Genomic DNA, 112,421 nt, shown 5'->3' on the forward strand with positions numbered 1-112,421 from the left:
GCCCGCGGTACTCCTCCGGGAGCATCGCAAGCAGCTGGTCCTCGACGGCCGCATCGCGCGGCATCACGCGGTTCAGAAGCTCCACGCCACCAGGCGCAACGAACAGCTGGTAGGCGCGCGCATCGCCCGGCGAGGGCCTGCGTTCGATCAACCCACCCGTGCTCATGCGGCGGACCATCTCGGCCACCGTGTTGCGGTCCATCGACAGGCGCTCGGCCAGCGCGTTCTGGTTCAGGCCCGGCTCCTGGTGCAGCAGCACCAGGGCGGCCTTCTGCCGGGGCGTCACACCCTCTTCGGCGAACGTGGTGGCAAAGATCTCCTCTGCCTTGAAGTGGGCGCGGCGCAGCAAATGCGACGGCACATCCTCCAGGCGGAATTGACCGAGCAGGACCTCTACTTCCTTGGTCGCCGACGGCGGTGGCTGAATTTTTTTGGGCATGGGATGGACGAAAGGCGAGAACACCGGGTGCAGATCTGCCGGATCCGGCCCAGCGGAGTTTAAGCGGGGTCCCAGCATATCCTTGGAACAACGTGCACGTACTAAATCGGGGCGCGCACTACCGCGGTGCGCCTCCATATGGTGCCATAAAAATAAGTGCTTTCCCTAGGTTTTCATGGCAATTGAGCGACTAAGATAGTACGCATACGTCGTAAAACACCTGTTCCGCGGTTGATTTCTACCTGAACCATCGACATGCATGACGCACCCGTTCTTCGGCGGATCGAGCGATCCGCTGCGCTTCCCGCGCCCCGCTTCCGTTATGCGCAAGCGGTGCAGGTCGGGGCGGATGTCTACGTCTCCGGCCTGGTCGGTATCGATCCTGCGGATGGCCGACTCGCCGACGGCGCAGCGGAGCAAACCCGGCAGATCCTGCGCAACCTGGAGGCGCTGTGCGCCGAGCAGGGCTGGTCGATGGACCGGCTGGTCCTGGCCCGCGTGTTCTGCGCCTCGGGCGATGCGGCCGACGGCATGAACGCGGTCTGGAGCGGGTTCTTTTCCGACCGGGCGCCGCCCGCCAGAACGTTCGCGATCGTCGCGTCCCTCCCGCTGCAGGCCGCAGTGGAAATCGAGTTTCAGTTGTCAACCTGACAGGAGTGCACTATGAGTGAAGGCAAGATTCTTTCCGGCTTCCTGGCGCCCCATCCGCCGCACATGGTCTATGCGGAGAACCCGCCCCAGAACGAGCCCCGGTCGGAGGGCGGATGGGAGCAGCTGCGCTGGGCCTACGACCACGCCCGCGCCAGCATCGAGAAGCTCAAGCCCGATGTGCTGCTCGTGCACACCCCGCACTGGATCACGCAGGTCGGCCACCACTTCCTCGGCGTGCCGCGCCTGGAGGGCCGCTCGGTCGACCCGATCTTCCCCAACCTGTTCCGCTACGACTTCGGCATGGACGTCGACGTCGAGCTGGCCGAGGCCTGCTGCGCGGAAGCCAACAAACTGGGCATCGTCAGCAAGATGATGCGCAACCCGAAGTTCCGCGTGGATTACGGAACGATCACCACGCTGCACATGGTCCGCCCGCAGTGGGACATCCCCGTGGTCGGCATCTCCGCCAACAACACACCCTACTACCTCAGCACGGGCGAGGGCCAGGGCGAGATGGACATCCTCGGCCGCGCCACCCGCGAGGCCATCCGCAAGACCGGCCGGCGCGCCGTGCTGCTGGCCAGCAACACGCTGTCGCACTGGCATTTCCACGAAGAGCCCGAGCTGCCCGAGGACATGAGCAAGGAACATCCGGAGCGCTACGACGGCTACAAGTGGGACATGCGCATGATCGAACTGATGCGCAAGGGCCGCATGAAGGAAGTGTTCGAAACCATGCCCCAGTTCATCGACGAGGCGTTCGCCGAGGTCAAGTCCGGCGCGTTCACCTGGATGCACGCCGCCATGGGCTACCCGGAGCTTGCCGGCAAGTTGCATGGCTACGGCACGGTCATCGGCACCGGCAATGCCGTCATCGAGTGGAACCTGGAAGAAGCGGGTCTTTCCAGCTTGGGCGCCGAAGCCCGCGTCGCCTGATCCATCCCCATTCCTGGAGCTTCAAAGTGACTGTTGTATCTGCATTCCTGGTCCCTGGCAGCCCGCTGCCCCAGTTGCGCCCCGACGTTGCCCCCTGGGGGCGCCTGCGCGATGCCATGTCCGCGGCCGGCAAGGCCCTGGCGGAATCGAAGCCCGATTGCGTGCTCGTGTATTCCACGCAATGGTTCGCCGTGCTCGACCAACTGTGGGTCACGCGCCAGCGCAGCACCGGCCTGCACGTCGACGAGAACTGGCATGAGTTCGGCGAGCAGACCTTCGACATCGTGTCCGACACCGCCACCGCGCAACGCTGCGTGGAGGGCTGCCGCGCTGCGGGAATCCATGCGCGCGGCGTCGACTACGACCAGTTCCCGATCGACACCGGCACCATCACCGCGACGACCTTGATGGGCTTCGGCAACGCAGAGACGCCCGTCGTCATCGCGGCCAACAACCTGTACCACAGCGCCGAGCAGACCGAACAGCTCGGCGGCATCGCGAGCGCGGCCGCGGCCGGCAAGCGCGTGGCCGTCGTGGGCATCGGCGGCCTGTCCAACAACATGTTCCGCGAGAGCATCGATCTCGCCGCCGACCGCATCCTCTCCGAGGCCGACGACACCTGGAACCGCAGGCTCCTGGCCCTGATGGAGGGCGGCGACATCGATGGCCTGCGCCAGGCCTTGCCCAGCTACGCCGCCGAGGCGCGTGCCGACATGGGCATGAAGCACTTCCATTGGCTGCTCGGCGCCATGGGCGGCGGTTTCAAGTCGGCCACCGTGCGCGCGTACGCGCCCCTCTACGGCAGCGGTGGCGCGGTCGTCGAGTTTTCCATCCAGTAGGGCCGGTTTGGCAGGCCCGCATTCGCCCCCAAGGAGCACAGTGTTGAAGCAGTACAGGAATTTCATCGACGGCCGGTTCGTCGAGAGCGAGAAGCGCTTCGCAGGGATCAATCCCGCGAACGGCGTCCGCTTCGCCGACATCCACGAGGCCACCCGTGGCATGGTGGACGAGGCTGTCGAGGCCGGGCACCGCGCGGTGCAGGCATGGGGCAAGACCTCGGTGGCAGACCGGGCGGCCATGCTGTGCAGCATTGCCGATGAGATCGATCGGCGGGCCGACGACTTTCTCGACGCCGAAGTCAGCGACACGGGCAAGCCGGTGTCGCTGGCCTCCAAGCTGGACATCCCGCGCGGCGCCGCCAACTTCAGGATCTTCGCCGACATCCTGAAGACGGCGCCGCTGGAAACCTACCGCACCGATCTGCCTGGCGGCGCACAGGCGATCAACTACGCCGTGCGCAAGCCGCTCGGCGTGATCGGCATCATCTCGCCCTGGAACCTGCCCCTGCTGCTGCTCAGCTGGAAGATCGCGCCGGCATTGGCGTGCGGCAACGCGGTCGTGGCCAAGCCATCGGAGGAGACGCCTGGCACCGCCACGCTGCTGGCCGAGGTGATGCACAAGGTGGGCTTGCCCGACGGCGTGTTCAATCTCGTGCACGGCTTCGGCCCGAACTCGGCCGGCGAGTTCATCACCCGGCACCCGCGCATCAACGCCATCACGTTCACCGGCGAGTCCAAGACCGGCACGGCCATCATGCACGCCGCCGCCGAGGGCGTGAAACCGGTGTCGTTCGAGCTGGGCGGCAAGAACGCCGCGATCGTTTTTGCCGACTGCGACTTCGAGAAGACCGTGGACGGCATGGCGCGCGCCGTGTTCCTGAACAGCGGGCAGGTGTGCCTGTGCTCCGAGCGGATCTTCGTGGAGCGCCCGATCTACGACCGCTTCGTGGGCGCCCTGGCGGAGCGTGCCCGGCAGATCAAGCTGGGCGACCCGACCGACGAGGGCACGGGCATGGGCCCGGTGATCTCGGCCGGCCACCGCGACAAGGTTCTCACCTACTACGCACTCGCTCGCCAGGAAGGCGCGCAGTTCATCGTGGGCGGCGGCACACCGACGTTCGGCAACCAGCTGGACAACGGCTTCTGGGTGGAGCCCACGCTCATCGCCGGCCTGCCCGACAGCGCGCGGTGCGTGCGTGAAGAGATCTTCGGCCCCATCGGCCACGTGACACCGTTCGACTCCGAAGCCGAGGTGGTCCAGCGCGCCAACGCCACGCCGTACGGGCTGGCAGCGACGATCTGGACGAGCAACGTCAACCGGGCCCACCGCGTCGCGCAGTCGATGAACGTGGGCGTGGCCTGGGTCAACGCCTGGTTCCTGCGCGACCTGAGAACACCCTTCGGCGGCAGCGGGCTGTCGGGCGTGGGGCGTGAGGGCGGCATGCACTCGCTCAACTTCTATTCGGAACTCACCAACGTGTGCATCCATGTCGATGCCGCGTAGATGCCACGGACAGCCACAACCATGAGCAACGCCACCACCTCTTCCGCCGTCGTCGCAGGGCGCGCCACGCCCCGCGGCAAGTTCCCGCACGTCAAGCGCGCGGGCGACCTCCTGTTCGTCTCCGGCACGAGTTCGCGCCGGCCCGACAACAGCTTCGCCGGCGCCACCGTCGATGCCATGGGCGTCCTGCAGGCCGACATCCGCGCGCAGACGCGCGCCGTGATCGAGAACATCCGGGCCATCCTGCAAAGCGTCGACGCCGACCTGTCCGACCTCGTCGAGATCTCCACCTACCTCGTGGACATGGGCGACTTCCAGGGCTACAACGAGGTCTACGCCGAGTACTTCGACCACAGCGGCCCGGCCCGCACCACGGTGGCCGTCCACCAACTGCCCCATCCGATGCTGCGCATCGAGATCAAGGCCGTGGCCTACAAGCCGCTGCCTCCCAGCGCCTGAAGGCCGAGGAATTCGAACGTGACCCCCCGACAACACGACGAGGCGGCGGCCCTGCTGCGCGCCGCCGCCCAGGGCGCCAAGCCCGTCGCGCCGCTGCGCGACACCTACCCCGGCATGACGGCCGACGATGCCTACGCCATCCAGGCCATCCACGCCACGCGGCGCATCGCCGAAGGCCGCAGGCTCGTCGGCAGCAAGATCGGCCTGACGTCTGCGGCGGTGCAACGCCAGCTCGGCGTCGACCAGCCCGACTTCGGTGCGCTGCTCGACGACATGGCGTACGGCGACGGCGAGACGATCCCGATGTCCGTGCTGCAGCAGCCGAAGATCGAGGCCGAGATCGCCTTCGTCCTCGGCCGCGACCTCGACATGCCCAACCCCACCCACCACGAGGTGCTGCAGGCGGTCGACTACGTCGTCCCTGCCCTGGAGGTCGTGGGCAGCCGCATCGCGGACTGGAACATCCGGTTCGTCGACACGGTGGCCGACAACGCATCGAGCGGCGTCTACGTGCTGGGCGCCACGCCCATGTCCCCGCGGGGGCTCGACCTGGGCCTGGCCGGCATGTGCCTGTCGCGGCGCGGCGAGCCGGTGTCCACCGGCGTCGGCGCGGCCTGCCTGGGCCACCCTGTGAACGCCCTCGTCTGGCTGGCGCGGACGATGGCGCGGCTGGGCAAGCCGATGCGCGCCGGCGAAGTGGTGCTGTCGGGCGCACTCGGGCCCATGGTGGCGGTCCAGGCGGGGGATGTGTTCGAGTGCCACATCCACGGCGTGGGCAGCGTGCGCGCCGAGTTCGCGGCGCAGCGCGAGACCGATGGAGTCGCAGCATGAGTGCCCACCAGGACATCGTCGCCACGCTGGACGACGCCGCCCGCTTCGCCCATGAAGTGCCGCAGTTCGACACGCAGGGCAGTCTCACGCTGAACGACGCCTACGCCATCCAGAGCGCGTCGATCCAGCGGCGCATCGGCCGCGGCGAGCAGCGCGTCGGCGTCAAGATGGGTTTCACCAGCCGCGCCAAGATGGTCCAGATGGGCCTGTCGGATGTGATCTGGGGCCGCTTGACCGACGCCATGCAGATCGAAGAAGGGTCGGACGTGCCGCGCGCCCGCTTCGTGCATCCGCGCGTCGAGCCGGAAATCGCCTTCCTGCTGAAGAAGCCGCTGTCCGGCCGCGTGACCGGGGCCGAGGCGCTCGCCGCGGTGGAAGCCATCGCGCCAGCGCTGGAGGTGATCGACTCGCGCTACAAGGACTTCAAGTTCACGCTGCCCGAGGTCATCGCCGACAACGCGTCGTCCAGCGGTTTCGTGGTCGGCGGCTGGCATGCGCCGACGCTGGACTTCCGCAACCTGGGCCTGGTGATGCGCATCGACGGGCGCGCCGTGCAGGCGGGCTCCACGGCGGCGCTGCTGGGCGATCCATTGCGCTCGCTGGTGGCGGCGGCACGCGTCTCGGCCGCGGCCGGCGAGCCACTGCAGGCGGGCTGGATCGTGCTGGCCGGTGGCGCCACGCCGGCGGAGTGGATCCACGCCGGCCAGCACATTGCCCTGCAGATGCAAGGGCTGGGAAGCGCCAGCTTCCAGATGGTCTGACGGGTTCAGGCCGCCATCCCCACATTCGATCGATCCAGGCACTGCGCGCGGGGCGCGGCCGCCTGACCCAGGAGTTTTCATGACCCGGACATTCAAGGCTGCCGTCATCGGCAGCGGCAACATCGGCACCGACCTCATGGTCAAGATCATGCGGCACGGGCGACACATCGAGATGGCCGCCATGGTCGGCATCGACTCTGCGTCCGACGGCCTGGCGCGTGCCGCACGGCTGGGCGTGGCAACCACGCACGAAGGCGCCGAAGGCCTCACCCGGCTGCCCGTTTTCCACGACATCGATTTCGTGTTCGACGCGACCAGTGCGGGCGCGCACGTGCGCAACGATGCCCTGCTGCGCCAGCACCGGCCCGGCATCCGCGTCATCGACCTCACGCCAGCGGCCATCGGGCCGTACTGCGTCCCTGTGGTCAACGGCCGGCAGCACCTGGACGCGCCGAACGTCAACATGGTGACCTGCGGCGGGCAGGCGACCATTCCCATGGTGGCGGCGGTCTCGCGCGTGGCCAAGGTGCATTACGCCGAGATCGTGGCCTCCATCGCCAGCAAGAGCGCAGGGCCCGGCACACGGGCCAACATCGACGAGTTCACCGAGACCACGTCGAGGGCCATCGAAGCGGTCGGCGGGGCGGGCAAGGGCAAGGCCATCATCGTGCTGAATCCGGCAGAGCCGCCGCTGATGATGCGCGACACCGTCTACACCCTGAGCGACGAGGCCGATGCGGACGCCATCGCCGCGTCCATCGCGCGCATGGTGGCCGAGGTGCAGGGCTATGTGCCGGGCTACCGGTTGAAGCAGGCCGTGCAGTTCGACCGCGTGCGCGACCTGCACGTGCCGGGTGTCGGCCGCCTGTCCGGCCTGAAGACCAGCGTCTTCCTCGAAGTCGAGGGCGCCGCGCACTACCTGCCCGCGTACGCGGGCAACCTGGACATCATGACCAGCGCGGCCCTGCGCACGGCCGAGCAGATGGCCGCCAGGATGGCGGCCGAAGCGGTTGCAGCCTGAGCGAGGAGAACCCAGCATGCCCCACACCACTGCGGCCGAACAGGCCAGGCTCTACATCTCCGACGTGACGCTGCGCGACGGCAGCCACGCCATCCGCCACCAGTACACGGTGGCGCAGGTCCGCCAGATCGCCAAGGCGCTCGACGATGCGGGCGTCGATTCCATCGAGGTCGCGCACGGCGATGGCCTGCAAGGCTCCAGCTTCAACTACGGCTTCGGCGCGCACGCCGATCTCGAATGGATCGCGGCCGCCGCCGACGTGGTGCGGCACGCCAGCATCGCCACCTTGCTGCTGCCCGGCATCGGCACCGTCCACGACCTGCGTGCGGCCTACGACGCGGGCGCCCGCGTCGTGCGCGTGGCCACGCATTGCACCGAGGCCGACGTATCGCGCCAGCACATCGAATACGCGCGCACGCTGGGCATGGACACCGTCGGCTTCCTCATGATGGCCCACATGTGCCCGCCTGCCGTGCTGGCCGAGCAGGCCCGGCTGATGGAAAGCTATGGCGCCACCTGCTGCTACGTGGTGGATTCGGGCGGCGCGATGCACATGAACGACGTGCGGGACCGCGTGCGCGCCCTGCGCGACGTGCTGCAGCCCGAGACGACCATCGGCATCCACGCCCACCACAACCTGAGCCTGGGCGTGGCCAATTCGCTGGTGGCGGTCGAGGCCGGTGCCATCCGCGTCGATGCGAGCCTGGCCGGCATGGGCGCCGGCGCGGGCAACGCACCGCTGGAGGTGTTCATTGCCGCCGCCGAGCGCGCGGGCTGGCGCCATGGCGCCGATCTGTACCGACTCATGGACGCCGCCGACGACATCGTGCGCCCCCTGCAGGACCGCCCCGTGCGCGTCGACCGGGAGACGCTGGCGCTCGGCTATGCCGGCGTGTACAGCTCGTTCCTGCGCCATTCGGAAGCCGCAGCGCAGAAGTACGGCCTCAAGACCGTCGACATCCTCGTGGAGTTGGGCAGGCGCCGCATGGTCGGCGGGCAGGAAGACATGATCGTCGACGTCGCCCTCGACCTGCTGCAGCGCACCGAGGCTGCCACGGAATGACCACGCCGCAGGCGCAGAGGCATTTCGCGGCCTCCTGGCGCCACCCGATCTGACACCCGTCTGACCCCCGTCCCTTTGCCGATGCCCGGTGCGGTTGGGTGCCGCGCCATCCCGTCCCTTGGAGAACCCATGCAGCCCCTGTACCGCCAATTCAGAACCCAGGAACAGATCGACGCCCAGTACGACGTCGAGAAGTCCGTGCCCGACTTCATGGTCTACGCCCGGCACTACGTCGAAGAGAGCGAGGGCGTTCGCAGCCGCTTCGCCGCTTCCCTCGACGTGCCCTATGGCCCCACCCTGGACGAGACGCTCGACATCTTTCCCGCGGAACAGCCGGGCGCGCCCGTCTTCGTCTTCATCCATGGCGGTGCCTGGCGCATCCTGAGCAGCAAGGAGTTCTCGACCGTCGCCCAGGGGCTGCACGCCCGCGGCATCACCACCGTGGTGGTCAACTACGCGCTCTGTCCCAAGGTCGGCATCGACGAGATCACACGCCAGTCCCGTGCCGCCGTGGCATGGGTACTGCGCAACATCGAGCGCCACGGCGGCGATCCGAAGCGTGTCGTGCTCGGTGGGCATTCGGCAGGCGGCCACCTCACCGCCATGTGCCTGCAGACCGATTGGGAGAACGACTACGGGCTGGCCAAAGATCCTCTTGCGGGAGCGGTCATGGTCAGCGGCGTGTTCGAGATCGAGCCGTTCCGCTGGTCGTCGATCCAGCCGATGCTGCAGATCGACGATGGCGTCATCCGCCGCAACACGCCCATGCACAGCGTGCGCCGGTGCACCACCCCCATCCTCGTGTCGTGGGGCAGCGACGAGCCCGAGGAGTTCGCACGCCAGTCGCGCGCATTCGTCCAGGCGTGGACCGATGCGGGGAACCAGGCCGAAGCGCTGCCGCAGGAGGGCCGCAACCACTTCGATGCCATCTACGGGCTGGAGGCACCCGCCCATCCGTTGACCGCGTGGATCGCCAATGCGGTCGCGGCTGAAGGCACCGCCGACGGTGGTGCTGTGCAACCCATGAACGCCACCCCGGCCTGAAAAGGCGCATGCCATGTCGTTCCCTGATCTGCGTCCCCAGCCGCCGCTGTATCCGCAGGTGGCCGAGGACTACGCCCGCCGCGCCCTCGAACTGTCGGCCGCCGCGGTGCGCCAGACCGAGCGCATCGCCGATGTGCCGTACGGCGCGCTTGCGGAGCAGCGGCTGGACGTGTACCCCGCGCGTGCGCCGCAGCCGGGCGGCTCCGCCGTGCTGGTGTTTTTCCACGGCGGCGCCTGGACCAACGGCTACAAGGAATGGGTGGCGCTGCTGGCGCCGCCGCTGAACGCCGCGGGCATCACGCTGGTGGCGCCGTCGTACCGGCTGGCGCCGGCGAGCAAGTGGCGGGACATGCTGGACGATTGCAGTGCGGCCATCGCCTGGGTGCACGCCAACATCCATCGCCATGGCGGCGATCCGCGGCGCATGGCCGTCGGCGGCCATTCCGCCGGCGGGCACCTCACGTCGCTGGCGGTGCTGCAAGGCGAGGGGCTGCGCGCACGCGGCATGCCGCCCGCCGCCATCGTCGCCTGCCTGCCGCTGTGCGCGCCCCTGGACATCCGCTATCCCGACGCACAGCCGGGCAGCGGGGAAGAGCGCACCCACCAGATGATCCTCGGCGACCGTGCGGAGGCAGCCAGCGCCAGCCCGATCTGCCACGTTCACGACGCGATGCCGTTCATGCTCCTCGCGCATGCACGGGACGATCTGCCACGCATCGTCGCCGGCAACGAGTCCATGGCGCAGGCATTGCGCCAGCGCCGCTGCGCGCACGCGACGCTGCTGCTGGACGGCGACCACTTCGCCCCGGCCATCGCAGCGGGGGATGCGCAGTCGCCGTGGACGGCGCGCGTCATCCAGCTGCTTCGCACCTGATCTGCTCTACCACCCCGCCCACCGAGGACATTCCATGCACTTCACCCGATCCCTGATGCTGGCCGGCGCGCTGGCACTCTCCGTGGCCGCCCAGGCACAGTCCTGGCCCACCAAGCCCGTGCGGCTGGTCATCCCGTATGCCGCAGGCTCCGGTCCCGACGTGGCCACACGTCCGCTCGCGGAAAGCCTGGGCAAGATCCTGGGGCAGGCGGTGGTGATCGAGAACTCGTCGAGTGCCGGTGGCATCGTCGGCACCAGCACAGTCGCCAGGGCCGCGCCGGACGGCTACACCTTCGGCTTCGGCAACAACATCACGCTGGCGGTGAACAAAAGCTTTTTCGACAAGCTGCCCTACGACCCGGCGAAGGACCTGGTGCCAGTGGCGTTCCTGTTCGACAACCCCTACATCCTCGTCGCGGGCAAGGACTTCAAGGCCAACACGCTCAAGGAGCTGGTGGACCAGGCCAAGGCCAACCCCGGCAAGATCAGCTTCGGCTCCGGCACGGGCGTGGGCTCGGGCAGCCACCTGACGGGCGAGATGATGAAGGCCGTCGCGAAGATCGACATCGTGCACATCCCGTACCGCAGCGGATCGCAGGCCCTGTCCGACCTGATCAGCGGGCGTGTCGATGTGATGTTCGACAACGTCAACGGCGTGCAGCAGTTTCTCAAGAACGGCACGGCCAAGGCCCTTGCCGTCACCAGCGCGAAGCGTCTGGACATCCTGCCGGATGTGCCGACCATGGCCGAGGCCGGCTTCCCCGGGTTCAGCGCAGTGGCGTGGGGCGGCATCGTCGCGCCGAAAGGCACGCCGGACGAGATCGTCCAGCGCATGAACCAGGCGGTCGCGCAGGCCCTGAAGACCCCGGAAGTCGTGCAGGCGAACACGACCATGGCCTTGAATCCCCGCACCTCCAGCCCGCGCGAGTTCGCCGCGTTCGTCGCGGAAGAAACCGCGAAGTGGGCCGAGCTGGTGCGCATCTCCGGTGCCAAGCCGCAGTGATGGCTGAGCCCTCTCGTGCTCGGCGCCATCCCGGGCAGGCGCGGGGCTGCCGCGGCAAGCCCGGCTGCAGCGCGGAGATGCGCCAATGGCCGGTGCCTGCTCAGCGCCGCGCCGCCTTGCCCGGCGGCAGCACCAGTCCCGCGTGCTGCGCGATCAACTGCCGGGCGACGGCACGCACCTCCTGCATGGCCTGCCGCGCAATGTCGCTGGGCTCGCTGCGCTCGCGCGTGACGATGCCCACCGAGCGCACCGGCCCGTCGCTGATCTCCGAGACCCGCATGCCGCCCAGGTCCAGCAGCGGCATCATGCCCAGGTAGGGCAGCACCGCGACGCCCAGCCCCTGGCGCACGAAGCCGGCGATGGTGCCCACCTGGTCGAACTGCATCTTGGGCCTGAACTCCATGCCACGCTGCAGGTAGGCCGCCACCATGTAACGCATCGCGGTGCTGGCATCGGTCATGCTGATCAGCGGCAGTTCCACCAGTTCATCCAGGGTCCTGCTGGCGCCCACACGCCGGCGCCAGCGGCCGGCCGACAGCAGCACGAAGCGGTCGCGCAGCACCTCCTCGTAGTGCAGCTCAGGGTGCGAAGGCGCTACCGAAGCCAGCGAGAAATCGACATGGTGGTTGGCCAGTTGCTGGATGGAGGCCGCGTTGCTGCAATCGCGGATGGTGATGTGCGGCGTGCCGTAGCGCTGCTCCAGGGCCGCGCACGCGGCCGGCAGCAGCACATTGGCCAGCGAAGGCAGCGAGGCGATGCGCAGCTGGCGCGTTTCCTCTTCGGCATGCGCCTGCAGGCGCAGCAGGCCGGCGTCGAACTCGCCGACCACCTTGCGTGCGACCAGCACCAGGCGTTGGCCCGCTGGCGTGAGGCGCACCGCGCGCGTGGTCCGCTCGAACAGTTTCAGCCCCAGCGCCTCCTCCAGATCGCGGATGGCCTTGCTCAGCGAGGGCTGCGTCACGAAAAACTGCTCCGCTGTGCGGCTGAAGTTCAGCGACTCGGACAGCGCCAGGAACATGCGCAGCTGGCGCGGCGTGGCATTCATGCCTTGATTCTATGAATGGATAGAAAGAAAGAACTTCTACAATGGATCGCCGCTGCCTAGGATCGCCGCTTTCCGATCGACGAGGAGACGATGTGCTGAATCTGAAGGGCAAGGTGGCGCTGGTGATGGGTTGCGGCGCGGTGGGCGAGGGCTGGGGCAACGGCCGCGCCACGGCGGTGCTGTTCGCGCGGCAGGGTGCGCAGGTGTACGGCACCGACCTGCGCCTGGCCGCTGCGCAGGCCACGCGGGCGATCATCGCGTCCGAGGGCGGCGAGGCCGAGGTCGCGGCCTGCGACGTCACGCAGTCCGACCAGGTCGAACGCGCCGTGGCCGACTGCATCGCGCGCTTCGGGCGCATCGACGTGCTGGTCAACAACGTCGGCCTGTCGCAGCCCGGCGGGCCGGTGGACATGGACGAGGCGGTGTGGGATGCGCAGATGGACGTGAACCTCAAGAGCGCCTTTCTCACCTGCAAGCACGTCATCCCCGGCATGCGCGCGCGCGGCAGCGGTGCCGTCGTCAACGTGTCCTCGGTGGCGGGCCTGCGCTACGTGGGCAAGCCGCAGGTGGCCTATGCGGCGGCCAAGGCCGGGCTGATGCACTTCACGCGCACCAGCGCCGTGATCCACGCGGCCGATGGCATCCGCATGAACTGCGTGGTGCCGGGCCTGATGCACACGCCGCTGCTCGAAGGCCTGGCCGCCAAGTACGCCAAGGGCGATACCGAGGGCTTCATCGCGCACCGCAACAACCAGGTGCCGATGCGGCACATGGGCGACGGCTGGGACACGGCCCATGCGGCCCTGTTCCTGGCGGCCGACGAGAGCCGCTATGTCACCGGCACCGAGATCGTGGTCGACGGCGGCCTGGTGGCCGCCACGCGCTGACGGGTCGCAGTACCCACCGCAGCGTGCCGGCCGCAGCCGGCACGCGACGCATTCCCCCAAGAACAGGAGACAACACCATGCTGCGCAGAACCCTCATCCATGCCCTGGCCGCCACCCTGGCGTGCACGCTGCCGGCGCTGGCCGGCGCCCAGGCCTACCCCAGCCAGCCGGTGCGGCTGATCGTGCCGTTCGCACCGGGTGGCGCCGTCGACCAGACGGCGCGCACCATCAGCAACACGCTGGGCGAACGGCTCGGGCAATCCATCGTGGTGGAGAACCGGCCTGGCGCCAGCGGCTCGCTGGGTGCGGGTGAACTGCGGCGCGGCAAGCCCGACGGTTACACGCTGCTGCTGGCACTCGACTCCCAGGCGGTGAACCACCACATCGTCAAGAGCCTGCCGTTCGACACGTTCAAGGACTTCGACTACCTGAGCCTGCTGGTCACCACACCCCAGGTGCTGGTGGGGCGCAACGAGCTGCCGGTGCAGAACCTCGATCAGCTGGTCGCCTACCTCAAGGCCCGGCCCGGCACGGCCTACGGCTCGGCAGGAACCGCCTCGGCCGGGCATGTGAACAGCGCTCAGCTGTCCATCGCCAAAGGCCTGCAGACCACCCACGTGCCGTACAAGGGTGCCGCGCCGCTGCTGTCCGACCTGCTGGGCGGGCACATCGACTTTGCGTTCGCCGGGCTGTCGGTGATGCTGCCGCACATCCAGGCGGGCAAGATGCGGGCGATCGCCGTCAGCACGGCGGCCCGGTCACGCCAGCTGCCGCAGGTGCCGGCCATGAACGAGCTGATCCCGGGCTTCGAGTTCCCGACCTGGATCGGCCTCGTCGGGCCGACCGGCCCGCAGGCCGACGTGCGCGCGAAGATCCTGAAGGCGTTCCAGGAGACCATGCGCGACCCGCAGGTCGCTGCGCGCTTCGCGGACAACGCCTTCGACATCGTCAGCAGCACGCCCGAGGCCTTCGCCGACCGCGTGCGCAAGGACGACCAGGTCATGGCCGACCTGGTCAAGCGCAAGATCGTGGGCGCCGACTGACGCCGCCCCCCCTGTTCCCCAACCACCATCCGAACCCGACATGGCCCGCATTCCCTACGCCCGCCTGGACGACGACGCCGTCCGCCCCCTTGCCGAGCGCATCACCGCCGAGCGCGGCAGCGTGCTGCACCTGTACCAGATGCTGCTGCACAGCCCGCCCGTGGCGCAGGGCTGGCTGGGCTACCTGACGGCGATCCGCCAGCAATCCAGCCTGCCTGGCGCGCTGCGCGAGCTGGTCATCATGCGCGTGGCGCTGGTCAACGGTGCACCGTACGAGGCCGACCAGCACGCGCCCATCGCACGCCAGGAGGGGGTCAGCCAGGCCAAGCTCGACGCGCTGGAACGCTGGGAGGCCAGCACGCTGTTCGATGCGACCGAGCGCGCCGTGCTCGCCTACACCGACGCGATGACGCGGAACGTGCATGTGGACGACGCCGTCTTCGCCGCGGTGGCGCAGTGCTTCACGCCGCCCTTGCTGGTGGAGCTGACCGCCACGATCGCCGCCTACAACATGGTCTCGCGCTTCCTGGAAGCGCTGCAGATCCATTCGAACGACGTGCGCGCGTGACCTGAGCGCGTGTGGCCGGGGGCCAGGGCGCACCGGGAGGCCGCCATGGACCTGGACCGCTGCACGACCGCCTCGCGCGCTTCGCCTGCCGGGCAGGACCTCAGCGCCAGCCCAGCTCGCCCGCCAGGAACTGGGCCGCCTCATCGGGCAGCGGCGTGCCGCCGAAGAACTGCGCCGCAGGCCGCTCGACGACGAGCCGCCCGCCCTGCAGGTACGCCACGCGCGTGGCCAGGCGCCGGGCCTGGCCCAGGTGGTGGGTGCTCATGGCGACCGTGATGCCGCCCTGCGCCATTGCATGCACCAGGGTCTCGATCTCGCGCTGGGCGCCCGGGTCCAGGCTGGCCGTGGGTTCGTCCAGGAACAGGATGTCCGGCTGCAGGCTCCAGGCCCGCGCCAGCCCCAGGCGCTGCTGCTGGCCGCCCGACAAGACGCGCGCAGGCCGGCCGGCTTGCGCAAGCAGGCCCACGCACGCCAGCGCGTCGTGGCAGCGTGCCGCGCGCTCGGCTGCGGGCACGCCGGCCAGCCACAGGCCGACCAGCACATTGCGCCGCACCGACAGCCGCAGCAGGAACGGCCGCTGGAAGACCATGGCGGTGCGCGGCAGCCGGCCTTCGGGTTGCAGCGCCAGGTGGGTGCAGCGGCCGGTGCTGGGCCGCTGGCCCTGCAGCGCCCGCAGCAGCGTGGTCTTGCCCGAGCCGTTCGCACCCACCAGCACGAGGCGGTCGCCGCGCCGCAGCGTGAGCGAGACGTCCTGCAGCGCACGGACCTGCCCGAAGCGGACCGACACCTGCTCGGCCACCACCAGCGGGGCGCCCGGTGTGGCGGGCGCCGCCGGACGGCGTGGCACGGGTGCCGGCGCGGGCACGGGGTTCGTGCCTGCACCCCGGGGCATCCGCCCGCCCAGCCAGTGCAGCAGGCCGATGGCGCCGTTGACGGCGCCCACCACCGCCAGCAGCACGCCGCCCAGCGCCAGCGCCAGCCCCAGGTCGCCCTTGCTGGTTTCCAGCGCGATGGTGGTGGTCATCACGCGCGTGATGCCGGCGATGTTGCCGCCCACGATCATCACCGCGCCGACCTCGGCGATGGCGCGCGCGAAGGCGGTCAGCAGCACGGTGGCCACGCCGAGCCGGTCGTGCACCAGCATCAGCAGCGCCGCCGTCAAGGGCCGCGCGCCCAGCGTGTGCAGCTGGTCGCCGCCTTCGGCCAGCGCTGCCAGCACCAGCCGGCGCGTCAGCGCCGCGACCAGCGGGGTGACGAGCAGGCTTTGCGCCACCACCATGGCGGTCGGCGTGAACAGGATGCCCAGCGCGCCCAGCGGGCCCGAACGCGACAGCAGCAGGTAGACCAGCAGGCCGACGACGACGGCCGGCAGGGCCAGCAGCGTGTTCACCAGCCAGACCAGCAGCGCATGGCCAGGAAAGCGCGCCACCGCGAGCCAGGCACCCAGCAGCAGGCCCGCCACGGCGCCCGCGGCCGATGCCGTGGCGCTGACCCGCAGCGACAGCGCCACGATGCCGAGCAGTTCGGGATCGGCCTTCAGGACGAGTTGCCAGGCCAGTGCCCAGCTGTCGGTGATGGTGTGCATCGCGGGGCCGCATTGTCGGGGCAGCCGCGCTGCGGCCGGGCCGCCAGGCCAGGGCGGCTCAGGCCGGGGCCGGCCCTGCGGCCTGCGGCTCGGCGTCGAAACGCTCCAGCCCCGTGTAGCACAGGAAGTGCCGGTTGGCCGCCCGGCCGAACAGGCACATGCCCAGGCGCATCGCCAGGTCGTGGCCCATGGCCGTCACGCCGTTGCGCGAGACCACGATGGGCACGCCCATCTGCGCCGCCTTGATCACCATTTCGCTGGTCAGCCGGCCGGTGGTGAAGAAGACCTTGTCGGCGCCGCCCACGCCGTGCACGAGCATCCAGCCGGCGATGGTGTCGATGGCGTTGTGCCGCCCCACATCCTCGGCGAACACCAGCATGCCGGAGCCCTGGAACAGCGCGCAGCCGTGCACCGAGCCGGCGCGGCGGTGCACGGTGTCGCGCTGCTTCAGGCTGTCCAGCAGGCCGTACAGCTGGCGCTGGGAGATGCGGGCGTCCTGCGCGTCGGGCAACTGCAGGCCGTCGAGTGCGCCCATCGCCTCGCCGAACACCGTGCCCTGGCCGCAGCCCGTGGTCACGATGCGGTGGGCCGTGCGTGCCTCCAGGTCGGCCAGCCCCGCGCGCGTGCGGACCGCAGCGGCATCCACCTCCCAATCCACGCTGACGGACTGCACATCGTCGCGCCGCGCGATGAGCCGCTGGTTGAGCAGGTAGCCCAGCACCAGCAGCTCGGGCTGGGCGCCCAGCGTCATGAGCGTGACGAGCTCGCGCTTGTCGACGAACACGGTCAACGGGCGTTCGGCCGGAATCTCGATGCTGCGGCGTTCGCCGTGCTGGTCGAGGATCTCGATGCTGCGCAGCAGCGGCGCGCCCGCTTGCGTCATGCGCGGCGCACCAGGCAGCGGGCGGTGCGCTGCGCTGGCCTCGAACCCGGTCGCGCCAGGCGCGTTCAGGGCTTGGACCCTGCGGCCGCGGGCTGCGTGGTGTTGTGCGGCGTGGCCGCTGTCTGCGGCGGCGAATGCGCGCCAGCGGCTTCCAGCGGCTTGGACTCGGGCGGCACGTAGTTGAAGGCGCCCGGATCGCTGCACGGCGGCGTGGGGGTGGGCTGCGCGGCCTTGCCTTCGGCGCGCGCGCGCTCCAGGTAGGCGGCGGCCACGCGGTCCATCGACTGGCACAGCTGGTAGGCGGCCACCTTGTCGGACCAGGCCGTGCGCGCGGTGGTCTCGGCGGCCTTGGCCTTGGCCTCGTCCGACAGCGCAGGCAACTTGGCCGAGGCGCCGCCAGCGGCAAGGACGAGGGCCAGCAGGGCAATGGGTCTCATGGGGGTCTCCGGAGGGCGGGTCACGCCTGGCGGGCCTGGGGCAGGGGCTCCTTGGCGGCCCCAGCGCCCGAGCGCTGCGCGGGAATCTTGCCGGCCCGGATGTCGTCATGCCAGAGCGCGTGGTGCTCCTGGGCCCAGGCGTCGCTGACGTAGCCGGTGCGCATGGCCTTGTAGGCGCCCCGCATGCCGAGCGTGCCCAGGTAGATGTGGCCGAAGAAGGCGCACAGCATCAGCACCGCGCCCGTGGCATGGAACATGTGGGCGATCTGCATGGTGCCGCGCGTGTAGGCCAGGTTCGGCACCAGGTGGTCCAGCACCAGGCCGGAGACCACCACCGTCAGGCCCAGCGCGAACACGCCGCCCCAGAAAATGCCCTTCTCGCCGGCGTTGAAGCGGTGCGAGGGCACCTCGTGGTCGGAGAACATGCCGCCGGCCTTCTTCACCCAGGTCCAGTCCTCGCGGCGCGGCAGGTTGTCCTTCACGAAGGTGAAGAAGATGACCACCAGCGAGACCGCGAACAGCGGCCCCACGAAGTTGTGCAGCGTCTTGAGCCCGTAGGTGACGAGGCCGAAGACGGTGTGCCCCATCCACGGCAGCAGCAGGAACTTGCCGAAGGCCATGACCACGCCGGAGATGCCCAGCAGCACGAAAGCGATGGCGTTGAGCCAGTGGGCGGCGCGCTCGAAGGGCGTGAAGCGCTCGATGCGCCGGCCGCCCTCGGCGCTGGCGTGCCCCATGGTGCCGCGGCCGAAGTAGAACAATGCGATGGCGACCAGCGCGATCAGCATCAGCGCGCCACCGTAGGGAATGATCACGCGGTTGCGCACCTGCCGCCAGGCTTCGCCGGCCGTGGCGTAGTCGGAGCCGGGGTAGCGCTCGAAGCGCTGGATCAGCACGCCCTTCTCCAGGCCGGGGATCTGCGTCACGCCCGCGACCTCGCCCGAGTTGCGCACGCCGCGCCAGAACGGCGCGTTGTTGCCGGGCTGCGACTTCGCCCGCGCCGCGTTGCTGTCGTCGGCCTTCGGCTCAGCCGGTGCGACGAAGCCCGGCGGTGGGCCGTTGGCCGCCGTTGCGGCGGGCTCGGTCGCGGCAGCCGGGGCAGGGGCCTGGGCCCAGGCCCCCGCAGCCCCCAGCAGGGCGACCGCGATCCAGCGGGAAAGCGCCTTGTTCATGGTCGGGGCCTTTGCATCGGGGTTCAGGGCGTCAGCCGCAGGTACTCGTTCTGGCCGCGGTTGCGTTGCTTGATCTGCTCGTCCCAACTGGCCTGGTCGCCGGCTTTCCAGCCCGGCGCGCTGAAGCCGGTCTGCGGGCCGTTCCAGGCCGGCGTGCTGTTGCCATGGCTGGTGCCCGCATGCTGCGGCTTCTCGCCGCAGGCGGTCAGCAGCAGCGCGGCGGTGGCCAGCGCGGTGCAGCGGATGGAGGCGCGGGCCATCACTTGCCCGGCTTTCCGTAGGCCGTGCCCCAGCCCCAGACCTCGCTGCCCTTGCCACGGTGCAGCACGCGGGTGCGGAAGATGTCGGCCACCACATCGCCGTCACCGCCCAGCAGCGCCTTGGTCGAGCACATCTCGGCGCAGGCCGGCAGCTTGCCTTCGGACAGCCGGTTGCGGCCGTACTTCTCGTTCTCGGCGGCGCTGCCATGCTCTTCAGGGCCGCCAGCGCAGAAGGTGCACTTGTCCATCTTGCCGCGCAGGCCGAAGGTGCCGTTGCTCGGGAACTGTGGCGCACCGAAGGGGCAGGCGTAGCTGCAGTAGCCGCAGCCGATGCACACGTCTTTGTCGTGCAGCACCACGCCCTCGTCGGTGCGGTAGAAGCAGTCGACCGGGCACACCGCCATGCAGGGCGCGTCGCTGCAGTGCATGCAGGCGACCGAGATGCTTTTCTCGCCCGGCTCGCCGTCGCCCATGGTGACCACGCGGCGGCGGTTCACGCCCCAGGGCACATCGTTCTCGGCCTTGCAGGCGGTGACGCAGCCGTTGCATTCGATGCAGCGCTCCGCGTCGCAGATGAATTTCATGCGTGCCATGTCGTTCTCCTTATGCGGCCTTCTCGATCTGGCACACGGTGGTCTTGGTTTCCTGCATCATCGTGACGCTGTCGTAGCCGTAGGTGGTGGCGGTGTTGATCGCCTCGCCGCGCACGATGGGCATCGCGCCCTCGGGGTAGTACTTGGCCAGGTCCATGCCGCCCCAGCGGCCCGAGAAGTGGAACGGCAGGAACACCGTGCCCGCGTCGACCCGCTCGGTCACGAGGGCCCGCACCTTGAGGCCCTTGAAGTCGGGCAGGGCCGCCATCGGCGGGGTCTTGACCCAGACCTGGTCGCCGTTGCGGATGCCGCGGTCGTTGGCGGCGCGCGGGTTGATCTCGACGAACATCTCCTGCTGCAACTCGGCCAGCCAGGGGTTGGAGCGCGTCTCCTCGCCGCCGCCTTCGTACTCCACCAGCCGGCCGGAGGTCATGACCAGCGGGAAGGTCTTGCCGATGTCCTTGTTCTGATCCTGCACCGTCTTGTACAGCGTGGGCAGGCGCCAGAAGGCCTTCTTGTCGTCGTGCGTCGGGTACTTGGCGACGAGGTCGGCACGCGTGCTGTACAGCGGCTCGCGGTGCTGCGGGATCGGGTCGGGGAAGTTCCAGACCACGGCCCGCGCCTTGGCATTGCCGAAAGGGTGGCAGCCGTGGTTCTTCATGGTCACGCGGATGATGGCACCCGTGGGGTCGGTCTTCCAGTTCTTGCCCTCGGCCGCCTTCTGCTCGGCTTCGCTGAGCTCACTCCACCACCCCAGTTTCTTGAGCAGCAGGTGGTCGAATTCGGGGTAGCCGGTCGTGAGGTCCGCGCCCTTGCTGTAGGAGCCGTCGGCGGCCAGCAGCGACACCCCGGCGCGTTCCACGCCGAAGTTCGCGCGAAAGTTGCCGCCGCCGTCCATCACGTGCTGGCTGGTGTCGTACAGGTTGGCCGTGCCGGGGTGCTTCATCTCCGGCGTGCCCCAGCAGGGCCATGGCAGGCCGAAGAAGTCGCCGTCCAGCACGTAGCCGGTCTCCTTGTCGATGCCGCCCTTGGCGCGCAGCGTCTTCACGTCGAAGACGTTCATGTTGCGCATGTGCGCCTTCAGCCGCTCGGGGCTCTGCCCGGTGTAGCCGATGGTCCAGACGCACTTGTTGATCTCGCGCAGGATGTCCTCGGGCACGGGCTCGTCCAGGCCCTTGACCTTCTGCATCTTGTAGTTCTTGACCAGCTCCTTGCCGAAGCCCAGCTTCTCGGCCAGCTGGTACATGATCATGTGGTCGCTGCGGCTTTCCCACAGCGGCTCGATCACCTTCTCGCGCCACTGCAGCGACCGGTTGGAGGCCGTGCACGAGCCGCTGGTCTCGAACTGCGTGGTCGCCGGCAGCAGGTACGTGGCGCGGTTGGGGTTGAGCTCGCCGGGCTTGCCGGGCATGGCCGCCATCGCCGCCGTGGCGCTGGGGAAGGGGTCGATCACCACCAGCAGGTCGAGCTTGTCCAGCGCGGTCTTCATCTCCAGGCCGCGCGTCTGCGAGTTCGGCGCGTGCCCCCAGAAGAACAGGCCGCGCAGGTTGCTGTCCTGGTCGATCAGTTCGTTCTTCTCGAGCACGCCGTCGATCCAGCGCGAGACCGTCATGCCGGGCTTGGTCATCATGCCCGGCGCGTACTGCTGCTTCATCCACTCGAAGTCCACGCCCCAGGTGGCCGCGAAGTGCTTGAACGCGCCTTCGGCCAGCCCGTAGTAGCCGGGCAGGGAATCCGGGTTGGGGCCGACGTCGGTGGCGCCCTGCACGTTGTCGTGGCCACGGAAGATATTGGCGCCGCCGCCCGACTTGCCGATGTTGCCCAGCGCCAGCTGCAGGATGCAGGAGGCGCGCACCATGGCGTTGCCGATGGTGTGCTGCGTCTGCCCCATGCACCACACCAGCGTGCTCGGCCGGTTCTCGGCCATGATCCGGGCGACCTTGAGCGTGGTGGCCTCGTCCACGCCGCAGACCTCCTGCACCTTGTCGGGCGTCCACTTGGCCAGCACCTCCTCGCGCACCTGGTCCATGCCGTAGACGCGGTCCTCCAGGTACTTCTTGTCTTCCCAGCCGTTCTTGAACACCTGGTAGAGCACGCCGAACAGGAACGCGATGTCGGTGCCCGAGCGGATGCGCACGTACTCGTCGGCCTTGGCCGCGGTGCGCGTGAAGCGCGGGTCCACGACGATCACCTTGCAGCCCGTCTCCTTGGCATGCAGCAGGTGCAGCATGGACACCGGGTGCGCCTCGGCCGCGTTGGAGCCGATGTACAGCGCCGCCTTGGCGTTCTGCATGTCGTTGTAGGAGTTGGTCATCGCGCCATACCCCCACGTGTTGGCCACGCCCGCCACCGTGGTGCTGTGGCAGATGCGGGCCTGGTGGTCGGTGTTGTTGCTGCCCCAGAACGACAGCCACTTGCGCAGCAGGTAGGCCTGCTCGTTGTTGTGCTTGGACGAGCCGACGATGAAGATGGAATCGGGCCCGCTGGCCTTCTTGAGCTCCAGCATCTTGGCGCTGATCTCGCTCAAAGCCTGGTCCCAGCCGATGCGCTCGTACTTGCCGTTGACCAGCTTCATCGGGTACTTCAGGCGGAATTCGCCATGCCCGTGCTCGCGCAGCGCTGCCCCCTTGGCGCAATGCGCCCCCAGGTTGATGGGCGAGTCGAACACCGGCTCCTGGCGGACCCACACGCCGTTCTCGACCACGGCGTCCACCGCGCAACCCACCGAGCAGTGGCCGCAGACGGTGCGCTTGACCTCGACCTTGCCCTTGCCGGTGGCCGGCGCGTCGGCCGCGGCCTCGACCTTTTTGACCAGCGTCAGCTGCGACGCGGCGATGCCGGCGCCCACGCCCAGCCCGGAGCGGCGCAGGAAGGCCCGGCGGTCGACGGTGGGCACTGCATGGGCCAGTCCACGTGCCAGCTGGGCCACCAGGCCCGAGGACATGTGCACCGGGTGCGTGGCAGAAGACTTGCGGGTGAGCAACATGGCGCTCTCCTGCTCAGACCCGCGCGGTCTGGTAGTAGCGCTTCACGTGTTCCGTGAGCTGGTAGCCGGAGCCGGCAGGCTGCGGGGCGGCGGCATCGGCAGGGGCTGCGCTGCGCACGGCGCCCGGGAGCACGGTGGCCGCCGCCGCTGCGGCGCCCGCGACGCCGACGCCGGCGAACACGGTGCGGCGTGACAAAGCGGGCTGGCGCATCTCGCGCGAAGGGTTTGGCTGGGACATCTGGCTAACCTCTCTCCGGCGCGATCGCCGGCACAGCGACACATATTACCGACCGAGCATATGACGCACCTGAATTCCCGCATGCTGGGGATTGCCCCGATCTGTGGCGCCAGGGGGGCCAGGGCTACACTGCCGCGCATCGGCCGCACAGCGGGCCGCCAACCGGCGCCGCGGCGCCGCGGAGTGTCCACCACGGTGTTCTCGAACGAGCTTCCTCCCTGCATGTGCGTCGCGGTGCGCATCGACCGCCTGCGGCAACCCAGCCGCTGGGAGGAGTGGCGTTTCAGCATCGCCGAGGTCGTTGCCGACGATGGCGGCTTCGGCAGCGCCCCCCGGCTGCTGCGCGACGACGGCCGCTGCGCGCAGTGGCTGTTCCCCGGCCTGCCCGTCACCCTGCACCGCGATGAGGCCGAGGGCTATTATCTCAACCTCAGTTCCGGCGGGCCCGTCTGGTTCGTCATGTGGCGCATCGACCACGCCGACCCATCGCGCGCCTGGCCCGAGATCGTGACCCTCTCCTACAACGAGGCCGGCCGCTTGCTCGACGCGCAGGAGCGCGTGGACAACTGCCCGCTGGACGAGCGCGTGCGCGCCGCGCTGCAGGATTTCGTCGACGTGCACTACCGGCCCGAGCCCAAGCGGCGCAAGCGCCCGGCGTCCTTCGTTGCGCCGCAAGAGCGGCGCTGAGCCATGGCACAGGACAGCGGCTTTCTCGCGCGCTGGTCGCAGCGCAAGGTGCAGGCGCGCCAGGGCGGCGAGCTGCCCGAGATGCCTGCGCCCCTGGCCGCGCCCGCAGCCGCCGTGGTGCCTGCCGAAGCGCCGCCGGCCGCGCCCGAGCCGGCCACGCCGCCACTGCCCACCCTGGACGACGTGACGCAGCTGACCGGCGACTCGGACTTCTCGCGCTTCGTCGCGCCCGAGGTCAGCGGCGAGGTGCGCAACGCCGCGCTCAAGAAGCTGTTCAGCGATCCGCACTTCAACGTGATGGATGGGCTGGACACCTACATCGACGATTACAACAAGCCCGACCCGCTGCCCGCAGCCATGCTGCGCCAGATGGCACAGGCCGCCTACCTCGGCCTGGTCTCCCCCGAGACCGAACCCGCACAGACGGGTACGCCGGCAGCCGGCCTGCAGCTTGCGCCTGCGGCCGTGATGGAGCCCCACGATGAAGACCCTGATCTGCGACTGCAACCGCTCCATGACCCTGGACCGCCCGGCCCTGAGCCGGGCACTGGCGGCAACGCCGGCGGCCAGTGCTGAGGGCATTGCCGACGTCCACTCCGCCCTGTGCCGGCGCGAGGCCCCGGCCTTCCAGCGCGCCGCCAGGTCGGGCGAGGAATTGCTGATCGGCTGCACGCAGGAAAGCCGGCTGTTCCTGGAGTTGGCCGAGCAGACCGAAGGCGCGCCGCCGCTGGCCGAACGGCCGATCCGCTTCTTCAACCTGCGCGAGACCGGCGGCTGGTCGCGCGATGGCGCGGCGGCCACGCCCAAGCTGGCGGCGCTGATCGCCGCAGCCCAGCTGCCGCCGCCCGAGCCGGTGGCCACTGTGGGCTACCGCTCGGCCGGCCGCTGCCTGGTCGTCGGGCCGGCCGCGCGCGCCGAGGCCGCCGCGGCGCTGCTCGGCGATGCGCTCGATCTCACGTTGCTGGTCGATGGCGGCGCGCTGGCACAGCGGCACGACCAGGTGGTGCTGCGCGGCCGGCTCACGCGCCTGACGGGCTGGCTGGGCACTTTCGAGGCCGGCTGGCAGAGCGCCAACCCCATCGACCTGGACCTGTGCACGCGCTGCAATGCCTGCATTGCGGCCTGCCCCGAGGGCGCGATCGATTTCAGCTACCAGGTCGACCTGGCGCGCTGCACGGCCCACCGCGACTGCGTGGCCGCCTGCCAGGCCGCTGGCGCGATCGACTTCGGGCGCAACGCGCGCAACGAGGAGGCGCGGTTCGACCTCGTGCTGGACCTCGGCGAGCTGCCCACGTTGGCCATGCACCAGCCGCCGCAGGGCTACGTCCATGTGCCGCCCGGTGCGCCGCTCACGCAGGCGGTGCTGCAGCTGCGCGGCTGGGTGGGCGAGTTCGACAAGCCACGCTTCTTCCGCTACGAGCAGCGGCTGTGCGCCCACACGCGCAACCAGCAGGTCGGCTGCTCGGCCTGCATCGACGTGTGCTCGGCGCAGGCCATCCGCTCCGACGCCTCGCTCAAGGGCAAGACGGCGGCGCGCGGGCGCGGCAGCGTGGGCCACCCGACCGCGGGCATCGTGGTGGAGCCGCACCTGTGCGTGGGCTGCGGCGCCTGCGGCACGGTCTGCCCCAGTGGCGCGCTGAGCTTCGCCTACCCCACGCCTGCTGACCTGGGCAAGCGCGTGCGCACGCTGCTGCGCACCCATGCTGCGGCCGGCGGCCGCGATGCGGCCCTGCTGCTGCACAGCCAGGAAGAGGGTACGGCGGCCATCGAGTCCCTGGGCCGCGCGGCCAGCATCGGCCGGGCCCATGGCGTGCCGGCCCGCGTGCTACCGCTGGCCGTGTGGCACAGCGCCAGCGTGGGGCTGGACGTGTGGCTGGCCGCGCTGGCGCAGGGCGCCAGCCAGGTCTGGGTGCTGACCGGCAGCACCGAGGCGCCGCAGTACCTGCAGGCCCTGGCCGCGCAGATGGCCCAGGCCCAGGCCATCGTGCACGGGCTGGGCTATGCCGGCCAGCATTTCCGGTTGATCCCGGCGGGCGACACCGCCGCGTTGGACGAAGCCTTGCGCGCGCCGCCGGCCCAGGGCGTGGCCCAGGCCGCCAGCTTCGTCGTACAGGCCGACAAGCGCAAAACGCTCGAGCTCGCGCTGGCCCACCTGCTGGCGCAGAGCCCGCAGGCTGTGCCGGAGGCCATCGCACTGCCCGCGCCAGGGGCGCTGTACGGCAGCGTGCGCGTCGATGCGGCCAAGTGCACGCTGTGCCTGGCCTGCGTGGGCGCCTGCCCCTCGCAGGCACTGTCCGACAACCCCGACCAGCCGCAGCTGCGCTTCACCGAGAAGAGCTGCGTGCAGTGCGGCCTGTGCCAGACCACCTGCCCGGAGGACGCGATCCGCCTGGAGCCGCGCCTGCTGCTGGCCGACGGTGGCCGCGCGCGCGCGCAGGCCCGGGTGCTGCACGAGGCGGAGCCCTTCCATTGCGTGCGCTGCGCCAAGCCTTTCGGCACGCTGCGCGCCATCGAGACCATGCTCACCAAGCTGGCCGGCCACGCCGCCTTCCAGGGCGCGGCGGCCGAGCGGCTCAAGATGTGCAGCGATTGCCGCGTCGTCGACATGTACTCCAACCCCCAAGAACTCCGCATCACCGACCTGTGACCACCGAGACCTTCAGCGAAGAAATCGCGCGCGCCGAGCTGTACGGCCTGCTGGCACGCCTGTGGCTGGCGCCGCCAGACGCCGCCTTGTTGGCGCAGTTCCGGGTGGCGGTGACCGAGGCGCCCGAGCCTGGCAGCTTCCTGGAGGCACCGTGGCAGGCGCTGGTGGCGCAGATGCGCGCGGCCACGCCGGCTTCGGCGCAGGACGAGTTCGCCGCGCTGTTCCAGGGCGTGGGCAAGCCCGAGGTCTTTCCCTATGCCTCGTTCTTCCTCGCCGGCTTCGTCAACGAAAAGCCGCTGGCGCGCCTGCGCGAAGACCTGGCAGCCCTGGGGCTCACGCGCGATGCGGCGCAGTTCGAGACCGAGGACCATGTCTCCTACGTGCTGGAAGTCATGCGCTACCTGATCGCGGGCGAGGGCGGCGCGGCGGGCAACCTGGCGCAGCAGCACCGCTTTTTCCGCGCGCACGTGCAGCCCTGGATCGAGCCGCTGTGCCAGGCGGTCGACGACCAGCCCGCCGCCCGGCTGTGGCGCGCCATCGCGGCCATGACACTGGCCTTCGTCCAGGTCGAGACGCAGGCCTTCGACCTCATCGACACATGAACACCATCGCACGCGAAGACATCACCGGCCTGGTGCTGGCCGGCGGCCGCGGCAGCCGCATGGGCGGCGTCGACAAGGGCCTGCAGAACCACCGCGGCATGCCGCTGGCCCTGCATGCGTTGCTGCGCCTGCAGCCGCAGGTGGGCACCAGCATGGTCAGCGCCAACCGCAACCTGTCGGCCTACGAGGCCATGGGCGTGCCGGTCTGGCCCGATTCGGTGGAGGGCTACGCCGGCCCGCTGGCCGGCCTGCTGACGGGGCTGGAGCATGCCGAGACGCCCTGGCTGGTCACGGTGCCCTGCGACACGCCGGACTTCCCGACCGACCTCGTCGAACGCCTGGCGGCGGCCGCCGTGGCGCAGGACGCCGAGATCGCCATGGCGGCCACGCTGGAAGACGGCCGGCTGCGCGCGCAGCCCGTGTTCTGCCTGCTGCGCACCGAGCTGGTCGAGAGCCTGGTGGCCTTCCTGCACACGGGCGAGCGCAAGTTCGGGCTGTGGGCCGACCGGCACCGCAAGATCGAGCTGCCATTCGACGACACGGCGGCCTTCTTCAACGCCAACACGCTGCAGGAGCTGCAGCAGCTGCAGCAGCTGCTGCGCTGAAGCTCAACGCTTCGACCGCGCGTAGCGCCACCAGGGCAGCGCCCGCGTGAGCGCCAGCACCTCGCCCGGCTGCTGCACGCCGTAACCCGGCAGCCCGGCCAGCGCCGCGGCCCAGGCCGGCGAGGCCAGGCGCGTGCGCAGGGCCTGCAGCGGCGGCGTCTCCAGGTCTTGCTTGCGGCACACCAGGTAGTAGTTCTCGTCGACCAGCGGCGCGAACGACAGGCCCGCCTCGGCGGCCGCGGCCTCGATGCCGATGCCCACGTCCGCCGCGCCGGCGGCGATGGCCGCGGCCACGGCCACGTGCGTGTCTTCCGTGTGGGTGGTGTAGCCCGGCACATCTTCGGGTGCCACGCCGTCCTGGGCCAGCAGGTGGTCCGTCAGCATCCGCGTGCCCGAGGAGGGCTGGCGCGCAACGAAGCGCCAGCGGCCCGTGCGCAGCGCGGCGATGCCCTCGGGCCGCTTCTCGCCAGGGCGCCAGATCCAGCCCTGGCGCCGCCAGTGGCTGCCGATCAGCTTGTGCTCGCCGGGCTGCAGCAGCGGGCGCAGCGCGCGCGCCATCACGCTCTCCGGCGCGGCGGCCTGCGCCACGTGGAAGCCGGCAACGCGGCAGCGGCCTTCGCCCAGCGCACGCAGCGCCTCCTGGCTGCCGGCGAAGCGCAGGCCGATGTGCAGGCCGTCGTGTTCCTCGGCCAGGGCCTGCAGCCGTGGCAGGCCCAGGTCGTGGCTGGCGAAGATCTCCAGCACCTGCAGCGCGGCGTCGTCGGCCAGCGCGAACACGCGCGCCAGTTCAGCCCGCAGCGCCTCCACATGCGGCGTCATGCGCACGCGCGCCTGGCGCTCGGCCCACAGCAGGCGCTGCGCGAACGGCGTCAGCCGTGCGTGGCGGCCCTGGCCCCACAGCACCAGCGGCGCACCCAGCACCTCTTCCCAGTGCTTGAGCGCGCCCCAGGCGTGGCGGTAGGAGATGCTTTGCGCACGCGCAGCGGCGCTGATGGAGCCCTCGGCCTGCAGAGCCGAGAGCAGGTCGAACAAGGGGTTCTCGATCTCGGCGCGCTGCTGGCCGTGGGTCTCGGCGGTCTCGAAGGTGTAGCGCAGGTGGATGCCGCGGCGGGAAGAAGGCATGGGCGGATCTGGCGAAGGGGCCGCAGTGTCCCACGGCCGCCCCCGTCAATTGCCGGCGTTCGGAAAGAACAACTGCTCGCCGCCGATGGTGTAGGAGGCGATGGCGGTTTGCCCCGCCGGCGAGACCACCCAGTCGGAAAAGCCCTGCGCCAGGTCCTTCTTCACGTGCGGATGCCTGGCGGGGTTCACCACGATCACGCCGTACTGGTTGAACAGCTGCTTGTCGCCTTCGACCAGGATGCCCAGGTCGGCCCGGTTCTTGAAGTTCAGCCAGGTGGCGCGGTCGGCCAGCACATAGGCGCCGGTGGAGGCCGCGATGTTCAGGGCCGGCCCCATGCCGCAGCCGCATTCCTTGTAGCCCGCGGGCTTGGCTGCGGCCAGGTCGACACCGGCCAGCTTCCACTGGCGCAGCTCGGCCGAATGGGTGCCGCTCTTGTCGCCGCGCGAGACGAAGCCGGCTCCCGTGTCGGCCAGCCGCTTGAGCGCGGCGGCGATGTTGCTGCCGCGCGTGCCGGCCGGGTCGGCCTTGGGGCCGATGAGCACGAAGTCGTTGTACATCACGGCGCGGCGCTCCAGGCCGAAGCCTTCGGCCACGAACTTCTCCTCGGCCGGCTGGTCGTGCACGAACAGCGCATCGGCGTCGCCGCGGCGTGCCATGTCCAGCGCCTGGCCGGTGCCGACGGCCACCACGCGCACCGCGGTGCCGCTGGCCTGCGTGAACTGCGGCAGCAGGTGTTTGAACAGGCCGGACTGCTCCGTCGAGGTGGTCGAGGCCAGCACGATGAATTTGTCCTGCGCCTGCACGGCGCAGGCGAGCAGGGCGGCGGGCAGGGCGAGGAGCAGGAAGCGTTTGCGCAGCAGCATCGGGGCGGTGCCTTGGGAAGGAAGAGGAGGGCCGATTCTGGTGGCCCGTCTTCCTCTGCGCGATATGAACGGCGCTGCATAGGCGCCGTCGGGTCAGCCGCCCGGGTCGACGCGAAAGCCCAGTTCGCGCAACGCGGCGCGTGCCGCGTCGGAGCGCAGCAGCGCGAGAAAGGCCTGCACCGGCGCACGGGCCAGCCGGTCCCGGGGCAGCACGAAGTCGTAGCGCTCCTCCTGCACCGGGATGAAGCCCAGCCCGTACTGCCGCGCCACCGTGTCGATGGCCAGGCCCCAGTCGGCGCGGCCCTGCGCCACGGCCACCGCCACCGCGTTGTGCGATTTGGTCTGCACGCCGTAGCCCGCGGGCTGGGCGCCTTCGAGCAGCCGGTCGATGAGGATGCGCGTGCCGCTGCCGGCGTTGCGGTTGACCATCGCGCAACCCGCCTCGCTGCGGGCCGTGGCCATGGCCGCTGCCGCGTCGCGGCCCTCGAAACGCGCATCGCCGCGGCGGTAGACGACGCCCTGCATGCGGCCGTAGCCCGGCACCAGTTCCAGCGCGGGCGTCAGCAGATGCGTGTTGTAGACGCCCGTGGCCGGGTCCATGAGGTGGATGCCGCCCAGGTCGCATTCGCCGCGTTTGGCGGCCATCAGACCGCCCGTGCTGCCCACGCTCATGCTCTTGATGCGCAGGCCCTGGCGCACCAGCTGGCCGGCCAGCCAGTCCAGGCCCACGCAGTGGCTGCCCACCAGGATCAGGTCGGCGGCCTGCAGGCCCTGCCCGAGCAGCTGCACCTGCACCGGCGCGCCCGCGTCGAGGATCTCGGTGTGCTGGCCGATGGTGATGAAGCCGTCGGCGCTGCTGAAGGTGGTGACCGAGCCCGAGCCCTTGCCCATGGGGTAGGCGGCCAGGCCCCGCTCGCCGGGCACCAGGCCCACCAGCAGGTATTCGGTGCGGCCGCGTTCGGAGTTCACGCGCATGGGCAGCGTCGCATCGACGAGCTGGCGCTGTTCGGGCGGCCGGCCGGCGAAGGCGCGGATGACGGGCGCCATGAACTCGTGGAAGGTGAACACCGCCGAGGTCGGAAAACCCGGCAGGATCACCACCGGCTTGCCCTGCGTGACGGCCAGGCACACCGGCTTGCCGGGCTTGAGCGCCACGCCATGCGCGACCACGCCCGGGTCCTGCAAGGCGGCCACGATGCGGTAGGACAGATCGCCCTCGCCCTTGGAGGTGCCGCCGGAGAAGACCACGGCATCGCAGGCGAGGCCCTGGCGCAGCGCGGCCGACAGCCGGGCCTCGTTGTCCGGAACCACGCCCAGGCGCACGGGCTCGCCACCCAGCTCCTCGACGGCGGCCGCGAGGATGGCGGCATTGGAGTCGTACACCGCGCCCACGGGCAGTGGCGCGCCAGGCGCGACGATCTCGTTGCCAGTGGAGAAGATGGCCACGCGCGGCCGCCGGTGCACGGGCACCTGGTCCAGGCCCAGCGCCGCGAGCACGCCGATCTCGCGCGAGCTCAGCGGCTGGCCCGCGCGCAGCACGGTCTCGCCGCGCGCGATGTCGGTGCCGGCGTAGCTCACGTTCTCGCCCGCCGTGGCCGCACGGCGCACCACCAGGCGGCCGCCCTCCATGTCTGTGTGCTCCACCATCACCACCGCATCGGCGCCGCGCGGCAGCATGCCGCCGGTGGCGATGGGCGTGGCGGTGCCGGCCGTCACCTCGGCCTGCGGCACGATGCCCGGCGCCAGCGTCTCGGCCGTGGGCGACAGCCGGCGCGGCTCCTCCTCCATCGCGCCCCAGGTGTCGCCGGCCCGCACGGCGAAGCCGTCCACGTTGGAGCGGTCGAAGCCGGGCACGTCGACGGTGGCGACCACATCCTCGGCGAGCACGCGGCCCAGCGCGGCATGCAGTGCCACGGTCTCGGCGCCCAGGGGCGCCAGGGTCAGGTGTTCGCGGAAGCGGCGCTCGGCCTCGTCGCGCGTGAGGACCTGCAGGAACTGGGATTGGGCTTTCACGGGCATTCGTACAGATGGACGGTCACTTCGCTGCCGGCCCCGTGGCCCTCGCTCTCTGCCGGCACCACGACGAAGCCGTCGGCCCGCACCGTGGAGCTCAGCACCGAGGCGCCCGACAGTGCGATGGGCTCCACGCCATCGGCGCCGAGCTTCACGCGCACATAGTCGACGCGGCCGACCTGCGAGACGATCTTGCGCGCCAGCACGGCCTGCACGCGCGGATAGGGCCAGCCATCGGGCCGGCCGCCCAGGCGCCGGATGGCGCGGCCGGCGAAGAAGTCGTAGGCGCACAGGCACGACACCGGGTTGCCCGGCAGCAGGAACACCAGCGCCGCGCCGATGCGGCCCATGCCGGCCGGACTGGAGGGCCGCATGGCGATGCCGTGGATGGCCAGCTCGCCGAGGCGGGCCAGCAGGCGCGGCGCATGGTCTTCGGCGCCCACGCTGGAGCCGCCCGAGACCAGCACCACGTCCGCGCCCGGCGCGGCCAGCGCCTGTGCGATCCGCTCCGGATCGTCGCCCAGGCGCAGGTGCGACTCGAGCAGGCCGCCATCGCGCGCCACCAGGCCGCGCAGCGTGACGGAGTTCGCGTCGTAGATCTCGTGCGGGCCCTTGGCCTGGCCCGGCGCGCGCACCTCGTTGCCCGTCACCAGCAGGCGCACGCGCGGCTGGCGCAGCACCTGCACCTGGGCCAGGCCCAGAGAGGCGACGAGGCCGGCGTCCTGCGCGCGCAGCCGCCGGCCCGCTGCCAGCGCCTGGCTGCCGCGCGCGATGTCCTCGCCCACGCGGCCCACATGCTGGCCGGGCGCCACCGGCTGGGCGACGGCCACGCGGCCGTGCTCCTCGCGTGCGTACTCGGCGGGCAGCACGGCGTCCAGCCCGGCCGGCACGGGCGCCCCGGTCATGATGCGGACCGCCGAGCCCGCGGGCACTGCGCCCTCGAACGGCCGGCCGGGGAAGGCCTGGCCCACGACCGCGAACTCCAGCGGGTTGTAGTCGCCCGCGCCGGTGGTCTCGCCGCCGCGCAGCGCGTAGCCGTCCATGGCTGCACGGTCGAACTCGGGCACGGCGATGGGGGCGACGAGGTCCTGCACGAGCACGCGGCCGGTGGCGTCTTCGGTGGCCACCGGTTCGCCTGCGAGGCAGGGCGTGTGGGCGTCGATCCAGGCGAGTGCGGCGGGCACTTCGGCGCGCTGTGTGAAGCCGCGCATGCGCACATCGGTGGTGGAGACAGGGTCGGTCGGCTGCATCCGGGCCAGTATAGGAGCGGCGTTTTCGCGGCCGCGGCGGCTGCTCAGCCGCCCGGCGGCAGGGATTCGGCGCCCGCCAGGTCCTCGTACCACAGGAAGGCATCGCAGCTGCCGGCCCAGTGGCGGTTGGTGTTGGGCCGCGTGCCCACGCCCACCAGCCGGCGGCCCGCCGCGTGGATCTTCTGCGCCAGCGGCAGGAAGTCGCTGTCGCCGCCCACCACCACCACGGTGCGGATGTGCGGGAAGCGCGCGAGGTCTTCCAGCGCGTCCAGGCTCAGCCGGATGTCGGCGCCGTTCTTGGCCGCGCCGCCGGGCGGGAACATCTGCACCAGGTCCATGCCGGCCTGCATCAGCGCATCGCGGTAGCGGCTGAAGAACTGCCAGTTGCAGTAGGCACGGTGGATGGCCAGCGGGCCCTGGGCAATGGCCGCGGCGGTGACGGCCGCCACGTCGACCAGCGGCTCCTGCAGCTTGAAGCGCACGTCGGGCTTGGCGTAGTGGCCTTCGCCCAGGCGCGCCTCGACCAGGCTGGCGTGCAGGTTCTCGAAATCCCAGTACAGGGCAACGCGGGGCTGGTCGTGGTCATGGGGCATGGGGGGCGATCGTAGCCGGCGCCGTCACAGCCATTGGCGCGTGACGCCGTTGGTCCAGCCGAAGCCGTCCTGCAGCGGGTACTCGCCACCGCTGCCGCCGCTGGCCTCGGGATGCGCGTGCAGCGCGTACTTCTCCACCAGCCGGTGCTCGCGCTGGTAGACCGCGTCCACGGTGCGCAGCCAGCGCGCGCGGATTTCGCCGGCCAGTGCGTCGCAGCCGTAGGCCGCCAGGCCCTCGGCCGCCATCCACTGCAGCGGTGCCCAGCCGTTCGGCCGGTCCCATTGCTCGGCGCTGCACTGCTCGGTGGCGGCCAGGCCGCCGGGCACCAGCAGCCGGCGCGCCAGCGTGTCGGCCAGGCGCGTGGCCTGCGCCGCGCTGGCTGTGCGCGTGAACAGCGGCGTGGCGGTGGCCGCGTTCAAGCCCCGGCGCGGCGTTTGCTCGGGCCAGTCCAGGTCGAGCCAGGCGCCGGCCTCTTCGTTCCACAGCCAGCGGTCCATGGCCGCGCGGCGCGCGCCGGCCAGCGCCTGGTGCCGGCGCGCCGTGGCGGCATCGCCGGCCTGCGCGGCCAGCTGGGCGATGCGGCTTTCCAGCTGGTGCAGCAGCGCGTTGAGGTCCACCGGCAGGATGCGCGTGGTGCGGATGGTGGCCAGCGCCTGCAGCCGGCCGGCGCCGGCCGGTGGCGTGCCGAGCCAGCGGCTGCTGAAGTCCCAGCCCGATTCGGCAGCGGCGCGCAGGTCGCGGAACACCTCGGCCGCCGGACGCTGCGGCGCGGCCGCGGCGGTGGCCACGTCCTCGCGCCAGGCTTCCTCGCGCGGCTGGGCGCGCTCGTCCCAGTAGCGGTTGAGCAGCGCGCCATCGGACAGGCGCACCACGCGCCGGTGGGCCTGGCCCGGGGCCAGCGCCTGGGCACCGTCCATCCAGAACGCATGCTCGCGCAGCAGCTGCGGCAGGTAGCGCAGCGCGCCCTGGCCGCCGCAGCCTTCGCACAGCGCGACCATGCAGGCGAACAGCGGTGGCTGCGAGCGGCTCAGGTAGTAGGTGCGCGTGCCGTTGGGCACATGGCCGAAGCGCTCGATCAGGTAGGCGAAGTTGTCGGTCATCGCATGCAGCAGCTGCGTGCGGCCGCTGGCCGCCAGGCCCAGCATGGTGAAGTACGAATCCCAGTAGTACATCTCGACGAAGCGCCCGCCGGGCACCACGTAGGGGTGCGGCAGCGCCAGCAACGAGCCGCGGTGCGGGTGCTGGTCCGGGTGGCGGGTGAGTTCGTCCCAGAGCCGGTCGATGTGGTGGCGCAGGTCCTGTGCCGGCGCCTCGGCCTGGCTGGCCAGCGCCGGCCGTTGCGGCGCGAAGTGCGTGGCGACGAAGCTGCGCAGGTCGAAACCAGGCGCCGTACAGGCCTGCCGGTAGGCCGCGAGGATCTCCTGCGGCGCGCCCAGCGGCGCGCAGTCGGGGAAGGTCTTGCTGTCGGCGAACACGGCCTCGCGCTGCACCGCCACGAACAGCTCTTCGTAGCGGTCGGCCGGCGTGTGCGTGTCCGGCGGCGGGTGGCGTTCGGCGGCGGCGTGGCGGCCGGCGGGTTCGGTGTGGATGCCTGCGGAGGCGGGCGGTGCGTTCTGCATGGACGCGCTCATCTTGCCTTGTCCGACCGCTGCGCGCTGTCGGTCAACGCCGATCGCGCCGCGGCTGGCGCCTCAGGGCCCGTCCTGCACCAGCCGCTTGCCCAGCGGCACGGCCTCGTCCACCGCATAGCCCAGCCGGCGGTAGAAGGCCAGCACGGCGCTGTTGCCCGAGCGCACGAGCAGGCTGACCTTGGGGCAGCCCAGGGCGAGGAAGGCCTGCTCGACGTGCTGCATCAGCGCAGCGCCATGCCCGCGGCCCTGCAGCCCCGGCGCCACGGCCAGGTAATTGACCCAGCCACGGTGGCCTTCGTAGCCGGCCATCACGCTGGCCACGACGCGGCCGTCCAGCTCCCCGACGAGGAACAGCTCGCGCTGCACCGTGAGCTTGCGCGCGATGTCCTTGTGCGGGTCGTTCCAGGGGCGGGTCAGGCCACAGGCCTGCCAGAGCGCGACGACGGCGGGCTCGTCGGCTTCCAGGTAGGGGCGGATCTGCATGGGTCCTCGGTGGGCAAGGGCGCGGCAGGCCGCGGGCCGGGCAATCTACCGCAGACCGGCGGCGGGCCTGCCGGCCGCAGCCGCCCAGGCAGCGGCCGCCGCGTTCAGCGCCGGCTGCGCGACAGCAGCACGATGCCGGCCAACACCACCAGCGTGCCGGCCAGCTGGATGGGCGCCAGCCATTGGTCCAGCACCGCCCAGCCGATGAAGAGGGTGGCGATGGGCTCGACGTTCATCATGGGCGCGTTGCGCGCCATGTCCAGCCGCGGCACCGAGACGAACAGCAGCGTGAAGCCGGTGCAGTACAGCAGCATCAGCAGCGCCAGCCCGGTCCAGCCCGGCGCATGCTGCGGCCAGGCCAGGCCGCCGGGTACGGCCCCGGCGGCCCCGGCGATGGCCATGCTCACGCAGACCGTCAGCATGGCGTAGAAGCTGCGCACCGTGCCGGGCAGCGTGGCGAGCCGGCGGTCGGTGATCCACAGGCTGCATGCGAACACGGTGGCGGCCGTCAGCGCGAAGGCCACGCCTGCGCCCCAGGCGATGCCGCTGCCGCCGCCGCGCGCCTCGGCCAGCCGCGCCGGCACGTCCAGCGCCAGCAGCAGGCCCGCCAGCACGATGCCCATCACCAGGCAGGCGCGCCGCGTCGGTCGCGGTCCACCCGTGGCCCAGTTCAGCAAGGCCAGCAGCACCGGGAAGGTGTTGGCCACCAGCAGCGCCAGGGCCACCGGGATGCGCGCCACGGCCGAGTACAGGCACAGGCTCTGCACGGCCAGCAGCAGGCCCAGCAGCAGCTGCCAGCCGCCGGTGCCGGCCGGCAGCGCCAGCCGCTCGCGGCGCCAGGCGACCAGCGTGCCCAGCACCAGCAGGGCCGTGCCAGCCCGGCACAGGATGGCCGTCAGCACGCCGGCCCCGTCGTCGAAGGCCAGCCGCGCGGCCACATGGTTGCCCGCGAAGCAGCAGGCGATGGCGGCGATCAGCAGCAGGGCGGTGGGGCGAGGCAGCAGGGCGGGGGCGGGCATGGGGCGCGGATTGTGCCCGGCGCGGCGCTGTGCCTATGGCGCGTCTGCGCAGCATCAGAGCCGCTGGCAGAACTCCACCAGGTGCGCGCGGAACCAGCGGTGTCCGGCGTCGTCTTCCGCATTGCCATGCCACAGCAGATAGACGGGGAACTGCGGCGTGCGCAGCGGTACCGCATGGGCCTTGAGCCGGAAGTGGTCGGCGTAGAGTTGTCCCATGCGGCGCGGCAGGGTGCAGACGAGGTCGCTGGTTTGCACCAGCACCGGCATCGACAGGAAGTGCGGCACCGTCACCGCGATGTGGCGCGACAGGCCGCGCTTGGCCAGCGCCAGGTCGATCATGGGGCGTGAGTGGCCCTGGTGCGCCAACACCACGTGGCGCAGTGTGAGGTAGGTCTCCAGGCCCAGCCGCTCGCCCACCAGCGGGTGGTCGCGCCGGGCCAGCGTCAACAGGCTCTCGGTCAGCACACAGGTGCTGTGCACGGCCGGGTCCTGCGGAGCGAAGTAGTCGAGCGCGAGGTCCACCGTGCCCTCGCGCAGTTCGGCATGCAGCTGCGCGCCGGGCTCGGGCCGGATGCGGATGCGGATGCCCGGCGCGGCCTGGCCCAGCCATTCGATGAAGCGCGGCAGCACCACGGTCTCGCCGTAGTCCTCCGCCGCCACCACGAACTCGCGCTCGGCGTTCGCGTAGTCGAAGTCGTCGCCGCCGCGCAGCCCGCGTTCCAGCAGCGCGAGCGCCTGGCGGATCGGCTCGGCCAGCGTTTTGGCGCGGGGTGTCGGCGCCATGCCCTGCGCGCTGCGCTCGAACAGCGCGTCGCCCAGCCGCTCGCGCAGGCGGGCCAGCGCATTGCTGACCGTGGGCTGCGACAGGTGCAGCTTGGCGGCGGCGCGCGAGATGCTGCGCTCGGTGTAGACCGCGTCGAACACCAGCAGCAGGTTCAGGTCCAGCGTGCGCAGGTTCATGGACCCCTCTATTTGGAATCTGAATATTCTGCATTTGCTATCAAAAGTTGTCGAATAGTCCTGCGCTTTTGAGAATGGCGCAAACGAATCAACGGAGACAACGATGGCCGAACCGCAAGCTATCGAAGCGCCGGTGCTGCTCGACCGCCCCGCCGAGGGCGTGGCGCGGCTGACGCTGAACGGGCCGCTGGCGCGCAACGCACCCAACTTCGCGCCGCGCCAGGCGCTGGCCGATGCCTTCGACGCGCTGGAGCGCCGCGCCGTCGCGCTGCTGTTCGACACCGGCGGCCAGAAGGAAGGCATGCGTGCCTTCGCAGAACACCGTGCGCCGGCCTTCACCGGCCGCTGACCCTTCACCCACCACCACACGAGGACGCATTCGATGCCCCAAGACGTTGCCATCGTCGGCTATGGACGCACGCCGTACAGCCGTGCCAAGCCCGGCGAGACGCTCCACACGGTCGACGAGTACATCGCCTGGGCCGCCGAGCTGGCGCTGCACAAGGCCGGCCTGTCCAAGAACGACTTCGACGGCCAGGGACTGGGCGTGGCCCATGCCGAGACCGCGCACACGGTGAACTGGTCGGCCGCGACCGCCGAGAACCTGGGCATCAGCCCGCAGATCCTGCTGCGCGCCGACCAGGGCGGCGCCTCGGCCTCGGCCCTGCTGATCCGCGCGGCCGGCATGATCCGCGCCGGCATCGTCGACCGCGTGCTCGTCGTCGGTGCCGACACGCCGCTGAACATCCCCTCGGCCGCGCCGGGTCTGCCGCTGTCGCCCGAGCGCACGCGCGGCGTCTACTGGGATTTTCAGGGCCCGTTCGGCGTGATGGGCGCCACCGCGCAGTTCGCGCTGGTGCTCACGCGCTACATGCACCAGTACCCGGGCCTGCGCTTCGAGACGCTGGGCAAGATCGCCGCCAGCAACCGCTTCCATGCCTCGCTGCACGAGGGCGCGATCTACCGCAAGCCCTTCACCGTCGACGAGTACATGGCCTCGCGCATGCTGTCCGACCCGATCCGGCTGCTCGACTGCGTGCCCATCGTCAACGGCGGCCTGGCCTATGTGGTCACCTCGGGCGAAACCGCCCGCGGCCTCACCGACAGGCCGGTCTGGCTGCGCGGCTTTAGCGAGGCCAACAACTACTACCACGGCGCGCGCACGCTGCCGGACATCACGACAACGGGGTTCGCCGTCTCGGCGCCCGCGGCGCTGGCGATGGCCGGCGTGGCGCATGCCGACATCGACTTCTTCCAGCCCTACGACGATTACCCCTTCATTTCGATGATGACGGTGGAGGACTGGGGCTTTTGCAAGAAGGGCGAGGGCGCGCGCTTCATCGACGAACACGACCTGCGCTTCGACGGCGACTTCCCGCTGTCCACCGACGGCGGCCAGCTCTCGGGCGGGCAGCCGGGCGGCGCCATCGGCGGCTTCATGCCGCTGATCGAGGCCGTGACCCAGTTGCGCGGCGAGGCCGGCGCGCGGCAGGTGAAGAACGCGCGCATCGGCGCGGCCTGCGGCTTCGGCGGCATCCCGTACGGACGCCCCGGCCGCAGCTGCGTGTCCATCGTCCTGTCGAACGAATGAGCTCCACCATGTCCGAACCCACCCTGCACAAGCCGCTGCCCACCCTCACCGACCAGACGCGCCCGTTCTGGACCGCCGCGAAAGAAGGCCGCCTGGTGCTGCAGAAATGCCAGCGCTGCGCCACCTTCAACTTCCACCCCAAGCCCTGGTGCATCGAATGCGGTGCGCGCGAACTGCAGTGGACCGACGCGCGCCCCACAGGCACCGTGTACTCGCACACCGTGTCGCGCACGGTGGCGATGAACTACCCCGGCTGGGAGGCCGACCTGCCGGTGGTGCTCTGCCTGATCGACCTGGACGACGGCGCGCGGCTCTATGCCCAACTCACCGACTGCAGGCCCGAGGACGTGCGCGTGGGCATGCGGGTCGGCGTGCACTTCGAGGCGATCTCCGAAGACGCCGGCATCCCCAAGTTCCATCCGCTATGACCGCCACCGCCGATCCCGACCGCCACACCCTGCGGCGTGCCGCGATGCAGGGCGTCGCCTTCGACTGGCAGGACCCGCTGTGCATGGACGCCTTGCTCAGCGAGGAGGAACGCATGGTGCGTGACAGCGCGCGCAGCTACGCCCAGGAGCGGCTCATGCCGCGCATCCTGATGGCGCACCGCCACGAGGAATTCGACGTGGCCGTCATGCGCGAGATGGGCGAGCTGGGCTTCCTGGGCGCGACCATCGAGGGCTTCGGCTGCGCCGGCATCAGCTACGTGGGCTACGGCCTGATCGCGCGCGAGTTCGAGCGCGTGGACACGGCCTTCCGCTCGGCGCTGGGCGTGCAGAGCACCTTGTCGATGATGCCCATCTACCTGTTCGGCAGCCAGGCGCAGCGCGAGCGCTACCTGCCCGCCATGGCGCGGGCCGAGCGGCTCGGCTGTTTCGGCCTGACCGAGCCCGACCATGGCTCCGACCCCGGCTCCATGGCGGCGCGCGCGCGCCAGGTCGAGGGCGGCTGGCGGCTGTCGGGCACCAAGACCTGGATCACGCATGCGCCCATCGCCGACCTCATGGTGGTGTGGGCCAAGGACGACGAAGGCCAGGTGCGCGGCTTCATCCTGGAGCGCGGCATGCAGGGCTTGGCCACCTCGAAGATCGAGGGCAAGTTCTCGGTGCGCGCCTCGCCCACCGGGCAGATCCTGATGGACGACGTGTTCGTGCCCGAGTCCCAGCGGCTGCCAGGTGCCGAGGGCATCGGCGCGCCGTTCGCCTGCCTGAACAACGCGCGCTTTGGCATCTGCTGGGGCGCCATGGGCGCGGCCGAGTTCTGCTGGCATGCCGCGCGCCAGTACGCACTGGACCGCAAGCAGTTCGGCCGTCCGCTGGCGGCCAACCAGCTCGTGCAGAAGAAGCTGGCCGACATGCAGACCGAGATCACGCTCGGCCTGCACGCCTGCCTGCAGCTCAGCCGCCTGCGCGACGACGGCCGCGCCAGCCCCGAGATGGTCTCGCTCATGAAGCGCAACTGCGCCGGCAAGGCGCTGGACATCGCGCGGCAGGCGCGCGACATCCACGGCGGCAACGGCATCTCCGACGGCTACCACGTGATCCGCCATGTGCTGAACATGGAAACCGTGAACACGCTGGAAGGCACGCACGACATCCACGCGCTGGTCCTTGGCCGCGCACAGACCGGCATCTCGGCATTCACATGAACCCCACCGACACCTCCCCCCGCGCCCAGGTCATCGCGCGCCTGCTGCACCCACGCAGCATCGCCGTCGTCGGCGCCTCGGCCGACCTGGCCAAGATCAACGGCCGCCCGCTCAAGCACCTGATCGACAAGGGCTTCGGCGGCCGCATCCTGCCGGTCAACCCCAAGTACCGCGAGATCGCGGGCCTGGCGTGCTTTGCGGACATCGCCAGCCTGCCCGACGGTGTGGACATGGCCGTCGTCGCCGTGCCGGCCCGCGAGGTGGTGGCCAGCGTCGAAGCATTGGGCGCGCGCGGCGTGCCGGCGGCCGTGGTGTTCAGCTCGGGCTTCGGCGAGATGGGCGAGGCCGGCCGCGCGCTGGAGCAGCGCCTGGCCGACACGGCCCGGCGTGCCGGCGTGCTGCTGTGCGGACCCAACTGCCTGGGCTTCATCAACGCGTTCGAGAACGTGTACGCGACCTTCAGCCAGTACGCCGATGGCGAGACCGGGCCGGGGCCGATCGCCTTCGTCACCCAGTCCGGCGCCTTTGGCACGGCCATCGCGGCGCTGGTGCGCCAGCGCGGCCTGGGGCTGGGCTACTTCATCAACACCGGCAACGAGGCCGACCTGCAGTTCGCCGAACTCATGCTGGCCGTGGTGGAAGACCCGCGCATCCGCGTGGCGGCCGGCTACCTGGAGGGCCTGACCGATGGCGACGGCCTGGTGCGCCTGGCGCAGCGCTGCCGCGAACTGGGCAAGCCGCTGGTGTTGACCAAGGTCGGGCGCATGGCGTCGGGCGCACGCGCGGCGGCCTCGCACACAGGCGCGCTCGCCGTGGAGGACGCAGTGTTCGACGCGGTGATCCGGCAGCACGGTGTGCTGCGCGCGCGCAACGAGGAGCAGATGCTGGACATGCTGGAGGCGCTGGCGCAGCCGCGCGTCTGCGAGGGCTTCGGCCTGGGCATCGCCACGCAGTCCGGCGGCGCCGGCGTGATGATGGCCGATCGGGCCGAGGAGGTGGGCCTGGCCGTGCCCGAGCTGTCGGCCGCCACGCAGCAGCGGCTGGCCGCGGTGATGCCGGCCTTCGGCGCGGCCGGCAACCCGGTGGACGTGACGGGCCAGTTCGTCGCCCGGCCCGAGCTGCTGCGCGAATCGGTGGTCACGCTGCTGGACGATCCGCAGGTGCACATGGGCATCGTCTGGCTGCAGCTCATGACGGCGCACGTGGACAAGCTGGTCGGCATCTTCGAGGAGATCCAGGCGCGCACCACCAAGCCGTTCTTCGTCTGCTGGGTGGCCGCGCCGGCGGCGGCGCTGCAGCGCTTGCGCGCGCTGGGCATCGTGGTGTACGGCGCGGGCGAGCGGGCGGTGGAGGCGGCCGCTGCGCTGGCGCGCCACCACGCCGGCCGGCGCCGGCCGCCGCAGGCGCTGGAACGCAGTGCGCCCGCGGCCGCACCCGCCGGTGCCGCCGACCACCAGGGCATGCTGCCCAGCGTGCAGGCGGCGGCCTGGCTGCAGGCCGCTGGCGTGCCCATGGCGCCGGTGGTGCTGGCGCACGATGCCGACGCCGCCGTCGCCGCGTGGCGGTACTTCGGCGCGCCGGTGGCCCTGAAGGTCGAGTCGCCCGACATCGCCCACAAGACCGAGGTGGGCGGCGTGTTGCTCAGGCTGGACGACGAGGCGGCCGTGCGCGCAGGCGTCGCCACGCTGCGGGCCAACGCCGCGCGCCATGCACCGCAGGCGCGCATCGACGGCGTGCTGGTGCAGCCCATGGCGGCCGGCCATGTCGAGCTGGTGGTCGGCGTGCAGCGCGACCCGGTGTTCGGCATGGTGGTGATGGTGGGCAGCGGCGGCGTGCTCGTCGAGGTGCTCAAGGACGTGGCGTTCCGCCGTGCGCCCTTCGGCGTGGACGAGGGCCTTGCCATGCTGGCCGAACTGCGCATGGGCGCAGTGCTCGACGGCGTGCGCGGCCAGCCGGCCGTGGACCGCCGCGCCATCGCGCAGTTGCTGGCCGACCTGTCGCGCTGGGCCGCTGCCACGCCCCGGCTGGCCGAGCTGGACCTGAACCCGGTGCGCATCGGCGCGGACGGGCCGGTCGCCGTCGACTGCGTGATGGTGCTGCGTGACCCACCCGCCTGAGCTTTTCCCGCGCGGCCTGCGCCGCATCCACAACACAGAAGGAGACATGACCATGCACACCCGTTCGTCCCTCCGGTCCCTGGCGCAGCGCCTCCTCGGCGCCGGCCTGCTGCTGGCGGCCGGCCTCGCGGCGGCCCAGTCCGGCTATCCCGACCGGCCGATCACCGTGGTGGCGCCCTATAGCGCCGGTGGCGATGCCGACCTCGCCGCACGGACCTTCGCCGCCGCCGCCACGCGCGCGCTGGGCCAGCCGGTGGTGGTGCTGAACAAGGTCGGCGCCAGTGGCGTGATCGGCTCGGCCCAGGTGATCGCTGCGCCGCCGGATGGCTACACGCTGCTGCTGGCGCGCACGGGCTCGCAGGCCATCCTGCCGGCCGTCATGCCGACATCCACCAGGTACAAGTGGGACGACTACACCTTCATCGGCACGCTGGAACTCAATCCCTACGGCTGCGTGGTCAACGCCAAATCGCAGTACAAGACCTTCGGTGACCTGGTCGAGGGCATGAAGGCGCGCGGCAAGTCGCTCAACTACGGCACGGCCGGCGTGCTGACCACCAACGACATGGGCCCGCGCCAGTTGTTTCGCCTGCTCAAGCTGACCGACCAGACGCCCACGCAGATCCCCTACAAGGGTACGGGCGAGGCCGTCACGTCGCTGCTGGCGGGGCAGACGGAGTTTTCGTGCGGCAGCCTGGGTTCGTTCCTGGCCCATGTGCGGGCCGGCAGCCTGCGCGCGCTGATGGTCACCTCCGCCGAGCGCATGGCCGAGCTGCCCGAGGTGCCTACCGCGCGCGAGCTGGGATATGCGCCGATGGAGGGCATCGTCGGCTGGAGTGCGGTGTTGGCGCCGCCGGGCCTGCCGGCGGATGTGCGCGCACGCCTGGTGGCGGCGATGCAGGCCATCGCCAAGGACCCGCAGTGGCGCGCGGCGACCGCGCAGACCGCCTCCATCCCGTCCGTGAAGCCACCCGAGGAGACGCGCGAGTTCGTGCGCCAGCAGTACGAGCTGTACCGGTCGCTCGGCGAGATGCTGGGCATCATCGACGCGAAGATGTAGCTGCCCACCGGGCGAGCAGGGCCAGCACGGGTGCGAGCAGCAGCCAACGCCAGGACGGCAGTCCCAGCGTCCACAAGGTGGCGGCACTGGCCAGGCACCACAGCAGCGGCACGGCCCAGGCGGCGGCCTGCCACCACCCGGCGCCCGGCCGCTGCAGCAGTGCCAGCAGGCCAAGCGTGCCGACGGCCGTGGCATCGGGCGTGAGGCCGAACAGTGCGGCCTGGCGCCACGGCCGGTCGGGCAGCAGTTCGGCCAGCGGCTGCAGCAGCACCGCGCCGGCCACCAGCGCCAACGCCAGCCCGCGCGGCCAGCCCGTGCGTGCGGGCATGTGCCAGCGGCTGCCGGGCCGCGCGAGCCAGGCCAGCACCAGCGCCTGCAGCGCGAAGCCGGCGGCGAACCACGGCGCTGCGGTGTGGATGCCGGCATAGCGCCGCCAGTGGAAGGCCCAGGCCGTCCACAGCCAGCCGGCGGCCACCAGTGCGCAGGCCAGGCGCCAGCGTGCGGGCCGGCACGCCAGCAGCCACAGCGCCAGCGCGGCCAGCGGCAGCGCGAGCAGCTGCGCCGGCCAGACCTGCGCGTTGTACAGCGCGAACAAGCGCTGGTAGGTCGTCGGCGCGAACATCAGGAAATCGTCGAGCCGGTAAGTCCACCACTCGGACATGGGCGACTCTGGCTACAGCAGCGCCGCCACGTCGGCCGCCATGCGCCGGCGCAGCGCGGCGTCGGGCATCGGCCCGCGCGCTGCGTCCATGTTCTGCCGCAGGTGCGCCACCTGGCTGGTGGCCGGGATGGCGCAGGTCACGGCAGGGTGCGAGACGACAAATTTCAGCGCCACCTGGGCCCAGTGGCGGCAGCCGATGTCCGCCGCCCAGCCGGGCAGCGGGTGGCGCTGCAGCTGCTGCAGCAGCGTCCCCTGGCGGAAGGGGCGGTTCACCAGCACGGCGATGCCGCGGTCGGCCGCCAGCGGCAGCAGCCGCTCCTCGGCCTCGCGGTCGAGCAGGTTGTAGCTCAGCTGCACGACATCCAGCGGGTGCTGGCGCATGAGGGCCTCGAACTCGCGGTGCCGCCGGCCCTCCGATGTGGTGATGCCCACATGGCGCAGCTGGCCGGCCTGCTTCATCGCGAACAGCCGTGGCAGCTGCGTCTCCCAGTCGAGCAGGTTGTGCACCTGCAGCAGGTCGAACGGCCGTGCCAGGCGCCAGCGCTGGCGCGAGGTGGCGATCTGCTCGGCGCCGCGTTCGGCCCCGCGGGTCCAGACCTTGTCCGCGGCGAACAGCGGCGGCTGCTGCAGCGCCGCCAGCGACTGGCCGATCACCTCCTGCGCCGAGCCGTACATGGGCGAGGAATCGATCAGCCGCCCGCCCGCGGCGAAGAAGGCGGCCACCACCGCCGCGGCGGCCGCGCGGCCCTCTGGATCGTCGCCCACGTTGAAGGTGATCCAGCTGCCCAGGCCCACCACCGGCAGCAGCGTGCCGCTGGAGGGAACCCGCCGGGTCATCGGCTGCGGCTGGGCGGGTTGCGCAGGTGCGTGGGCCGGCCACCCGGCCAGGGGCAGGCAGGCCGCGGCCGACCGCAGCAGCAGGCGGCGGTCGGCGCGGGCCGGACGGTCGGGCGGGTGTTGCATGGTCCAGATGCGATGCGGCAGCGGCGGCGAAGTTCAGCCGAACGCCTCGTTGCAATTTGTTTCAAAGCCGCTGCATCCAGACGGAGGGCTCGCCAGTAGTACTTGCACGATCAACCACTGGAGCTAAGTTCCATGCGCCATTCCCTTTCCACCCGTTTCGCCACCGTCGGCCTGGCCGTCTCCGCCACGGCGCTGCTCGCAGCCTGTGGCTCCATGGACCGCAGCAGCGGCATGGCCTTCTCCCAGGCGAGCCTGCCGGCCAGCATCCAGGTGCCGGCCGGCAACCGCGTGGCGATGGAGACCGTCGGCAAGGGCGAGATCCTGTACGAGTGCCGCGACAAGGCGGGCATGCCCGGCCAGGTGGAATGGACCTTCGTCGGCCCCGAGGCCAAGCTCATGGACCGCGGCGGCAAGCAGGTCGGCCGCTACTTCGGCCCGCCGGCCACCTGGGAAGCGAGCGACGGCTCCAAGCTCACGGCCACGCAGCTGGCGGTGGCGCCTTCCGGCCCGACCAGCTTGCCCTACCAGCTGGTCAAGGCCAATCCGGCGATGGGCAGCGGCGCGATGACGGGCGTGACCTACATCCAGCGCGTGGCACTGCAAGGCGGCGTGGCGCCCACCACCATGGCCTGCACCGCCACCAGCAAGGGCCAGCGCGCCACCGTGCCCTACCAGGCCGACTACATCTTCTACAAGGCGATGTGATCCACGGCCGCCGTCCCGGCGGCTCTGTTCAGAACCCGGCCTGCAGGAACAGCTGCGGGCCGTTCATGCGGTACTTGATCTCGCCCGAGAAGTTGCGCGCATCGGCGTCCACCCGCAGGTCGTGGTAGCGCCAGCCCAGGCCGACGCCCACGTTGGGCGTGACGCGGTACAGCGCATTGGCCTGCAGGTTCACCAGGCGGCCGTCGTAGTCGCCGATGTTCAGCTTGAACAGATCGATGCGGCCGTTCAACTCCCAGCGCCCGGCGCCAGGCCGGTAGCTGCCGTACAGGCCGACGGTGGGCGCCGGCACGGTTTCCGAGCGCCGCTCGGTGAAGGCGCCCACTGGCTGGCCGTTGACGATGGCCGCGCCCTGCACGCGCAGGAGTGCGTCCGTCACATGCGCGCCGACCAGCACGCCGGCCTCGCGGTCGGCCTGCTTCAGGAAGGAATAGCCCGCGCTGAGCCGGTAGGTGCGCGTGCGCATCTGCGTGTCGATGTCGGCCACGAACTGGCCGTCGCCGAAGCGGATGCCGTCGGTCGTGGCACTGCCGCTGCGGTTCAGCGAGAAGTACTCGAACTCGGCGCGCCAGCGCTCGGACAGCCGGCCGCCCAGCAGCACGGCCGGCACGGTCTTGCGGCGCGCCAGGCCGAAGTCGTTCTCGCCGTCCAGCGGTGTGCCCTGCAGCACGCTCTCGGTATCGTCCAGCCGCACCCGGGAATCCACGTTGGGCCGGTAGGCCGAGACCTGCAGCCACACGCGCTGCTCGGGCAGCACCAGGCCTTGCGCCCAGGCGCCGCTGGCGCACAGGCCAAGGGCGGCCACCACGGCCTTGCGGGTCTTCGGGTTGCTTCGGGGCTTCCGTCTGCTGCTCATTGCTGTCGCCTTTCCGGCTGTGCGCCATGGTCGCTGCGCGGGCTTGGCAGCAGAACAGATGCTCGGCCGGAACCACCCGCGCGGGCGACGCCAGGGTGGACGCACCGCCTGTAGGTGGGGGGCGCATCCGTCCGCGCGCAGCCTCTTACACCGGCACGGTGGACTCCTTCAGCACGCGCAGCACGAAGTGGGATTTGCTGTGCCGGATGCCGGGGATCTTGTAGAGCTTCTCGCGCAGCAGCCGCTCGTAGTCGCGCGTGTCGCGCACGGCGATGCGGATGTAGTAGTCGTAGTCCCCCGAGACCAGGTAGGCCTCCAGGATCTCGGGGATGGTGGCCAGCACCTGGCCGAAGGCGTAGAGCGTGTCCTCCGTGTGGCTCTCCAGCGTGAGCTGCACGATCACCGTGTCCTGGTAGCCCAGGCTGGCCGGGTCCACGTCCACCGTGTAGCGCTTGATCACCCCTTCGTCCTGCAGCCGCTTGATGCGGCTCCAGCAACTGGTGGGCGACAGCCCCACCTCGGCACCGATCTCCTGCAGCGTGCGCCGCGCGTCCTGCAGCAGGATGCGCAGGATGGCCAGGTCGGTCTTGTCGAATGCTTTTCCGCTAGACATGGGTTTCTCCGTATGAATTTCGGACTATGGTGCCGGAATATCGAAAAATCAGAAGCCTATTCTGCGCCGCAGCCTAAAAAATGGAGGCTATGAAAACCACCGACGTCCTCGACACCCGGCCATCCCTTCCGACGGCCGCCCTGCCAGCGGTGCCCGCCGCTCCGCGCAACGGCGCCCAGGCCCTGCTGGACGCCCTGATCGACGGCGGCGTCGACACCCTGTTCGGCTACCCCGGCGGCGCCGCGCTGCCGCTGTACGACGCGCTGCACGGCGAGCCGCGGTTGCGCCACATCCTCGTGCGCCACGAGCAGGCCGCTGTGCACGCGGCCGAGGGCTATGCGCGCAGCACGGGCAAGGTCGGCGTGGTGCTGGTCACCTCCGGCCCCGGCGTGGGCAACACCATCACGGGCCTGCTCGATGCGATGAGCGATTCCGTGCCCGTGCTGTGCATCAGCGGCCAGGTGGCCACGGCCGTGATCGGCACCCAGGCCTTCCAGGAGAGCGATGCGTTGGGCATGTCGCGGCCCGTGACCAAGTGGAATTTCCAGCCGCGCAGCGCCGCCCAGGTCGGCGACGCGGTGCGCCGTGCGCTGGCCATCGCCGCGGGCGGGCGGCCCGGCCCGGTGCTGCTCGACGTGCCCAAGGATGTGCAGCTCGCACCCGTGGGCCAGCCCGTGGCGGCGCGGCCCCTGCGCGCGGCGCAGGGCACGAGCCTGCCGCGCGGCAGCCTGCAGCGCGCGGCCGACCTGATCTCCACGGCGCGTCGGCCCGTGTTCTACGGCGGTGGCGGCCTGGTCAACGCCGGGCCGGCGGCCTGCGCAGCCTTCGCGCAACTGGTGCGCCAGGTCGGCGGCCCCTGCACGCTCACGCTGATGGGGCTGGGTGCGTTCCCCGCGTCCGATCCGCAGTTCGTGGGCATGCTCGGCATGCACGGCACGCTGGAGGCCAACCTGGCCATGCACGAGGCCGACCTGGTGGTCAACGTGGGCGCGCGCTTCGACGACCGCGTGACCGGCAAGCTCGACGAGTTCTGCCCGCACGCCCGCAAGATCCACATCGACATCGACCCCAGCGCCATCCACCGCACGGTGCAGGTCGACGTGCCCATCGTCGGCGACTGCGGCGCCGTGCTCGACGCGCTGCTGGCCCTGCCCGAACTGCGCGGCCTCGACCCCGCGCGGCTCGCGCCCTGGTGGCAGCGCGTGGAGCGTTGGCGCGCCCAGCGCTGTCTGGACTTCACGCCGCAGGCCGAGGCCATCCTGCCGCAGCAGCTCATGGCCACGCTGCAGGCGCAGATCGCCGGGCGCGACGCCATCGTCTCCACCGATGTCGGCCAGCACCAGATGTGGGCCGCGCAGTACCTGCGTTTCGAGCGGCCGCGCCGCTGGCTCACGTCCGGCGGTGCCGGCACCATGGGCTACGGTCTGCCGGCCGCCATCGGGGCGCAGGTGGCGCACCCCGATGCCCTGTGCGTCTGCGTGAGCGGCGACGCCTCGGTGCTCATGAACATCCAGGAGTTGTCCACCGCCGTGCAGCACAAGACACCCGTCAAGCTGGTGCTGTCCAACAACGGCTACATGGGCATGGTGCGGCAGTGGCAGGAGCTGAACCACGGCAACCGCCTCTCGCACAGCTGGAACGCCGCGCTGCCCGACTTCGTGGCGCTGGCCAAGGCCTTCGGCTGGGGCGCGCGGCGCGTGTCCGATCCGGCCGAGCTCGATGCCGCGCTGGCCGAGTGCCTGGCGTACGACGGGCCGTTCTTCCTCGACGTGCAGGTGGCCGCGCAGGAGAACTGCTTCCCCATGATGCCCGCCGGTGCCGGCCACCACCGGGTGATGCTGGGCAAGGACCGGTGGTACCGGGACGAGGACGACAGCGCCGCTGCCTGAGGCCAGGCCGCGTGCGCGGCGCCAGGGCAGGGGAGACTGCTACGATCCGCGCCCGTCCTGCCATGCGCGGGACGGCCATCCACCCATGAACTTCCGCCAGCTGCGCTACTTCTGCGAGGTGGCCGCTTGCGGCACGCTGGCGCGCGCGGCCGAGCGGCTGCATGTGGCGCCGACCGCGCTCAGCATGCAGATGGCGCAGCTGGAGTCCAGCCTGGGCGGCGCGCTGTTCGACCGCAGCGCCCGGCCCATGGTGCTCACGCCGCTGGGCCACTTCTTCCTGCCGCGCGCCCAGGCCCTGCTGCGCGACGGCCAGCGGCTGGAGCAGGAGTCGCGCGAACTGGCGGCGGGCCGCAGCGGCTGGCTCGGCATCGGCTTCGTGCGCTCGCTGCTCAATTCGCGGCTGCCCAGCGCCCTGCACGCTTTCCGCCAGGCCCATCCAGAGGTCAAGCTCGAACTGGTCGAGATGCTGTCCGAGCACCAGCCGGCCCAGCTGCGCAGCGGACGCATCCACCTGGGCCTGTCGCGCTTCGCGCTGGCGCCCGAGCCGCTGGCCGACCTGCGGCACACACCCTTGTTCGAGGACCCCTTCGTCGTCGCGCTGTCGGCGCAGCATCCCCTGGCGCGCCGGCGCCGGCTCGCGGTGGCCGACCTGGACGGCCTGCCGCTGATCAGCTACCCCAAGGACCCGCACAGCGGCTTCGCGCAGCGCGTGCTCGCGGCGCTGCTGCAGGCCGGCGCGCAGCCGCGCGTGGACCACGAGGCGATCGAGATCCACACCGCGCTGGCCCTGGTGGCCGCCGGCCTGGGCTACGCCATCGTGGGCGCGTCGGTGGCCGAGCGCGGCCAGAGCGATCTCGTGTTCTTGCCGATCCCGGCCTTGAAGACGCGCACAGTGGTGATGGCGGTCACGCGCGCGGACGGCGACAACCCCTTGGTCGAACGCATGCTGGCGCTGTTGCAGTCCACCGCACCGGCGACGGACCGGCGCGCCAGAACTTCAGAAAAGCTGAAGTAAGGCTCAGCAATCGCTGCTGTGCCTGGCCGGCGCCTTGACCGAAGATGCGCGCCCATGCCGACTCCACCCCTGTCCGATCCCCTCGCCATGCTGCGCCAGCTGGGCGCCGCCACCGTCTACGAAGCCCAGGGCGCCCAGGGCGCGCTGGACCACGGCATCAAGCCGATCGACCCGGCCTGCCGCCTGGCCGGTCCGGCCTACACCGTCGACTGCCGGCCCGCCGACAACCTGATGCTGCACTACGCCGTGCAGAAGGCGCGGCCCGGCGATGTGCTGGTGGTCGATGCCAAAGGCTTCATGGAGGCTGGCCCCTGGGGCGATGTGCTGACGCTGCAGGCCATGCAGCGCGGCATCGCCGGATTGCTCATCAACGGCTGCGTGCGCGATGCCAACCTCATCATCGAGCTGGGCTTTCCGGTGTTCTGCCGCGGCCTGTCGATCAAGGGCACGGGCAAGAACCAGCCGGGCCGCGTCGATGTGCCGGTCAGCATCGGCGACGTGACGATCCGGCCGGGCGACATCGTCGTCGGCGACCGCGATGGCGTGGCCGTGGTGCCGCACGAGCGCGTGGACGCCACCATCGCCGCCAGCCTGGCGCGCGAGGACAAGGAAGCGCAGCAGCGCGAGGCCATCGCGCAGGGCGTCTCCACCGTCGAACTGCTGGGCCTGGCCGAGACGCTGCGCCGCTTCGGCCTGCACTGAGCACATACGCGCCGCCGCGCGCAACGGCAAGCCTTCATTTCCAAGGAGACATCAGCATGAACAGAACGCAATTTCTTCGCCTGTGCGCGCTCGGCGCGGCACTGGCCGTGGGCGGCCCGGCCGCCCTGGCGCAGACTTATCCGTCCAAGCCGATCCGGCTGGTCGTGCCCTGGCCGGCGGGCGGCGGCGCCGACGCCGTGGGCCGCGCGGTGGCCGAGGCGCTGCGCGTGCAGCTGGGCCAGAGCGTGGTCGTCGACAACATCGCCGGCGCGGGCGGCAACATCGGCACGCAGCAGTTCATCCGCCAGCCGGCCGACGGCTACACGCTGCTGCTGGCCACCAGCTCGACCAACTCGGCCAACCCCTACCTGTACAAGCGCACCGGCTTCGACCCGGTCAAGGACTTCACGCCGGTGGCCTCGCTGGCCGTGATTCCCAGCGTCATGATCGTGGCCGCCGGTGCGCCCTACAAGTCGCCGGCCGACATCGTGCAGGCCGCCAAGGCCACGCCGGGCAAGCTGTCGTACGGTTCGGGCGGCGTCGGCAATTCGGCCCACCTGGCTGGGGAGCTGTTCAAGTCCATCGCGGGCATCGACGTCATCCACGTGCCCTACAAAGGCAGCTCACCCGCGTTGACCGATGTCATGGGCGGCCAGCTCGACTACATGCTGGACACCGGCGCCTACGGCCAGCTGAAGGGCGGCAAGGTGCGGGCGGTCGCGGTGGCCTCGGCCACGCGGCATCCGCTGCTGCCTGGCGTGCCGACCTTCGAGGAGCTCGGCATCAAGGGCATGCAGATGAACGCCTGGTATGGCCTGGCGGCCCCGGCCGGCACGCCGGCCGCCATCGTCGAGCGGCTCAACGGCGCGGTGCAGGCCGCCTTCCAGGCGGGTGACCTCGGCAAGCGGCTGACCGACGTGGGCGCCGAACTGCGGCCCGGCACGGCGGCCAGCTTCGCCGCGTTCTGGAATGCCGAGCTGCAGCGCTACGCCGGCCTGGTCAAGCTGACGGGCGCGACGCTGGACTGAGCCCGGCCCGGCTGCTTGAGTCTTGAGGCGCGCGCCAACACAGGCGCTGCAGACCATCCCGCGCGGGATGGATCGGGTCATTGCATTCTGCGGCCGCGAGCCGCTCAGCGCGCGCCGCTCAGCGCGCGCTGCTCAGCGCGGGGGTCGGCAGTGGCCAGGTGCGCCAGCAACAGCTTGCTTGCCGCCGACAGCGCGCTTTCGGAGCGGTAGCACGCGACGAACTGGCGCTGCGCCCAGGCGTCGCGCAGCGGCACCAGCACCAGCCCGGCGGCGTCCGCATAGAGCTGCGCCACTTCCATCGGCACCACGCTGATGGCCAGGTCGGCCTGCACCACGCGCAGCGCTGCGTCGAAGTTCGCCACCACGACGCGGTTGACCAGTGTCTTGCCGTGCTCCGAGGCCACGCGCCGCAGCAGCAGCTGCAGGGCCGTGGTGGCGGGCAGGCCGACCTGCTGGCAGTCCAGCGTCTGCGCGAAGTCCAGCGCCGCATGGCGCGCCAGCGGATGGGACGCATGCATCACCATCGCCAGGTGGTCCTGGCGGTACGGCTGTGCCTGCAGCCCGCGCAGGTCCACGGCGTCCCAGCACAGGCCGATGGACGCCTGCCCGTCGTGCACGCACTGGACCACCCCGTGGCTGGCCTGCTCCTCCATGCTGACCTGGATGCGGGCATGCGCTTCGGTGCGCAGGAAGGCGGCCACGTCCTGCGCCAGGGGGCTTTGCAGCACTGACGACGTGCAGACCACCTGCACGTGGCCGCTCGCGCCGTCGGCATAGCTGGCCATGTCGCGTTCGATCTGCTCCACGCGGGCGATCACGGCGCGCGCGTGTTCGAGCAAGGTCTGGCCTGCTGGCGTGGGTGCCATGCCATGGCGGCGACGGGTGAGCAAGGGCGTGCGAAGCGTGTCTTCGAGTTGGGCCAGGCGCTTGCTGATGGCAGAACCCACCAGGTTCGCGCGCTCGCCCGCCATGCGCAGGCTGCCCGTCTCGCACACGGACGCGAACAGCCGCAGGGTGGTCAGGTCCAGGTCGCGCATGGGGCTCAAGATGTTCCGAGAAGGAACTTTGCAGTTTCCGAATGACCATTCGATTCTATTGTGGAATTTCTAGAATCGTCTGCAACAGGAGACGACACGATGCATGCAGCCGCCACGGACCCCGACCCGACGATCTGCCACCCCTTTCTTCCACGCGAGGCCGTGGTGCGCGAAGTCGGCTTGCGCGATGGCCTGCAAAGCATCGCCATGGTGCTGCCGACCGCCCACAAGCTCGACTGGTTGCGCCAGGCCCATGCGGCGGGCCAGCGCGAGATCGAGGTCGGCTCCTTCGTGCCCGCCCGCCTGCTGCCGCAACTGGCCGACACCGAAGAGGTCCTGGCATTCGCCAAGACCCTGCCTGGCCTGTTCGCCTCGGTGCTGGTGCCCAACCTCAAGGGAGCCGAGCGGGCGCTGGCGTGCGGCGCCGACCTGATGATGGTGCCGCTGTCGGCCAGCCACGCCCACAGCCTGGCCAACCTGCGCAAGACCCCGGACGAGGTGGTGGCCGAGGTGGCGCGCATGCGCGCCGCGCGCGACGCCAGCGGCGCGCGCACGCTGATCGACGGCGGCGTGGGCACGGCCTTCGGCTGCACGCTGCAGGGCGAGGTGCGCGAGAGCGAGGTGCTGCGCCTGATGCAGGGCCTGCTCGATGCCGGCGCCGACCGCGTGAGCCTGGCCGACACCGTCGGCTATGCCGATCCGGCCATGGTGCGCAGCCTGTTCGAGAAGGCCTTGCGCATCGCCGGCGACCGCCTGTGGTGCGGCCATTTCCACGACACACGCGGCCTGGGGCTGGCCAACGCCTATGCCGCGCTGGAAGTCGGCGTGACACGGTTCGACGCCTGCATCGCCGGCATCGGCGGTTGCCCGCATGCGCCGGGGGCCAGCGGCAATGTCGCGACGGAAGACCTGCTGTTCATGCTCGAAAGCATGGGCGTGGCCACCGGTGTCGATTTGCACGCCCTGTTGCAGCTGCGCGCCAGGGTGGCGTCCTGGCTGGACGGGCAGACGCTGCACGGCACGCTGTGGCGGGCCGGCCTTCCCAAGACCTTCGCCCCGGCGCCTGTTGCGGCCCGCGCAGTGGCTGAAAGCCAAGACCGATGAACGCACCGCAACAACCGGGCACCGACGCCGCGGCGCTTCCACTGGCCGGCGTGCGGGTCGTCGAGTTCACGCACATGGTGATGGGACCGACCTGCGGCATGGTGCTGGCCGACCTGGGGGCCGAGGTCATCAAGGTCGAGCCCGTCGAAGGCGACCGCACGCGGCGCCTGCTCGGCGCCGGCGCCGGCTTCTTCCCCATGTTCAACCGCAACAAGAAGAGCATCGCGCTCGACCTGCGCAGCCCGCAGGGGCTGGAGGTCGCGCTCAAGCTGTGCACCGGCGCGGATGTGGTGGCGCAGAACTTCAAGCCCGGCGTGATGGCCAAGTACGGGCTGGACCACGCGGCGGTGTCCCGGCTCAACCCGCGCGTGGTCTACGTGGACCACGCCGGCTTCCTGCCCGGCCCCTACGAGCACCGCACGGCGCTCGACGAGGTGGTGCAGATGATGGGCGGCCTGGCCTACATGACAGGCCGGCCGGGCGACCCGCTGCGCGCCGGCAGCAGCGTGAACGACATCATGGGCGGCATGTTCGGCGCCATCGGCGCGATGGCCGCGCTGATGCGCCGCGGCGTGACCGGCCAGGGCCAGCATGTGCAGTCGGCGCTGTTCGAGAACAACGTGTTCCTGGTCGGCCAGCACATGCTGCAGTACGCCATCACCGGCCAGCCGGCCGCGCCCATGCCGGAGCGCATCTCGGCCTGGGCGCTGTACGACGTGTTCACGGTCAAGGACGGCGAACAGATCTTCCTGGCGGCTGTCAGCGACGCGCAGTGGACAACCTTCTGCCGCGCCATGGGCTTCGACGACCTGATGGCCGATCCGCTGCTGGCCACCAACAACCAGCGCGTGCTGGCGCGGCCGACCATGCTGGCCGAACTGCGCCGCCGGCTGGCGCCGTGCAGTGCGGCCGAGCTGTCGGACATCTTCGAGCGCCACGGCCTGCCGTTCGCGCCCATCGTCCGGCCCGAGGACCTGTACGACGATCCGCACCTGCTGGGCACGGGCGGGCTGGCCGACATCCGCCTGCCCGATGGCGAACGCGCTGGCCAGACTGCCAAGACCGCCCTGTTCCCCATCGCGCTGGATGGCGAGCGGCTGGGTGTGCGCCTCGATCCGCCACTGCTCGGCGAGCACACCGACGCGTTGCTGCAGGGCCTGGGCTACGACGCCGCGCAGATCGCCGCGCTGCGCGCGCAAGCCTGCATCGCCTGAACCACCCATACCAACGAAGGAGACAAGGATGCGCTCCACCACCACCCCACGCACCACCGCACTGCGGCGCCGCCAGCTGCTGACCCTGGCCGCTGCGGGCGTCCTGGCCGCGCCAGGCATCGGCCGTGCCCAGTCCAGCGACCGGCCTGTGCGCTTCGTGCTGCCCGTCAGCGCGGGCTCCGGTGTCGACACCATCGTGCGGGCCTGCGCGCCCGCCCTGGCGCTGCAGCTGCGGCATCCCGTCGTCGTCGAGAACCAGCCCGGCGCGGGCGGCATCACCGGCACTGCCACGCTGGTCAAGGCGGCGCCCGACGGCTTCACGCTGAGCGTGGTGTCCAACAACCACGTGATCTTTCCGAGCGTCTACAAGAGCCTGCCGTTCGACCCGATCGCCGACATCACGCCGATCACGGTGCTGGGCTCGACGCCGCTGGCGGTGGTCGTCAATCCGCACAAGCTGCCGGTGAAGACCGTGCCGGAGCTCATCGCGCTGCTGAAGGCCAATCCCGGCAAGTACAACTACGGGTCCGCCGGCAACGGCACCATCCTGCACCTGGCGGCCGCGATGTTCCTGGAGGAGGCCGGCGTGACGGCGCAGCACGTTCCGTACAAAGGCACCGGCCCGCTGGTGGCCGACCTGCTCGGCGGCCAGGTCGACATGGGCGTCATCGCCGTGCCGGCGATCCAGGCGCATCTGCAGAGCCGCGGGCTGGTGGCCGTGGGCGTCGGCACCGCGGCGCGCTCGCCGGTGCTGCCGGACCTGCCCACGGTGGCCGAACAGGGCCTGCCGGGCTACGTGGTCGAAGGCTGGTTCGGCGTCATCGGCCCGGCGCGGCTGCCGGCGGCCAACGTGCAGCAGATCCACCAGGCCTTCGTCGCGGCCATGGCCACGCCCGAGGTCCGCGACGCCATGCTCAAGCAGGGCAATGCGATCAATCCGACCGGCCCCGAGGCCGCGGCCGCGTTCTTTCGGGCAGAGAAGGAGAAGTACGCCCGCATCGTGAAGGCCGCGGGCGTGCAGGCGACCTGAGGCCCACGCGGGCGGGCGCCGCCCGCGGCGGGCGTGTCGATGTGGCGGGTCTTCGTCCGTCGTGCAGACATGGGCTGCCTGTAGATTCCGCCGATGTCTCTTTCTCCCTCTCCCCCTCGCGCCACGGCGCGCGAATGGACCGGCCTGGCCGTCGTCGCCTTGCCCTGCCTGGTCTACTCGATGGACCTCACGGTGCTGAACCTCGCGCTGCCCGTGCTGAGCCGCGAGCTGCAGCCTTCCGGCGGGCAGCTTCTCTGGATCCTGGACATCTACGGCTTCTTCGTCGCGGGCTTCCTGATCACCATGGGCACGCTGGGCGACCGTATCGGCCGGCGCCGGCTGCTGCTGATCGGCGCGGCGTTCTTCGCAGGCGCATCGGCCCTCGCAGCGCTGGCCGACACGGCCGCGCTGCTGATCGCGGCGCGTGCGCTGCTGGGCCTGGCCGGCGCCACCATCGCGCCGTCGACCATGGCGCTGATCCGCAACATGTTCCACGACGCCGGGCAGCGCCAGTTCGCCATCGGCATCTGGATCGCGGCCTTCTCGCTCGGCAGTGCCATCGGGCCGCTGGTGGGCGGCGTGCTCTTGGAGTATTTCCATTGGGGTTCGGTGTTCTGGATCAACGTGCCGGTGATGGCGCTGACGCTGGCCCTCGGCCCGCGCCTGCTGCCCGAGTACCGCGATCCGCAAGCGGGCCGGCTCGACCTGGCCAGCGTGGCGCTGTCGTTGGCGGCCGTGCTGCTGACGATCTACGGGCTCAAGCAGATGGCCGAGCACGGGCCCGCCGCCGGATCGCTCGCCACCACGCTGCTGGGCCTGGCCGTGGGCGCGCTGTTCGTGCGCCGCCAGGGCCGCATCGACTATCCGCTGCTCGATGTGCGGCTGTTCGCGCACGCGCCGTTCTGCGCCGCGCTGGCGGCCTATGCGCTGACCTGCCTGGCGATGTTCGGCGTCTACATCTTCATCACGCAGTACCTGCAGCTGGTGCTGGGGCTCACGCCCTTGCACGCCGGGCTGGCGACGCTGCCGTGGGCGCTGTCGTTCGTCGCCGGGTCGCTGCTGGCGCCCACCTTGGCCGCGCGCTGGCCGCGCGCACGGGTGCTGGTGGTCGGCCTGGTGGCCGCGGCGCTGGGCTTCGGCCTACTGGCGGCGGGGCAGGGCCTGTGGACGCTGCTGCCGGCCACGGTCGTCATGGCCCTTGGCATGGCGCCGGTGTTCACCATCGGCAACGAAATCATCATCACCACCGCGCCGCCCGAGCGCGCCGGCGCCGCGTCCGCGTTGTCGGAAACCGCATCGGAGTTCAGCGGCGCATTAGGCATCGCACTGCTGGGCAGCGCCGGCATGGTGGTCTACCGCCACGGGCTCGCGTCCGCCTGGCCCACGGGGCTGGGGGCCGACGCGGTGCTGGCGGCCGGCGCATCGCTGGGTGGCGCCGTGCACCTGGCGCAGGTGCTGCCGTCGGCGCAGGGCGCGGCGCTGCTGCAGGCGGCGCAAGGAGGATTCACGGATGCGCTGCAGGCCATCGCGCTGGTGGGCGCATTGCTGGTGGGCGCGGCCGCCTGGTTGGTGGCGCGCATGCTGCGCGGGGTGGACCTGGCGGCGGCACCGCACTGAAGGCGGCTACATCTCCTCGCTGCGCACGAAGGATTCCAGGCCCTTGACCATGCGCGCGAGCTGCGGGCCGATCTCCTGGTCCAGCAGCTCGCGCGGGAACTTGCTGGCCTGGCCGCCCGCGTTGATGGTCACCACGCGGCCATCGGGCTGCCGGATCGCGGCGGCCACGCCGCTGATGTCGGTCTGCCAGTCGCGCACGACGATGGTGAAGCCGCGCGCCTGCCAGTGCGCGCAGCCCGCGTCGATGGCCTGGCGGGCCTGCGGCCAGCGCTCGCCTTCGGCCTGGCGGATTTCGGCCAGCAGGCGGTCGCGCTCGCGCGGCTCCATCACGGCGAGCATGGCGTGGCCCATGGCGGTGTCGGCGATGGGAATGCGCGAGCCGATGTCCAGCCCGAGCGACAGCGGCGCCCCCGAGCGGCAGTTCTCCAGGTACAGCACCGACAGGCCGTTGCGGATGCCCAGCGACACGGAGATGTCGTAGCGGTCCGCCAGGTCCTGCATGTAGGGCCGCGCGATGCGCCGCAGCCTGAGGTTGGAGACCATGGTGATGCCCAGCGCCGCCACGCTGTCGCCCAGCGCGTACTTGCCGCTCTCGCGCGAGTGGCGCAGGTAGCCCTGCACGCACAGCGTGTAAGCGAGCCGCACCACGGTGGGCTTGGGCAGGTTGGTGCGGGCTGCAATCTCGGTGTTGGTGAGCCACTTCTCGTCCACGCTGAAGCAGGCGAGCACGTCCAGCCCCCGCGCCAGCGCAGTGACGAACCGCCGGCTGTCGGCGCCTTCCTCGAAGTCGATCTGCCTGGTGCGTCCCACGTTCTTCCTTGTAATTCTGCTTAGCGGAATTATTCGGCGCTGCTGGATTGCCGTTTCTCATGGATTTCCCTAGGCGTTAGGGAATTCATGGAGATCGATACTGGAAAATCTCCACGGACGACGATCAAAAGAATTCCGCGTGGAGAAATAAAACGACACCATCACACCACGTGGAGACTTTCACCATGCCATCCATTGCCATGCGCCGCGGCACCGCCGCCGCCCTGTCCATTGCCGCAGCCCTGGCCCTCGGCGCCTGCGGCGGCGGCGGGGACGACACGCCCGAACCCGAGGAAACGCGCGCGCAGGACGCCCGCCAGTTCACGGTCGACCCGGCGCGGCTGCCGTTCGCGGCCGTCGAAGGCGCGCCCGAGACCGACCGCTGGTGGGGCGTGCTGGACGGCGCCGGCTACCGCGTCGAGGTGCCCAAGAACTGGAACGGCATGCTGGTCATGTACGCGCACGGCTACGGCGGCACCGGCGCCGCCGTCAGCGTCAGCGATGCGCCGATCCGCGCGCACCTGATCGCCAAGGGCTACGCCTGGGCGGCGTCCAGCTTCTCGAAGAACTACTACGACGTGCGTGCCGGCATCGAGGACACCAACGCGCTGGCGCTGGCGTTCCAGCGGATCGGCGCGCAGAACGGCCGCACGCTGGCGGCACCGGCCAAGACCTACATCATCGGCACCTCGATGGGCGGCCACATCGCGGCGGCCGCCGTCGACGCCGAGGCCATAGCGACCGCCAACCACAAGGTGCGCTACGCCGGCGCCGTGCCGATGTGCGGCGTGCTCGGCGACACCGAGCTCTACAACTACTTCGGCGCCTCGCAGATCGCCGCGCAGCAGCTGGTCGGCGTGCCTGTTACCAGTTGGCCGGTGGCCAACTGGGCCGCGCTGGCGCCGCAGGTGCGCAATGCGCTGTTCACCACCTTCCCGAGCGCCACGACGCCGCTGGGCGACCAGTACAAGGAGATCGTCAAGCAGCTCACCGGCGGTGAGCGGCCGATGTTCAACGAAGGCTTCGCGGGCGGCATGAACGCCACTGTCTGGGGCACCTTCGGCCGCGACGGCACCATCAACGGCATCCTGAACAAGGACGGCTACGACACCACCGGCGTCGTCTACCAGTTCGACAACGACCCGGCGCAGACCGGCGCCGAGGCGGCCTTCAACCAGGCGGCCTACCGCCTGCGCGCCGATCCCGAGGCCAACCGCCTGCGCCGCGACGGGCTGCGCTGGTTCCCCAAGACCAACGCGCGCATCGATGTGCCGGTGGTCACCATCCACACGCTGGGCGACGTGTACGTGCCGTTCAGCATGGAGCAGATCTACAAGCGGCGCGCCATGGCGCTGGGCACCGACAAGTGGCTGGTGCAGCGCGCCATCCGCGGCGTAAGCCATTGCGACTTCACGGTGGACGAGCAGACCGCCGCCTTCGATGCGATGACGAACTGGGAGCAGAACGGCGTCAAGCCCGCTGGCGACGAGGTGCTGGACCGCGCCACCGTGGCCAATCCGGCCTACGGCTGCAAGTTCTCGTCGCCCTCGCGCACACCCAACAGCTGCCCCGCCAGCTGATTGTTCCCCCAACGCCCCGGCCCGCGCCGGGGCCCGACCCCTGGAAATCATCCATGAACGCACGATCCTTCAAGCGCCGTACCTTGCCCCTGCTGCTGCTGGCCGCCGGCCTGGTGGCCGGCCCTGCGCTGGCGCAGTCCGACCGCTTCCCCAGCCGCGCCATCAAGGTGCTGATCGGCTTCACCGCCGGTGGCTCGACGGACGTGCCGTTCCGCGTGCTGGCCGAGAACGCCTCCAAGATCCTCGGCCAGCCCGTGATCATCGAGAACAAGCCCGGTGCGGGCGGCGTGCTGCCCGCCCAGATGATGCAGAGCGTGCCGGCCGACGGCTACACGCTGGCGCAGATCCCGTTGCCGGTGTTCCGCCTGCCCTACACGCAGAAGATCAACTGGGACCCGGTCGCCGACCTGCAGTACGTGATCGGCCTGGCCGGCTACTCGTTCGGGCTGGTGGTGCCGGCGGATTCGCCAATCAAGAACATGCAGGACTACATCGCCTATGCGAAGGCGCACCCCGGCCAGCTGACCTACGGCACGCCCGGCGCGCTGACCACGCTGCACCTGACGATGGAGAACATCGCGATGCAATCGGGCATCACGCTGAACCACATCCCCTACAAGGGCAACTCCGAATCGCTGCAGGCGGTGATCGGCAACCACGTGATGTCGGTGGCCGACACGCCGGGCTGGGGCCCGTACGTCGAGCAGGGCCGCCTGCGCCTGCTGTCGACCTGGGGCGACAAGCGTTCCAGCAAGTTCCCTGATGCGCCCACGCTGAAGGAAGTGGGCATCAACCTCGTGCAGACCTCGCCGTTCGGCCTGGTCGTGCCCAAGGGGACGGACCCCAAGATCGCGCAGGTGCTGCACGACGCCTTCAAGAAGGCCATGGACATGCCCAACTACAAGGAGTCGCTGGCCAAGTTCGACATGGAGCCCTACTACATGGACAGCGCCACCTACAGGAAGTATGCGGTGGAGACCATGAAGACCGAGAAGCTCATCATCGAGAAGCTGGGCCTGGCCAAGTAGGCCCCGTGCGAAGGCCATGCGGGCGGTCGTGCAGCGGCCTTGCCGCTGGCAGATCGCGCGCGCCGCGCCAGGCGCTTGAGAATCCGCAGCGCAGCAGATGGCACTGGCCCCCCATGGACATGGCCTGAGCCGCAGGTGTACAAACATCCGTGGCCATTTCCATTCGGTACCCACCATGAAGCAGCAACAGCATTTCTGGGAAGTCGACTTGATCGAACTGGTCAAGCGCTGGGCCGAGGACATGAAGACCTTCCTGCTCACGGTGCTGCTGTTTCTCGGGCTGTCGCTGCCCGTCGTGATCCCGACGCTGATCCTGTGGTACCTGTCCTCGATCAATTTCCGCGCCGTCGGCGGCATGACGCTGGCGCCCTGAGCCCGCCGAGGCGCGACAACGCCATCCTGCCTCGCAAGCCCGCCACCCCAGCCCGGGAGGTCGCTCGTCCGCCTCAGCCTGCGGAGACAATGCGCGCATGGACGAACTCAAGACCATGCGCACCTTCGTCAAGGTGGTGGACGAAGGCAGCTTCGCCGGCGCGGCGCGCGCGCTCAACGTGGCCAATTCGGTGGTCACGCGGGCCGTGGCCGAGCTGGAGGAATCGCTCAAGAGCCGGCTGCTGAACCGCACCACGCGCGCACTGTCGCTGACCGATGTGGGCACGCAGTACCTGGAGCGGGTGCGCAGCATCCTCGAGGACATCGATGACGCCAACAACCAGGCCAGCGAGGCCACCGGCGAGGTCCGCGGCCAGCTGCGCGTGGCCGCGCCGCAGGAGTTCCTGATCGCCAGCCTGGCGCGGCTGGTGCCACGCTTCGCGCAGCGGCATCCGGGGCTCAAGATCCAGCTGCTGCTGTCCAGCCCGGAGGCCACGGTGCCCGACGACGCGGCCGACGTGACGATCCTCATCCACAACCCCGACCCGCTGGACGGCAACTTCGTCGCGCGGCTGCTCGCGCATGCCGAGGTGGTGCTTTGCGCCACGCCCGAGTACCTGCGCCAGCACGCGCCCATCGCCAAGCCCGAGGACTTGCTGCAGCACACCATCCTGGTGCCGGAATCGGCCTTCGAGCGCAAGGTCTGGCTGTTCCATTCCAACGGCCGCGACGGCACGCCCGAGACCGCCACGCTGCAGCCGCAGCGCTCAGCCATCACGTCGCACAACGCCGCCGTGCTGATCGCGGCGGCGCGCGGGCATTTCGGCATTGCCGGCGCCCTGTCGCTCAATGTGGCGGACGACCTGCGGGCGGGCACGCTGCAACGCGTGCTGCCGGCCTGGGCCGCGGCCAGCTACCGCGTCTACGCGGCCGTGCCCAGCCGCAGCCACCTGCCGCGGCGCACGCGGGCCTTCATCGAGTTCCTCGTGGAGCACTACGGCGGCGAACCCGTCGATCCGTGGGTGTCGGGCCGGGTGCTCTGAAGCGCGCGTGACAAGCGGCGTCATGGCCGCGTCACACCGGTGCCATACAACCGGCCGCTCACTATCCGAGGAGCGAGCCTTGCAAAAGAACTGGATGTCGCTGGCGATCAGCGGCCTGTCGACCGTGGCCTTGTCGGCCGTGCTGGTGGCCTGCGGCAGCGACGGCGACACGCCCGCCGCGTCGGTGCCCGACGCCAACAAATTTTTCAACCGCACGGCGACCTTCACGGTCTGCAGCCAGATCGGCGCATCCTGCGAATCCGATGAGGTGACGGCGGCCGAGATCGTCGCCGCGAGCGAAGACGGCATGACGCTGGTCTACAGCAACAGCCCCAAGGGCGAGATCGGCTTCGTCGACATCACCGACGTGAAGGCCCCCAAGCCCCTGGGTGCGTTGGCCATGGGCGGCGAGCCGACCTCGGTCACCGTGCTGGGGGCGCACGCCATCGTGGCCGTCAACACCTCGCCGAGCTTCACCGCGCCGAGCGGCAAGCTGGTGGTGGTGGACATCGCCACGCGCAAGGCCGTGGCGGAGATCGTGCTGCCGGGCCAGCCCGACTCCATCGCCGTGAGCCGAGACGGCAAGTACCTGGCCGTCGCCATCGAGAACGAACGCGACGAAGACCTCGGCGACGGCGCACCGCCGCAGCTGCCGGGTGGCAGCCTGGTGATCGTGGACGTGGCCGGCGCCCCGGGCGCCTGGAAGACGCGCACCGTGGACCTGACCGGCATCGCCGCGCTGTACCCGAGCGACCCCGAGCCCGAATACGTGGCCATCAACGACGACAACGTCGCCGTCGTCACGCTGCAGGAGAACAACCACATCGCGCTGGTGGACCTGGCCAGCGGCAAGGTCACGCGGCACTTCAGCGCCGGATCCGTCGACCTGGCGCAGGTCGACCTGACGGACGCGCCGCGCCCCAACCAGGTCAGCTTCACCCAGTCGCAGGCGAACCGCATGCGCGAGCCCGACGGCGTGACCTGGCTCTCGCGGACCCGCTTCGCCACCGCCAACGAGGGCGACCTGAACGGCGGCAGCCGCGGCTTCACGGTGTGGAACAGCGAAGGCAACGTGGTCTGGGACGCCGGCAATGCGCTGGAGCACCTGGTGGCGCGCGTGGGCCACTACAACGACAAGCGCTCGGACGCCAAGGGCAACGAGCCGGAGAACGTCGCCTTCGGCCGCTTCGACGGCACGGACTATGTGTTCGTGGCTTCCGAGCGTTCCAGCGTGGTTTCGGTCTACGACATGAGCCAGCCGGACGTGCCGGCCTTCAAGCAGGTGCTGCCGACCGCGCTGGCACCCGAGGGCGTGCTGGCCATCCCCTCGCGCAAGCTGTTGATCGTCGCCAGCGAGGCGGACGACCGGGCCAGCCTGGTGCGCTCCAGCCTCAACATCTACCAGTACCAGACGGCCGCGCCGGCCTACCCGACCATCCAGTCGGCCGACCGCGCCGACGGCACGCCGATTCCGTGGTCCGCGCTCTCTGGCCTGGCCGCGGCGCCCACGGGCGCCATCGTCTACGCGATCGACGACAGCTTCTTCCGCGGCAACCGCATCTTCGAGATCGACACCGCCGGCAAGCCGGCCAAGCTGCAACGCGAGATCCGCATCACCGACCCCGACGGCAAGATCGCCGCGCTGGCCGCGACGCTGCCCGCCGCGAAGGACGCCAATGCCTTCGACGCGACCGACCTGGCGGCCATGGTCAATGCCGACGGCACGGTCAACCTGGACCCGGAGGGCATTGCGCTGGCCAGTGCGGCGCAGGGCGGCGGCTTCTGGATCGCCTCCGAAGGCGCAGGCACGGTGGGCGAGGCCGCGCGTCCGGTGCTGTCGGCCAACCTGGTGTTCAAGCTCACGGCCACGGGCGTGGTGCAGGAGATCATCCAGCTGCCGGCCGATGTCAACGCCAGGCAGCAGCGCTTCGGCTTCGAGGGCATCGCCGAATCCGACGGCAAGCTGGTGGTGGCCTTCCAGCGCGCCTGGGCCGGCGAGACGCGGCCGCGCATCGGCGTCTACGACCTCACGGCCAAGACCTGGCAGTTCATGTTCTACCCGCTGGACGCCGTGGCCTCGCCCAACGGCGGCTGGGTCGGCCTGTCGGACATCACCGCCATGGGCAACAACCGCTTCATGCTGGTGGAGCGCGACAACCAGGGCGGCCCGGACGCGCGCATCAAGCGCCTGTACCGCATCGACCTGACCGGCCAGGCGGACGGCGCCGTGCTGGCCAAGACGCTGGTGCGTGACCTGCTGCCCGATCTCAAGGCCCCGGGCGGCAACGTGGTCGAGAAGATCGAGGGCCTGGCGCGCCTGGCCAACGGCGAGTGGATCGTCGTCAACGACAACGACGGCGTGGACGACGGTGCCAACAGCGGCGAGACGCAGCTGATCCGGCTGGGGCAGCTCTCGGGCGGCTGATCCCGCCCGCCGCAGGACTCGGCGGAAGGGCGCGAGGGGGAGAGCGCAGGGGCCGGATACGGTACCCTCGCGCCTCCTCTTTTTGCCCGGTCGCCCCGGTTCCTGCGCCGCCCCGTGCCATGTTCGCCCTGGATCTGCGTTCCCTGACCCTGATGGCGTTCATGACCAGCGTGGCCATGGGCTTCGTGCTGCTCATGCTCAGGCGGCACTACCCGGGCTCGATCCGCGGCATGTGGCTGTGGGGCCTGGCGCCCATGGTGGCGGCCTCCTCGACCGTGTTCTACGGGCTGGAGAACCTGTTTGCGCCGCTCGCGACCGTCGTCTTCGGCAACGGCCTGCTCATGAGCGGCTGCGCGCTGTTCTATTTCGGCACGCGGCGCTTCTACGGCCTGCGCAGCGGCTGGCGGCCCTGGGCCGCCGTCGGCGTGCTGTTGCTGCTCTGGCAGGTGTTCTTCCTCATCGGGTATCCGGACTACCGGCTGCGCCTGGCCTTGTTCGCGGGCACGCTGTCGGTGGTGCTGGTGCTGCACATCCGGCTGCTGCTGCGGCGCCCGGGCCCTGGCTTCGCAGCGCGCTTCACGGCCGGCGTGCTCGCGGTGCAGACCCTGGTGCTGGTGGCGCGCGCGGTCTCCACCTTCTGGCTGGACACGCCCACCAGCCACCGCTTTGCGCCCTCGGTCATGCAGTCGGTCTACGTGGCCACCTTCAGCTTCTCGGTGCTGCTGGTCAGCGTGGGCGTGCTGCTGATGGCCAGCGAGCGCCTGCGCTCGGAGTTCGAGCACCTGGCCAACCACGACAGCCTGACCGGCGCGCTCGCGCGCCGCGTGGTGCTGGAGGACTGCACGCGCGAGTTCGGGCGCTGGCAGCGCTTCGACCACGGCTTCGCGCTGCTGATGGTGGATGTGGACCACTTCAAGTCCATCAACGATGGCCATGGCCATGCCACGGGCGACCGCGTGCTCGCGCGGGTGGTGGACGCGCTGGGCCATGCGCTGCGCAACGTCGACCGGCTCGGCCGCTACGGTGGCGAGGAGTTCCTGGTGCTGCTGCCCGAGACCGGCGCTGGCGAGGCGCGCATGGTGGCCGAGCGCATGCGCGAGACCGTGGCCCGCCTGCCGGCCACGGCCAGGGCGCCCGCCTGCACCGTCAGCGTGGGCGTGGCCTGCGTGCGGCAGGGCGACACCAGCCTGGCGGCGGTGCTGGCGCGTGCCGATGCGGCGCTGTACGAGGCCAAGCGGCTGGGGCGCAACCGGGTGGTGGTCGCGGCCGCGGCTTGATCAGTCCTTGGTGGTGCGCATCAGCACCAGCACCACCAGCCCGCTGGCCAGCACGCCCACGCCCACCCAGGCGGCGTTGAAACCGCCCAGCTGCTGCGAGTACACATAGCCCAGGCTGGACCACAGCATGTAGGCGCTGCTGGCGCAGAACAGCGCGGGCAGCACGGGGTACAGCGGCACGCGGAACGGCCGCTCGCGCGCGCCGTCGATGGCGCGCAGCCGGAACAGCGCGATGCCCACCAGCAGAAAGAACAGCCAGAACACCGGCGCCGTGTACTCCACCATGGCCTGGAAGCCGCCCTTGAAGGCCACGCCCAGCACGATCAGCAAGAGCGCCAGCACACACTGGATCGGCAGCGCGTTGCGCGGCACCCGGCGCTCTTCGTCCCAGGCGGCCAGCACCTTGAGCGCCGGCCAGTCCTGGCCCAGCGCGCTGGCGGTGCGCGCACCCACGATCATGGTGGCGTTGATCGAGGTCAGCGCCGCCGCCGCGACCATGGCCGCGATCAGCTTGCCGGCGCCCGGGCCGAAGGCGGCGGTCAGCACGTCGGTGGCCACGGCCTGCGACTTCGCCATGCCGGCCAGGCCCAGCACCGACCAGTAGGCCCAGTTCACCAGCAGGTACAGCGCGGTCAGGAACAGTACCGAGACCAGCAGCGCGCGCGCGATGGCACGGCGGTCCTGCAGGTCGGCGCTGATGTAAGCCGCATCGTTCCAGCCGCCGAAGGTCAGCAGCACGAAGACCATGCCGAAGCCCACCCCGGCCAGCGAGACCGGGCCGGGTGCGGCCGCCGGTGGCGGCGGGGCGCTGCCCGAGCCCACGGCGAACCACAGCGCGGCCGCCACGATCAGCACCAGCCCACCGACCTCCACGGCCGTGAGCCAGGACTGCGTCTCGGCCCCGCTGCGGATGCCGCGCAGGTTGATGCCCGTCAGCACCACCGTGGCGATCGCCGCCCACAGCGCGCTGCTGTAGGTGCCCAGCGGCAGCAGCTGCGTCATGTAGTCGCCGAAGACGAAGCCCAGCAGCGCGATCGAGCCGGTGGTGATGACGGAGAAGCGCGCCCAGGCGTACAGCAGCGCCGTGCCACGGCCGAAGGCGCGCGACAGGAAGTGGTATTCGCCGCCCGCGCTCGGGTAGGTGGTGGCCAGTTCGGCGTAGCACAGCGCGCCGACCAACGCGATGAGGCCGCCCGCCACCCACAGCGCGAACATCCAGCCCGCCGTGGGCACGCTGCCGGCGACCAGGGAGGGCGCCTTGAAGATGCCCGCGCCGATGACCACGCCCACCGTGATGGCGATGGCATGGCGCATCGTCAGCGGCGCGGTGGCCGCCGGCGATGTCATCGGGCGGTGCTCGCAGCGAACGCGCTGGCGTCCTGTTCAGCGGCTGCGGTGGTGGGCACGATGGGCGAGGCGTCGCCAGCGCGGCGCGCCTCGAACGGCACACCCGGCTGCCCTGGCCTTGTCGCCGTGCCCGTGATGCGGTCGCCCGCCACCTGGCCCTCGAACTGCCAGAGCTGGCCCTTGGGATCGCGCAGGCCGAAGGCGATCTGCGCACCGACGATGCGCGGGCGCACCAGGCTGGCGCGCAGCTCGCCGAAGCCCGCGTCGCCGCTCAGGACCTGGTAGCGCTGCGCCAGCGCGAGCGTCGTGTCGGGAAGGCCGGTGCCGCTGAGCTTCCAGTTGCCCGAGGCGTTTGCCGGGATGTGCCACAGGTAGACATCGCCGTAGCCGGCGCGGGCGGTCTCGTCCGGCGTCCAGTCGCCCATCGTGAACGAGTGCGAGACCACGCGCGTGCCCGGTGCCATCTTGAACAGCAGCGGGCGCAGCCGCAGGTTCAGCGCGGGCAGCAGGTACATGGTGACCACGGTGGCGCTGGAGAAGTCGGCCTGGAAGATGTCGGCCTGGCGGAACTGCACCTTGTCGGCCACGCCGGCCTGCTGCGCACGCCGGCTGGACAGGCCCACCATGTCGGGGTTGTATTCGAGGCCGGTGGCGCGTGCGCCGAACTCGCGCGCGGCGGCGATGGCGATCTTGCCGTCGCCCGAGCCCAGGTCGAACACGCGGTCCGTGGGCTTGACCTCCGCCATCTGCAGCATGCGCGTGACGGTCTCGTCCGGCGTGGGGATCCAGATCACATCCTTGCCGGCCTGGCCGCGCTGGGGCTCGTAGCTGCTGTTGCTCTGGGCGAACGTGGATGCCGCAAAGCCGGCCAGCGAAAGCACGGCGAGCCGGCGGGACAGAGAGGCCTGGGCGATGGTCGTCACTGTGGGTCCTTGGTTCTGGGGAGACAGTCCGCAGTGCCCCGTGCAGCGCGGCTGGGCGGGGGCATTGTGGAGTGCCCGCCGCGCCGCGGGTGCGACGCCCCCAGGGTCTTTGCGGACTTCAGACCGGTGCGGGTGGTAGCGGCGGCATCACCACCGTCGGCGGCGCGGCCATCTCCACGCCGGCCTGGCGGAACGCGTCGAGCATGGCGAACAGCAGGTCGCTGCGCACGCCGCCGGCCGTGCGCGGCCCGTCCACGTAGCAGATGGCCTGGAACACCAGCATGCCGGTCTCCACGCCTTCCAGCGAGAGCGAGGGGGCGGGCGTCGGCAACACCTTGGGGTGGGCGGCGCAGGCCGCGAGCATGATCTCGCGCACCTTGGGTGCGTCGGTCGCCAGTGGCATCGGCAGGCGGATCAGCACGCGGCCCTCGGCGTTGCTGAGCGTCATGTTGCGCACGGTCTTGGTGATGAACTCCGAGTTCGGCACGATGACGGTGGAGCGGTCGCCCAGCTGGATCTCGGTGGCGCGCACGTTGATGCGCTTGATGTCGCCCTCGGTCGTGCCCAGCACCACCCAGTCGCCGACCTTCACGGGCCGTTCGGCCAGCAGGATCAGGCCGGAGATGAAGTTCTGCACGATGGCCTGCAGGCCGAAGCCGATGCCCACCGACAGCGCGCTGGCGATCCAGGCAATGCGGTTCACGCCGATGCCCAGGGCCGACAGCCCGGCGGCCACCACGAGCACCACGCCCACGTAGTTGAGCAGCGTGGCCAGCGAGCTCTGCATGCCAGGCTCCATGGTGGTGGTGGGCAGGTAGCGCTCGCGCAGCCAGCGCTGGAACACGCGCAGCGCGACGAAGCCGCCCACCAGCACCGCCAGCGCGCTGAAGATCGCGGCCGGCACCAGCTGGAACTCGCCGATCTTGAGCCCGCTGCCGATGCGGCCGGTCTGCTCCAGCACCTCGTCGGGCCGCGTGCCCAGTGGCGCCAGCAGCGCGATGACCATGTAGAAGAACAGCACCAGCCGCGCCAGCGCCGACAGCACCACGGCGGCCTGGTCCAGCGTGGCCGGCGCGAAGCCGAAGCCGCGCTGCAGCCGCTGGCCGAAATCGCTCCTGGACGCCACCACGGCCATGCACAGGTCGTCGGCGAACTTGAACAGCACATAGAAGGTCACGCCCACCAGGCCGGTCCAGGCCAGCTGCGCGGCGAGCAGGCTGCCGATGGTCATGTAGCCGGCCACCGTGAGCACGATCACGCCGACCAGCGCCAGCGCCACCGAGCCCATCGCCAGTCCGACCCACAACGGGCGTGCGGTCTCGGCTGGCGCCGCATCGCCCTCGGCCGCGGGTGTTTGCGCGGCGGCGTGCGGGCCATTCAGGCGCAGCAGCGCGCCCAGGATCAGCAGCGCCAGCGCCAGCGCCGTCACGGTCTGCACCAGGTGCACGGCGGCCAGGCTGGCGCCGACGATTTCGCTGATCTGCGTGGGGATCCAGACCAGCACGCCCACCAGTGCGAAGAGCCAGGGATAGGGATTGAGCCGCAGCGCCAGCGCGTCCGGGATGCGCGGCAACCGCCAGGACGGCCGCCGGTTGGCCAGCAGCGCGCGGCCCAGGCCGGTGACGAAGGCGATGAACAGCACCGAGTCGTCGGCCAGCGCCACCAGCTTGCTGCTGAGCGGCCCGAACGCGGCGTGCGCGCGCAGCGTGTGCAGCAGGCCACGCATGGCCAGCGCCACCACGACCAGGTTCACGGTGACGATGGCGATCACCAACAGTGAACGGCGCAGCCGGCCCCGCGGCAGCAGGCGCTGCGCCAGGCGCGCCATGCCGTGCTCGGCCGCCAGGTCGCCCACGGTCATGGCCAGCACCGCCAGCGCCAGCGCCAGCAGCACCGGGCCGATGTGGCCGGGCTGGCCCATGCGCTGCAGGGCCATCCGGAGTTCGTCGATCAGCGGCCACAGGCGCGCCTGGTCGTCGGGCCAGGCGTCGGCCAGTTGCTGCCAGAACACGCTGCCCAGCGGCGAGGGCGCGCGGCCGGTCAGCTGGGCCTCGAACAGGTCGCGCTGGCGGTTGCGCAGGTCGTCGCTGCGCTGTTGGGCGTCGACCACCACCAGGCGCGCCAGGCGGATGTCGGCGTCTACACCGTTGCGTTCGCGCGTGAGGGTCTGGCGCTGGCGCGTGATGTCGGGGTCTTCGCTGGCGCCTGCAGCGGGCGCGGGGCCGAGCTCGCCCAGCCGCGCGTTGAGATCCTTGAGCTGGCCGGTGCGGGCCGCGATGACCTTGTTGGCGCCCACGATGAGCGCGCCGTAGCGGGCCTGCAGCGCGCGCACGGCGTCGGCGCCGACGGCGGCCTCGGGCAGCTTCTCGAAATCGCTGCGCAGGGTGCCCACGTCGGGCAGGGGCTCGGCCGGGGCAGGGGCAGGGGCAGGGGCAGGGGTGGCCGGCGTGGCGGCTGGTTGCGGCGTTTGGGCGTGCGAGGGGTGCAGGCCCACGCCCAGGGCCAGCAGGAGGAGGAAGGCGGCGGCCAATGCGGCGGGGCGACGGGACCAGATCATCCGCGGATCATAGGTAAGCTCGCGGCCGCGCTTTCTCGCGCTGCACCTCTTGTTTCCCATGCCTGCATTTGCTTTCGACCGGCGTTTCCTGGCCCGCACCGTCGGCCTGCTCGCATTGCTGGTGCTGGGCGGTTGCGCCAGCACCCAGGCCTGCGAGACCGGCCTCGCGGCCTCCCCGCAGTACGAGGCCGACGGCTGCCGCTTCCGCAACCCGGCCAACCCCGATGCCAAGCCCTCGCAGGAGGGCTGGCGCATCTGGAGCCGCTTCTTCTTCGGCAAGAAGGAGGGCACGGTGCCGGTGGACGCGATCCCGGTGCGTCCGCTCACGCAGGACCGGCTCGCCGCGCTGCCGGCGGACGCCAACCACATCGTGCGCCTGGGCCACTCGTCGCATTTGCTCAAGCTGCAGGGGCGCTACTGGCTGATCGACCCGGTGTTCGGCGAGCGCGTCTCGCCCTTCAGCTTCATGGGTCCCAAGCGCTTCCATGCGCCACCGCTGGCGCTGACCGAGCTGCCGCCGATCGAGGGCCTGATCCTCTCGCACGACCACTACGACCACCTGGACGTGCCGACCATCGAATACCTCAAGGACCGGGTGCAGCGCTACTTCGTGCCGCTGGGCGTCGGCCGGCGGCTGGTCGAGATGGGCGTGGCGCCCGAGCGCATCACCGAGTTCGACTGGTGGCAGGCGGCCACGCATGCCGGCGTGCAACTGACGGCCACGCCCTCGCAGCATTTCTCCGGCCGCGGCCTGTGGGACCGCGACGCCACGCTGTGGTCGTCCTGGGTGCTGGAGGTTGGCGGCCAGCGCATCTACTACAGCGGCGACTCGGGCTACTTCGGCGGCTTCGCGCAGATCGGTGCGCGCTTCGGCGGCTTCGACATCGCGCTGATGGAGAACGGCGCCTACGACGCCTGGTGGCCGTCCGTCCACATGACGCCCGAGGAGACGGTGCGCGCCTTCGGCGACCTGCGCGGCAAGACCTTGTACAGCGTGCACAACAGCACCTTCGACCTCGCCTTCCACCGCTGGCAGGCGCCGCTGGCCGAACTGGCGGCGCTGGCCCAGGCCAAGGGCATCGACCTGGCCACGCCCGAGATCGGCGAGGTGCTGACGGTGGGCGCGCCGCGGGCCAACCGGCTCTGGTGGGAGGGCTTGCGCTGAGCCGGTCGATGGTTATACTGGTGTAACCATGGTCGTTGTGCTGGACACCTGTGTTCTGGTTGCCGCGGCCCGCTCGCGGCGGGGCGCAAGCTTCGAACTCGTGGCGGGGCTGCCGGACCGGCGCTTCAAGCCGGCGCTGTCGGTCGCGCTGTACACGGAGTGGCAAGCGGTGCTGACGCGGCCTGAGCATGTGCCGCCCGGGCTGGATGCCAGCGATGTCCTGGCCTTCCTGCGATACCTTGCGTCCCTCTCTCATCTGCAGGACATCCACTACCTGTGGCGGCCGTTCCTGCGCGATCCGGACGACGATATGGTGCTCGAATGCGCCGTGGCCTCCGGGAGCCGTTACCTGGTCACGCACAACGTTCAGGACTTCCGCCGCATTGACTTCTTTGGCATCGAGGCCCTGACGCCCGCGAACTTTCTGCAGCAACTGAGGAGCCCGCCATGACGGCACTGACCATCCGCCTGCCCAACTCGGTCCACGCCAAGATCCGCGAACTGGCGGCGCGCGACGAAATCTCCGTGAACCAGTTCATCGCCAGCGCCGCCGCCGAGAAGTTGGCCGCCGTGCTGACGCTGGAGTTCCTGCGCGAGGAGGCGGCGCAGGGTCAACGCCAGGCCTTCGACCGCTACCTGCGCGCCGTGCCCGATGTAGACGACACGGCGGACCTTTGACGTTCTGAAGTGCTGAGACCATGTCCTACCTGCTGCTGATCCACGAACCCGTCGGCCAGCGCGCCACGCGCAGCCAGGCCGAAGGCCGCGCGGCCTACGACGCCATGCTGCGCTTCGGCGCCGACCTGAAGGAACGCGGCCTGCTGGTGGCCGCCGAATCGCTGGCCTCCGAGCACGCCGCCACGCGTGTGCAGCGCCGCGCCGGCAAGACGCAACTGCTGGACGGGCCGTTCGCCGAGGCCAAGGAGATGGTGGGTGGCTTCTTCCTGCTCAACTGCGGCACGCGCGAGGAAGCGCTGGCCATTGCCGCCCAATGCCCGGCGGCCGAGTGGTGCACGGTCGAGGTGCGCGGCCTGGCGCCCTGCTGGGACGACGGCCGGCCGGCCTGAAGTTTCTACGCGGCGGCTGTCGAATCGGCGCAGGGCGCTTCGTCGTGCAGGCATGGTCCACAGGAGAACACCATGCGATTCATGATTCTGGTCCGGTCCGTGCCGGCGTTCGAGGCCGAGACGCAGCCGGTCCCCGACGATCCGGCGCACGCCGGGATGTACGCGGCCATGGCCGCCTACCACGAGGAGCTGGCGCGCGCCGGCGTGCTGCTGGACGCGGCCGGCCTCAAGCCCACGTCCGCGGGCTGGCGCATCCGCTACGGCGCCGGCGACAAGCGCACCGTGGTCGACGGCCCCTTCGCCGAGGCCAAGGAGCTGGTGGCCGGCTACACGCTGATCCAGGTGCGTTCGCGCGAAGAAGCCCTGGAATGGGCGCGCCGCTTCCCGAACCCGGTGGGTGCCGGCCAGCCGGCCGAGATCGAGGTGCGCCAGCTGTACGAGGTGGCCGACTTCCCGCCGGGCGACACCACCGACCGCTTCAAGACCATCGGCACTTTTTGAACAGGAGACTTCCCATGCCGCAACACGCACAGATCTTCGTCAACCTGCCCATCAAGGACATGGCGCGCAGCCAGGCCTTCTTCCGCAGCCTGGGCTACGAGTTCAACCCGCAGTTCACCAACGAGCAGGGCGCCTCGCTGGTGCTGGGCGAGAACCTGTTCGCCATGCTGCTGGTCGAGCCCTTCTTCCAGAGCTTCACGAAGAAGGCCATCGTCGACGCGCACCAGAGCGTCGAGGTGCTGGTCTGCCTGTCGTGCAGCGGCCGCGAGGAGGTCGACGAGCTGGTGCGCAAGGCCCGCGCGGCCGGGGCCACCGTGCCGAACGAGCCGCAGGACTACGGCTTCATGTACTCCCATGGCTTCACCGACCTGGACGGGCATGTCTGGGAGCTGGTCCACATGTCGGGCGAGCCGCCGCAAGCCTGATGCAGGCCGCCACGCACGCCGCAACCCACAAAGCGATTGCCGCGGTCTGGCGCATCGAGTCCGCCAGGATCGTGGCCGTGGTCGCGCGCATGACGCGCGACATCGGGGTGGCCGAAGAGCTGGCGCAGGACGCGCTGATCGCCGCGCTCGAGCACTGGCCGCGCGACGGCGTGCCCGACAACCCGGGCGCCTGGCTCACGACCGTGGCGAAGCGCCGGGCGCTGGACCACCTGCGGCGCGACAAGCTGCAGGCCGACAAGCTGGAGCAGGTGGGCCACGACCTGCAAGCACAGGAGGCCTTGGTCGTGCCGGACTTCGTCGATGCGCTGGACGCCGCGCGCGCCGACCAGATCGGCGACGATTTGCTGCGGCTGATCTTCACCGCCTGCCACCCGGTGCTGTCGGCCGACGCACGCGTGGCGCTCACGCTCAAGCTGCTGGGCGGCCTGTCGACCCAGGAGATCGCGCGCGCTTTCCTGGTGCCCGAGCCCACCATTGCGCAGCGCATCGTGCGCGCCAAGCGCACGCTGGGCGACGCTGGCGTGGCCTTCGAGCTGCCGCAGGGCGAGGCGCTGGCCGAACGCCTGGCCTCGGTGCTGGAGGTGGTCTACCTGGTCTTCAACGAGGGCTACACGGCCACGGCCGGCGACGACTGGATGCGGCCCGAACTGGTGCAGGAGGCGCTGCGCCTGGGCCGCATGCTGACCGGCCTGGCGCCCGCGGAGCCCGAGGCTTGGGGCCTCATCGCGCTCATGGAGCTGCAGGCCTCCCGCGCGGCTGCGCGCGTGGACGATGCCGGCCGGCCCGTGCTGCTGGCCGACCAGGACCGTGGCCGCTGGGACCGGCTGCTGATCCGCCGCGGCCTGGCGGCGCTGGAACGCGCGGCCGCACTCGGCGGTGCCGATGGCTTCTACGCGCTGCAGGCCGGCATTGCCGCCTGCCATGCGCGCGCGGCCCAGGCCGCGCAGACGGACTGGGCCGGCATCGCCGCGCTGTACGGCCGCCTCGCGCAGCTGGCGCCTTCGCCCGTGGTCGAACTGAACCGCGCCGTGGCGGTCGGCATGGCCGAGGGCCCGGCCGCGGCGCTGGTGCTGGTCGACCGGCTGCAGGACGACAAGGCCTTGCGCAACTACCAGTGGCTGCCCAGCGTGCGCGCCGACCTGCTGGGCAAGCTGGGCCGGCATGCCGAAGCCCAGGCCGAATGGTTGCGCGCCGCCGGGATGGCCGGCAATGGCGCCGAGCGCACGTTGCTGCTGGCCCGCGCTGCCCAGGCCGCTGCCCAGGGCTAGAAGCGCGCCGTGGCGCCGACGAAGTACATGCGCCCGCCGTTGTCGTAGTTGGCACCGGTCTCGCGGGTCTGCTTGTCGCCCACGTTGATGACGCCGGCGCGCAGCGTCAGCGCCTCGCTCACGCGGTAGTTGGTCGCCAGGTCCACCGTGGTGTAGGCCTCGGCGAAGGTGGTGGCCGCGCCCGTCACCACCACCTCCTTGCCGGTGTAGCGGGCACTGACATCGGCACTCCAGGCCGGCTGGATCTGCCAGCTCAGCGCCGAAGTGGCAACGAGCTTGGGCACGGCCAGCAGCGCGGCGCCGGTCGTCAGGTTCTTGGACTCGAACATGCGCGTGAAGTTGTTCTTCCACTCCAGGCCCTTGGCCAGCGGAACGTTGACATAGGCCTCCAGGCCGCGCGTGCGGGCGCGCTGGGCGTTCTCCATGCGCGTCCACCAGTAGCCGTTGAACAGGCCCAGCGGCTGGTAGTCGATCTTGTTGCGGAAGTTGGTGTGGAAGTAGGTCGCGCCGGCCGACCAGCCACCCTGGTCGTAGCCCAGGCCCAGCTCGTGGTTGATGCTGGTCTCGGGCTGCAGGTTCGGGTTGCCGGCCATGTAGCAGCCGCGCGTGCCGTCGGCGTTCACGCTGGTGCTGGTCCAGCCCATGCCGGCCAGGCTGCGGCAGCCATTGCCGCCGGACTGCGTGGCCGCGCTGGCGGAGTTCTCCTTGAGGCCCGGCGCACGGAAGCCGCGCGACACGCCGCCGCGCAGCGTCCAGGCCTCGGCCGGGTGGTAGACCACGTAGGCGCGCGGGCTCCAGTTGGTGCCGTACTTCTTGTGGCGGTCCATGCGCAGGCCCAGCGTCAGCGAGAGGTTCTCGCGCAGGAAGATGCTGTCTTCGCCGAACAGCGCCCAGGTGCTGTTGCTGAGCGCCGCGCCGTCCACGGGCTGGCCGCTGTAGTCGATCGGCGCCAGGCCGATGGTGTCGCGGTTCTCCAGCTCCTCGCGGCGCCATTGCATGCCCACCGTCAGCGCCTGGTCGAAGCCCAGCAGCTTGAGCGGCATGTCGACGCGCCCGTCCAGCGTGGTCTCGCGCGAGTTGTTGCCGATGGTGTCGCCCTTGTCCTCGTACCGGTGGTGCGTGAGGTTGATCCTGGAGCGCACATCGCCCCACTTGCCGTCGTGGCTCAGGCCCAGGTTGGTGTGCACCAGCTTGCTGAGGCCCCAGGCGCCGACCAGCGGGTCGCCATCGGCATCGACGGCGTTGGACCCGAGGGCGCGCTGCGTTCCCTGTCCGGCTTCGAAGCCCAGCACCTGGTCGGGCGTGAGCTGCCAGTTCAGCAGCGCGTTGAGGCTCTGGTTGCGCGAACCGCCAGTGGACTGGTAGCCGCCCGTGAAGCCGCCCGTGGACTCGTCGGCATCGCGCTGCGTGTAGTTGCCGCCGATGCGCAGGCCGATCCGGTCGGACACCGGGCCACTGATGTTGAAGCCGGTCTGCTTGCGGTCGCCGCGCTCCGAGTCGCTGGGCCTGGAATAGTTGGCCGTGACCGAGCCGGCCCAGCGCGTGCCGATCTTGCGCGTGATGATGTTGATCACGCCGCCCATGGCGTCCGAGCCGTAGAGCGAGGACATCGGGCCGCGCACGACCTCGATGCGCTCGATCATCTCGGGCGTGATCCAGTCCAGGTCCTGCTGGCCCAGGTCGTCGCGGTAGTTCACGCCGGCCGAACTGCCCTGGCGCTTGCCGTCGACCAGGATCAGCGTGTACTTGTCGGGCAGGCCGCGCAGCTTGATCTTCGACTGCGGGCCGGTGGCCGCGGTGCCACCGGTCACGCCGGGGATCGTCGAGAGCAGCTCGCCGATGCTGGTGACGGGCTTCTTCTCGATGTCCTCGCGCGTGATCACGCTGATGCTGGCGGGGGCTTCCTTGATGTCCACCGCCTGGCCCGAGGCGGTGACGACGACCGTCTGCAGCGCCTGCGCGCTGCCGGCCGCGGCCGGCTGGCCTTGCGCGTAGGCCTGGGCCAGTACCAGGGTCAGAAGGCAGGGCGCCAGGGCCAGGCTGCGGGTGCTGTTGCGTGCGTTCACGGGACCTCGTTGGATGGGTTTCCTGTCGGCGCGGAGCGCGTGACAAATGAGAAATATTCGCAACGGGGATAATAGGAACCGGTAACCAGTCGTTGATCTTTCTTATGAATTCTTTGCAAACCGTGTGGCGCAATGCGGCCGGCGTCACCGAGCCGGGCCCGCTGCCGCGCGTTCTGCTGGTCGACGACGACGTCGACCTGTGCAGCATGCTGCAGGAGTTCCTGGAGGCCGAGCCGGTGCAGCTGGACTGCGCGCACGACGGTGGCGAAGCCGCCGAGCGGCTGGGGCGCGAGCGTTTCGACGCGGTGCTGCTCGACGTCATGCTGCCCACGCTGGACGGCTATGCCCTGCTGCGCCACCTGCGTGCGCAGGGGGGGCCGACGCCCGTGCTGATGCTTAGCGCGCACGGCGCCGAGGACGACCGGATCAAGGGCCTGGAGGCAGGGGCGGACGACTACCTGCCCAAGCCCTTCAACCCGCGCGAGCTGCGCGCACGGCTGTTCGCCATGCTGCGGCGCGGCCTGCGCCCTGCCGCCCACGCCGCGGAGCCCGAGCCGGTGCTGCGCCTGGACGCCTTGGCGCTGTTGCCGCGCAAGGCGCTGGCGGCCATCGGCGGGAGGACGGTCGTGCTGACCTCGGCCGAGGCGCGCATCCTGGAGGCCCTGATGCGCGCGCCGAACCGGCCGGTCTCGCGCGCCCAGCTCACGCGCTGGGGCCTGGGCCGGGCGTTGCTGCCGACCGACCGCAGCCTGGACACGCATGTGAGCAACCTGCGCCGCAAGCTGCGCCTGGATGGCGCGCTGGCCCATGTGCCCGTGTTGCGCAGCGCGCGGGGGGTGGGCTATGTGCTCCATGCTGCGGCGCCGGCGGAGGTGCAGGCCTGAACACGCGCCTGTTCCGCCGCATCTTCCTGTCGTTCTGGGCGGCGATCGTGCTGATCCTGTTGATCGGCATCGGCCTCACGCTGGCCGTCACCTCGGCGCGGCTGCACGCGCTGGACGGCGTGAGTTCCGCACAGCTGACGCAGGCCGCGCGCCACGCCGCCCGCGCCGGCGATGCGGCGCTGCGCCAGTGGGTGCGCCGGACCGAGGCCGGCCACCCGACGCTGCGGGTGTTCCTGGTGGACCGCCAGGGGCGCGAACTGCTGCGCCGGTCGTTGCCGGTTCGGTTGCAGGACTGGGTCAAGCTGAACCTGGCGCAGACCGTCGCGCTGTGGGAAGGCGCACCGGCCGGCGCCGGCCCGGCCGTGCACCGCGCCCATGTGCCGGTGCCCGATTCGTGGTGGAACGTGCCGGCCATCGAGAGCGCCGACGGCGGCGTGCACTTCGCGCTGTTCCTGCCGTTCGACGCCTCGGCCTACGAGGTGTTGGGCGTGCCCCATGTGCTGGTGCTGCTGTTCCTGTGCGCGGTGTGCGTGAGCGGCCTGGCCTGCTGGGTGGTGGCGCGCCACATCATCCGCCCCGTGCTGGGCGTGCAGCAAGGGCTGCGCAGCCTGGCGCGCGGCGAGCTCGGCGCACGCATGGGCCCGGCCCTGGCAGCGCGCACCGACGAGCTGGGCGCGCTGGCGGCCGATTTCGACGCCACCGCGCAGCGGCTGCAGGAACTCGTCTCGGCGCAGGAGATGCTGCTGCGCGATGTCTCGCACGAGTTGCGCACGCCGCTCACGCGGCTGCGGCTGGCGCTGGAACTTGCCCGCCGCGGCGGCCAGAACATGCCGGCGCAGCTGGACCGCATCGAACGCGAATGCGGCCGGCTCGACACGCTGACCGGCCAGGTGCTGCGGCTGAGCCGCCTGCGCGAGCCGCGCGCGCTGGCCGCTGCGCCGCTGGATCTGGCGGCGCTGGTGGGCGAGACGGTGGCCGACCTGGCGTACGAGGCCGAGGCCGCCGGCAAGGCCGTGGCCTGGCAGGCGCCGCACGCACCGGTGCGGGTGCACGGCGCTGCGGCCGAGCTGGCCAGCATGCTGGAGAACGTGCTGCGCAATGCGCTGCGCTTCACGCCGCGCGGCGGGCGGGTCGATGTGGCGCTGGCGCTGCACCCGGGCAGGGTGGGCCTCTCGGTGCGCGACCGCGGCCCCGGCATCGCCCCCGAGCACCTGGACCAGGTGTTCGCGCCGTTTTTCCAGTCCGACCCGGCACGCAGCAGCGGCCACCAGGGCGCAGGGCTCGGCCTGGCCATTGCACAGCGCGTGGCGCAACGCCACGCGGGCGAGATCCGGCTGGCCAACCGCGCGGGCGGCGGCCTGCGCGTGGAGATCACGCTGCCGTGCTGAACCAGGGGGCGTCATGCCGTTGTCACGGTGGACCGAACAATCCCCGGGAATGCAACACCCGTTTCCGATCCGCGTCCTCTTCCTGTGCAACAGCAACGCGGCGCGCAGCCTGATGGCCGAAGCGCTGCTGCGCCAGCTGGACAGCGCCCGCTTCGCCGCCTATTCGGCCGGCAGCAAGCCGACCGCCGACGGCCAGGCCGATCCACGCACACTGCAGGCGCTGCAGCGCACCGGCCTGCCGACCGAGGGCCTGCGCAGCAAGAGCTGGGACGAATTCGGCCACGCCGACGCGCCGCACATGGACCTCATCGTCACGCTGTGCGACGAAGCCTTTGGTGAGATCTGCCCGGTCTGGCCCGGCCATCCCGCCACGGCGCACTGGTCCTGCCCCGACCCGCGTGCCGGGGACGCGCGCGACGCCGAGCGCTTCGTGCACACGGCCGAGGCCTTGCACCGCCACATCGCGCTGCTCGTGAGCCTGTCCGACGCACGCATCGACCGCCTGGTCCTGGAGGCCGAGGCGCGCCAGATCGGCCAGGCGTCGTGACCTGCGGCACCTTGCCGGCGCGCGGCTGAAGGTGTCAGATCGGCCTTGCCACAGGAGCGTCCCATGAAGCTGTCCCGCCTGACCATCGCCACCTTCAACCTCTATAACCTGAACCTGCCGGGCCGCAAGATCTACACGGGGGCCGGTTGGACGCAGGCGCAGTACGACCTCAAGATCGCCTGGACCGCCCACCAGCTCAAGCTGCTCGCGCCCGACGTGCTGGGCGTGCAGGAACTCTGGCATGCCGATGCGCTGGCAGCGGCGCTGGATGCGTCGGGCCTGGCCGACCAGTACGACCTGCTGGTGCCGCCGGATGCGGATGGCACGCACATCGTCTGCGCGGCGCTGGTGCGCAAGGGGCTGCTGGTGGGCGCGCCGGACTGGATCACCGGGTTTCCGGAGAACTTCGTGCTGCGCTCCAAGGGCGACGACCCGCAGACGCCGCAGATCGAAGTCAACATCGCGGGCTTCTCGCGCCCGGTGCTGCACTGCGCCATCCAGCCGCGCGACGGGCAGCCGGCCGTGCAGGTCTATGTCTGCCACTTCAAGTCGAAGGCGCCCACGCAGGTGTTCAAGGAAGACTGGTACGACAAGACCGTCTACGGCCGCCATGCCAAGGGCCTGGGCTCGGCGCTGTCCACCATCCGCCGCACGGCCGAGGCGGCGGCGCTGCGCTTTCTGCTCAGCGAGCAGATGAAGGGCAACGACACCCCGGTCATCGTGCTGGGCGACATCAACGACGGCCAGCACAGCAACACCGCCAACATCCTGACCGAGCAGCCGCGCTACCTGGTCGGCGATTCCGAGGGCGGCGGCGACCTGGCGCTGTACACGGCGCAGACGCTGCAGGAGTACCGCGACACGCGCGATGTCTACTACACCCATGTGCACCAGGACATCCGCGAGTCGCTGGACCACATCCTCGTGAGCCAGGAGTTCTACGACAACAGCAAGAAGCGGCTGTGGATGTTCGACGGCCTGGTGATCAACAACGACCACCTGAACTTCGAGGACCACAAGGCGCTGGGGACGAACGACCACGGCATCATCCGCGCGGCGTTCAAGTACAAGCCGGTGACGGCGAAGTCACCGGCCTGACTGCGGGCAGGGCTTACAGCACGCCCTGCGCGATCATCGCGTCGGCCACCTTCACGAAGCCGGCGATGTTGGCGCCGTCCACGTAGCTCACGCTGCCGTCCTTGCGCGTGCCGTGCTTCACGCAGGCGCCGTGGATGCTGCGCATGATCTCCAAGAGGCGCGCGTCCACTTCCTCGCGCGGCCAGCTGATGCGCATGGCGTTCTGGCTCATCTCCAGGCCCGAGGTGGCCACGCCACCCGCGTTGCTGGCCTTGCCCGGCGCGAACAGCACGCCGCGCTGCTCGAAAACCTTCACGGCCTCCAGCGTGGACGGCATGTTGGCGCCCTCGGCCACGCACAGCACGCCGTTGTCGGCCAGGCGGCGCGCGTCCTCGCCGGTCAGCTCGTTCTGCGTGGCGCAGGGCAGGGCCACGTCGACCTTGACACCCCAGGGCGTGGCGCCCTTCTCGAAGCGGCCACCGGCGCGCTTGGCGTAGTCGGCCACGCGGCCGTACAGGTGGTTCTTGACTTCCATGAGCTCGGCCAGCTTCTCGGTGGTGAAGCCGTCCTCGTCGACCACGGTGCCGCTGGAGTCCGACACCGTGACCACCTTGGCGCCCAGCGCCAGCGCCTTCTCGATGGCGTACTGCGCGACGTTGCCGGCGCCCGAAACCGACACGCGCAGGCCGTCCAGCGACTTGCCCTGGTGCGCCAGCATCTCCTGCGCGAAGTAGACCGTGCCGTAGCCCGTGGCCTCGGGCCGGATCAGCGAGCCGCCGAAGGAGAGGCCCTTGCCCGTGAACACGCAGTCGGCGCGGTTGGTCAGCTTCTTGACCATGCCGGCGATGAAGCCGACCTCGCGCCCGCCCACGCCGATGTCACCGGCCGGCACGTCGGTGTCGGCGCCCACGTGGCGGAACAGCTCGCTCGCGAAGGCCTGGCAGAAGCGCATGACCTCGGCCGGGCTCTTGCCCTTGGGGTCGAAGTCCGAGCCGCCCTTGCCGCCGCCCATGGGCAGCGTGGTCAGCGCGTTCTTGAGCGTCTGCTCGAACGCCAGGAACTTCAGGATCGACAGGTTCACCGAGGGGTGGAAGCGCAGGCCGCCCTTGTACGGGCCGATGGCCAGGCTGTGCTGGATGCGGTAGCCGCGGTTGACCTGGATCTGGCCATGGTCGTCCTGCCAGGACACGCGGAACACCACGATGCGCTCCGGCTCCACTAGCCGCTCCAGCAGGCTTTGCTCCGCGTAGCGCGGGTGCTCGGCAATGAAGGGCCACAGGCTTTCCATGACTTCGGTGACGGCCTGGATGTATTCGGGCTGGCCAGGGTTGCGCTGGGCGACATGGGCCATGAAGGCGTGGCAATCGGCGTAGGGCATGGGTGCTGCGGAGAGGAGTGGCAAAAAAAGGGCGCCATTCTCGTGCATTCATGCACCAATACCGGCTTAACCATGCGGGATGTGCATGGATTTGGTGCTTTTCGTGGTGGAGAGCGTCTTATGTTGGTGCATTCCTGCGCTCAGAGATCGAGCCACAGCACCGGGCTCCGAGCGCCGGAGCAGCAGACCATCATGCTTTGGTTGGCGCTGCACTCGGCCTCGCCGAGCACGCTGTCGCGGTGCTCCGGCACGCCACCGAGCACGCGCGTCTCGCACGCGCCGCAGATCCCCTGCATGCAGGAATAGGGCGCGTCCACGCCGTGGGCCAGCAAGGTATCGAGGATCGTCGTGCCGGCTGCGACCGTCAGCCGCCGGCCCGAACGCACGAGCTCGACCACGAAGCTGCCTTGCGCGGCGGCCGGCTGCAGTGGGGCGAAGCGTTCCAGGTGCACGCGCTCGGCCGGCAGGCCGGCCGTGGCCTGTTCGAAGGCCTGCAGCATGGCCTGCGGCCCGCAGCAGTAGAAGTGCGCGCCGGCCGGCGCCGCCTGTACCGTGCGCGCGATGTCCAGGCGGCCGCCTGCTGCGTCGCCGAAGTGCAGGTGCACCCGGTGGGGTGCCAGGGCCTGCAGCTCGCGGGCGAAGGCGGCACGGTCGCTTCTCCTGCAGGCATAGTGCAGCTCCCACGTGCGGCCCAGCTGCGCCAGCCTCGCGTGCATGGCGCGCAGCGGCGTGATGCCGATGCCACCCGCGATCAGCACGCTGTGGGCTGCGTCCTCGCGCAGCGCGAAATGGTTGCGCGGCAGGCCGATGGGCAGCACGGTGCCCACCTGCAGCCGCTCGTGCACGAAGCGCGATCCGCCGCGGCCATCGGCCTGGCGGCCCACGGCCACCACGTAGCGCTGGCGCTCGGTCTGCGCATTGGTCAGCGAATAGCTGCGCACCAGCCCTTCGGCCAGATGCAGGTCGATGTGGGCGCCAGCCTCGAACGGCGGCAGCGCGGCGCCGTCGGGCCGGCGCAGTTCGTAGGAGTGCACGTCCTGCGCCTCGCGGCGCACGGCCTCGACCCGAACCACCAGCCGGTCCATCGGCCGGTCCATCAGCCGAGGCCGCCCAGGCACACGTCGGCCAGGACGAAAGACGGGGACATGCAGCTCACTCCAGCTCGATGCGGAATTTCTTGATCAGCGCGTCCCAGCGCGCGTGGTCGTTGCGCAGCAGCCGGGCGAAGTCGGCCGGCGTGGTGCCGGTCGGCTCGATCTCCAGCTCGCGCAGGCGCGCCGCGATGTCGGGTTGGGCGATCACGCTGCGCGCATCGGTGGCGATCTTCTGCACGACGGCGGCCGGCGCCCCCTTGGGCAGGAACAGGCCGTACCAGCCGACCAGGTCGTAGCCGGGCAGGCCGGATTCCGTCAGCGTCGGCACCTCGGGCAGCGAGGCCAGCCGGCGCGGGCCGGTCACGGCCAGGATGCGCAGCGAGCGGTCCTTGTGCCGCGCGGCCGCCGTGGCCGACGAGACGAAGCCCGTGGTGACGCGGCCCGAGATCAGGTCGATCAGCATCGGGCCTTCGCCGCGGTAGGGCACATGGGGCAGGTCCACGCCAGCGCTGGCCTTCAGCAGCTCGCCGAAGATGTGGCCGGTGGAGCCGGTGCCGAACGAGCCGTAGCTCGGCGGCGCGGTGCCGGTCTTGAGGCCGGCGAGCAGCGCGTCGACCGAGGAGTAGGGGCTGCCGTTGCCCACCGCCAGGCCCATGGGCTGCGTGCCGATCTGGGTGACGGGGGCCAGGTCGCTGAACGGGTCGTAGGGCAGCTTGCGGTACAGGCTGGCGTTCTGGATGAAGCCCGTCAGGTGCAGCAGCACGGTGTGGCCGTCGGGCTCGGCGCGCATCACGAGCTGGGTGGCGATGATGCCGTTGGCCCCGGTGCGGTTGTCCACCACGACCGGCTGGCCCCACAGGCGGGCGAGCTTCTCGGCGATGGGGCGGACCATGGCGTCGGCCGAGCCGCCGGCGGGGTAGGGCACGACGATGGTGACGGGCTTGGTGGGCCAGGCGGCCGCTGGCGCGGCGACTTGGGCGGTCGCCAGTGGCGCGATGGCGGCGCCGAGGGCGGCGTGCAGCAGGAAGCGTCTGGAATTTTGGAACATGGTGGTCGTCGGGTCGGTGTCGTCAGGCCGCTTCGGCTTGCGCCAGCCGCGCGAGGATGCGGCGCGTGGCCAGCGGGGCCTGGTCCACGGCGATGTCGAACATCGGCGCGTCCGGGCCGTCGGTGCAGGCGTTGCGCCACTGGTCTTCCATGAGCACCTTGTCCTCGTTCAGCGTGACGGCGAAGGCATCGGCCAGCTGCTCGGTGATGGCCGCGTCGTCCTGCCCGAAGTCGCGGTACATGGTGGAGAACTTGAAGTGCGAGCCACGGGTTTGCGGCGTGCAGGGGCCGACCACGCGGATGCGGCGCACCAGGGCCGGGTCGGTGTTGCCGACCGGCTCGGAGGTGATGTCCAGCCGGATGTTGGCGCCGGGCCAGAAGTGGATGGTCTGGGTCCGCTTGACCTGCTCCCAGCCGAACAGGCGGCGGAACACCGGCGGCGCGTCGATGCGCTCCCAGGCGCGCCGCACCACCACCGTGTCGCCTTGCACGGTGGTCTCGGGCCGGGTCTCGGCCACCAGCGGCGTGCCCACGGTCTGGCGGTGCACGTAGGACACGTGCGAGAGGTCCAGCACGTTCTCCAGGTTGTAGGTGTAGGGCGCGGCCACGTGCATGGCGTCCGAGCGGCGGCCCACGTAGACAGGGTCGCTGCAGATCTCTGCGTAGTCGGGCACCAGGGCCGCGTCGGCCAGCGCCTGGTCGCCCATCCAGATCCACAGGAAGCCGTCGCGCTCGACCAGCGCAAAGGCGCGCACGCAGGCCTTCGGCGGGATGCGCTCCTGGTTCGGGATGCGCACGCAGGCGCCGCTCCCGTCGAACTCCAGGCCGTGGTAGCCGCACTGCACGCGGTCGCCGACCAGGCGGCCCAGGTGCAGCGCCACGCGGCGGTGGCTGCAGCGGTCTTCGATGGCGGCGGCGCTGCCATCCTGGCGCCGGAACAGCAGCACCGGCGTGTCGAGCAGGGTGCGCTGGAACAGCGCACCGGGCAGCAGTTCGTGCGCCATGGCGGCCACGTACCAGCAGTTGCGGGGAATCATCGGGCGTCTCCTTCGTGGGGCCCAGGAACTGTAGGATTCGCTGCCGCTGGAGTGCTTCACATCTGTGAAGCCTGGATCCGGGTTCACCCGCACGCACGGACACTGCCCGCCATGGACGAGAAGACGCCTTCCACGATCAAGTCGGCCCGCCGCGTGCTGGAGGTGCTGGAGCTGTTCGCCGAACGCCGCGGGCCGGCCACCGTGTCGGCCGTGGCCGAGGCGCTGGACTATCCGCTGTCCAGCACCTCGGTGCTGCTGCGCAGCCTGGAGCGGCTGGGCTACCTGCAGCAGGACACGGCCACGCGCGAGTTCCGCCCCACCCTGCGCGTGATGCTGCTGGGCACCTGGATGCACGACGACCTGTTCGGCCAGGGCAGCCTGCTGTCCAGCATGAACACGCTGCGCCTGCGCACGGGGCAGACCGTGATGGTCGGGCTGCGCCAGGGCGTGCACGTGCGCTTCATCCTGTCGCTGCCCAGCCTGCGTGCCAACGGGCTCAAGTTCCCGGTCGGCGTGATGCGGCCGGTGTGCCAGTCCTCGGTCGGCAAGATGCTGCTGACGCGCGAGACCGACCGCGACGTGCAGCGCATCGCGCGCGCCGCCAACGCGCAGGCCGAGCCTGAACAGCGGGTGGACGTGGCGGCGCTGCTGGACGAAGTGCGGCGCAGCCGCCTGCAGGGCTGGGCCGAGACGCGCGACTATCCGCGCACCGGCTTCGCGACGCTGGCGGTGCTGCTGCCCGACCTGCCAGGCCAGGCGCCGATGGCGGTCACTCTCGGGATGCGGCTGGAGACCCTGCAGGCACGTGCCGACACCTTGCGCCAGGCGTTGCAGGAGTCGGCCCGGCGCCTCGTGTCCTGAACGCCACAGCCCTTGAAATGCGGCCGAGCGCCATCACCTCGTTTGGTCTAAAGTCGCGCCTTCCTTTTCGGAGACTCCGATGTACCAAATCGCCCGCACCCTCGCATCCACCCACCCCTGAGCCGTGCGCGCGCGGCTCGCCCTTGTGTTCAGGGCCGGCCGCTTTCTTTTTCATGCGGGCCGGCTCTCCAGCAGTGAGCTTTCACCATGTCCCGCAAAACACCGATCCAGAACGTCCGCAACATCGGCATCAGTGCCCACATCGATGCCGGCAAGACCACGACCACCGAGCGCATCCTGTTCTACACCGGGGTGAACCACAAGCTCGGCGAGGTGCACGACGGCGCCGCCACCATGGACTGGATGGAGCAGGAGCAAGAGCGCGGCATCACCATCACCTCGGCCGCCACCACCGCCTTCTGGAAGGGCATGGCCGGCACGGGCACCGAGCACCGCATCAACATCATCGACACGCCCGGCCACGTGGACTTCACGATCGAGGTCGAGCGCAGCATGCGTGTGCTCGATGGCGCCGTGATGGTCTACGACGCCGTGGGCGGCGTGCAGCCGCAGAGCGAGACGGTCTGGCGCCAGGCCAACAAGTACAAGGTGCCGCGCCTGGCGTTCGTCAACAAGATGGACCGCGTGGGCGCGGACTTCTTCCGCGTGCAGCGCCAGATCGCCGACCGCTTGAAGGGCAACGCCGTGCCGATCCAGATTCCCGTGGGTGCGGAAGAGCACTTCCAGGGCGTGGTCGACCTCGTCAAGATGAAGGCCATCGTCTGGGACGATGCGAGCCAGGGCGTGCGCTTCTCCTATGCCGACATCCCGGCCGACCTGGTCGAGCTGGCCAACACCTGGCGCGAGAAGATGATCGAGGCCGCGGCCGAGGCCAATGAAGCCCTGCTCGACAAATACCTCAACGGCCAGGCCCTGACCGAGGAGGAGATCAAGGCCGCCCTGCGCCAGCGCACCATCGCGGGCGAGATCGTGCCCATGCTGGCCGGCAGCGCCTTCAAGAACAAGGGCGTGCAGGCCATGCTGGACGCGGTGGTCGACTACCTGCCCTCGCCGCTGGACATCCCGGCCATCCTGGGCCACGACGAGCACGACCACGAGAAGACGGTGGAGCGCCATCCCTCGGACACCGAGCCGTTCTCGGCGCTGGCCTTCAAGATCATGACCGACCCCTTCGTCGGCCAGCTGGTGTTCTTCCGCGTGTACTCGGGCTCGGTGAAGTCGGGCGACACCGTCTACAACACCGTCAAGGGCAAGAAGGAGCGGCTCGGCCGCATCGTGCAGATGCATGCCAACACGCGCCAGGAGATCGACACCGTCTACGCGGGCGACATCGCCGCGGCCGTGGGCCTGAAGGACGTGACGACCGGCGACACGCTGAGCGACCCGTCCAAGGTGGTGCTGCTCGAACGCATGGTGTTCCCCGAGCCGGTGATCTCGCAGGCCGTGGAGCCCAAGACCCAGGCCGACCAGGAGAAGATGGGCGTGGCGCTGTCGCGGCTGGCGCAGGAAGACCCGTCCTTCCGCGTGCGCACCGACGAGGAGTCGGGCCAGACCATCATCTCCGGCATGGGCGAGCTGCACCTGGAGATCCTGGTCGACCGCATGCTGCGCGAGTTCGGCGTGTCGGCCAACGTGGGCAAGCCCCAGGTGGCCTACCGCGAGGCGATCCGCAAGACCGCCGAGGACGTGGAGGGCAAGTTCGTCAAGCAGTCCGGCGGCAAGGGCCAGTACGGGCACGTGGTGCTCAAGCTGGAGCCGCAGCCGGAGGGCAAGGGCTTCGAGTTCGTGGACGCGATCAAGGGCGGCGTGGTGCCGCGCGAGTTCATCCCTGCCGTGCAGAAGGGGGTGGTGGAATCGCTCAAGGCCGGCGTGCTGGCGGGCTACCCGGTGGTCGACGTCAAGGTGACGCTGACCTTCGGCTCCTACCACGACGTGGACTCCAACGAGAACGCGTTCCGCATGGCCGGCAGCATGGCCTTCCGCGAGGGCATGCGCCGCGCCACGCCGGTGCTGCTGGAGCCGATGATGGCGGTGGAGGTGGAGACGCCCGAGGACTTCATGGGCAACGTGATGGGCGACCTGTCGTCGCGCCGCGGCATGGTGCAGGGCATGGAGGACATCCCGGGCGGTGGCGGCAAGATCGTGCGGGCCGAGGTGCCGCTGGCCGAGATGTTCGGCTACTCGACCACGCTGCGCTCGCTGAGCCAGGGCCGTGCCACCTACAGCATGGAGTTCAAGCACTACGCGCAGGCGCCGCGCGAGGTGGCCGACAAGGTGGTGTCCGAGCGCCGTTGATGGTCTGAGCGGGTTGCGACCCTGCGCCGGCCGGGGGCATCGCGCCCCCGGCCGGCGTTTTTCATTTCACGCAACTCATAATGTTGCATGAACAAAGACAGCCGATTGTCGGGCGTGCTGCACGCGCTGCTGCACATGGCCGAGATGCCAGGGCCGGCCACCTCGGAAACGCTGGCGCGCGCCATGTCCACCAACCCGGTGGTGGTGCGCCGCCTGATGGCCGGCCTGCGCGAGGCCGGCTTCGTCGCCTCGGCCAAGGGCCATGGCGGCGGCTGGGTGCTGAGCTGCCCCCTGGAGCGCATCACGCTGCGCGACATCCACGAGGCCGTGGGCGCGCCTGCGCTGCTGGCCGTGGGCCACCGCAGCGACAACCCCGAATGCCTGGTGGAACAGGCCGTGAACACCGCCTTGCAGGGTGCCTACCAGCAGGCCGAGGCGCTGCTGCTGGCGCGCCTGGGCGAGGTCACGCTGGCCGAGCTCTCGGCCGATTTCCACCGCCGCATGCTGGCCAGCGGCCGCCAGCCGCAGCATTTTTCAGAGGAGATCGGACATGGACATTGACGCACTCGTCGTCGGCGGCAGCTTCGCCGGCATCTCGGCCGCCCTGCAACTCGCACGGGCGCGCCGCCAGGTTTGCGTGGTCGATGCGGGCGCGCCACGCAACCGCTTCGCGCAGGCCTCGCACGGCTTCTTCGGCCACGACGGCCGCGCGCCCCTGGCCCTCATGGCACAGGCGCGCGAGCAGCTGCTGGCCTACCCGACGGTGCGTTTCGTGGCGGCCCAGGCCACCCAGGCCGCACCGCAGGGCGAGGGCTTCGCGCTGACGCTGGACAACGGCGAGCGGCTCGTGGGCCGGCGGCTGCTGCTGGCCACGGGCGTGCGCGACCTGCTGCCCGATCTGCCCGGCCTGGCCGAGCGCTGGGGCCAGAGCGTCGCCCACTGCCCGTACTGCCACGGCTACGAGTTCGACCGCCAGCCGCTGGGCGTGCTTTACCGCATGCCGCTGTCGCTGCACCAGGCGCAGCTGATCGCCGAGTGGGGGCCGACCACGCTGTTCCTGGACGGCCATCCCATCACCGATGACGAGCGCGCCCACATGGCAGCGCTGGGCGTCGCGGTCGAGCCCGGCCCCGTGCTGGCGCTGGAAGGCGAGGGCACGGCGCTGGCCGGTGTGCGGCTGGCCGACCGTGTGGTGCCGCTGCGCGGCCTGTTCCTCGCGCCCAGCGTGGCCATGGCCAGTCCGCTGGCCGAGCAGCTGGGCTGCGCCTTCGATGCCTCGCCGGCCGGCCCCTACATCCGCGCCGAGATGGGGCAGACCTCGGTGCCGGGCGTGTTCGCCGCCGGCGACGCGGCCATGGCCTGGAGCAATGCCGCGCAGGCCGTGGCCGCCGGCACGCTGGCCGGGGCCGCGATGCACCGCGCGATGGTCTTCGGCTGACCCCGCACAATCTGCGGCATGCACCGGATGCCGCGTTCCTGGAAGTGGTGGCTGGCCTGGGCCCTGCTCAGCCTGGCCGGCGGGCTGCTGCTCGCCCGGCAGGCCTTGCAGCGCGAAGAGGCCGCGTTCGAGACCGATGCGCGCATCGCCCACCGGCTGCTGAGCCAGCGGGTGGTGGCGCACGATGCGGTGCTGGCCATGCTCACGCTGCTGCAACCTGGCGATGCGGCGCTCGCGCGGCTGCCTTCGGTGTATTCGCAGATCCTCACGATCCGGCGCAGCGACGCGCCGGCGCCCTGGCCGGATGCCGCACTGCGCGAGGCCGAGGCGCGCTCGCGCACGGCGCGCCAGCCGGTCCTGGCCGACCTGGATGCGGCGCAAGGCCGCTACCGGCTCGTGCAGGCGGCCCTGCCGGCGTCCTATGCCCTGCAGATCGACGTGGCCAGCATGGTGCCCTGGGACGAATGGCCGATGGCGCGCGACAGCAGCCCCGTGGCCGTGGCACTGGTGCTGGGCGACCAGCGCCTGCCGGTGCAAGCCGGGCATGCTGTCGCGCATGGCTGGTCCTACGCCTTCAGCAAGCCGCTGGCCGCGCCCAGCCAGCCCTTCGCGCTGGTGGCCACGCGCACCGTGGGCTGGTCCGAACTGCCCTGGGGCCGCATGCTGGCGCTCTCGACGGCGGTGGCCGCGGCGCTGGCCGCGGCACGCTGGCTGCGCCAGCAATCGGCTGCGCGGCGCCGCGCCGAGGCGCTGCTGCGCCTGGGCCAGGTCGGCCGCCTCAACGCGATGGGCGAGCTTGCAGCCGGCATGGCGCACGAGCTGAACCAGCCGCTCACGGCGCTGCTGGCCAACACCCAGGCCGCGCGCCGGCTGGTGGCCGAGGACCCGCCCGAGATCGACACCGCCCGCGCGGCGATGGACCAGGCCGTCGCGCAGGCGCGGCGTGCGACCGAGGTGGTGGGCCGGCTGCGGCGCGCGGTCGAGCGGCCCGAGCTCGGCGCGGCCTTGCAGGCGGTCGACCTGCCGGCCGCCGTGCGCCGTGCGCTGGACCTGCTGGAGCCCGAACTGCAACGCCGCGCCGTGGTGCTGCAACTGGACGGCGCGGCCGCTGGCCTGCAGGTGCGCGCCGACCCGGTGGCGCTGGAGCAGATCGTCCACAACCTGCTGCTCAATGCCCTGCAGGCGCTGGAGCAGGTGCCGCAGGGCGAGCGGCGGCTTGCGCTGCTGCTTTCGCGCGAGCAGGCCGAGGGCGTGCTGGCCGTGCAGGACAGTGGGCCGGGCCTGGCACCCGAGCTGCTGCCCCATGTGTTCGAGCCCTTCTTCAGCACGCGCCAGGGCGGGCTGGGCCTGGGCCTTTCCTTGTGCGAAAGCCTGGCCCAGGGCATGGGCGGCAGCCTCAGCGCGGCCAACGCGCGGCTGCGCGGCGGCGTGTTCCGGCTGCGCCTGCCACTGGCCAACGGAGCGTCTCCATGACCAGCACGCCGCTGGTGCACCTGATCGACGACGACGCGGCCGTGCGCGAGGCCTTGTCGCTGCTGATCGCCACCATCGGCCTGCGCGTGCAGGCCTGGGCCGACCCCGAGGATTTCCTCGCGCACTTCGAACGCGCAGCCATCGGCGCCATCGTGCTGGACATGCGCATGCCGGGCACCAGCGGCCTGGCGGTGTTGCAGCGCCTGGTTGCCGAGGGCGTGGACCAGCCCGTCATCATGCTGACCGGCCACGGCACGGTGGAACTGTGCCGGCGCGCGTTCAAGTCCGGCGCGGCCGAGTTCCTCGAGAAGCCCGTCGACGAGGACCTGCTGATCGAGGCCTTGCAGAACGCCGTGCGCCAGCATGTGCGCTCGCGCGAGCGCGTGCAGGCCGACCGCGCGGCGCGCGAGCGCTACGGCCAGCTGTCGCCGCGCGAGCGCGAGGTGCTGGGCCTGATCGTCGAAGGGCTCACGAACAAGGAGATCGGCCGCGCGCTCGCCCTGTCGCCGCGCACGGTGGAGACGCACCGCGCGCACCTGTTCGACAAGCTCGAGGCCGAGTCGCTGGCGCAGCTGATCCGGCGCTATGCGGCGCTGGTGGACGGCGAGGCGGCTGCGTAGTTCTACGGAGGTGCGCGCGTAGCCGTCCGCATGGCGGCGCGGCGGCGCCGTTCCTACAGTGGCGGCTCCTTCTTCGGAGACCCTTCCCCATGAGAATTCTTGTCGCCGCCAGCCTGCTGGCCCTCGCCTCGCAGGCCAGCTTCGCCCAGGCCGTGCGCACCGAACGCAACATCTCGCTGGACCTGGCCAACCAGGTCGCCGCCGCGGCTGTGGCCGCCTGCGCCGCCAATGGCTACGCCGTGGCCGCCACGGTGGTCGACCACGCCGGCGGCGTGCGTGCCGTGCAGCGTGCCGACAACGCCGGCCCGCACACGCTGGCCTCCAGCGAGCGCAAGGCCTGGACCTCGGCTTCGGCCAAGAGCCCGACCCAGGCCATGATGGAAGGCGCGCAGAAGAACCCGGGCGCGGCCAACCTGGTGCACCTGCCCGGCTTCCTGCTGCTGGGCGGTGGCGTGCCGATCAAGGTCGGCAACGAGACCGTCGGCGCGGTCGGCGTCGGTGGCGCCCCGGGCGGGCACCTGGACGAGCAATGCGCCGTGGCCGCCATCGCCAAGGTGCAGGACCTGCTCAAGTGAAGACCGCCTGGCTGGCCGCCTGCGCGCTGGCCTGGGCGACCGGCGCCCTGGCGCAGACCGCACCGGCTGCGGCCGAGGCGGCGCGCTACACGGGCGTGCTGGCGGCCGCCCAGCGCGGCGACCTGGCTGCGCTGGACAGGCTGGCGCCGGTCGATCTGCGAGTGCGCGACGGCCAGGGCCGCACGGCCTTGCACGTCGCCACCTTCGCACGCCAGCACGCGGCGATCCGACGCCTGGCTGACGCCGGGGCCGAGCTCGGCGCGCTGGAGAACGACCGCTACGACGCCGTCACCATCGCCGCCGTGGCCGACGACGAGGAGACGCTGCGCCTGCTGCTGTCATTGGGCGCCAGCGCCAGGCGCATCACGAGCCGCTACGACGGCACGGCATTGATCGCGGCCGCCCACCTGGGCCATGCCGGCGTGGTGCGCCAGCTCATCGCGGCGGGCGCGCCGCTCGACCACGTCAACAACCTGCACTGGACGGCCGCGATCGAGGCCGTGGTGCTCGGCGATGGTGGGCCGCGCCACCAGGACACGCTGGCCGCCTTGATCGCGGCCGGTGCAAACCTGCAGCTGGCCGACCGCCAAGGCCTCACGCCGCTCGCGCTGGCCCGGGCGCGCGGCCACGCGGCCATGGCGGCGATGCTGGAGCGCGCCGGCGCGCGTTGAGCACGGTCCAGTGCCGTCAGGGCACGGCCCTGCGCAGCAGGGCGCCGAGCCCGCCGTCGTGGCGGAATCCCAGCGCCTCGGCCTGCGGTGCATGCAGCACGGGAAAGCGGCCGAAGTGCTGCTCGGTCAGTGCGTGCGGGTGGTAGTCGATGCGGCAGGAGGCCTCGCCGCGCCGCTGCGCGATGGCCTGGACGACTTCGCCGACCGTGGCCGTCAACGCCGGCAGCTGGACCACGCGCTGCGGCGCCAGCTGCGCCTGCGGGATGGCCGCGGCATGCAGCAGGTTGTCGATGCAGCACGGCAGGCTCATCCACCAGGCACGCGCGCCGGGGCCGACGGGGCAGGCATACGCCTCGCCCGCGCACAGCCGGTGCAGCAGATCGCTCATGAAGGCCGAGCCGTGGCCGGTCGGTGACGGCGGCCGGGCCACGATGCCGGGCAGGCGCAGGGACAGGCCGTCGATCCCGCCGCGCCGGCTGAGGTCGGCGAGCAGGATCCCGGCCATGCGTTTGTGCGCGCCATAGCTCAGCAGGGGCCGCGCGGGCTGGTCCTCGTGCATGGCCTCCTCGAAGGGCAGCGCGCCGTACACGGCGATCGAGCTGGCGAACACGACGCGCGCCGGCGGACCGGGCAGCGCCGCCAGCGCTTGCCACAGCGCGGCGGTGGCCAGCAGGTTCACGGCCAGGCCACCCGTCGGGCTGGGTTTCCGCCCGGCTTCCTGGCAGGCTGGCGAGATGGAAGACGCCGTCCGGCGGCTGCGCCAGCGCGTGCTGCAGCGTGGCGGGGGCCGCGAAGTCGCCGGACACCGCGCGCACGCGGGGGTCCCGCAGCCATGGCAGCGCGTTCTCGTCGAGCCGCTGGTCCACGGCGACCAGCTGTTCGAGCTGCGCCTGTTGCAGCAGGCGCTGCACGAGGCCCTGGCCGACGAAGCCGCCGGCCCCCGTGACCAGCACGCGCTTCATGCTTGGCTGCGGCTGGCTGGCGCCGCGCCGGCCTGCACGACACGCTGGTCGATCACGCCGAACGGTGCCTGGTCGCCGTCCACCGTGCGTGCGCGCATCCGCACCCGGTCGCCAAAGCGCATGAAGCCGGTGCGCGCCGCGCCGTCGTCCAGCATCTCGATCACGCGGCGTTCCGCGATGCAGGTGGAGCCGACTGCGCGGCTCGCGTTGGAGACGGTGCCGGACCCGATCAGGGTGCCCGCCGACAGGCGCCGCGTGCGTGCCGCGTGCGCGACCAGCTCGCCGAAGTGGAAGTGCATCTCCGCGCCGTGCGGATGCCCGAACGCTTCGCCGTTCCAGTGGACCTCGAGTGCGAGGTGCACGCGGCCGTCCCGCCAGTCGGGGCCCAGCTCGTCGGGCGTCACAGCCACCGGCGCGAAGCTGGTGGAAGGCTTGGCCTGCAGGAAGCCGAAGCCGGATTGCATCTCGCGCGGCCCCAGCGCGCGCAGGCTCCAGTCGTTGAGCTGCACCAGCAGCCGCACCGCGCCCAGTGCGTCGGCCGGGCTCGCCCCCATGGGCACCGCGCCCACGATGACGCCGAACTCGCCTTCGAAGTCGATGCCCAGGGATTCGTCCGGCAGGGGCACATCCTCGCAAGGCCCCAGAAAGTCGTCCGCCGCGCCCTGGTACATCACCGGCACCGTGTCGAACTGCGGGATCGGCGCCGTGCCGAAGGCGCGCTCCATCAGGCGGCCATGGTTCAGGAAGGCCGAGCCGTCGCACCACTGGAAGCAGCGCGGCAGCGGCGCCATGCAGTCGGCGGGCACGAAGGGGATGGCCCCCGGCGCCTGGCCCGCGTTCAGCTGGCTGGACAGCGCAGCGAGCCGGGGCGCGGCTAGCGGCCAGTCGGCCAGTGCCTGCAGCAGGTTGGGTGCGACGGTGTCGGCCGGCAAGGCCTGTTGCAGGTCGCGCGAGACGACGACCAGGCGGCCGTCGGGCGTGCCGTTGCGCAAGGTGGCAAGTTTCATGGGAGATGGAAGGTTGGTGCAGCCTCAGCTGCCGTCCGAGACAAGGGTGCCGCCGTCGACGACGATGTTTTGTCCGGTGATGAATGCGCCGGCCGCGCTGGCCAGCATGGCCACCACGCCTGCCACCTCGTGCGGCTCCCCGACACGGCGCAGCGGCGTTGCGGCCAGCCGGCGCTGCAGGAAGGCGGCATCCTCCAGCAGCGGTGCCGCCAGCGGCGTGCGCACCAACCCTGGCGAGACGGCGTTCACGCGCACGCCGCGCGGACCCCACTCGACGGCGAGGTTGCGCGCCAGCTGCGCCAGGGCCGCCTTGCTGAGCCCGTACAGGCCGATGCGGCCGTTGCCACGCAGGCCGGCGATGCTGGCCATCAGCACCACGCTGCCGCCGCCGCCATCGACCATGGCCGGCAGCAGCCGGTCGGCGAAGCGGGCGGCGCCGCGCAGGTTGACGTCGAACACGCGTTGCCAGTCGTCGTCGCTGGCCTGGGCCAGCGGCGCCGCCGGGCCCTGCATGCCGGCATTGCAGACCAGCACGTCGATGCGCCCTTGCCAGCGCAGCGCAGCCTCGGCGGTCTGGGCGACGCTGGCGCCGATGCCGACATCGCAGGCCAGCGCCAGGGCCTGCGCGCCGGCGGACTGCAGCGTGCACGCCGCCTGCGCGCAGGCCTGTGCGTCGCGGTCGACCAGCACCACGGCGGCACCTTGCTGCGCAAGCAGCTCGGCGATGGCCCAGCCGATGCCGCTGGCGGCCCCCGTGACCAGCGCGACCCGGCCTGGCAGGCCGAAGAGTTCAGTCGAGCGTGACATGCGCTTCGCGGATCACCTGGCCCCAGCGCGCCGTCTCGCTGCGGATGAGTTCGGCAAACTCCGCCTGCGAACTCGGCGCAACCGTCAGTCCCAGATCGCCATAGCGCTGCGCCACCTCGGGCGATTGCACGGCCTGCACGACGGCCGCGTGCAGGCGGTCGACCACGGGCTGCGGCGTGCCGCGGCGCACGACGACGCCGGTCCAGCCCGGCGCGTCCAGATCGGGCATGCCCAGCTCGGTCAGCGTCGGCACATCGGGCAGCTGCGCCAGCCGGCGGCGCGTGCCGACCAGGGCCAGCGCCTTGAGCTTGCGCTCGCGCACCATGGGCATGCTGTTGGCCACGACGTCCAGCATCATGTCGATCTGCCCGCCGATCAGGTCCTGCACGGCGGGCGCGGCGCCCTTGTAGGCCACATGGGTGAGGTTGCCCTTGGTCTGGCGCTTGAGCATCTCGCCCCAGATGTGCGGCTGGCTGCCGATGCCGTAGGAGCCGTAGTTGAGGCCGCGCGGCGTGGCGGCCGCGCGCAGCAGGTCGGCCCAGCTGCCGATGGGGCTGTTGACGGGCACCACCAGGAGCAGCGGCGCATTGAGCAGGCGCGTCAGCGGCGCGAAGTCCTTCAGCGTGTCGTAGTTGAGCTTGGGATAGAGGCCTGCGTTCATGGCAAACGGGCCCAGGTCGCCGTAAAGCAGGGTGTGGCCATCGGCCGGCTGCTGCTTCACATAGGCCGCACCGATCTGGCCGCCCGCGCCGGGTTTGTTCTCCACGATCACCGGCTGGCCCAGGCCCTCGCCGAGCTTTTGTGCCAGCAGGCGCGAGAGCGCATCACCGAAGCCGCCGGCCGGGTAGGGGACGACCCAGCTCAACGGGCGTGCGGGAAAGGCAGCGGCGGGCTGTGCCCGGGCCGCGGATGCGAGCGTGAGCGCTGCCGTCGCGGTCAGCAGGGAACGTCGTGAATGCATGGGTCTCCACCATCTGGTTGCACCGCGCTGTGGCCGCGGCGGTGCGAGTATCTGCAGCGGCAGGTGCGGCCGCGATCGGGATCTTGCGAACCCTGTCGGATTCCTGCGCTCAGGCGCAGCGCCGCAGGCTGGAGGGCGTGCAGCCCCAGTGGCGGCGGAAGACCTGGGCGAAATGGGCGGCCGAGGCATAGCCGGTTTCCTGCGCGATCTCCAGCACCGATTGGCGGCCGGTCAGCAGCAGCTGGCGCGCGTGCTGCATGCGGCGCGCGGTGACGAACTGGTGGGGCGATTGGCCGCAGCTGGCCTTGAAGCAGCGCGCGAAGTGGAAGGGGCTCAGCCCCAGCGCGGCGGCCAGCGTCTCCAGCGGCCAGGGCGCGTCCAGGCGCGATTCGACCAGGTCGGTCACCTGGCGCAGCTGGCGTGCGCTCAGGGGCGCCACCGGGCGGCGGCCGGCATCGGCATGGCTGTAGTGCTCGAGCAGGTGCACGGCCAGGCCCATGGCCATGGCGTCGCCGAAGCCCGCCTGCAGCGAGGTGTTGCTGTCCAGCGATGTGCGCAGTACCTCGGAGAGCGAGCGCAGCAGCGGGTCGGCCGTGCCGAAGCTGCTGTGCAGGCGCCGTGCTGCGGCACCCGTGTCGCCGCCCGCGCGCTCCAGCCACTGCGGCGACAAATCGATGTGCAGGTTGTCGCGCGGCAGTTCGCTGCGCCAGAAGGTCGGCGTGCCTGCGGGCACCAGCACGGCCTGCCCCGTGTGCCAGACGGTGTCGGCCGCTGCCGCGCCGTGCTGCTGCAACAGGCGTGTCGGTGGGCCGCGCCGGATGACGATGCAGTGCTGGCCCGTGGGCGGCACGTACAGGTCCTGCACCGGGCTGGCCTGCTCCCAGACCACGAGCCCGTGCCAGGGGCGGCCCTGGCTGGAGCGCCGCACGGCCCCGGGCACGGCCTGCGCGGCCTGGTCCACGTAGGCCTGCTCCAGTGCACGCCAGCGTTGCGGGTCGATCGCGGCGTCCAGCACGGCAGGCCTGGGTGAACGCGGTGGCGGGCGCTCAGCCCAGCGTCACGCGGGCGAACTTGCGCTTGCCCACCTGCACGACGTAGGTGCCGGCGGCCAGCTTGAGGCCCTTGTCGCTGACCACGCTGGAATCCACGCGCACGCCGCCGCCGTCGATCAGGCGGTTGCCTTCGCCCGAGGACGCGGCCAGGCCGGCGGCCTTGAGCAGCGCCCCGATGCCCATGGGCGCACCGTCTTCGGCCAGCGCCAGCTGCACCTCGGGGATCTCGTCGGGCACGCCGCCCTTGCTGCGGTTGGCGAAGTCCTGCTCGGCCGCATCGGCCGCCTGGGTGCTGTGGAAGCGCGCCGTGATCTCCCTGGCCAGGGCGACCTTGGCGTCCTTGGGGTTGCGGCCGCCCTCGACCTCGGCCTTGAGCGCGGCGATCTCGGCCTCGCTCTTGAAGGACAGCAGCGTGTACCAGCGCCACATCAGCACGTCGCTGATCGACAGCACCTTGGCGAACATGGTGTTGGGCTCTTCGGAGATTCCGATGTAGTTGTTCTTGCTCTTGGACATCTTCTCCACGCCGTCCAGCCCTTCGAGCAACGGCATGGTCAGGATGCACTGCGGCTCCTGGCCGTATTCGGCCTGCAGGTGGCGGCCCATCAGCAGGTTGAACTTCTGGTCGGTGCCGCCGAGCTCCAGGTCGCTCTTGAGCGCCACCGAGTCGTAGCCCTGCATCAGCGGGTAGAGGAACTCGTGCACGCTGATGGGCGTGCCGGCGTGGAAGCGGTCGTGGAAGTCGTTGCGCTCCATCATGCGCGCCACCGTGTACTTGGCTGCCAGCTGGATCAGGCCGCGCGTGCCCAGCGGGTCGCTCCACTCGCTGTTGTAGCGGATCTCGGTCCGGGCCGGGTCCAGCACCAGGCTGGCCTGCTTGTAGTAGGTCTGGGCGTTGGCCTCGATCTGTTCGCGCGTGAGCGGGGGGCGCGTGCTGTTGCGGCCCGAGGGGTCGCCGATCGTGGTCGTGAAGTCGCCGATCAGGAAGATCACGGTGTGGCCCAGATCTTGCAGTTGGCGCATCTTGTTCAGCACCACGGTGTGGCCGATGTGGATGTCCGGCGCGGTCGGGTCCAGTCCCAGCTTGATGCGCAGCGGCTCGCCGCTGGCCTCCGACTTCTGCAGCTTTTTGACCCAATCAGCCTGAGGGATGAGCTCATCGCAACCGCGCAGCGTCACCGCAAGGGCCTCTCGTACACGATCGCTCAACGTTTGCATGCTCTCGTTACTTTTGTCTACAGACGTGTCCATTAGGGTTATCCATTTGTTGCGGGCCGGTGACGTCGATATACTGCGCCCGGTTTTTCGGTGCAATTTTAGGTTGCGCTGTAAGACGAAAACCCGATCTCTTGCAATCCGCCGCGGCGGGTTCGCTTCCGTTTCTTCCTTCGTTCAGGGGACAAGCTTTTGAAAAACGGGCTGGCCACCGTTCTCGACTCCGTTGTGCCTTTGTTGCAGCGCCACCCGAAACGCCTTTCTGCCTTGCTGGCTGCCGTGCTGTTGTGCGGCGGTGGCGGCGCCTTTGCCGTGGCCTCGCTGGGCCCGGACGTGGCCGACATGCCTGTGCGCCAGCTCACGCAGAGCGTCACGCCGCTCGCGCTGGACACGCAGATCGAGGCGCTGGACCTGCACCGCTTCAACCTCTACCGCACCGAGACGACGCGCTCCAGCGACACCGCGCGCTCGCTGCTGGACCGCCTGGGCATCGCCGACACGGCCGCCGCAGCCTACCTGAGCCGTGACGCCCGCGTGCGCCAGACCCTGCTGGGCCGCGCCGGGCGGCTGGTGACTGCCGAAGCCGCCGACGACCACAGCCTGCAGCGCCTGAGCATGCGCTGGATCGCCAGTGCGGACGCCACCGAGTTCCAGCGCCTGGTGGTCGAGCGCACGCCGCAGGGCTTCAGCTCGCGCATCGAACGTGCCCCGCTCACGGCCGGCAGCCAGCTGGCCAGCGGCGTGATCACCTCCTCGCTGTTCGCCGCGACCGACGATGCCGGCCTGCCGGAATCGGTGGCCTCGCAGATCGCCGAGATGTTCTCGGGCGACATCGACTTCCGCAGCGCGCTGCGCAAGGGCGACCGCTTCTCCGTGGTCTACGAGACGCTGGAGGCCGATGGCGAGGTGCTGCGCGCCGGCCGCGTGCTGAGCGCCGAGTTCGCCAACAACGGCAAGGTCTACCAGTCCATGTGGTTCCAGGAGCCCGGCCAGAAGGGCGGCTACTACGGCCTGGACGGCCAGAGCCTGCGCCGCGCCTTCCTGGCCTCGCCGATGGAGTTCTCGCGCGTGACCAGCGGCTTCGCCAACCGCTTCCATCCGATCCTGCAGAAGTGGCGTGCCCACCTGGGCGTGGACTATGCGGCGCCGATCGGCACCTCGGTGCGCACCGTGGGCGATGGCGTGGTCGAGTTCGCCGGGGTGCAGAACGGCTTCGGCAACGTCATTTATGTCAAGCACCGCAACGACATGGTGACGGTCTACGCCCACCTGTCGCGCATCCTCGTCAAGCAGGGCGAGCGCGTGGAGCAGGGCGCACAGATCGGCGCGGTCGGCATGACGGGCTGGACCACCGGGCCGCACCTGCACTTCGAGTTCCGCGTGAACGGCGAGCACCAGGACCCCATGGTCATGGCGAAGCAGGCGCAAGCCGGCACCGTGTCGGCCGCGGCCAAGGCCGCGTTCGAACGCCAGGCTTCCGTGATGCGCCAGCAGCTGTCGTCGGCCGGCGCGGTGCAACAGGCCAGCGCGCAGTAAGCGGCGGGCCGATCCGATGGCCGAGCGCTTCATCGGCCTGATGTCCGGCACCTCGCTGGACGGCGTGGACGGCGTGCTGGCCGAAGACGCCGGCCCCGGCCTGCGCGTGCTGGCCCATGTGGCCGCCCCGTTCGATGCCGCGCTGCGCGCCGAACTGCTGGCCCTGAACACCCCCGGCGACAACGAACTGCACCGCGCAGCGCTGGCGGCCAACGCGGTGGCCCTGGCCTATGCCCAGGTCGTGCAGCAGCTGCTGCAGCAGGCCAACTGGGCGCCGGCCCAGGTGCATGCCATCGGTGCCCATGGCCAGACGGTGCGCCACCGGCCCCAGGCCTTCGATGGCGTCGGCTACACGCTGCAACTGCTCAACCCCTCGCTGCTGGCAGAGCGCTGCGGCATCGCCGTGGTGGCCGACCTGCGCAGCCGCGACCTCGCCGCGGGCGGCCAGGGCGCGCCGCTGGTGCCGGCCTTCCACCAGGCGCAGTTCGGGCAGCCGGATGCGGCGCTGGCGGTGCTGAACCTGGGCGGCATCTCCAACCTGAGCGTGCTGCCGCCATCGGGCCAGGACGCGGCCGTGCTCGGCTTCGACTGCGGCCCCGGCAATGCACTGCTCGACCTCTGGTGCCAGCGCCACCGCGGCCAGGCCTACGACGCCGACGGTGCCTGGGCCGCGAGCGGCCAGGTGCATGCCGGCCTGCTCGCCGCGCTGCGGGCGGAACCCTTCTTCGCCCTGCCGCCGCCCAAGAGCACGGGGCGCGACCTGTTCCATGCGGACTGGCTCGCAACGCGGCTGGCACCGTTCCCGGGCCTGGCGCCGGCCGACGTGCAGGCCACGCTGGCCGCGCTGACGGCGGGCACCTGCGTGGATGCCGTGCGCGCCCATGCGCCCCGTGCCACGCGGCTGGCGGTCTGCGGCGGTGGCGCCTTCAACGGCGACCTCATGCGCCGGCTGCAGGCGGGCCTGCCGGGGCTGCAGGTGGTGTCATCCCAGGCCCTGGGCCTGCCGCCGCAGCAGGTCGAGGCCGCAGCGTTCGCCTGGCTGGCCAGCCGCACGCTGCGCGGCCAGACCGGCAGCCTGGCCAGCGTGACCGGGGCGCGCGGTGCGCGTGTGCTGGGGGCGGTCTACCCCGCCTGATCCGCCACCGCGGCGGCGGTGTTTCCCCTGCCCGCACAAAGGCTTTCGTGTAACGGGAGAAAGTCCGCCGGTTTGGACCCGTCATGCGCCGATGTCATCATGGGGCCATCTTTCCGGCGTCCGGCCGGCTTCCTTGTTCAAGAAAGATTCGGGATCGATGTCTTTGCTGGTGTTGGTGCTTGGCCTGTCGGGAATCGCGACCGCGGTGCTGGTCTGGTATGTGCGCTGGCGCCGGGAGCGGCGCGCCGAGGAGGCGCGCCTGTGGCAGCAGCACCGTGAGTGGCAATCGACGCGCCAGCAGCACGAGCAGCCCTGAAGCCGTGCAGCGCCGCACCAGCGCCACCCACCGGGACCGCAGGTGTTGGCTGGCACTGTGTCTTTGCGTATCAGCTGTATCGGCCGCGGCCGCGCCTTCCTGGCAGGAACGGCTGACGGCCGCACTGGCGCACATCGATGCTGCGCCGGACGGCCCGCGCATCGGCGTCTATGTGCGGGCCCTGGGCAGCGGCGAGAGTGCGTCCTTCCAGGCCGAGCAATCGTGGTACCTCGCGTCCGCCGTGAAGGTACCGGTGGCCGTCGCCGTGCTGCGCGGCATCGCGCGTGGCGTCTACCAGCTCGACACGCCCGTCACGCTGCGTGCCGACGACTATGTGGATGGCGCCGGTTCCACCAACCGCCAGGCCGTGGGCGCGGCGCTGCCGATCCGCTACCTGCTCGAGCAGATGGTCATCCACAGCGACAACACCGCCAGCGACATGCTGATCGGGCTGGTCGGGCTGGCGCAGGTCAACGCCGTCACGGCCGAGGTGGCGCCTGGCGGCTTCGGCCCCATCACCCGGCTGGCCGAGGTGCGGCGCGCCACCTATGGCCAGCTGGTGCCGGCGGCGCACAGGCTGGCCGGGCGCGAGTTGCTGATGCTCCGCCAGCAGCGCGACGACAGCGCGCGGCTGCAATACCTCGCGCGCATCGTCCAGGTGCCGGTCGGCGATTTCCGCCTGGCCACGCTGGGCGAGGCCTACGACGCCTACTACGCCACCGGCCTCAATGCCGGCCGGCTCGATGCCTATGGCGAACTGCTGGCGCAGCTGGCCGATGGCCAGCTGCTGCCGCCCACGCAGACGCGCTACCTGCTGGGCCTCATGGAGCGCGTGGTGACGGGGCCGCAACGCATCCGCGCCGGCCTGCCCGCGGGTGCGCGTTTCGCCCACAAGACCGGCACCCAGCGCGGCCGCTTCTGCGATGCCGGCATCGTCCAGCCCGCGGGAGGGACGCGCGTGGTGGTGGTGGCCTGCACGCGCGGCGAGTTGTCGCTGGTGCGTGCCGAGCGCGCGCTGCGCGAGGTCGGAACGGCGCTGTGCCGCTCCGGCGTGCTGACACAAGGAGTGCCCGATGCGCCGAGTTGCGCCATCCGTCCGCCTGCTCTGCCTGCTGCTGGCCACGCTGATCCCCCTTGAGCCGGCACGCGCGGACGATTGGCCCGCGCGCCTGCGCAGCGCGGTCGAGCGGCTGGACGAGGGCAGTCCCGGCCGCCTGGGCGTGTACGTGAAGCGGCTGCGCGATGGCAGCCACTTCGACCACGGTGCCGACGAATCCTGGTACCTCGGCTCCACCGCCAAGGTGCCGATCGCCGTGGCCGTGCTGCAGCAGGTCGACGCCGGCCGCCTGCAGTTGGACACCGCGGTGGTCCTGCGCGAGACCGACAAGGTCGACGGCTCCGGCCCGCTGGTCTGGAACGAGGTGGGCCAGTCCTACAGCATCGCCACGCTGCTCACGCGCATGCTGGGCGAGAGCGACAACACGGCCGCCAACATGCTGGTGCGGGTGGTGGGTGTGGAGGCGCTGAACCGCAGCGCGGCCGAGGCCTTCGGTGCGCGCCGGATCGGCCCGCTGACCGACTTCACCGCGGTGCGCCGCGCCGTCTATGCCCGGCTGCATCCCGACGCCGGCCGGCTCAGCCACCGGCAACTGGTGGAGGTGGCGGCCGCACCCATGCCGCAGCGCGCCGAGGCCGTGCGCCGCGCGCTGGCGCTGCCGGCCGGCGCCTTGCGTACCGACATCGACACGGCCTATGCCGACTACTACGCCGAAGGCCACAACAGCGCCACGCTGGCCGGCTACGGCGCCATGCTCGAACGCCTGGTGCGCGGCGAACTGCTGTCGCCGGCCAGCACCGATCGCCTGTTCAAGGCCATGAAATTCGGGACACGCGGCAGCTACCGGCTCGAAGCCGGCCTGCCCAAGTCGCTGCCCCTGATCCACAAGACCGGCACCCAGCACCGGCGCGCCTGCCACGTGGGCGTGGTACAGCCGCAGGACGGCGGGCGCGACGCGACCGTGCTGGCGGTCTGCGCCGCCGATCTCGACGAGCAACGCGCCGCGGGGCGGCTGTTCGAAGCCGTGGGCCGCGCCATCGCCGGCACCGCCCTGGCCGAGCGGCAGGTGCGCAACACCCGCTGAAAAAACCCGGCCCTGGGGCTTGCGCGGGACGGTTTTGCCGGCAAAATCGCACGATCGTTCGTTTTATTGTGCATATGCCCCGTCCATCCACTGCTGCATTGAAAGCCACGCCCGCTTCGGACAAGGTGCGCGTGCTGCCCAAGGGCCGCCAGACCAAGGCCGTCATCGTCGACGCCGCGTTGAGCCTGGCCTCGCAGATGGGCCTGGAAGGCCTGTCCATCGGCGCCGTGGCCGAGCTCACGCAGATGAGCAAGTCCGGCGTGTTCGCGCACTTCGGCTCGCGCGAAGAGCTGCAGATCTCCGTCGTGCGCGAGTACTACCAGCGCTTCGAGCAGGAGGTGTTCTTCCCCGCCCTGCAGGTCGAACGCGGCCTGCCGCGGCTGCGCGCGCTGTTCGCCAACTGGATGCAGCGCGTGGCAGTCGAGATCCAGTCCGGCTGCATCTTCATCAGCGGCGCGGCCGAGTTCGACGACCGGCCCGGCCCGGTGCGCGATGCGCTGGTCGGCTCCGTCAAGTCGTGGCTCGGCGCGCTCGACAAGGCCGTGGCCCTGGCGCGGGACCTGGGTGAGCTGCGTGCCGACACGGACGCGCGGCAGATGGCCTTCGAGATCCACGGCCTGATCCTCGCGTTGCACTACGAGGAGCGCTTCCTGCAGAACCCCGGCGCCATCCGCCGCGCCGAGGCCGGCTTCGAGCACATCCTGGCGCGCTACGGCAATCCGGCCGCCGTTGCCCCCGTTTCCCCGACACCCGCGCGCAAGCGGGTCTCCAAGATCAACCAACCTTCCCGCCCCAAGGAGTAAGACAAGATGCCCAGCTACACGCCCCCCCTGCGCGACATGCAGTTCCTGTTGCACGAGGTGCTGCGCGTCGGCGACGAATACAAGGCCATGCCGCGCCATGCCGAGGTCGATGCCGACACCATCAACGCGGTGCTGGAAGAAGCCGGCAAGTTCGCCGCCGAGGTGACGTTCCCGCTCAACATCGGCGGCGACACCGAGGGCTGCACGCTGGACCAGGCCACGCACGAGGTCGCCACGCCCAAGGGCTTCAAGGAGGCCTATGCGCAGTTCGTGGAAGGCGGCTGGCCGGCACTGTCCTGCGACCCGGCCTACGGCGGCCAGGGCCTGCCCTACGTGGTGAACCAGTGCCTGTACGAGATGCTCAACAGCGCCAACCAGGCCTGGACCATGTACCCCGGCCTCTCGCACGGCGCCTACGAGGCGCTGGCCGCGCATGGCACCGAGGAGCAGAAGAAGACCTACCTGCCCAAGCTCACGAGCGGGGAGTGGACCGGCACCATGTGCCTGACCGAGCCGCACTGCGGCACCGATCTCGGCCTCCTGCGCACCAAGGCCGAGCCGCTGCCCGACGGCACCTACAAGCTCACCGGCAACAAGATCTTCATCTCCGCCGGCGAGCACGGCATGGCCGAGAACATCCTCCACCTGGTGCTGGCCCGCCTGCCCGACGCGCCCAAGGGCAGCAAGGGCATCAGCCTGTTCCTGGTGCCCAAATTCCACGTCAACGCCGACGGCACGCTCGGCGCGCGCAACCCGATCTTCTGCACCGGCCTGGAGCACAAGATGGGCATCCACGGCAACGCCACGGCGCAGATCGCCATCGACGGCGCCATCGGCACCCTGGTGGGCGCGCCCAACAAGGGCCTGGCCGCCATGTTCGTGATGATGAACGCGGCCCGCCTGGGCGTGGGCAACCAGTCGCTCGGCCTGACCGAGGTGGCCTACCAGAACGCGCTGGCCTACGCCAAGGACCGCATCCAGATGCGCTCGCTGTCCGGCCCCAAGGCAAAGGACAAGGACGCCGATCCCATCATCGTGCACCCCGACGTGCGCAAGATGCTGCTGACCGCCAAGGCCTATGCCGAAGGCGGCCGCGCGCTGCAGATCTACTGCACGCTGCTGCTGGACAAGGCCCACCACCATCCGGACGAGAAGGTGCGCAAGAACGCCGACGAACTCGTGGCGTTGCTCACGCCCATCGTCAAGGCCTTCATCACCGACAACGGCCACACCGCGACCAACGCCTGCATGCAGGTGTTCGGCGGCCACGGCTTCATCAAGGAATGGGGCATGGAGCAGTTCGTGCGGGACAACCGCATCAACATGATCTACGAGGGCACGAACACCGTGCAGTCGCTCGACCTGCTGGGCCGCAAGGTGCTGGGCGACCAGGGCGCCGCGCTGCGCAAGTTCGGCAAGCTGGTCGGCGCGCTCGTGGAAGAGGAAGGCGTGAACGAGAAGATGGCCGAGTTCATCAACCCGATCGCGGTGCTGGGCGAGCAGCTCACCAAGTTCACGACCGAGATCGGCTTCAAGGGCCTGCAGAACCCCGACGAGGTCGGCGCTGCCGCTGTCGACTACCTGCGCGTGGCAGGGCACCTGGTGTTCGGCTACTTCTTCGCGCGCATGGCCCAGGCCGCGCTGCGCGCCATCGCCGATGGCAGCACCGACCCGTTCTACACCGCCAAGCTGCAGACCGCGCGCTTCTACTTCGCCAAGCTGTTCCCCGAGACCGCCACGCTGATGCGCACCGCGCGCGCCGGCAGCCGCGTGCTGATGGACACGGACGCGGCGCTGGCATGAGGCTGCTGCCGCTGACCCTGCTGCTGTGCGGCCTGGCCGCACAGGCGCAGATGACGCCCGTGGGCCGCTGGCACAGCGTGGACGACAAGACGGGCGAGGCCAAGGCGCAGATGCAGATCAGCGAGCAGGGCGGCCAGCTCAGTGGCCGCATCGAGAAGCTGCTGCGCAAGGAGGCCGATCCGCAGGCGCGTTGCACCGAATGCACCGACGACCGCAAGGACCAGCCCCTGGTGGGCCTGGAGATCATCCGCGGCGCGAAGAAGGCCGAGGGCAAGGAGGTCTGGGAAGGCGGCAAGATCCTCGACCCCGAGTCCGGCAAGGTCTACACGCTGCGTCTCACGCCCATCGAGGGTGGGGCCCGGCTCGAGGTGCGCGGGTCGATCGGCCCGTTCTGGCGCACCCAGACCTGGCTGCGCCAGCCCTGAACAAGGAAAGAACATGTCGAAATTCAGAATCAAGAAGGTCGCCGTGCTGGGCGCCGGCGTCATGGGCGCGCAGATCGCGGCGCACCTCGTCAACGTGCGCGTGCCCGTCGTGCTGTTCGACCTGCCGGCAAACGATGCCCCCACGCTCCCCGCTTCGCGAGGTTCGCTGCCCCCCGAGGGGGCCGGCGCCGCCTTGGGGCGGCCCGGCGGCGGCGCAGGCCCGAAGAACGGCATCGCGCTCAAGGCCATCGAGGGCTTGAAGAAGCTCAAGCCTTCCCCGCTCGGTCTGGCCGACGAGGCCACACTGATCCAGCCCGCCAACTACGAGGAGCACCTCGCTCTGCTGGCCGGCTGCGACCTCGTGATCGAGGCCATTGCCGAGCGCATGGACTGGAAGCTGGACCTCTACGCCAAGATCGCGCCGCACCTGGCGCCGCACGCCATCGTCGCGTCCAACACCTCTGGCCTGTCGATCACCAAGATGGGCGAGGCCCTGCCGGCCGCTGTTGCGCCGCGCTTCTGCGGCATCCACTTCTTCAACCCGCCGCGCTACATGCAGCTGGTGGAACTGATCCCCACGCCGGCCACGGCCGCGCAGGTCCTCGACGACCTGGAAACCTTCGTCACCAGCACGCTGGGCAAGGCCGTGGTGCGCGCCAAGGACACGCCCAACTTCATCGCCAACCGCATCGGCGTGGCCGGCATGCTGGGCACGATCAAAGAGGTCGAGAACCACGGCCTGACATACGACGTGGTCGACGACCTCACGGGCAAGAAGCTGGGCCGCGCCTCCTCGGGCACCTTCCGCACGGCCGATGTCGTGGGCCTGGACACCATGGCCCACGTGATCAAGACGCTGCAGGACACACTGACGGCCGAGACCGACCCGTTCTACGGCAGCTTCGCCACGCCGCCCGCGCTCAAGGCCTTGCTGGAACTCGGCAACCTGGGCCAGAAGACCAAGGCCGGCTTCTACAAGAAGGTCGGCCGCGAGGTGCTGCGCTTCGAGCTGGAAAGCCGCGACTACGTGCCGGCCGGCCAGAAGGCAGACGCCGTCTACGAGCGCATGCTCAAAAAGCCCGCCGCGCAGCGCCTCCAGCTGCTGCGCGAGGCCGAGGGCGCCGAGGGCCGCTTCCTGTGGGCCATCCTGCGCAACAGCTTCCACTATGCAGCCGTGCACCTGGCCTCCATCGCTGACACCGCGCGCGACGTGGACTTCGCGATGCGCTGGGGCTTCGGCATGCGCCAGGGCCCATTCGAGCTCTGGCAGGAGGCCGGCTGGCTGCAGGTTGCACGATGGGTTCAGGAAGACATCGACGCCGGCAAGGCGCTGTCCAAGGCGCCGCTGCCGCAGTGGGTGTTCGAAGGCCCCGTCGCGCAGGCCGGTGGCGTGCACACGCCCGAGGGTTCGTTCAACCCGACCACGGGACGCTTCGAGCCGCTGCGCCGCCTGCCCGTGCACGCGCGCCAGCTCTTCCCCGAAGGCGTGCTCGGCGATGGCGCACAAGGCTTCGCCACGGCCGGCACCACGGTGCACGAAGACGCCTCCGTGCGCCTGTGGACGCTGGACCACGAGGTGCTGATCGCCAGCATCAAGACCAAGATGCACGCCATCAGCCCGGAGGTGGCCGAGGCGCTCACGCGCGGCGTCGAACTGGCTGAGCAGGACTACCAGGGCCTGGTGGTGTGGTCGGGCGACGAGCCGTTCTCGGCCGGCGCCGACCTGCAATCCATGCTGCCGGCCTTCATGGCCGTGGGCGTGGCGGCGATCGAGGATGCCGAGGGCTTCCTGCAGCAGACCATGCTGCGGCTGCGTTACGCCGCCGTGCCCGTGGTTTCGGCCATCCGCGGCCTGGCGCTGGGCGGTGGCTGCGAGCTGGCCATCCACAGCGCGCGCCGCGTGGTGGCCATGGAGAGCTACATCGGCCTGGTGGAGGTCGGCGTGGGCCTGGTGCCCGGCGCCGGTGGCCTGACGTACATCGCGCGCCGCGCGGCCGAGAACGCCGCCACCTCGACCGACAAGGACCTGCTCAAGTTCGTGTCCGAGGGCTTCACGGCCGCGGCGATGGCCAAGGTCGGCACCAGCGCGCTGGAGAGCCGCCAGCTCGGCTACCTGCTCGATTCCGACATCGTCGTGCCGCACAAGGACGAACTGCTCTACGTGGCGCTGGCCGAGGCCAAGGCCATGGCCAACGCCGGCTGGCGACCACCGCTGAAGCGGCAGTTTCCCGTGGCCGGGCGCAACGGCAAGGCCACCATCCTGGGCCAGCTCGTGAACATGCGCGACGGCGGCTTCATCAGCCAGCACGACTTTCACATCGCGGGACTCATCGCCGGCGTGGTGACGGGCGGCGATGTGGATGCGGGCACGCTGGTCGACGAGGAGTACCTGATGGCACTGGAGCGCCAGGCCTTCTGCGCGCTGATCGTGCACCCGAAGACGCAGGAACGGATCCTGGGTCTGCTGAACACCGGCAAGCCGCTGCGCAATTGAAGGAGAAGACCATGAGCAAACAGGTTCAAGACGCCTACATCGTCGCCGCCACGCGCACACCCATCGGACGCTCGCACCGCGGCACGCTGCGCAACCTGCGGCCCGACGAGATGCTGGCCGCCGTGCTGCGCGCCGCCATGGCCCAGGTGCCCGGCCTCGATCCCAAGAGCGTGGAAGACGTGATCTGCGGCTGTGCCATTCCCGAGGCCCAGCAGGGCCTCAACGTGGCGCGCATCGGCGCCGTGCTGGCCGGGCTGCCGCACAGTGTGGGCGGCATCACCGTCAACCGCTTCTGCGCCTCCGGCCTGTCGGCCGTGCAGATGGCGGCCGACCGCATCCGTGTGGGCGAGGCCGACGTGATGATCGCCGCCGGCACCGAAAGCATGAGCATGGTGCCCATGATGGGCAACTCGCCTTCGCTGTCGCCTGTCATCTTCGCCGACACCGACAGGCTGGACGACTACGGCATCGCCTACGGCATGGGCCTCACGGCCGAGAAGGTGGCGCAGCAGTGGAAGGTCTCGCGCGCCGCGCAGGACGCGTTCGCGGTCGAATCGCACCAGCGCGCGCTGAAGGCCCAGCAGGCCGGCGCGTTCGCGGCCGAGATCACGCCCATCGAGGCGGTCGACCGCACGGCAGACTTGGCGAATTCGGCGGGTGGAACCACCATCGAGAAGCGCAGAACGCTGTCGCTCGACGAAGGCCCGCGCCCCGACACCAGTGCCGAAGGACTGGCCAGGCTGCGTCCCGTGTTCGCCGCACGCGGCTCGGTCACGGCCGGCAACAGCTCGCAGACCTCGGACGGCGCCGGCGCGCTGATCCTGGTCAGCGAGCGCGCGGCCAAGCAGTTCGACCTCAAGCCGCTGGCGCGCTTCGTCGGCTACGCCAGCCGCGGCGTGCCGCCGCACCTGATGGGCATCGGCCCGATCGAGGCGATCCCGGCCGCGCTGCGCAACGCCGGCCTGCGACTCGGCGACATCGACTGGATCGAGCTCAACGAAGCCTTCGCCGCCCAA

The 112,421-nt window shown here is 70.7% G+C and carries 109 protein-coding genes and 1 pseudogene (2 of these 110 running past the window's edge); 70 read left to right on the forward strand and 40 right to left on the reverse strand.

Features of this window, described 5'->3' with window-relative positions; all coding sequences use genetic code 11:
* Positions 1–463, reverse strand: partial view of a MarR family winged helix-turn-helix transcriptional regulator gene (locus tag DES41_RS28195; protein WP_245965901.1) — the 5' portion only. It extends 53 nt beyond the left edge of the window; the window shows 463 of its 516 coding nt (coding positions 1–463); the start codon lies at positions 461–463; the stop codon falls past the left edge of the window.
* Between the two features lie 231 nt (positions 464–694).
* Between DES41_RS28195 and DES41_RS28200 the strand changes: the two genes are divergently transcribed.
* The 12 genes from DES41_RS28200 to DES41_RS28255 all read left to right on the forward strand — a co-directional run bounded on the left by DES41_RS28200 (position 695) and on the right by DES41_RS28255 (position 11,425).
* Positions 695–1,090, forward strand: coding sequence for a RidA family protein (locus tag DES41_RS28200; protein ID WP_114470943.1), 396 nt, complete (start codon positions 695–697; stop codon positions 1,088–1,090).
* Between the two features lie 12 nt (positions 1,091–1,102).
* Positions 1,103–2,026, forward strand: a complete 924-nt coding sequence (locus tag DES41_RS28205; protein WP_114470944.1) for a DODA-type extradiol aromatic ring-opening family dioxygenase — start codon at positions 1,103–1,105, stop codon at positions 2,024–2,026.
* 26 nt (positions 2,027–2,052) lie between these two features.
* Positions 2,053–2,865 (forward strand): DODA-type extradiol aromatic ring-opening family dioxygenase, encoded by an 813-nt coding sequence (locus DES41_RS28210; protein WP_114470945.1) that lies wholly within the window; start codon positions 2,053–2,055, stop codon positions 2,863–2,865.
* A 43-nt stretch (positions 2,866–2,908) separates the two neighbouring features.
* Positions 2,909–4,369, forward strand: coding sequence for a 2-hydroxymuconic semialdehyde dehydrogenase (locus DES41_RS28215; protein ID WP_114470946.1), 1,461 nt, complete (start codon positions 2,909–2,911; stop codon positions 4,367–4,369).
* 21 nt (positions 4,370–4,390) lie between these two features.
* Positions 4,391–4,828 carry a RidA family protein gene (locus DES41_RS28220; protein ID WP_114470947.1) on the forward strand — a complete coding sequence of 146 codons (438 nt, stop codon included), beginning with the start codon at positions 4,391–4,393 and terminating at the stop codon, positions 4,826–4,828.
* An 18-nt stretch (positions 4,829–4,846) separates the two neighbouring features.
* Positions 4,847–5,659: a 2-keto-4-pentenoate hydratase gene (mhpD, locus tag DES41_RS28225; RefSeq protein ID WP_114470948.1), complete on the forward strand. Its 813-nt coding sequence runs from the start codon at positions 4,847–4,849 to the stop codon at positions 5,657–5,659.
* Positions 5,656–6,420 carry a 2-keto-4-pentenoate hydratase gene (locus DES41_RS28230; protein ID WP_114470949.1) on the forward strand — a complete coding sequence of 255 codons (765 nt, stop codon included), beginning with the start codon at positions 5,656–5,658 and terminating at the stop codon, positions 6,418–6,420. Before mhpD ends, DES41_RS28230 begins: the two co-directional genes overlap by 4 nt.
* Positions 6,421–6,499: 79 nt before the next feature.
* Positions 6,500–7,441, forward strand: coding sequence for an acetaldehyde dehydrogenase (acetylating) (locus DES41_RS28235; RefSeq protein ID WP_114470950.1), 942 nt, complete (start codon positions 6,500–6,502; stop codon positions 7,439–7,441).
* Between the two features lie 16 nt (positions 7,442–7,457).
* Entirely contained in the window at positions 7,458–8,504 is a 1,047-nt protein-coding gene (gene dmpG, locus DES41_RS28240) for a 4-hydroxy-2-oxovalerate aldolase (RefSeq protein WP_114470951.1), read from the forward strand.
* Positions 8,505–8,633: 129 nt separating this feature from the next.
* Complete coding sequence (locus DES41_RS28245; protein WP_114470952.1) at positions 8,634–9,548, forward strand: alpha/beta hydrolase; 915 nt, start codon at positions 8,634–8,636, stop codon at positions 9,546–9,548.
* Positions 9,549–9,561: 13 nt separating this feature from the next.
* Complete coding sequence (locus DES41_RS28250; protein ID WP_114470953.1) at positions 9,562–10,422, forward strand: alpha/beta hydrolase; 861 nt, start codon at positions 9,562–9,564, stop codon at positions 10,420–10,422.
* A 34-nt stretch (positions 10,423–10,456) separates the two neighbouring features.
* Complete coding sequence (locus tag DES41_RS28255; protein WP_170168307.1) at positions 10,457–11,425, forward strand: Bug family tripartite tricarboxylate transporter substrate binding protein; 969 nt, start codon at positions 10,457–10,459, stop codon at positions 11,423–11,425.
* Between the two features lie 100 nt (positions 11,426–11,525).
* Here DES41_RS28255 and DES41_RS28260 read toward each other — a convergent pair whose 3' ends face one another.
* Positions 11,526–12,470, reverse strand: a complete 945-nt coding sequence (locus DES41_RS28260) for a LysR family transcriptional regulator (protein ID WP_114470955.1) — start codon at positions 12,468–12,470, stop codon at positions 11,526–11,528.
* Between the two features lie 92 nt (positions 12,471–12,562).
* Here DES41_RS28260 and DES41_RS28265 point away from each other — a divergent pair, with 92 nt between their 5' ends.
* The 3 genes from DES41_RS28265 (at position 12,563) to DES41_RS28275 (ending at position 14,968) form a co-directional block, all read left to right on the forward strand.
* Positions 12,563–13,357 (forward strand): SDR family NAD(P)-dependent oxidoreductase, encoded by a 795-nt coding sequence (locus tag DES41_RS28265; RefSeq protein ID WP_425466401.1) that lies wholly within the window; start codon positions 12,563–12,565, stop codon positions 13,355–13,357.
* 77 nt (positions 13,358–13,434) lie between these two features.
* Complete coding sequence (locus DES41_RS28270; RefSeq protein WP_114470957.1) at positions 13,435–14,400, forward strand: Bug family tripartite tricarboxylate transporter substrate binding protein; 966 nt, start codon at positions 13,435–13,437, stop codon at positions 14,398–14,400.
* Positions 14,401–14,440: 40 nt separating this feature from the next.
* Positions 14,441–14,968 (forward strand): carboxymuconolactone decarboxylase family protein, encoded by a 528-nt coding sequence (locus DES41_RS28275; protein WP_114470958.1) that lies wholly within the window; start codon positions 14,441–14,443, stop codon positions 14,966–14,968.
* Between the two features lie 100 nt (positions 14,969–15,068).
* On the opposite strand, the gene DES41_RS28280 is transcribed toward DES41_RS28275, so the two are convergent.
* From DES41_RS28280 to DES41_RS28315, 8 genes are all read right to left on the reverse strand, one after another.
* The gene (locus DES41_RS28280) at positions 15,069–16,553 is read right to left on the reverse strand and encodes an ABC transporter permease (protein ID WP_114470959.1); all 1,485 of its coding nucleotides are present in this window, start codon (positions 16,551–16,553) and stop codon (positions 15,069–15,071) included.
* 58 nt (positions 16,554–16,611) lie between these two features.
* Complete coding sequence (locus DES41_RS28285; protein ID WP_114470960.1) at positions 16,612–17,436, reverse strand: formate dehydrogenase accessory sulfurtransferase FdhD; 825 nt, start codon at positions 17,434–17,436, stop codon at positions 16,612–16,614.
* Positions 17,437–17,501: 65 nt separating this feature from the next.
* Positions 17,502–17,873, reverse strand: coding sequence for a hypothetical protein (locus tag DES41_RS28290; protein ID WP_114470961.1), 372 nt, complete (start codon positions 17,871–17,873; stop codon positions 17,502–17,504).
* Positions 17,874–17,893: 20 nt separating this feature from the next.
* Positions 17,894–19,045: a formate dehydrogenase subunit gamma gene (locus DES41_RS28295; RefSeq protein ID WP_114470962.1), complete on the reverse strand. Its 1,152-nt coding sequence runs from the start codon at positions 19,043–19,045 to the stop codon at positions 17,894–17,896.
* A 23-nt stretch (positions 19,046–19,068) separates the two neighbouring features.
* Positions 19,069–19,305, reverse strand: coding sequence for a hypothetical protein (locus DES41_RS28300; RefSeq protein WP_114470963.1), 237 nt, complete (start codon positions 19,303–19,305; stop codon positions 19,069–19,071).
* Positions 19,305–19,898, reverse strand: a complete 594-nt coding sequence (fdh3B, locus tag DES41_RS28305; RefSeq protein WP_114470964.1) for a formate dehydrogenase FDH3 subunit beta — start codon at positions 19,896–19,898, stop codon at positions 19,305–19,307. Before fdh3B ends, DES41_RS28300 begins: the two co-directional genes overlap by 1 nt.
* A gap of 10 nt (positions 19,899–19,908) precedes the next feature.
* Positions 19,909–22,884 carry a formate dehydrogenase subunit alpha gene (locus DES41_RS28310; protein WP_114470965.1) on the reverse strand — a complete coding sequence of 992 codons (2,976 nt, stop codon included), beginning with the start codon at positions 22,882–22,884 and terminating at the stop codon, positions 19,909–19,911.
* 13 nt (positions 22,885–22,897) lie between these two features.
* Positions 22,898–23,122: a formate dehydrogenase gene (locus DES41_RS28315; protein ID WP_245965902.1), complete on the reverse strand. Its 225-nt coding sequence runs from the start codon at positions 23,120–23,122 to the stop codon at positions 22,898–22,900.
* A gap of 222 nt (positions 23,123–23,344) precedes the next feature.
* On the opposite strand from DES41_RS28315, the gene DES41_RS28320 reads away from it, so the two are divergent.
* From DES41_RS28320 to mobA, 5 genes are read left to right on the forward strand one after another with little or no spacing between them, the layout of a single operon-like run.
* Complete coding sequence (locus tag DES41_RS28320; protein WP_114471145.1) at positions 23,345–23,809, forward strand: DUF3305 domain-containing protein; 465 nt, start codon at positions 23,345–23,347, stop codon at positions 23,807–23,809.
* A 3-nt stretch (positions 23,810–23,812) separates the two neighbouring features.
* Positions 23,813–24,385: a DUF3306 domain-containing protein gene (locus DES41_RS28325; protein WP_114470966.1), complete on the forward strand. Its 573-nt coding sequence runs from the start codon at positions 23,813–23,815 to the stop codon at positions 24,383–24,385.
* On the forward strand, positions 24,291–26,456 hold the full coding sequence (locus tag DES41_RS28330; protein WP_170168308.1) for a 4Fe-4S dicluster domain-containing protein: 2,166 nt from the start codon (positions 24,291–24,293) through the stop codon (positions 26,454–26,456). The genes DES41_RS28325 and DES41_RS28330 overlap by 95 nt, the downstream gene beginning before the upstream one ends.
* The gene (locus tag DES41_RS28335; RefSeq protein WP_114470968.1) at positions 26,453–27,058 is read left to right on the forward strand and encodes a TorD/DmsD family molecular chaperone; all 606 of its coding nucleotides are present in this window, start codon (positions 26,453–26,455) and stop codon (positions 27,056–27,058) included. Before DES41_RS28330 ends, DES41_RS28335 begins: the two co-directional genes overlap by 4 nt.
* Positions 27,055–27,663: a molybdenum cofactor guanylyltransferase MobA gene (gene mobA / locus DES41_RS28340; protein ID WP_114470969.1), complete on the forward strand. Its 609-nt coding sequence runs from the start codon at positions 27,055–27,057 to the stop codon at positions 27,661–27,663. Before DES41_RS28335 ends, mobA begins: the two co-directional genes overlap by 4 nt.
* Positions 27,664–27,666: 3 nt before the next feature.
* On the opposite strand, the gene DES41_RS28345 is transcribed toward mobA, so the two are convergent.
* The 9 genes from DES41_RS28345 to DES41_RS28385 all read right to left on the reverse strand — a co-directional run bounded on the left by DES41_RS28345 (position 27,667) and on the right by DES41_RS28385 (position 37,599).
* On the reverse strand, positions 27,667–28,785 hold the full coding sequence (locus tag DES41_RS28345; RefSeq protein ID WP_114470970.1) for a substrate-binding domain-containing protein: 1,119 nt from the start codon (positions 28,783–28,785) through the stop codon (positions 27,667–27,669).
* A gap of 45 nt (positions 28,786–28,830) precedes the next feature.
* Complete coding sequence (locus DES41_RS28350; protein ID WP_114470971.1) at positions 28,831–29,649, reverse strand: ABC transporter substrate-binding protein; 819 nt, start codon at positions 29,647–29,649, stop codon at positions 28,831–28,833.
* A gap of 93 nt (positions 29,650–29,742) precedes the next feature.
* The gene (locus DES41_RS28355) at positions 29,743–31,662 is read right to left on the reverse strand and encodes a molybdopterin biosynthesis protein (protein WP_114471146.1); all 1,920 of its coding nucleotides are present in this window, start codon (positions 31,660–31,662) and stop codon (positions 29,743–29,745) included.
* Positions 31,659–32,912 (reverse strand): molybdopterin molybdotransferase MoeA, encoded by a 1,254-nt coding sequence (locus tag DES41_RS28360; RefSeq protein ID WP_245965903.1) that lies wholly within the window; start codon positions 32,910–32,912, stop codon positions 31,659–31,661. Before DES41_RS28360 ends, DES41_RS28355 begins: the two co-directional genes overlap by 4 nt.
* A 44-nt stretch (positions 32,913–32,956) precedes the next feature.
* Positions 32,957–33,505, reverse strand: coding sequence for an NYN domain-containing protein (locus DES41_RS28365; protein ID WP_114470972.1), 549 nt, complete (start codon positions 33,503–33,505; stop codon positions 32,957–32,959).
* A 24-nt stretch (positions 33,506–33,529) separates the two neighbouring features.
* Positions 33,530–35,137, reverse strand: coding sequence for an alpha,alpha-trehalase TreF (gene treF / locus DES41_RS28370; RefSeq protein ID WP_211333102.1), 1,608 nt, complete (start codon positions 35,135–35,137; stop codon positions 33,530–33,532).
* 60 nt (positions 35,138–35,197) lie between these two features.
* Positions 35,198–35,620 (reverse strand): GNAT family acetyltransferase, encoded by a 423-nt coding sequence (locus DES41_RS28375; protein ID WP_114470974.1) that lies wholly within the window; start codon positions 35,618–35,620, stop codon positions 35,198–35,200.
* Positions 35,621–35,724: 104 nt separating this feature from the next.
* Complete coding sequence (locus DES41_RS28380; protein WP_114470975.1) at positions 35,725–36,639, reverse strand: EamA family transporter; 915 nt, start codon at positions 36,637–36,639, stop codon at positions 35,725–35,727.
* Positions 36,640–36,693: 54 nt separating this feature from the next.
* Positions 36,694–37,599, reverse strand: coding sequence for a LysR family transcriptional regulator (locus DES41_RS28385; RefSeq protein ID WP_114470976.1), 906 nt, complete (start codon positions 37,597–37,599; stop codon positions 36,694–36,696).
* Between the two features lie 103 nt (positions 37,600–37,702).
* On the opposite strand from DES41_RS28385, the gene DES41_RS38905 reads away from it, so the two are divergent.
* Genes DES41_RS38905 through DES41_RS28415 form a run of 6 tightly spaced genes read left to right on the forward strand, consistent with a single transcriptional unit; the run spans position 37,703 to position 44,015 of the window.
* Positions 37,703–37,948 (forward strand): hypothetical protein, encoded by a 246-nt coding sequence (locus tag DES41_RS38905; protein ID WP_211333103.1) that lies wholly within the window; start codon positions 37,703–37,705, stop codon positions 37,946–37,948.
* A 33-nt stretch (positions 37,949–37,981) separates the two neighbouring features.
* The gene (locus DES41_RS28395) at positions 37,982–39,190 is read left to right on the forward strand and encodes a thiolase family protein (RefSeq protein ID WP_114470977.1); all 1,209 of its coding nucleotides are present in this window, start codon (positions 37,982–37,984) and stop codon (positions 39,188–39,190) included.
* 8 nt (positions 39,191–39,198) lie between these two features.
* Positions 39,199–39,618, forward strand: a complete 420-nt coding sequence (locus DES41_RS28400; protein ID WP_170168310.1) for a Zn-ribbon domain-containing OB-fold protein — start codon at positions 39,199–39,201, stop codon at positions 39,616–39,618.
* 44 nt (positions 39,619–39,662) lie between these two features.
* Positions 39,663–40,838 carry an acyl-CoA dehydrogenase gene (locus DES41_RS28405; RefSeq protein ID WP_114471148.1) on the forward strand — a complete coding sequence of 392 codons (1,176 nt, stop codon included), beginning with the start codon at positions 39,663–39,665 and terminating at the stop codon, positions 40,836–40,838.
* Positions 40,835–42,955 carry an acetate--CoA ligase family protein gene (locus DES41_RS28410; RefSeq protein WP_114470979.1) on the forward strand — a complete coding sequence of 707 codons (2,121 nt, stop codon included), beginning with the start codon at positions 40,835–40,837 and terminating at the stop codon, positions 42,953–42,955. Before DES41_RS28405 ends, DES41_RS28410 begins: the two co-directional genes overlap by 4 nt.
* Before the next feature lie 52 nt (positions 42,956–43,007).
* On the forward strand, positions 43,008–44,015 hold the full coding sequence (locus DES41_RS28415; RefSeq protein ID WP_170168311.1) for a tripartite tricarboxylate transporter substrate binding protein: 1,008 nt from the start codon (positions 43,008–43,010) through the stop codon (positions 44,013–44,015).
* On the opposite strand, the gene DES41_RS28420 is transcribed toward DES41_RS28415, so the two are convergent.
* Together DES41_RS28420 and DES41_RS28425 are read right to left on the reverse strand one after the other, a co-directional pair.
* Positions 43,996–44,676: a DUF6064 family protein gene (locus tag DES41_RS28420; RefSeq protein ID WP_114470981.1), complete on the reverse strand. Its 681-nt coding sequence runs from the start codon at positions 44,674–44,676 to the stop codon at positions 43,996–43,998. The two genes, DES41_RS28415 and DES41_RS28420, sit on opposite strands and share 20 nt — an antisense overlap.
* A gap of 12 nt (positions 44,677–44,688) precedes the next feature.
* Positions 44,689–45,639 carry an aldo/keto reductase gene (locus DES41_RS28425; protein ID WP_114470982.1) on the reverse strand — a complete coding sequence of 317 codons (951 nt, stop codon included), beginning with the start codon at positions 45,637–45,639 and terminating at the stop codon, positions 44,689–44,691.
* Between the two features lie 132 nt (positions 45,640–45,771).
* On the opposite strand from DES41_RS28425, the gene DES41_RS28430 reads away from it, so the two are divergent.
* Complete coding sequence (locus DES41_RS28430) at positions 45,772–46,344, forward strand: DUF3455 domain-containing protein (RefSeq protein ID WP_114470983.1); 573 nt, start codon at positions 45,772–45,774, stop codon at positions 46,342–46,344.
* A 28-nt stretch (positions 46,345–46,372) separates the two neighbouring features.
* On the opposite strand, the gene DES41_RS28435 is transcribed toward DES41_RS28430, so the two are convergent.
* Both DES41_RS28435 and DES41_RS28440 read right to left on the reverse strand, forming a co-directional pair.
* Positions 46,373–47,218, reverse strand: a complete 846-nt coding sequence (locus tag DES41_RS28435; RefSeq protein ID WP_114470984.1) for a hypothetical protein — start codon at positions 47,216–47,218, stop codon at positions 46,373–46,375.
* A 145-nt stretch (positions 47,219–47,363) separates the two neighbouring features.
* A complete protein-coding gene (locus DES41_RS28440; RefSeq protein ID WP_211333104.1) occupies positions 47,364–47,831 on the reverse strand; it encodes an Lrp/AsnC family transcriptional regulator in 468 nt (155 codons plus the stop codon).
* Between the two features lie 89 nt (positions 47,832–47,920).
* Between DES41_RS28440 and ilvB the strand changes: the two genes are divergently transcribed.
* From ilvB to DES41_RS28460, 4 genes are all read left to right on the forward strand, one after another.
* On the forward strand, positions 47,921–49,720 hold the full coding sequence (ilvB, locus tag DES41_RS28445; protein ID WP_114470985.1) for a biosynthetic-type acetolactate synthase large subunit: 1,800 nt from the start codon (positions 47,921–47,923) through the stop codon (positions 49,718–49,720).
* A gap of 85 nt (positions 49,721–49,805) precedes the next feature.
* Positions 49,806–50,735, forward strand: coding sequence for a LysR family transcriptional regulator (locus tag DES41_RS28450; protein WP_114470986.1), 930 nt, complete (start codon positions 49,806–49,808; stop codon positions 50,733–50,735).
* Positions 50,736–50,789: 54 nt separating this feature from the next.
* Positions 50,790–51,437 carry a 4-carboxy-4-hydroxy-2-oxoadipate aldolase/oxaloacetate decarboxylase gene (locus DES41_RS28455; protein ID WP_114470987.1) on the forward strand — a complete coding sequence of 216 codons (648 nt, stop codon included), beginning with the start codon at positions 50,790–50,792 and terminating at the stop codon, positions 51,435–51,437.
* A 56-nt stretch (positions 51,438–51,493) separates the two neighbouring features.
* Entirely contained in the window at positions 51,494–52,465 is a 972-nt protein-coding gene (locus DES41_RS28460) for a Bug family tripartite tricarboxylate transporter substrate binding protein (protein ID WP_114470988.1), read from the forward strand.
* Between the two features lie 104 nt (positions 52,466–52,569).
* Here the strand turns inward: DES41_RS28460 and DES41_RS28465 are convergent, their stop codons facing one another.
* Complete coding sequence (locus DES41_RS28465; protein ID WP_114470989.1) at positions 52,570–53,502, reverse strand: LysR family transcriptional regulator; 933 nt, start codon at positions 53,500–53,502, stop codon at positions 52,570–52,572.
* Positions 53,503–53,601: 99 nt separating this feature from the next.
* Here DES41_RS28465 and DES41_RS28470 point away from each other — a divergent pair, with 99 nt between their 5' ends.
* From DES41_RS28470 to DES41_RS28485, 4 genes are all read left to right on the forward strand, one after another.
* Positions 53,602–54,606 carry a hydroxymethylglutaryl-CoA lyase gene (locus tag DES41_RS28470; protein WP_245965904.1) on the forward strand — a complete coding sequence of 335 codons (1,005 nt, stop codon included), beginning with the start codon at positions 53,602–53,604 and terminating at the stop codon, positions 54,604–54,606.
* Complete coding sequence (locus DES41_RS28475; RefSeq protein ID WP_114470990.1) at positions 54,603–55,820, forward strand: CaiB/BaiF CoA transferase family protein; 1,218 nt, start codon at positions 54,603–54,605, stop codon at positions 55,818–55,820. The genes DES41_RS28470 and DES41_RS28475 overlap by 4 nt, the downstream gene beginning before the upstream one ends.
* A gap of 28 nt (positions 55,821–55,848) precedes the next feature.
* Entirely contained in the window at positions 55,849–56,850 is a 1,002-nt protein-coding gene (locus DES41_RS28480) for a Bug family tripartite tricarboxylate transporter substrate binding protein (RefSeq protein WP_114470991.1), read from the forward strand.
* A 93-nt stretch (positions 56,851–56,943) separates the two neighbouring features.
* Positions 56,944–58,467 carry an MFS transporter gene (locus DES41_RS28485; RefSeq protein ID WP_114470992.1) on the forward strand — a complete coding sequence of 508 codons (1,524 nt, stop codon included), beginning with the start codon at positions 56,944–56,946 and terminating at the stop codon, positions 58,465–58,467.
* Positions 58,468–58,473: 6 nt separating this feature from the next.
* On the opposite strand, the gene DES41_RS28490 is transcribed toward DES41_RS28485, so the two are convergent.
* Positions 58,474–59,277 carry an IclR family transcriptional regulator gene (locus DES41_RS28490; protein ID WP_114470993.1) on the reverse strand — a complete coding sequence of 268 codons (804 nt, stop codon included), beginning with the start codon at positions 59,275–59,277 and terminating at the stop codon, positions 58,474–58,476.
* A 185-nt stretch (positions 59,278–59,462) separates the two neighbouring features.
* Here DES41_RS28490 and DES41_RS28495 point away from each other — a divergent pair, with 185 nt between their 5' ends.
* The 6 genes from DES41_RS28495 to DES41_RS28520 all read left to right on the forward strand — a co-directional run bounded on the left by DES41_RS28495 (position 59,463) and on the right by DES41_RS28520 (position 67,002).
* Positions 59,463–60,857 carry an alpha/beta hydrolase gene (locus DES41_RS28495; protein WP_245965905.1) on the forward strand — a complete coding sequence of 465 codons (1,395 nt, stop codon included), beginning with the start codon at positions 59,463–59,465 and terminating at the stop codon, positions 60,855–60,857.
* A 53-nt stretch (positions 60,858–60,910) separates the two neighbouring features.
* Positions 60,911–61,885 carry a tripartite tricarboxylate transporter substrate-binding protein gene (locus tag DES41_RS28500; RefSeq protein ID WP_114470994.1) on the forward strand — a complete coding sequence of 325 codons (975 nt, stop codon included), beginning with the start codon at positions 60,911–60,913 and terminating at the stop codon, positions 61,883–61,885.
* 175 nt (positions 61,886–62,060) lie between these two features.
* A complete protein-coding gene (locus tag DES41_RS28505) occupies positions 62,061–62,258 on the forward strand; it encodes a hypothetical protein (RefSeq protein ID WP_114470995.1) in 198 nt (65 codons plus the stop codon).
* 97 nt (positions 62,259–62,355) lie between these two features.
* Positions 62,356–63,300: a LysR family transcriptional regulator gene (locus DES41_RS28510; RefSeq protein WP_114470996.1), complete on the forward strand. Its 945-nt coding sequence runs from the start codon at positions 62,356–62,358 to the stop codon at positions 63,298–63,300.
* Between the two features lie 79 nt (positions 63,301–63,379).
* Positions 63,380–65,725, forward strand: coding sequence for an esterase-like activity of phytase family protein (locus tag DES41_RS28515; protein ID WP_211333105.1), 2,346 nt, complete (start codon positions 63,380–63,382; stop codon positions 65,723–65,725).
* A gap of 119 nt (positions 65,726–65,844) precedes the next feature.
* Positions 65,845–67,002 (forward strand): GGDEF domain-containing protein, encoded by a 1,158-nt coding sequence (locus DES41_RS28520; protein ID WP_114470997.1) that lies wholly within the window; start codon positions 65,845–65,847, stop codon positions 67,000–67,002.
* On the opposite strand, the gene DES41_RS28525 is transcribed toward DES41_RS28520, so the two are convergent.
* The 3 genes from DES41_RS28525 to DES41_RS28535 form a co-directional block, all read right to left on the reverse strand.
* Positions 67,003–68,349, reverse strand: coding sequence for an APC family permease (locus DES41_RS28525; RefSeq protein ID WP_245965906.1), 1,347 nt, complete (start codon positions 68,347–68,349; stop codon positions 67,003–67,005).
* Entirely contained in the window at positions 68,346–69,272 is a 927-nt protein-coding gene (locus DES41_RS28530; RefSeq protein WP_114470998.1) for an SAM-dependent methyltransferase, read from the reverse strand. The genes DES41_RS28525 and DES41_RS28530 overlap by 4 nt, the downstream gene beginning before the upstream one ends.
* 118 nt (positions 69,273–69,390) lie before the next feature.
* Complete coding sequence (locus DES41_RS28535) at positions 69,391–71,829, reverse strand: DUF3772 domain-containing protein (RefSeq protein WP_114470999.1); 2,439 nt, start codon at positions 71,827–71,829, stop codon at positions 69,391–69,393.
* Between the two features lie 58 nt (positions 71,830–71,887).
* Here DES41_RS28535 and DES41_RS28540 point away from each other — a divergent pair, with 58 nt between their 5' ends.
* The 7 genes from DES41_RS28540 (at position 71,888) to DES41_RS28570 (ending at position 76,276) form a co-directional block, all read left to right on the forward strand.
* Positions 71,888–72,994, forward strand: coding sequence for an MBL fold metallo-hydrolase (locus tag DES41_RS28540; protein WP_114471000.1), 1,107 nt, complete (start codon positions 71,888–71,890; stop codon positions 72,992–72,994).
* A 28-nt stretch (positions 72,995–73,022) separates the two neighbouring features.
* A complete protein-coding gene (locus DES41_RS28545; RefSeq protein ID WP_114471001.1) occupies positions 73,023–73,445 on the forward strand; it encodes a putative toxin-antitoxin system toxin component, PIN family in 423 nt (140 codons plus the stop codon).
* A complete protein-coding gene (locus DES41_RS28550; RefSeq protein WP_114471002.1) occupies positions 73,442–73,672 on the forward strand; it encodes a toxin-antitoxin system HicB family antitoxin in 231 nt (76 codons plus the stop codon). Before DES41_RS28545 ends, DES41_RS28550 begins: the two co-directional genes overlap by 4 nt.
* 20 nt (positions 73,673–73,692) lie before the next feature.
* Positions 73,693–74,061, forward strand: a complete 369-nt coding sequence (locus tag DES41_RS28555) for a YciI family protein (RefSeq protein WP_114471003.1) — start codon at positions 73,693–73,695, stop codon at positions 74,059–74,061.
* A gap of 72 nt (positions 74,062–74,133) precedes the next feature.
* Positions 74,134–74,562: a YciI family protein gene (locus DES41_RS28560; RefSeq protein WP_114471004.1), complete on the forward strand. Its 429-nt coding sequence runs from the start codon at positions 74,134–74,136 to the stop codon at positions 74,560–74,562.
* Positions 74,563–74,576: 14 nt separating this feature from the next.
* On the forward strand, positions 74,577–74,987 hold the full coding sequence (locus tag DES41_RS28565) for a VOC family protein (RefSeq protein ID WP_114471005.1): 411 nt from the start codon (positions 74,577–74,579) through the stop codon (positions 74,985–74,987).
* Positions 74,987–76,276, forward strand: coding sequence for an RNA polymerase sigma factor (locus DES41_RS28570; RefSeq protein WP_114471006.1), 1,290 nt, complete (start codon positions 74,987–74,989; stop codon positions 76,274–76,276). The genes DES41_RS28565 and DES41_RS28570 overlap by 1 nt, the downstream gene beginning before the upstream one ends.
* On the opposite strand, the gene DES41_RS28575 is transcribed toward DES41_RS28570, so the two are convergent.
* The gene (locus tag DES41_RS28575; protein WP_245965907.1) at positions 76,273–78,342 is read right to left on the reverse strand and encodes a TonB-dependent receptor domain-containing protein; all 2,070 of its coding nucleotides are present in this window, start codon (positions 78,340–78,342) and stop codon (positions 76,273–76,275) included. The genes DES41_RS28570 and DES41_RS28575 overlap by 4 nt on opposite strands.
* A gap of 104 nt (positions 78,343–78,446) precedes the next feature.
* Between DES41_RS28575 and DES41_RS28580 the strand changes: the two genes are divergently transcribed.
* The 4 genes from DES41_RS28580 (at position 78,447) to DES41_RS28595 (ending at position 82,259) form a co-directional block, all read left to right on the forward strand.
* Positions 78,447–79,226, forward strand: coding sequence for a response regulator transcription factor (locus DES41_RS28580; protein ID WP_114471007.1), 780 nt, complete (start codon positions 78,447–78,449; stop codon positions 79,224–79,226).
* Between the two features lie 47 nt (positions 79,227–79,273).
* Positions 79,274–80,614, forward strand: a complete 1,341-nt coding sequence (locus DES41_RS28585; protein ID WP_114471008.1) for an ATP-binding protein — start codon at positions 79,274–79,276, stop codon at positions 80,612–80,614.
* 49 nt (positions 80,615–80,663) lie between these two features.
* Positions 80,664–81,161, forward strand: a complete 498-nt coding sequence (locus DES41_RS28590) for an arsenate reductase ArsC (protein ID WP_114471009.1) — start codon at positions 80,664–80,666, stop codon at positions 81,159–81,161.
* 63 nt (positions 81,162–81,224) lie between these two features.
* Positions 81,225–82,259, forward strand: coding sequence for an endonuclease/exonuclease/phosphatase family protein (locus DES41_RS28595; RefSeq protein ID WP_114471010.1), 1,035 nt, complete (start codon positions 81,225–81,227; stop codon positions 82,257–82,259).
* Between the two features lie 13 nt (positions 82,260–82,272).
* On the opposite strand, the gene gdhA is transcribed toward DES41_RS28595, so the two are convergent.
* The 4 genes from gdhA to DES41_RS28615 form a co-directional block, all read right to left on the reverse strand.
* Positions 82,273–83,616: an NADP-specific glutamate dehydrogenase gene (gdhA, locus tag DES41_RS28600; protein WP_114471011.1), complete on the reverse strand. Its 1,344-nt coding sequence runs from the start codon at positions 83,614–83,616 to the stop codon at positions 82,273–82,275.
* Between the two features lie 140 nt (positions 83,617–83,756).
* Positions 83,757–84,713 carry a PDR/VanB family oxidoreductase gene (locus DES41_RS28605; RefSeq protein WP_245965908.1) on the reverse strand — a complete coding sequence of 319 codons (957 nt, stop codon included), beginning with the start codon at positions 84,711–84,713 and terminating at the stop codon, positions 83,757–83,759.
* A gap of 55 nt (positions 84,714–84,768) precedes the next feature.
* Positions 84,769–85,758: a Bug family tripartite tricarboxylate transporter substrate binding protein gene (locus tag DES41_RS28610; RefSeq protein ID WP_114471013.1), complete on the reverse strand. Its 990-nt coding sequence runs from the start codon at positions 85,756–85,758 to the stop codon at positions 84,769–84,771.
* Positions 85,759–85,780: 22 nt separating this feature from the next.
* Positions 85,781–86,794 (reverse strand): aromatic ring-hydroxylating oxygenase subunit alpha, encoded by a 1,014-nt coding sequence (locus DES41_RS28615; protein ID WP_114471014.1) that lies wholly within the window; start codon positions 86,792–86,794, stop codon positions 85,781–85,783.
* Positions 86,795–86,905: 111 nt separating this feature from the next.
* On the opposite strand from DES41_RS28615, the gene DES41_RS28620 reads away from it, so the two are divergent.
* From DES41_RS28620 to DES41_RS28655, 8 genes are all read left to right on the forward strand, one after another.
* Positions 86,906–87,655, forward strand: a complete 750-nt coding sequence (locus DES41_RS28620; protein ID WP_114471015.1) for an IclR family transcriptional regulator — start codon at positions 86,906–86,908, stop codon at positions 87,653–87,655.
* 207 nt (positions 87,656–87,862) lie between these two features.
* Positions 87,863–89,971 carry an elongation factor G gene (fusA, locus tag DES41_RS28625; RefSeq protein WP_114471016.1) on the forward strand — a complete coding sequence of 703 codons (2,109 nt, stop codon included), beginning with the start codon at positions 87,863–87,865 and terminating at the stop codon, positions 89,969–89,971.
* 87 nt (positions 89,972–90,058) lie between these two features.
* Complete coding sequence (locus tag DES41_RS28630; RefSeq protein WP_114471017.1) at positions 90,059–90,532, forward strand: Rrf2 family transcriptional regulator; 474 nt, start codon at positions 90,059–90,061, stop codon at positions 90,530–90,532.
* Complete coding sequence (locus tag DES41_RS28635; RefSeq protein ID WP_114471018.1) at positions 90,522–91,409, forward strand: NAD(P)/FAD-dependent oxidoreductase; 888 nt, start codon at positions 90,522–90,524, stop codon at positions 91,407–91,409. The genes DES41_RS28630 and DES41_RS28635 overlap by 11 nt, the downstream gene beginning before the upstream one ends.
* A gap of 18 nt (positions 91,410–91,427) precedes the next feature.
* Positions 91,428–92,882: a sensor histidine kinase gene (locus tag DES41_RS28640; protein ID WP_114471019.1), complete on the forward strand. Its 1,455-nt coding sequence runs from the start codon at positions 91,428–91,430 to the stop codon at positions 92,880–92,882.
* Positions 92,879–93,502, forward strand: a complete 624-nt coding sequence (locus DES41_RS28645; RefSeq protein WP_114471020.1) for a response regulator transcription factor — start codon at positions 92,879–92,881, stop codon at positions 93,500–93,502. Before DES41_RS28640 ends, DES41_RS28645 begins: the two co-directional genes overlap by 4 nt.
* Positions 93,503–93,591: 89 nt before the next feature.
* Positions 93,592–94,077, forward strand: coding sequence for a GlcG/HbpS family heme-binding protein (locus DES41_RS28650; protein WP_114471021.1), 486 nt, complete (start codon positions 93,592–93,594; stop codon positions 94,075–94,077).
* The gene (locus DES41_RS28655) at positions 94,032–94,748 is read left to right on the forward strand and encodes an ankyrin repeat domain-containing protein (protein WP_170168312.1); all 717 of its coding nucleotides are present in this window, start codon (positions 94,032–94,034) and stop codon (positions 94,746–94,748) included. The genes DES41_RS28650 and DES41_RS28655 overlap by 46 nt, the downstream gene beginning before the upstream one ends.
* A gap of 16 nt (positions 94,749–94,764) precedes the next feature.
* On the opposite strand, the gene DES41_RS28660 is transcribed toward DES41_RS28655, so the two are convergent.
* The 7 genes and pseudogenes from DES41_RS28660 to tyrS all read right to left on the reverse strand — a co-directional run bounded on the left by DES41_RS28660 (position 94,765) and on the right by tyrS (position 100,755).
* Positions 94,765–95,427 carry an NAD-dependent epimerase/dehydratase family protein gene (locus DES41_RS28660; RefSeq protein WP_281277240.1) on the reverse strand — a complete coding sequence of 221 codons (663 nt, stop codon included), beginning with the start codon at positions 95,425–95,427 and terminating at the stop codon, positions 94,765–94,767.
* A gap of 79 nt (positions 95,428–95,506) precedes the next feature.
* Positions 95,507–95,710, reverse strand: a pseudogene (locus DES41_RS39645) (NAD-dependent epimerase/dehydratase family protein); the annotation flags it as partial.
* Positions 95,707–96,717 (reverse strand): fumarylacetoacetate hydrolase family protein, encoded by a 1,011-nt coding sequence (locus DES41_RS28665; protein WP_114471023.1) that lies wholly within the window; start codon positions 96,715–96,717, stop codon positions 95,707–95,709. The pseudogene DES41_RS39645 and the gene DES41_RS28665, both read right to left, overlap by 4 nt.
* Positions 96,718–96,741: 24 nt before the next feature.
* Positions 96,742–97,524 (reverse strand): SDR family NAD(P)-dependent oxidoreductase, encoded by a 783-nt coding sequence (locus DES41_RS28670; protein WP_114471024.1) that lies wholly within the window; start codon positions 97,522–97,524, stop codon positions 96,742–96,744.
* Positions 97,508–98,485, reverse strand: coding sequence for a Bug family tripartite tricarboxylate transporter substrate binding protein (locus tag DES41_RS28675; protein ID WP_114471025.1), 978 nt, complete (start codon positions 98,483–98,485; stop codon positions 97,508–97,510). The genes DES41_RS28670 and DES41_RS28675 overlap by 17 nt, the downstream gene beginning before the upstream one ends.
* Before the next feature lie 109 nt (positions 98,486–98,594).
* Positions 98,595–99,500: a helix-turn-helix domain-containing protein gene (locus DES41_RS28680; RefSeq protein ID WP_245965909.1), complete on the reverse strand. Its 906-nt coding sequence runs from the start codon at positions 99,498–99,500 to the stop codon at positions 98,595–98,597.
* Between the two features lie 31 nt (positions 99,501–99,531).
* The gene (gene tyrS / locus DES41_RS28685) at positions 99,532–100,755 is read right to left on the reverse strand and encodes a tyrosine--tRNA ligase (protein ID WP_245965910.1); all 1,224 of its coding nucleotides are present in this window, start codon (positions 100,753–100,755) and stop codon (positions 99,532–99,534) included.
* A gap of 189 nt (positions 100,756–100,944) precedes the next feature.
* Between tyrS and DES41_RS28690 the strand changes: the two genes are divergently transcribed.
* The 10 genes from DES41_RS28690 to DES41_RS28730 form a co-directional block, all read left to right on the forward strand.
* Positions 100,945–102,288 (forward strand): M23 family metallopeptidase, encoded by a 1,344-nt coding sequence (locus DES41_RS28690; protein ID WP_114471027.1) that lies wholly within the window; start codon positions 100,945–100,947, stop codon positions 102,286–102,288.
* Between the two features lie 16 nt (positions 102,289–102,304).
* Positions 102,305–103,423: an anhydro-N-acetylmuramic acid kinase gene (locus DES41_RS28695; protein WP_114471028.1), complete on the forward strand. Its 1,119-nt coding sequence runs from the start codon at positions 102,305–102,307 to the stop codon at positions 103,421–103,423.
* 133 nt (positions 103,424–103,556) lie between these two features.
* Entirely contained in the window at positions 103,557–103,739 is a 183-nt protein-coding gene (locus tag DES41_RS39350) for a hypothetical protein (protein WP_245965911.1), read from the forward strand.
* Between the two features lie 4 nt (positions 103,740–103,743).
* The gene (locus DES41_RS28700; RefSeq protein ID WP_245965912.1) at positions 103,744–104,877 is read left to right on the forward strand and encodes a serine hydrolase; all 1,134 of its coding nucleotides are present in this window, start codon (positions 103,744–103,746) and stop codon (positions 104,875–104,877) included.
* Positions 104,813–105,880 (forward strand): serine hydrolase, encoded by a 1,068-nt coding sequence (locus DES41_RS28705; RefSeq protein WP_114471029.1) that lies wholly within the window; start codon positions 104,813–104,815, stop codon positions 105,878–105,880. Before DES41_RS28700 ends, DES41_RS28705 begins: the two co-directional genes overlap by 65 nt.
* 98 nt (positions 105,881–105,978) lie before the next feature.
* Complete coding sequence (locus DES41_RS28710) at positions 105,979–106,683, forward strand: TetR/AcrR family transcriptional regulator (RefSeq protein WP_245965913.1); 705 nt, start codon at positions 105,979–105,981, stop codon at positions 106,681–106,683.
* 6 nt (positions 106,684–106,689) lie between these two features.
* Complete coding sequence (locus tag DES41_RS28715) at positions 106,690–108,486, forward strand: acyl-CoA dehydrogenase C-terminal domain-containing protein (protein WP_114471031.1); 1,797 nt, start codon at positions 106,690–106,692, stop codon at positions 108,484–108,486.
* Positions 108,483–108,911, forward strand: coding sequence for a DUF2147 domain-containing protein (locus DES41_RS28720; RefSeq protein WP_114471032.1), 429 nt, complete (start codon positions 108,483–108,485; stop codon positions 108,909–108,911). The genes DES41_RS28715 and DES41_RS28720 overlap by 4 nt, the downstream gene beginning before the upstream one ends.
* Before the next feature lie 13 nt (positions 108,912–108,924).
* The gene (locus DES41_RS28725; RefSeq protein WP_114471033.1) at positions 108,925–111,405 is read left to right on the forward strand and encodes a 3-hydroxyacyl-CoA dehydrogenase/enoyl-CoA hydratase family protein; all 2,481 of its coding nucleotides are present in this window, start codon (positions 108,925–108,927) and stop codon (positions 111,403–111,405) included.
* A gap of 11 nt (positions 111,406–111,416) precedes the next feature.
* Positions 111,417–112,421, forward strand: partial view of an acetyl-CoA C-acyltransferase gene (locus DES41_RS28730; RefSeq protein WP_114471034.1) — the 5' portion only. It continues 213 nt past the right edge of the window; only the first 1,005 of its 1,218 coding nucleotides appear in the window; the start codon lies at positions 111,417–111,419; its stop codon lies beyond the right edge, outside the window.

It is taken from the genome of Pseudorhodoferax soli, assembly GCF_003337555.1.
Classification (GTDB): domain Bacteria; phylum Pseudomonadota; class Gammaproteobacteria; order Burkholderiales; family Burkholderiaceae_C; genus Pseudorhodoferax; species Pseudorhodoferax soli.

Coding starts and splice junctions, on each gene's coding strand:
- DES41_RS28200 (WP_114470943.1), top strand. CDS start 695: ATGCATGACGCACCCGTTCTTCGGCGGATCGAGCGATCCGCTGCGCTT.
- DES41_RS28205 (WP_114470944.1), top strand. CDS start 1,103: ATGAGTGAAGGCAAGATTCTTTCCGGCTTCCTGGCGCCCCATCCGCCG.
- DES41_RS28220 (WP_114470947.1), top strand. CDS start 4,391: ATGAGCAACGCCACCACCTCTTCCGCCGTCGTCGCAGGGCGCGCCACG.
- DES41_RS28230 (WP_114470949.1), top strand. CDS start 5,656: ATGAGTGCCCACCAGGACATCGTCGCCACGCTGGACGACGCCGCCCGC.
- DES41_RS28235 (WP_114470950.1), top strand. CDS start 6,500: ATGACCCGGACATTCAAGGCTGCCGTCATCGGCAGCGGCAACATCGGC.
- dmpG (WP_114470951.1), top strand. CDS start 7,458: ATGCCCCACACCACTGCGGCCGAACAGGCCAGGCTCTACATCTCCGAC.
- DES41_RS28245 (WP_114470952.1), top strand. CDS start 8,634: ATGCAGCCCCTGTACCGCCAATTCAGAACCCAGGAACAGATCGACGCC.
- DES41_RS28250 (WP_114470953.1), top strand. CDS start 9,562: ATGTCGTTCCCTGATCTGCGTCCCCAGCCGCCGCTGTATCCGCAGGTG.
- DES41_RS28255 (WP_170168307.1), top strand. CDS start 10,457: ATGCACTTCACCCGATCCCTGATGCTGGCCGGCGCGCTGGCACTCTCC.
- DES41_RS28260 (WP_114470955.1), bottom strand. CDS start 12,470: ATGAATGCCACGCCGCGCCAGCTGCGCATGTTCCTGGCGCTGTCCGAG.
- DES41_RS28270 (WP_114470957.1), top strand. CDS start 13,435: ATGCTGCGCAGAACCCTCATCCATGCCCTGGCCGCCACCCTGGCGTGC.
- DES41_RS28275 (WP_114470958.1), top strand. CDS start 14,441: ATGGCCCGCATTCCCTACGCCCGCCTGGACGACGACGCCGTCCGCCCC.
- DES41_RS28280 (WP_114470959.1), bottom strand. CDS start 16,553: ATGCACACCATCACCGACAGCTGGGCACTGGCCTGGCAACTCGTCCTG.
- DES41_RS28285 (WP_114470960.1), bottom strand. CDS start 17,436: ATGACGCAAGCGGGCGCGCCGCTGCTGCGCAGCATCGAGATCCTCGAC.
- DES41_RS28290 (WP_114470961.1), bottom strand. CDS start 17,873: ATGAGACCCATTGCCCTGCTGGCCCTCGTCCTTGCCGCTGGCGGCGCC.
- DES41_RS28295 (WP_114470962.1), bottom strand. CDS start 19,045: ATGAACAAGGCGCTTTCCCGCTGGATCGCGGTCGCCCTGCTGGGGGCT.
- DES41_RS28300 (WP_114470963.1), bottom strand. CDS start 19,305: ATGGCCCGCGCCTCCATCCGCTGCACCGCGCTGGCCACCGCCGCGCTG.
- fdh3B (WP_114470964.1), bottom strand. CDS start 19,898: ATGGCACGCATGAAATTCATCTGCGACGCGGAGCGCTGCATCGAATGC.
- DES41_RS28310 (WP_114470965.1), bottom strand. CDS start 22,884: ATGTTGCTCACCCGCAAGTCTTCTGCCACGCACCCGGTGCACATGTCC.
- DES41_RS28315 (WP_245965902.1), bottom strand. CDS start 23,122: ATGTCCCAGCCAAACCCTTCGCGCGAGATGCGCCAGCCCGCTTTGTCA.
- DES41_RS28320 (WP_114471145.1), top strand. CDS start 23,345: ATGTGCGTCGCGGTGCGCATCGACCGCCTGCGGCAACCCAGCCGCTGG.
- DES41_RS28325 (WP_114470966.1), top strand. CDS start 23,813: ATGGCACAGGACAGCGGCTTTCTCGCGCGCTGGTCGCAGCGCAAGGTG.
- DES41_RS28330 (WP_170168308.1), top strand. CDS start 24,291: ATGAAGACCCTGATCTGCGACTGCAACCGCTCCATGACCCTGGACCGC.
- mobA (WP_114470969.1), top strand. CDS start 27,055: ATGAACACCATCGCACGCGAAGACATCACCGGCCTGGTGCTGGCCGGC.
- DES41_RS28345 (WP_114470970.1), bottom strand. CDS start 28,785: ATGCCTTCTTCCCGCCGCGGCATCCACCTGCGCTACACCTTCGAGACC.
- DES41_RS28350 (WP_114470971.1), bottom strand. CDS start 29,649: ATGCTGCTGCGCAAACGCTTCCTGCTCCTCGCCCTGCCCGCCGCCCTG.
- DES41_RS28360 (WP_245965903.1), bottom strand. CDS start 32,912: ATGCAGCCGACCGACCCTGTCTCCACCACCGATGTGCGCATGCGCGGC.
- DES41_RS28365 (WP_114470972.1), bottom strand. CDS start 33,505: ATGCCCCATGACCACGACCAGCCCCGCGTTGCCCTGTACTGGGATTTC.
- treF (WP_211333102.1), bottom strand. CDS start 35,137: ATGAGCGCGTCCATGCAGAACGCACCGCCCGCCTCCGCAGGCATCCAC.
- DES41_RS28375 (WP_114470974.1), bottom strand. CDS start 35,620: ATGCAGATCCGCCCCTACCTGGAAGCCGACGAGCCCGCCGTCGTCGCG.
- DES41_RS28380 (WP_114470975.1), bottom strand. CDS start 36,639: ATGCCCGCCCCCGCCCTGCTGCCTCGCCCCACCGCCCTGCTGCTGATC.
- DES41_RS28385 (WP_114470976.1), bottom strand. CDS start 37,599: ATGAACCTGCGCACGCTGGACCTGAACCTGCTGCTGGTGTTCGACGCG.
- DES41_RS38905 (WP_211333103.1), top strand. CDS start 37,703: ATGGCCGAACCGCAAGCTATCGAAGCGCCGGTGCTGCTCGACCGCCCC.
- DES41_RS28395 (WP_114470977.1), top strand. CDS start 37,982: ATGCCCCAAGACGTTGCCATCGTCGGCTATGGACGCACGCCGTACAGC.
- DES41_RS28400 (WP_170168310.1), top strand. CDS start 39,199: ATGTCCGAACCCACCCTGCACAAGCCGCTGCCCACCCTCACCGACCAG.
- DES41_RS28405 (WP_114471148.1), top strand. CDS start 39,663: ATGCAGGGCGTCGCCTTCGACTGGCAGGACCCGCTGTGCATGGACGCC.
- DES41_RS28410 (WP_114470979.1), top strand. CDS start 40,835: ATGAACCCCACCGACACCTCCCCCCGCGCCCAGGTCATCGCGCGCCTG.
- DES41_RS28415 (WP_170168311.1), top strand. CDS start 43,008: ATGCACACCCGTTCGTCCCTCCGGTCCCTGGCGCAGCGCCTCCTCGGC.
- DES41_RS28420 (WP_114470981.1), bottom strand. CDS start 44,676: ATGTCCGAGTGGTGGACTTACCGGCTCGACGATTTCCTGATGTTCGCG.
- DES41_RS28425 (WP_114470982.1), bottom strand. CDS start 45,639: ATGCAACACCCGCCCGACCGTCCGGCCCGCGCCGACCGCCGCCTGCTG.
- DES41_RS28430 (WP_114470983.1), top strand. CDS start 45,772: ATGCGCCATTCCCTTTCCACCCGTTTCGCCACCGTCGGCCTGGCCGTC.
- DES41_RS28435 (WP_114470984.1), bottom strand. CDS start 47,218: ATGAGCAGCAGACGGAAGCCCCGAAGCAACCCGAAGACCCGCAAGGCC.
- DES41_RS28440 (WP_211333104.1), bottom strand. CDS start 47,831: ATGTCTAGCGGAAAAGCATTCGACAAGACCGACCTGGCCATCCTGCGC.
- ilvB (WP_114470985.1), top strand. CDS start 47,921: ATGAAAACCACCGACGTCCTCGACACCCGGCCATCCCTTCCGACGGCC.
- DES41_RS28450 (WP_114470986.1), top strand. CDS start 49,806: ATGAACTTCCGCCAGCTGCGCTACTTCTGCGAGGTGGCCGCTTGCGGC.
- DES41_RS28455 (WP_114470987.1), top strand. CDS start 50,790: ATGCCGACTCCACCCCTGTCCGATCCCCTCGCCATGCTGCGCCAGCTG.
- DES41_RS28460 (WP_114470988.1), top strand. CDS start 51,494: ATGAACAGAACGCAATTTCTTCGCCTGTGCGCGCTCGGCGCGGCACTG.
- DES41_RS28465 (WP_114470989.1), bottom strand. CDS start 53,502: ATGCGCGACCTGGACCTGACCACCCTGCGGCTGTTCGCGTCCGTGTGC.
- DES41_RS28470 (WP_245965904.1), top strand. CDS start 53,602: ATGCATGCAGCCGCCACGGACCCCGACCCGACGATCTGCCACCCCTTT.
- DES41_RS28475 (WP_114470990.1), top strand. CDS start 54,603: ATGAACGCACCGCAACAACCGGGCACCGACGCCGCGGCGCTTCCACTG.
- DES41_RS28480 (WP_114470991.1), top strand. CDS start 55,849: ATGCGCTCCACCACCACCCCACGCACCACCGCACTGCGGCGCCGCCAG.
- DES41_RS28485 (WP_114470992.1), top strand. CDS start 56,944: ATGTCTCTTTCTCCCTCTCCCCCTCGCGCCACGGCGCGCGAATGGACC.
- DES41_RS28495 (WP_245965905.1), top strand. CDS start 59,463: ATGCCATCCATTGCCATGCGCCGCGGCACCGCCGCCGCCCTGTCCATT.
- DES41_RS28500 (WP_114470994.1), top strand. CDS start 60,911: ATGAACGCACGATCCTTCAAGCGCCGTACCTTGCCCCTGCTGCTGCTG.
- DES41_RS28505 (WP_114470995.1), top strand. CDS start 62,061: ATGAAGCAGCAACAGCATTTCTGGGAAGTCGACTTGATCGAACTGGTC.
- DES41_RS28510 (WP_114470996.1), top strand. CDS start 62,356: ATGGACGAACTCAAGACCATGCGCACCTTCGTCAAGGTGGTGGACGAA.
- DES41_RS28520 (WP_114470997.1), top strand. CDS start 65,845: ATGTTCGCCCTGGATCTGCGTTCCCTGACCCTGATGGCGTTCATGACC.
- DES41_RS28525 (WP_245965906.1), bottom strand. CDS start 68,349: ATGACATCGCCGGCGGCCACCGCGCCGCTGACGATGCGCCATGCCATC.
- DES41_RS28535 (WP_114470999.1), bottom strand. CDS start 71,829: ATGATCTGGTCCCGTCGCCCCGCCGCATTGGCCGCCGCCTTCCTCCTC.
- DES41_RS28540 (WP_114471000.1), top strand. CDS start 71,888: ATGCCTGCATTTGCTTTCGACCGGCGTTTCCTGGCCCGCACCGTCGGC.
- DES41_RS28545 (WP_114471001.1), top strand. CDS start 73,023: ATGGTCGTTGTGCTGGACACCTGTGTTCTGGTTGCCGCGGCCCGCTCG.
- DES41_RS28550 (WP_114471002.1), top strand. CDS start 73,442: ATGACGGCACTGACCATCCGCCTGCCCAACTCGGTCCACGCCAAGATC.
- DES41_RS28555 (WP_114471003.1), top strand. CDS start 73,693: ATGTCCTACCTGCTGCTGATCCACGAACCCGTCGGCCAGCGCGCCACG.
- DES41_RS28560 (WP_114471004.1), top strand. CDS start 74,134: ATGCGATTCATGATTCTGGTCCGGTCCGTGCCGGCGTTCGAGGCCGAG.
- DES41_RS28565 (WP_114471005.1), top strand. CDS start 74,577: ATGCCGCAACACGCACAGATCTTCGTCAACCTGCCCATCAAGGACATG.
- DES41_RS28570 (WP_114471006.1), top strand. CDS start 74,987: ATGCAGGCCGCCACGCACGCCGCAACCCACAAAGCGATTGCCGCGGTC.
- DES41_RS28580 (WP_114471007.1), top strand. CDS start 78,447: ATGAATTCTTTGCAAACCGTGTGGCGCAATGCGGCCGGCGTCACCGAG.
- DES41_RS28590 (WP_114471009.1), top strand. CDS start 80,664: ATGCAACACCCGTTTCCGATCCGCGTCCTCTTCCTGTGCAACAGCAAC.
- DES41_RS28595 (WP_114471010.1), top strand. CDS start 81,225: ATGAAGCTGTCCCGCCTGACCATCGCCACCTTCAACCTCTATAACCTG.
- gdhA (WP_114471011.1), bottom strand. CDS start 83,616: ATGCCCTACGCCGATTGCCACGCCTTCATGGCCCATGTCGCCCAGCGC.
- DES41_RS28605 (WP_245965908.1), bottom strand. CDS start 84,713: ATGGACCGGCCGATGGACCGGCTGGTGGTTCGGGTCGAGGCCGTGCGC.
- DES41_RS28610 (WP_114471013.1), bottom strand. CDS start 85,758: ATGTTCCAAAATTCCAGACGCTTCCTGCTGCACGCCGCCCTCGGCGCC.
- DES41_RS28615 (WP_114471014.1), bottom strand. CDS start 86,794: ATGATTCCCCGCAACTGCTGGTACGTGGCCGCCATGGCGCACGAACTG.
- DES41_RS28620 (WP_114471015.1), top strand. CDS start 86,906: ATGGACGAGAAGACGCCTTCCACGATCAAGTCGGCCCGCCGCGTGCTG.
- fusA (WP_114471016.1), top strand. CDS start 87,863: ATGTCCCGCAAAACACCGATCCAGAACGTCCGCAACATCGGCATCAGT.
- DES41_RS28630 (WP_114471017.1), top strand. CDS start 90,059: ATGAACAAAGACAGCCGATTGTCGGGCGTGCTGCACGCGCTGCTGCAC.
- DES41_RS28635 (WP_114471018.1), top strand. CDS start 90,522: ATGGACATTGACGCACTCGTCGTCGGCGGCAGCTTCGCCGGCATCTCG.
- DES41_RS28640 (WP_114471019.1), top strand. CDS start 91,428: ATGCACCGGATGCCGCGTTCCTGGAAGTGGTGGCTGGCCTGGGCCCTG.
- DES41_RS28645 (WP_114471020.1), top strand. CDS start 92,879: ATGACCAGCACGCCGCTGGTGCACCTGATCGACGACGACGCGGCCGTG.
- DES41_RS28650 (WP_114471021.1), top strand. CDS start 93,592: ATGAGAATTCTTGTCGCCGCCAGCCTGCTGGCCCTCGCCTCGCAGGCC.
- DES41_RS28655 (WP_170168312.1), top strand. CDS start 94,032: ATGCGCCGTGGCCGCCATCGCCAAGGTGCAGGACCTGCTCAAGTGAAG.
- DES41_RS28665 (WP_114471023.1), bottom strand. CDS start 96,717: ATGAAACTTGCCACCTTGCGCAACGGCACGCCCGACGGCCGCCTGGTC.
- DES41_RS28670 (WP_114471024.1), bottom strand. CDS start 97,524: ATGTCACGCTCGACTGAACTCTTCGGCCTGCCAGGCCGGGTCGCGCTG.
- DES41_RS28675 (WP_114471025.1), bottom strand. CDS start 98,485: ATGCATTCACGACGTTCCCTGCTGACCGCGACGGCAGCGCTCACGCTC.
- tyrS (WP_245965910.1), bottom strand. CDS start 100,755: ATGCAAACGTTGAGCGATCGTGTACGAGAGGCCCTTGCGGTGACGCTG.
- DES41_RS28695 (WP_114471028.1), top strand. CDS start 102,305: ATGGCCGAGCGCTTCATCGGCCTGATGTCCGGCACCTCGCTGGACGGC.
- DES41_RS28705 (WP_114471029.1), top strand. CDS start 104,813: ATGCGCCGAGTTGCGCCATCCGTCCGCCTGCTCTGCCTGCTGCTGGCC.
- DES41_RS28715 (WP_114471031.1), top strand. CDS start 106,690: ATGCCCAGCTACACGCCCCCCCTGCGCGACATGCAGTTCCTGTTGCAC.
- DES41_RS28720 (WP_114471032.1), top strand. CDS start 108,483: ATGAGGCTGCTGCCGCTGACCCTGCTGCTGTGCGGCCTGGCCGCACAG.
- DES41_RS28725 (WP_114471033.1), top strand. CDS start 108,925: ATGTCGAAATTCAGAATCAAGAAGGTCGCCGTGCTGGGCGCCGGCGTC.